A 113,119-nucleotide genomic window follows, 5' to 3' on the forward strand; every position below is an offset into this window, starting at 1 on the left:
GAAGGCCCGCCCGCCGATCGGGTCCCACAGCACCGCGGCGGGCGGCGTGAGGCCCGCGGCTCCCGCGAGGGCGGCGCCCACCCGCAGGGCCACCACCGCCGGTGCTCCCAGCCCGAGTCCGCGCAGGTAGTCGTCGGCGTGCCGGACCGAGGCGATCCAGTCCCGGGCCGCGTCGGCGTCGCCCGAGGGCCCCGACGAATCGCCCGTGCCCCGGTAGTCGAAGCGGAGCACGGCGAGCCCCTCCGCGGCGAGCGACGCGGCGAGGCGGCGCAGCCCGCGCAGCACGTCGTACTGCTCCTTCGCGAGCGGCGGGACGAGCAGTACGGTGCCGCGGACACGCCGCGACCCGGGCACGTGCAGCGCGCCGTACAGGGGCGCGCCGACGGGGCCGAAGTAGGTCCGCAGTTCCTGGGGAGCGTCAGTCGAGGGCATCGATGATCTCCCGGGCGCGGTCCTCGTAGGTGTGGTGGCCACGGGTGATCCTCGCGTGTCCGGCGGCGGCGATCCTCCGCGCGCCGGCGGGATCGGCCCGCACCCGCTCGACGATGTCGTCGATCTCTGCGGGGTCGTCGAAGAGGAGGGCCTCCCGGCCGTCGGCCAGCAGCTCCGCGTGTTCGACGGTGCGCGGCCCCACGAACAGCCCGCCCGCCGCCGGGACCTCGAAGGTCCGGCAGGTGTGCGTGTCGCGGTTGTCGGAGTTGAGCAGCACCAGGTTCGCATCGACAGCGCCGATCGCCGCGGAGAGCGCCACGCCGTACTGCGGGCCGCGGACCGTCGCGCGGCTGCGCAGGAGCGCCGGCCGGCGCCGCCAGCCGGGGCCGGCGAGGTAGAAGTCGCGGCCCCAGCTGTGCGCCAGGCCGGTGATCAGGGCGGTGCGGTCCGGCCGGGCGTTCCCGACGAATCCGACGGCGTACCGCCGGCTCGACCGGGGCGCGATCGGACGGTGCCAGTCGGGGTCGTAGGCGCTGCGCACGAAGATCACCCGCCGCGCGCCGCGGGCGGACAGCTCGGGCACGTTGTGCGCCTTGGTCGTCACGATCGCGTCCCAGCCGGGTTCGGCCGCGAGGTACTCGGGGGTGACGTTGACCGGGTTCGCGACGTCGTCGGCGCTGTAGTGCACACGTCGGCCCGCCGGCAGCGTGAGCAGGCGTTCCTGGTCGAGGTGCACGGCGGTGTAGCAGAACAGCAGGTCGGCGCCGGGGTGCGCTTCCAACTGCCGGTGCACCGCGTCGACGGTGCCGGGAGCGCGCCGGCCCGTCCGTTTGGCGTACCACCATGCGGCGCCGCCGCGCCGGGGCAGCGTGACCGCGGTCGTGTCGACCACCGCCACCTCGTGCCCGGCGCGCCGGAAGCCCTCGGCGAGCGAGCGCGCGTTGCTGCCGTACCAGTCGTCGCCGGCGAACAGGATCCTCATGCCGCGCCCCCCGCAGCCGGGTCCGCCGTGACCTCCAGACGGCGGGCGCGCAGCACGGAGAAGGCCGCGGCGGCGGTCTGCGCGGCGACGATCCCGATCACCACGGTGTGCGGGTCCCGGGTGCGCAGCGCCGCCGCGAGCGCGACGCCGATCGTCGCGGCACCGACGACCCCGGCCAGGAGCACGCCCCGCGCATCGCCCAGCACCGGGAGGACCGCCGTCGCGACGAAGGAGGCGATCGCGAGGCCGGGCAGCGCCCAGGCCTGGATCTGCAGCAGGGGGACGGCACCGTCGTACTCGGCGCCGAAGAGCAGCGGCACGACCCACGGCGCGAGGGCCGTCGCGGCCGCGGCGAGGCCCGCCGCACCGAGGCCGACCAGGACGATGCCGCGCCGCGCCGTCGACCAGAAGGCGTCCCGGTCGCGCCGCGCGAGCCGGGGAAGCAGGCTGACACCGACCGCGTCGAGCAGCGAACCCGCGGCCTGCACGGGCCGATCGCTGGCACTGAAGAGGCCCAGGGAGTGCGGTGTCAGCGCAGGGGAGAAGACCGACGCCGCCGACGGGCCGTAGGTCGACGACAGCAGGCGCGCCGTCAGGACCGGTCCGCCCGTCCGCAGGAGGGCGCCCGGCGCCCCCGGGCGCGCGGGAAGCCCGTGCTCGCGCACCGTCCGCGCCCACGACCAGCCGATCGCGACCAGGCTCCCGGCGAGGAGGCAGGCCATCGCCGCCTCGGGCGTGCGCACGTACGGCAGCGCGACGAGGAGCAGCACGAGGTAGACCACGCGGCCCGCGGTCTGCTGCACGACGACGGCGCCGAACCGGCCCGAGCCCAGCAGCACCCAGTCGTCGCCGCAGGCGCTCACCGAGCCCACCACCAGTCCCACCGCGCCGAGTTCGACCACGCGCGGCACCGGCACCACCAGGGTGAGCAGGAAGAGCGCCGTGAAGGCCGCGAGGGCCGCGGCACGCAGCCCGGCGTAGTCGCCGCGCAGGCGAGCCAGGCCCGGCTGCTCGGCACGGGCGGCGACGAAGGCCGTGATGCCGAGGTCGGTGCAGAGCGCCCCGAGGAAGTACGTCGACATCGCGACCGCGAGCAGGCCCATCCCGGCGGGGCCGAGGACCCGCGCACAGAGGGGGATCGTGACGAGAGTGATCGCGTACTGCCCGTATCTGCCCGCGGAGACGAGCGCGACGTCCCGAGCCACCGCCGCGCCTCCCCGCAGCCGCGCCGGGCTCATCGTCCGTCCCGCGCCACCCGGGCCAGCAGGGAGTCCGCGATCGCCGCGGAGGTCTTCAGGTCCAGGTCTCGGCCGCGCTGGAGGGCCGCCGCGCTGAGCTGTTCGCGCAGCTCCCAGTCGGCGATCACCGCGTCGAGGGCCACGGCCAGGAGGTCGGGCCGGCGCGGGGGCACCAGGAGGCCGTTCTCGCCGTCGACGATGAGTTCGGTGGGCCCGCCCGCCCGTGCCGCCACGACGACCCGGCCGGCGGCCATGGCCTCGGCGACGACCTGCCCGAAGGGCTCGGTGAGCCGCGAGTAGTGCACCACCACGTCGGCGTCCGCGGTCGCGGCCAGGGGATCGGCGACGTGCCCGGTGAAGGTGACGCGGTGCGCGATGTCCAACCGCTCCGCGAGCTCCTCGAGGTCCGCGAGGTACTGGTCGTCGCCGTCGAAATGGGTGCCGCCCACGAACTGCACCTCGGGCGTCGCCTCCATCTGCGCCAACGCGCGCAGCAGAAGATCCTGGCCCTTCCACGGAGTGATCCGCCCGACCATCGCGATCTTCACGTTCTTCGGGGCGCGCTGCGGCGCGGGGGCCGGGACCGCTCCCAGGTCGACGCCCGGGTGGCACACCGCCGTCGGGCTGCCACCCGTGGAGATGGTGCGCAACGTGCCCCGCGAATTGGCGAGGTAGCCGGAGGCGGCCACCCGGCCGAGCAGGCGCAGGGGGAACCGGGCGCGGCCGAAGTACTCGGCGCTCACGCGGTCGTGCACCTGCCAGACCAGGGGAATGCCGGTACGGCGCGCGGCGACGGCGCCCACGAGAAGCGTCTTCGTCGACTCCGCGACCACGACGTCGGCGTCGTGCGCGAGCAGGAGCGGCGCCAGCCGGCGCCCGTCGCGGTAGAGGCCGACGGCCCCGCGCAGCAGTGCCCACGGGCCGGAGTCCCGTCGCACCTTCGGGGGACGGCCGGGGACGACGGTGACCGGGACCTCGGCGGCCTCGAGCACGTCGGTCAGGGGGCCGGGTGCGAGGAGCACGACGGAGGCGGAGACGCCCCGGCGGCGCAGTTCGGCGGCGAGCCGGGCGAAAGCCAGTTCGGCACCCGACGGCGCCGCGGTGTGCCCGAGGAAGACCGGACGGCGCGCGCTCACGCGGCGACCGCCCGGTACAGGGCGGCGTGCCGCCCCGCCGCGACGTCCCAGGAGAAGCGTCCGGCGTGCGCGCGACAGGCCTCGGGAGCGGGACGGGCCCCGTCCAGAGCCGTGGCCAGACGGTGCGCGAGCGCCTCCGCATCGCCCGCGGGAACCACCAGGTCGGGCGCCAGATCGCGGACCGCGTCGGGCAGCCCTCCGATGTCCGTGACCACCGGCGCGCGTCCCGAGGCGAGCGACTCCAGCGCGACGAGCCCGAAGCCCTCCCATGCCTGCGAAGGGACGACGGTGACGCTCGAAGCGGCGTACCTGCGCGCCAACTCGGCGTCGTCGACGGATCCCACGAAGGTCACAGTATCGGTGATGCCCAGATCCGTCGCGCGTCGCCGCAGTGCGTCCCGCTCGGCGCCGTCGCCCACCACGTCCAGCCGGGCGTCGGGACGGCGCGCCAGCACCGCGGGCCAGGCGGACAGCAGCACGTCGATGCCCATGCGTCGTTCGAGCCGCCGGACGCACAGGACGCGCGGCGGACCGTCGGGGACGGGGCTCGCCGTGAAGCGCTCCAGGTCGACCCCGGGCGGGATGATCGCGACCCTGCTCCGGTCCGCGCCGTACCGCTCGACGAGGACGTCCGCGAACGCGGGGGAGAGCACGACGAGGCGGTCGGATCCGCAATAGCGGGCACGTTCGACGAGCGCTTTGAGCGCGACGGCCGCGCGGCCCTCGCCGGCGGCGGCGCTCTCCTGCGCCCAGGGCCCGTGGAAGTGGGTGACCAGGGACGCGCGCCGCGGAGCGGGACCGAAGAGGGCGAAATGCCGGTCGAGGACGTCGGTGCCCTCGGGCGGTGTTCGACGGGACGCGCGCACCCTGGTGAGCGTGGAGCCCGCGTCGGGGCCCCAGGACGTGCCACCGGCCTCCGGTTCGCCGAAGGCCGCCGCGCTGGTCGCCACGTCAGTACGCCGCCGCAGCGCCGCGAACAGGTCGGCGAAGTAGCGGGGGAGCCCGCCGGGGGAGCTACCCGGCCAGGTGGTCCCGGTCAGGTGGACGCGGACGTCCGTCACAGCTGGGCGGAGACGGATCCGGGCCAGGTCGCGCGGTCGAGGCCGTGCGTGGCGAGCAGCGCCAGGGCGATCCGTTCGATGCCGAAGCCGAGGCACGCGCTGTGCGCCGGTGCGCCGTCCACGGTGGTGATGTCGAAGTGCACACCGAAATGATCCCGGTGGTAGTTGCTGGAGGCGACGGCGACCCCCGGGGCGTCCTCGCCGTAGAGCGGGACGAGGAGCTCGGTCTTGAGGTTCTCCGCCGACTGGTTCGCGGCCAGCATCCGGCCGGCGCGACCGAAGAACGGGTCGGTCGCGGGCGTCTGCCGGACGGTGAGCCCCAGGTCGGTCAGCAGGTCCGCGGCGCGGGCCACCCACGTGTCCCGGTGCGCGACCGCGGCGCGGTCCGAGCCGACGCGCACGATCTCGCGCATGCGGAAGGACTGCATCCGGGCCGGATCCGCGGACGGCTCGCGGCGGAAGCAGTGGCCGGAGACGTCGATCCATGCACCGTCGCGCTGCAGCTGGCCCGTGAGCGTGGGGTACACGCTGTGGCAGGCCGACGGGACCAGCGCCACCTCACTGGCGTGGAAGTGTCCGCCCCAGTCGTGGCCGGCGTTGCGGCCCGCCAGGAGCAGGCGGTGCTCCGCATCGCCGCCCGTGTACGTGGAGACCGCCGCGGCGAGCTGGGGGAAGGAGACGATGTAGTCGGTGCGATCGAGGTACTCGCGCGGCATGACCGGCGGGAAGGACAGCACCGTGGCGGCGCCGCCGTGCACGTCGCGCACCGTGGCGCCGATGAGTGCGTCGACCGCGGCGGTCAGCTCGGCGAAGGCGGCACCCTGGCCGTACACGCCGTCGACTCCCGACGGGATGAGAAGACCGGCGTCGAAGAGCGACGCGCGGAACTCCTCCTGGCGCTCGTGCAGGTCAGTAAAGTCGATCGCACGTGCTGCTGCGGCCTGCGTCATCGGTCTCTTCTCCGTGGCTTGAACCGTTGTCACCGCAACACGATACCAGGATAGGGTGTACGGCGGCGCGCCGGACATCGTGAATGCAAAACCGAGTCCGGGCCGCGCAGAGACAGTGCGCGGTGCAGGTGGGGAGGCGTGATGGACGAGGAGATCCGCTCGATCGTGGCGACGCACGGCCGTGTGACCAGGCCGATCGCCGAAATTGCAGGTGGTGACGATCTGTATGCGTTGGGGTTGACTTCTCACGCGGCGGTGAATGTGATGCTCGCCATCGAAGACAGATTCATGATCGAGTTCCCAGACTCGGCAATGACCAAGAACACATTCAACACGTTGGATTCCATCGCGGCGACGGTCCGCGCCCTCGTCGGCTGACCCGATGGCGCGCATCGCGGTGGTCCACGAGCGGTGGACCGAACAGGGCGGTTCCGAGAACGTCGCGCGGGCACTCGTCGACAGCTGGGCGGGCAGTCGCCTGCACGTGGCCTTCGCCGATCCGCGCGCGGTACCCGACGACCTCCGGGACCGGATCGCGGTGACCGGGCTCGATGCCCTGCACCGCGCGCTCGGCCGGCGTTCGCACGCGCCGCTGATCCCGCTCGCCCCCGCGGCGTGGCGACGGCACCGCCCCGACCCCGGCGCGGACGCCGTCGTGATCAGCCACCATGCGATGGCGGTCTCCGCGGCGCGGGCGTGGGCCGGCGCAGCGCCGGTGATCGCCTACGTGCACTCGCCCGCGCGCTGGGCCTGGATGCCGGAACTGCGGTCGGGCGAGGCCTTCGGCGTGGCGGGGCGCCTCGCACTCGGCGCGCTCGCCGCGCAGGCGCGGGCCGTCGAGACCGCGGCGGTCCCGCACCTCGACGTCGTGATCGCCAACTCGACGGCCGTCGCGGACCGGATCGAGCGCTGGTGGGGCGTACCGGCGCGGGTGATCGCGCCGCCCGTCGACGTCGCGCGGTTCACGCCCGACGGTGCCGCACCCGGCGACTACTTCCTCGTCGCGGGCCGCCTCGTGCCCTACCGGCGTCTCGATCTCGCCGTCCGCGCCGCGCACCGCGCGGGCGTGCGGCTCGTCGTGGCGGGCGACGGACGGCACGGCGAGGCGCTGCGCCGGATCGCCGGCGCCGGGACGACCTTCCTGGGGCGCGTCTCCGACGCCGCGATGGTGCGGTTGCAGCGCGAGGCGATCGCCACCGTCATGCCGGGCGAGGAGGATTTCGGCATCGTCCCCGTCGAGGCCATGGCCGCGGGCACGCCCGTCCTGGCCCGCGCCGCGGGTGGGGCGCTCGACACCGTCGTTCCCGGGCTGTCCGGTGTGCTCGTGCCCGACCTCGACGACGAGCCCTTCGTCGAGGCGCTCGCCGCCGCGATGCGCGCGCTGCGGCCAGGGGACTTCGATCCGGTCGCGCTCCGGACGCACGCGGAGAGCTTCTCCGTGCCGGCCTTCGAGCGGCGGATGCGCGCCGTGGTCGAGGAGGCGGTGCGGTGAACCGGGTGGGCATCGACGCCACGGAGATCGCCGACATCGAGGACTCGATCGCGCGGTTCGGCGCGCGCTTCACCGAGCGGGTGTTCACGGCGCGCGAGCGCGCGGACTGTGCGGGCGATCCCCGTCGCCTCGCCGCGCGGTGGGCCGCGAAGGAGGCTGCGCTCAAGGCGCTGCGCCTCGGGCCCGATGTTCCGACCCCGCCCCGCGAGATCGAGGTGCTCAGCACGCCCCACGGCCCGCGCCTGGCGCTGCACGGGGGCCTCGCCGCCCGCGCCCGCGAACAGGGCTGGGCCGGGGCCGAGGTCTCACTGACCCACACGGACCGGTGCGCCGCCGCGGTCGTGTTGGCGGAGGTGGCGGGCGGTAACTAGCGCCCACCGCGTCCGAAGAGCACCGTGCCGACGGAGATCAGCAGGATCTTCGTGTCCAGCCAGAGGCTCCAGTTCTCGATGTAGTAGTTGTCGTACGAGGCCCGGTCGCGGATGTCGGTGTCGCCGCGCAGCCCGTGGATCGCCGCCCACCCGGTGAGCCCGACCATGACGCGGTGCCGAGACTGGTACGCCGGGATCTCGGCCCCGAAGCGGCTCGCGAAGTGCGGTCGTTCGGGCCGTGGGCCCACGACGGACATGTCGCCGCGTACAACGTTCCACAGCTGCGGCAGCTCGTCGATGGAGTGGCGTCGCAGGAACCGCCCGAGCCGCGTTGTCCGCAGGGACTCGTCGGTCCAGTCGCGGTCGGACTCCTCATCGGGCACGGGGCGCATGGTCCGGAACTTGTAGAGGGAGAACAGGCGGCCCTCCTGGCCGACGCGGGTTTGCCGGAACAGGACGGGGGCGTGCGGTTCCTGGACCTTGATGGCGATCGCCACGAGGAGCAGCAGCGGGGAGAGCAGGACGAGCCCGGCGAGCGACGTGGCGAGGGAGGTGACGCGCTTGACCCGCCAATGGCTGGTGCGCAGGGCCAGCCGCCGCACGAGGACCAGCGGCGTCGTGTGGATCCGGTCCATGTCGCGGTCCTGGTGCACGAACTCGTACAGCCGGGGCACCACGTAGATCTCGCAGTCGAGGGTGTCGCAGTCGCGCAGCGGCTCGACCAGGGTCGAGTCGCGATCCCTGGAGAAGGCCACGATCACGGTGTCGATCGATCGCGCGCGGATCAGGCCCGCGAGGTCCCGGTGGCGAGGGATGACCTCCACCGGGAAGGCGGTCGCGTCGAGCGGATCGTCGTCCATCACCAGTACCGGCCGGAGCCCGTACTCGGGGAACTCGAACATCGAGCTCACGAGTTCGCCCGCGACCTTGCCGCCGCCGATGACCAGCGTCCGTGCGCCGCGTTCGGGGTGGCGGGCCCGGTGGCGGCGGACCGCGGCGTAGTAGGCCACGCGCAGCGCGAACAGCAGGCCCCAGCAGGCCGCGGCCTGGACGAGGCGGGAGTGGTCGTCGGACCACACGGTGATCACGCCGATCGGGGCGATGAGCCAGCCGGCGATCGCCAGCTGGGGCGCGGAGTCGAGCGCGCTCAGCGTGATCCGGGTGCGGTATAGCCCGAACAGGTAGAAGACGCTGACCGTCAGTGCGCCGCCCGCCACGGCCTGCAGCGCGAGGATCCAGACGGAGTCCGTCGTGGCGCTGGTCGCCGCGACGAAGGCCGCGACGATGAGGAAATCGAAGAGTGCGAGGGTCCACGAGTGGGTGCGCATACGGCGGCCGCTGCCGGCCGGTGCACCGCTCGTGGTCATGTGCTCCTCGGATTTCCGATGTCGTTCCGTCGCTCGAATATAGGACACCGCCCGGATGGGCTGACAACCGCCGCAGTCCCCGGCGGCGGCGCGCGTAGGGTGAGCGACGTGCAGCCACTTCCGTCGCAGGTCGCGATGCTGCAGCTCGCCGCGCAGCACGCCGGCGCCCGCGCGCTCGTGATCGACGCGTCCTGGCGCACTGCACAGCCCATCGACACCGCGGCGATCGTGCGTGCGGCGACGCAGGCGCTGGCCGAGGTCGAGGCCGCGGGGGTGGGGGCGATCATCGGCGACGGGGTCCGGTTCGTTCCGGCGGACCGTGCTCCCGTCACCGTCGAGGACTTCGCCAGCGGGGACGCGTACCGGGCGTGGCGCGGGGAGGGCACCCTCCTACTCGACGGGGGCCCGCTCGTGCGGGTGGCCGTCGTGACCCTCGGCACCGACCACTGCGTGCGTGTGCTCGCCCATCACGCCGTCCTCGACGGCTTCGCCGTGACCCGTCTGTTCCGGCGGATCGTCGAGCGCCTCGACGCCGAAGCCGCCGGCGCGCCGCTGCCGTACGCGCGCTGCGGAGATCTCGCCGCCCTCGCCGCCGCCGCGCCGTCGCTGCGGCCGCCGGACCCGCTGTTCTGGTCCGCCGCGACCGAGGATCTCGGGGCGCCGGGGCACGAGATCGCGTTCACCGTCCGCCCGGCGCCTCCCGCGGATCATCCGCTCCAGCACCGGGTGACGTTCTCCGCGCCGACGGCGGTTCATCGCCGCTCGTGGCCGGGCGAGGCCGCCGCGGTGGTGGCCGCCTACACCGCCCGGCACCTCGGGACGGAGACCGCGAGCGTCGGCGTGATCGCGAACCTGCGCCGCACCGACCTGGAGCGGGCCACGCCGGTCCAATGGATGGCCGCCGTCCCCACCCGGCTCGACGTGCCCGCCGACGCGACGCCCGCCGCACTCGCGGCCGATCTGTACCGGTGGCTCGGCGCCGCGGCCGAACGTATCGCGACGGGCGAGCGGCCGGAGCAGCTCGCGACCGCCGTCCCGGCGGCATGGCGTGCGGGGAGGTTGTTCGGTCCGATCGTCAACATCCTCCCGGACGTCGGGGTGCCCGGGTGGACGCTCGACGTCGCCGCCTGGGGGCCGGTCAGCGACTGCTTGTTCTCGGTGCATCCCGTGGGGGAGGGGGAGTTCGTCGTCGACGGGGTCTTCCACCCCGACCTGTACGACGCGGCGGGGGCCGCGGCGCACGTGCAGGCGGTGGCCGGCGCGCTGGCCGCGGCCCTGGCCGCTCCCGACGAGCCGCTCCCACCGATCCCCGCGCGCGCGGTGGACCCGGATCGCGTCGCGGTGCCGGGCGGGTGGATCGTGCCCGGCCGTGTGCGGGCCGCTCTCGCGGCCGCCGGCTTCCCGGACGAGCGGGTGGAGCTGCTCACCGAGGCGCCGGTCACCGTCGTCCTCCGCGGCGTCGAACCGGAGGAACTGCCGCGAGCGCGCGCGGTGCTGCCTCCCGGGGTGCGCGTCCGCCGGGCCTGAGAATTGCCGGAACGGCACGAGGAATTGCCACGGCGCCCGTGGCCGGTACACCGTGGACGCATGACCGATCACACGCACGGGCACGCACATCAGCACTCCCACCCGGATTGGGCGGCCCTCGCGGCCGAGCTCGAGGCGGAGGGAACGACGCTGCTGCCCTACGTCGCGCAGGCGCTCGAGGACATCGCGGCGCGCATCCCGGCGCCCGGGACGATCGTCGACGTCGGGGCCGGCCCCGGCGTTCATACCGCGGCGATCGCGGACCGGTTCCCGGCGGCCAGGGTGATCGCCGTCGACGGTTCGCCGTACCTGCTGGACCGGGCACGGGAGCGCGCGGCGGCGTCGGGGCGCACCGTCGAAGCGCTGCGGGCGGACCTGCCGTCGGGCTTGGGCGAGCTGCCCACGGCCGATGTCATCTGGACGGCGCAGACGGTGCACCATCTCGGCGACCAGTCCGCCGCGATCGCGGCACTGGCCGACCGCCTGCATCCCGGCGGCGTGCTCGCGGTGGCCGAGGGCGGACTGCCCTCACGGTTCCTCCCGCGCGACATCGGGATCGGCCGCCCCGGGTTCGCCGAGCGTCTCGACGCTCTGTTGTCACAGGGATTCGGTGAGATGCGCGCCGCGCTGGACGGCACCGTCGACATCCCGGAGGATTGGTCGTCGATGCTGCGTGCGGCGGGCCTGCGGGACGTTCGGGCCCGGACCTACCTGGTCGATCGGCCGGCGCCGCTCGACGATGCCGCGCGGGCCGCGGTCGCGTCCACGCTGGGCCGCTACCTGCGTATGGCCGACCGGCTCGACCCGGACGATGCCGAGGTCCTGCGCCGCCTCACGGACCCCGCGAGCCCGCACGACGTGCGACGCCGCCCCGATGTCTTCGTGCTGGCCGCACGAACGGTGTTCATCGGGACGGCGTCGTGACCGTCGGTGCGGACTAGGAGACCGTGGCCTTGCCGTCGGCGAAGGTGATCGTGCCGTGCTGGAAGGTCTGCTTGATCGCGCCCCCGCCCTCGGCGGTCTCGTCGCTCGTCGGGTAGCCGAGCTTGCCGGTCTCGTGGCCGATTTCGCCCCACTTGTCGCCGATCACGCCGTGCACGACGTGCGCTCCGGTGGCCTCCGACCAGTAGATCGTGCCGCCCTTGAGGGTGAGGAACTTGCCCTTGTGGTCGGGGAGCGGCGCGACAGGGCCGAGCGGGGCGCCGAGGTGGCCCTTGTCGTAGCCGTACTTGGCGTACTCCGCGAGGATCGGTGCGTCGGTGATGGTGACCTCGGTCCCGCCCGCGCTTCGCAGCGTGGTCGACGGCACCGCGGGCTTGGCCTCGGAGCCGTGGCCCGCGCCGGCCGCGTTGCTCGCCGCGGAACCCGCGGCCGAGGTGGCCTGCCCGGCGGCGTTGCCCGCTGCCGAGGTCGCGGCCGCACCGGCGCTGCCCGCTGCGGAGGTGGCGGAGTCCGCCGCATCCTTCGCCTTGTCACAGGCGGAGAGACCGGTGGTGAGGATTGCGGCGGCGGCTACTGCACCGAGCGTCCGTGTGATCCGAGTATTCATCTGAGCTCCCTTCGACAGGGTGAATTGAACGCTCGGAATGTAACCACACTATCGAGTTGTTTTCAGCGTGGACGCACGGTTTGGATCTGATCCACTGTGCCGCACGGGCCGTCGATGTCGTGAATGACCGAATGCGTCAGACCTGCGCCATCGGGCCCCGTCGAGACGCGCGTGTCGAAGCCGACCGCGCCGCCGACGGGATCGCGGAACAGGTGCGCCGTCAGATCGAGGTTGGGGTAGGCGACGTCCTCGGGGGAGAAGCGCGGCGTCATCCCGTTCGCGATGTCGAAGAATCGGGCGGCCCGGGCGACGGAGCCGCTGGGCTCATCGAGCAGGTCGACGTCCGTCTCCACCCAGTACGCGGCACGACCGGGACGATTCTCCTCGCGGCGCGCGCGGACCGAGGCGATGTAGCCGCCGGGCCAGACGGCGCTCGGATCGTACGCCGGCATCCGCTCCGCGGACGGGATCGGATCGAGCTCGCTCCCGGCGATCGCGGAGGTGTCGCGGCGATCGAGCAGCCAGGCGCGCAGGATCAGGCCCGCCCGGCCGCCGTGGCTCAGGACGGCCTCGACGAGCTCGATGGTCCGGCCCGGGCGCACCACGCGCACGTCGACCTCGACGGTGTCCATGGGCAGGGTGCCGAGGATGTCGTACGACAGCCGTGCGACCCGCAGACCGTCGTCGCGGCGGGCGTCCCGGTCCTGTTCGACGGCGTGTGCGAGGAGCGCCATCGGCGGGGCGATGTGCTGTTCCGCGGTGTTCCAGCCGCCGGAGACGTGCTCGGTGGGGCGGAAGGTCGTGGCGGAGACCCGGTCGAAGTACGGCATGCGAGTGAGCGTACGCCTGCGACCGGCGCGTATCGCACTCAGGGTTAATCACTGATAACTCAAATACGGCGCGGATACGAGCGCGCCCCGCACACCGGAAAGAGTGTGCGGGGCGCGGTGCCGGCCGGAGGAAGAGGATCAGGCCTTCACATCGAACCGGTCTGCGTTCGCGAGCTTCGTCCACGCGGCGACGAAATCCTGCACGAACTTCTCGCCGGCGTCGGAGGCGCCGTACACCTCGGCGATGCCGCGGAGGATGGAGTTCGAGCCGAAGACGAGGTCGGCGCGGGTGGCCGTCCACTTCTTCTCGCCGGTGGCGCGATCGGTGCCCACGTAGGTGGAGTCGTCGTCGGACGACGGCGCCCACTTGGTCGACATGTCGAGCAGGTTCACGAACCAGTCGTTGCTCAGCGTGCCGACGCGGTCGGTGAAGACACCGGCCTCCGAGCCGCCGTAGTTGTTGCCCAGCACGCGGAGGCCACCGATGAGCACGGTCATCTCCGGCGCGGTGAGGCCCAGCAGGTTCGCCTTCTCCACCAGGAGGTACTCGGCCGGCATAGGCGCGCCCTTGGCGACGTAGTTGCGGAAGGCGTCGAACCGCGGCTCGAGCACCGCGAAGGACTCGACGTCGGTGTCCGCCTGGGTCGCGTCGGTGCGGCCCGGGGTGAACGGGATCGTCACGTCGACGCCCGCGGCCTTCGCGGCCTGTGCCACGCCCGCGTTGCCGGCGAGCACCACGACGTCGGCGAAGGAGACCTTCTTGCCCGACTCGGCGTTGAACGCCTCGACCACGCCCTCGAGCGTCCGGATCACCTGCGCGAGCTCGTCGGGCTCGTTGACCTCCCAGCCCACCTGCGGCTGCAGGCGCAGGCGGCCGCCGTTGGCGCCGCCGCGCTTGTCGGTGCGGCGGAACGAGGAGAACGCCGCCCACGCGGTCTTCACGAGCTGCGCCGTGGTGAGGCCGGTGGCCAGGATCCGCGCCGTGATGGCGTCGGCGTCGGCCGCGTCGATCGGCGTGCCCTCGGCCGCGGGGATCGGGTCCTGCCAGAGGTGCTCGGTCTTGGGGACGAGCGGGCCCACGTAGCGCGAGGTGGGGCCCATGTCGCGGTGGAGCAGCTTGAACCAGGCCTTGGCGAAGGCGTCGGCGAGCTCCTGCGGGTTGTCGAGCCACCGCTTGGTGATCGCGCCGTAGATCGGGTCGAAGCGCATCGAGAGGTCGGTGGTCAGCATCGACGGGTGGGTCTTGCCCGTACCGAAGGCCTCGGGAACAGAGTTCGCCCAGCCGCCGTCCTTCGGGCGCCACTGGCTCGCGCCCGCGGGGCTCTGGAAGAGCTCCCACTCGTTGCCGTAGAGGATCTCGAGGAAGCTGTTGTCCCACTTGGTCGGCGTGTGCGTCCAGATGACCTCGAGGCCGCTGGTGACCGCGTCCGCGCCGACGCCGGTGCCGTTGCCACCCTTCCAGCCCAGGCCCTGCTGCTCGATGGGGGAGGCCTCCGGCTCGGGGCCGTTCTCGACGGGACCCGCACCGTGCGTCTTGCCGAAGGTGTGGCCGCCGACGATGAGCGCTGCGGTCTCCTCGTCGTTCATCGCCATGCGGCCGAAGGTCTCGCGGATGTCGTCCGCGGCGGCCAGGAAGTCCGGCACGCCCTCGGGGCCCTCGGGGTTGACGTAGATCAGGCCCATGTGGGTGGCGCCGAGCGGCTGGTCGAGCTCGCGCTTGCCGGAGAACCGCCCGTCGGAGCCGAGCCAGGTGTGCTCGGGGCCCCAGTAGACGTCCTCGGGCTCGGCGACGTCCGCGCGGCCGAAGGCGAAGCCCTCGGTGGTGAAGCCCATGTCCTCCAGGGCGACGTTGCCCGCGAAGACGATCAGGTCGGCCCACGACAGCTTGCGGCCGTACTTCTGCTTCACCGGCCACAGCAGGCGGCGGGCCTTGTCCAGCGAGACGTTGTCGGGCCAGCTGTTGAGCGGAGCGAAGCGCTGCAGGCCCGCGCCGCCACCGCCGCGGCCGTCGGTGGTGCGGTAGGTGCCGGCCGAGTGCCAGGCCATGCGGATGAACAGCGGGCCGTAGTGGCCGAAGTCCGCGGGCCACCAGTCCTGCGAGTCCCGCATGACGGCCACGACGTCGGCGCGCACCGCGTCCACGTCCAGGGTCGCGACCTCGGCGGCGTAGTCGAAGTCGGCACCCAGCGGGTCACCCTCGGCGGGGTTGTTCGCGAGCACCTTCAGGTTGACCTCGTCGGGCCACCAGTCGCGGTTGCCGCCACCGGCGACCGGCGGGCGCAGCGACCCGTGGGCGACGGGGCAGCCCCCGCTGCCGCTCGTCTGTTCCTGGGGGGAGGTGGTCTGATCCTCGGACACGGTGTTCCTCTCGATGCGGAGAATTGTGTACGGCTGTGACAGCTGTGCGGTCCGGGCTGTCGGGCCGCGCACGACCCACCATACGTGCGCGCAGCGCCGGATTCCAGCTTTTCTGGAATTATTCAAGATATTCGCGAAAGTGCTGGTGGATAGCCCTATCGAACCGTTAGGCGGGGCCTATCGAAGGGTCTTTCCGTGCGCGCCGAACTCCCGGGCGATCGCGTCCAGAAGGGCGGGGTAGCGCTTCGCCTCGGGGTGCGAGCCGGGCTTGCCGCTGGACACCACCGCCGCCGCGAGGTCCCGTTCGGGGTCGGCCCACATCGCGATCTCCGTCAGCCCCGTGTGCCCGAAGGCCTGAGCCGCCTGCAGTCCGAACGGGCCGAACCGCCGCGACCCGAGCATGTAGCCCGTGCCCCAGCGCAGCGGCGCGCCGCCGGTGGCGAAGTCCGGTCGTAGGCGTCGGGCCTGCCGGGTGGCGGCCGCGAGCGTCTCCGGTCGCAGTACCCGCACCCCGTCGAGCTCTCCGCCGCGGCGGAGGATCTCGGCGAACCGCGACAGTTCGTCCGCGTTCGAGACCAGGTTCGACGAGGGCACGATCCCGGTCAGGAACTGCGGAGAGTTCGACATCGGGACGATCTGCTGCATGGTGCCGCCCACCACCTTCCGGAAGGCGGCCTCGATCGCGGGAGGTGCGGGTCTACCGGTCGCGTAGCTCAGCCCGACGCTGTCCACCTCCTCCGGCGCGACGCCGAAGTTGGTCCAGCGGAAGCCCAGGGGATCGAGGATCTCGGTCGCGGCGATCTCCCGGATTGTCCGCCCGGTGGCGGCCAGGACGAGCTCGCGGACGAGGGGTCCCCAGGTGAGCGCGTGGTAGAAGTGGAGCCGGCCCGGGGAGTAGACCGGCTTGATGTTCGCCAGCATCTCGCGCGTGTAGGCGCTCTCCTCGGAGCGCTTCAGGTCGGGCCGGGGCCCGGTGTTGATCGGGATGCCGGCGCTGTGGGTCAGCACGTGCCGCACCGTGATCCGATCCTTGCCGTCCGAGACGAACTCCGGCATGTAGTCGCACACGTGCGCGTCCAGTGACAGGTCCCCGCGCTCGATCAGGCGGTGCAGCACCGTGACCGCCACGCCCTTCGCCGTGGAGTACGTGCAGAACGGGGTGGCGACGGTGACCGGGACCGGCGCGGGCGCGTCGTCTCGGTTCGACGGCAGGTCGGGACCGTTGCCGCGCGCGTGACCGATCGCCCGGTTCAGCACGACCCGGCCGCCCTGGCGCACGCACACCTGGATCGCGGGCTGCATCCCGGCGGCGTACCACGAGCGCGCGGCGAGCCAGACCCGTTCCACAGCACGCCGATCCACGTCGGAGTGGTCCTCGGTACCGATGTCGGTCACGGCGTCGAGGTCGAGGGGGACCCGGATGCGGCCCTCGTCCGGCTTCGGTCCGGCGTGCACGGTGTCGCTGCTCACGGGACGAGCCTACGGATAGATTGGCGCGGTGACTCGTGCCAGCGCCGTCCTCAAGCTCGCGTACGCGGCCGTCGCCGCCGTCGACACCACGTTGTCGGCGTCCGCGAAGCCCTCGCACCATCGCACCCGGCGGTTCACCAAGCCGCTCCTGCTGCCGATCCTGGCCGCATCGTTCGTGACCGACCCCCGGGCCCGGCGCTCGCCGCTACGACGCTCCACCCTCGCGGGCCAGGCCGCGGGCTGGGTCGGCGACGTCGCGCTGCTCGGCGATGAGCCGACGCACTTCGCGTGCGGCGCGAGCGCCTTCGCCACCGGGCACGCCGCCTACATCAGCGGGCTGCTGGCCCAGCGCGATCCGGACGCCACCCTGGTGAAGCCGGCTGCGGTGGCCGCGGCGTGGGCCGTGGGTGCGCCGCGGACGCTGATCGCCGCGTACCGGACCGCACCGGCGCTCGCCCCCGTGCTCGCCGGCTACTCCGCCGTGCTCAGCGGTACCGCCGCCGCGGCGACGGTGCTCGGCCCCCAGGTCCCCGCCGACGCCCGCCGCGCGATCCTCGCCGGGGCCGGCCTGTTCCTGCTCAGCGACTCCATCCTGGGCATGCGCAAGTTCGTGCTCACCGATCCGCCCGCCTGGATGGAGGGCGCCGTCATGGCGACCTACACGGGCGCCCAGTTCCTCCTCGCGGAGGGTGCCGCACGCGCAGGCGCGCAGCCGTCCGACGCCGGGGCTTGATCCTCACACCGTGTCAGGAGGCAGGGTGGGGCCCGTGACCGACACCCCGGATCTCATGCCGATCGGCAGGTTCTCCTCACTGAGCCGGATCAGCGTGCGCATGCTGCGCCACTACGACGCCCACGGCGTCCTCGTGCCCGCGGCGGTCGACGCGCTGACCGGGCACCGCCGGTACGACGGAACGCAGCTGACCGATGCCGCCGCGATCCGCCGGCTGCGCGACGTGGGATTCGGCGTGTCCGCCATCGGAGCCCTGCTGGCGGTCCGCGGCACCCCGGCGTTCGACGATGCCCTGCGCGCGCAGCGGCTCGAGCTCGCCGCGGCCGCCGACGACGCCGCGGCGCGGCTCCGCCTCATCGACACCCTCATCCAGGAGCCCACCATGACCGAGATCGCCTCCGAGATCGACCTTCCCGCCCGCACGATCGTCGCGCTGCGCGGCGTCGTCCCCGATTACGCGGGGGAAGGGCGGCTGTGGGAACGCTTCCTCCCCGCCCTCGAGCAACAGGGCATCGCGATGACGGGGCCGGGCGGCTGCATCGAGCACGACGACGAGTTCCGCGAATCCGATGTGGACGAATCCGTCTTCGTCGAGGCGCCGCCCGGGACCGTCGTCGCGGCTCCGCTGGCCGTCATCGACGCTCCGGCCACCCGGGCCGTCGAAGCGGTGGTCATCGGGCCCTACGCAGAGGCGATCCCGCGTGCGCACGAACTCATCGGTCAGTACGCCGCGGCGCACGGCCTGACCCTCGCGCGGACCATCGACGATCCTGCGACGCACCACTTCAACGTCTATCTCGACGACCCGCGGACCGTGCCCGAGCCCGAGCTGCGGACCCGTGTCGTCGTGCCCGTGCGGTAGCGCTCAGTGCGCCGCGGGGGCGCCTCGGAGCCTGCCGATCAGACCCACGACGAGCAGGACGACCGCGCCCACCGCGAGCCCGAAGACGGCCGAACCGGCGGTGTTGACGAGCCAGCCGACGACGCCGCCGAAGGAGCCGGTGGCGTCGTGCGCCGCCTCCTCGAGGTGGTGCACCACGCCGTACGGACCAGGGACGCCGAGCTCGTCGAGCCCGACGAGCAGGATGTGCCCGCCGACCCAGCACATGGCGACGATGCCGATGTTCGCCAGCGTGCTCAGGACGATCGGCATCGCCTTGACCATCGCGGTGCCGACCTTGCGGCTGAACTCGGACGGACGCTGCGCGAGGGCGAGACCCACATCGTCCATCTTCACGATGAGGCCCACGACGCCGTAGACCAGCGCGGTGATGACGATCGCGACCACGACGAGGATGAGCGCGCGGGCCCACAGCGCCTCGCTCGCCACTTCGTTGAGCGCGATCACCATGATCTCGGCCGAGAGGATGAAGTCCGTGCGGATCGCGCCGCTGACCACGACGTCCTCGTCGACGGCCTGGCCGGTGCCCGACTCCGCGGCCTCCTCGTGACCGGCGATCTTCTCCCAGATCTTCTCGGCGCCCTCGTAGCAGAGGTAGGTGCCTCCCAGCATGAGGATCGGCGTGAGCGCCCACGGTGCGAGCCAGCTCAGCAGCAGGATCGCGGGGAGGATGAAGACCAGCTTGTTGCGGAGCGAGCCCTTCGCGATCCGCGCCACGATGCGGAGCTCGCGCTCGGGCTTGATGCCCTGCACGTAGCGGGGCGTCACGGCCGTGTCGTCGACGACGACGCCCGCCGCCTTCACGCTCGCGCGCCCGGCCGCGGCGGCCACGTCGTCGACCGACGCCGCCGCGAGGCGCGCGAGTGCGGCGATGTCGTCGAGTAGAGCAGCGAGTCCTCCGGCCATGGCGACAGCGTAAACGGGACGGGCGCGCCCCGTTTGCCGGACTGCCGTCGCGGGCCGTCGCCGTGGGGGAGGATAATGGAGGAACCGTTACATGGAGACAGACAGAGCAGTTCGTACAGAGTCGACCGACCAAGACATTCGGGAGAAGCAAACACACATGAGTGCGCAGCAGCAGACCATCATCTACACGCTGACCGACGAGGCCCCACTTCTGGCCACCGCGTCGTTCCTGCCGATCATCCGCGCCTTCGCCGGGCCCGCCGGCATCGACGTGCAGACGAGCGACATCTCCGTCGCCGCGCGCATTCTGGCCACCTTCCCCGAGCGCCTGACCGACGAGCAGAAGGTGCCCGACAACCTGGCCGCCCTCGGCGAGCTGACCCAGGACCCGGCTGCGAACATCATCAAGCTCCCGAACATCAGCGCCTCGGTCCCGCAGCTGCTCGCCGCGATCGCGGAGCTCCAGAGCAAGGGCTACGACATCCCCGATCTGCCCTCGGAGCCCAAGACCGACGAGGAGCGCGACATCGCGACCCGCTACTCGACGATCCTCGGCAGCGCCGTGAACCCCGTGCTGCGCCAAGGCAACTCCGATCGCCGCGCTCCGCGCGCCGTGAAGGAGTACGCACGCAAGAACCCGCACAGCATGGGCGAGTGGTCGATGGCCTCGCGCAGCCACGTCGCGCACATGAAGCACGGCGACTTCTACCACGGCGAGAAGTCCACGACGCTCGATCGCGAGCGCGACCTGCGCATGGAGCTCGTCACCGCGGACGGCCAGACCCATGTGCTCAAGCAGAGCGTCAAGCTCGGCGCGGGTGACGTCATGGACTCGATGTTCATGAGCAAGAAGGCCCTGCTCGACTTCTACGAGGAGCAGATGCAGGACGCCTACGAGACCGGCGTCATGTTCTCGCTGCACGTCAAGGCCACGATGATGAAGGTCTCGCACCCCATCGTCTTCGGTCACGCGGTCAAGGTCTTCTACAAGGACGCCTTCGCCAAGCATCAGGAGCTCTTCGACGAGCTCGGGGTGAACGTCAACAACGGCCTCGGCGACCTGTACGACAAGATCGCGACTCTCCCGGCGTCCAAGCACGAGGAGATCGTCAAGGACCTGCACGCGTGCCACGAGCACCGGCCGGAGCTGGCGATGGTCGACTCGGCCCGTGGCATCTCCAACTTCCACTCGCCGTCGGACGTCATCGTCGACGCCTCGATGCCCGCGATGATCCGCGCCGGCGGCAAGATGTACGGTGCCGACGGCCGCCCCAAGGACACCAAGGCCGTGATGCCGGAGTCCACCTTCGCCCGCATCTATCAGGAGATCATCAACTTCTGTAAGACCAACGGCGCCTTCGATCCGCGCACCATGGGCACCGTCCCGAACGTCGGCCTCATGGCGCAGAAGGCCGAGGAGTACGGCAGCCACGACAAGACCTTCGAGGTCCCCGCCGCGGGCACCGCAAACATCGTGGACAACGCCACGGGCGAGGTCATCCTCTCGCAGGAGGTCGAGGCCGGCGACATCTGGCGCATGTGCACCGTCAAGGACGCGCCGATCCGCGACTGGGTCAAGCTGGCGGTCAACCGCGCCCGCAACTCCGGTATGCCCGTGCTGTTCTGGCTGGATCCGTACCGTCCGCACGAGAACGAGCTCATCAAGGCGGTCAAGGCCGAGCTGAAGAACTACGACACCGAGGGCCTCGACATCCAGATCATGTCGCAGGTGCGCGCCATGCGCTACACCCTCGAGCGGGCCATGCGCGGTCTCGACACCATCGCCGCGACGGGCAACATCCTGCGCGACTACCTCACCGACCTGTTCCCGATCCTCGAGCTCGGCACCTCGGCCAAGATGCTCTCGATCGTCCCCCTCATGGCGGGCGGCGGCATGTACGAGACCGGCGCCGGCGGCTCGGCGCCCAAGCACGTCAAGCAGCTCACGGAGGAGAACCACCTCCGCTGGGATTCGCTCGGCGAGTTCCTCGCGCTCGCGGTCAGCCTCGAGGACGTGGGCATCAAGAACGAGAACGCGGCCGCGAAGGTCCTGGCCACCACCCTCGATGCCGCGACGGGCAAGCTGCTCGAGAACAACAAGGCCCCGTCGCGCAGCACCGGCGAGCTCGACAACCGCGGTAGCCAGTTCTACCTCGCCCTGTACTGGGCGCAGGAGCTGGCGGCGCAGACCGAGAACCCGGAGCTGGCGGCGAAGTTCGCGCCGCTGGCGAAGGCTCTCACCGAGCACGAGGCCACCATCGTGGAGGAGCTGCGCGCGGTGCAGGGCGAGCCCGCCGACATCGGCGGCTACTACTACCCGGATCCCGAGAAGATGGCGAAGGTGATGCGCCCGAGCGCCACCTTCAACGCGGACCTGGAGTCGCTCGACTCCTGATCGACCGGAGGGAACGGGCATCGTCGACCCACGTCGACGGTGCCCGTTCCGTGTCTGCGCCCGGAGGACGTTCCGGGCGTTCCCGACCCCGTAGTGTCGACCGCATGCGTAGTCACGACGTCTCCTGGCAGGTCGACGGCATCGCGGTGCACGGGACCGTCGGGCTGCCCGACGGCCCGGGCCCGTTCCCCGGAGTCGTCCTCGTCGCCGGCAGTGGCCCCACGGACCGCGACTGGAACTCGCCCCTTCTCCCGGGATCGAACGGCAGCGGGCGGTTGCTCGCCGAGGCGCTCGCAGCGGCCGGGTTCGCGACGGTCCGCTACGACAAGAGGGCGTCCGGCCCCCACGTCCGCGAGGTCATGCCGGTGCTGATCGGCCGGATGAGCATGCGCAGTCACCTCGACGAGCTCGACGGCGCGGTGGCCGCGCTCGCGGGGCGGCCGGAGGTCGATGCCACGCGGATGGTCGGCCTCGGCAACAGCGAGGGCACCCTGCACCTGATGAACCGTGCGCTCGCGCGGACGGTTCCGCGGTTCGCGGGACTGGTGCTGACGGGTGCGCCGGGACGTTCCGTCGGGGCGGTGGCGCGCACCCAGATCGGGGCGCAGGTCGCGGGGCTCGCGGACGGCGAGGCGATTCTGCGCGCCTACGACGAGGCCGTCGCCCGGTTCCGCGACGGCGAGCCCGCGCGGCCGGACCCGGCACTGCCCGAGGGCATCCGGACGCTCGTCGAATCCCTCGAAACCCCCGCGAACCTGCTCTTCGCGCGGGAGCTGTGGTCCGCCGACGGCGCCGCCCTGCTCGCCGGGCTCGACCTGCCGGTGCTCGTGGTCATCGGCGGCAAGGACGTCCAGGTCGACCCCGTGCTCGACGGTGGGCCGCTCGAGCGTGCCGCCGTGGGGCGCGACGTGCGCTTCGCCTACCCCGCGGACGCCGACCATGTGCTCAAGCACGAGAACGCGTCCCGCGCCGACCTCGTACCGGGTGTGGTCGCGGGGGCGTACAACGCCGAGGGGCGGGAGTTGGACGCCGAGGCCGTGGCGTCGATCGTGGGCTGGCTCCGCGAGCGCCTCGCGAAGTGATCGCGCCGGGCGCCGCCCGGCTACAGGAACCGCGACTGCTGGGAGTCGACGAAGGACATGATCCGCTGGTAGCCGGAGCCGGTGACGCGGGCGAGCAGGTCCAGCGCCACCGCGTCGGGGCCGATCAGGATCCGGCCGTGGTTCTTCTTCACGCCGCGCAGGATCGTCCGCGCCGCGGCGTCCGCCTCCGTGCGGGCGAGGTGCTTGTTGAAGAAGTCCGCGAACGACGCCTGATCCTGGCCTTCGCCGACGGTCGCGTTGTTGCAGATGTCGGTCTTGATGCCGCCCGGGTGCACGCAGCTCACGCCCACGTTGTGCCCGCTCGCGAGCATTTCGATCCGCAGGGCCTCGGTGAAGCCACGGACGGCGAACTTCGCGGCGTTGTAGGCGCTCTGGCCGCCCACGCCGATCAGCCCGAAGAGCGAACTGGTGTTGGTGATGTGGCCGTCACCGGAGGCGATGAGGTGGGGTAGGAAGGCCTTCGAGCTGTTCACGACGCCCCAGAAGTCCACGTCCATCAGGCGGTCGTAGTCCTTGAAGGAGGTCTTCTCGACGCTCGCGTGGTGCGCGATGCCGGCGTTGTTGAAGACCAGGTTGACCACGCCGTAGTGCTCGGCGACCTCGTCGGCGTAGGCGAGGATCTGTTCGCGCTCACCCACGTTGACGACCTTGGTGTGCACCTCCGCGCCCAGAGCCCTGACCTCTGCCGCGGTCTTCTCCAGACCCGCGGGGTCGTAGTCGCACAACGAGAGCTTCGCTCCCTGGCGCGCAAGCTCGAGGGCGAGCTCGCGGCCCATGCCGGACGCGACCCCGGTGACGACGGCGACCTTGCCGTGGAAGTCCTTCATGGTCTCTTCTCCTTATTCCATGACCCGCGCGAGGAACTCGGCGGCAGCGTACACGGTGCCCCTGTGCTCGCGGGAGAGCGTGGCCGGCGTGATCGGCACCACGTCAACCTAACAGCCCGGTGACCTCAGGCGGTCGCCCGGCGGCGGGGGATGGCGAGGGAGCAGAGGACCGCCAGTGCGCACACGGCCAGGCTGATCAGGACCGTGACCTCGTAGGCGCCGGCCGACGGTGTCCGCACGGACCCCATCGGGGTGGCCGTCACCACCGTCGCGCCGGTCAGCACCATGCCGACGACGGCCGTCGCCATGGACGTGCCGACCGAGCGCATGAGGGCGTTGACCCCGTTGGCCTCGCCGGTCTGCGAGACCGGCACCACGGACATGATGAGCGCCGGCATCGCGGAGTAGGCGATCCCGAGGCCGGCCCCGACCAGGGCGCTGGCGGCGAGGATCCACAACCAGTCGATCCGCCACGGACCGGCGAGCGCGGCCAGCAGCACGAGGTAGCCGCCGCCGATCACGACGCCGCCGATGGCGAGGGACAGGCGCGCCCCGTGCCGATCGGTGATCCACGAGCTGACGTAGGAGAAGGCGAACATCACCAGGCCCGTCGGCATGAGCACGAGGCTCGCCGGCACCATGTCGAGCCCGAGGCCGGCGGGCGCCTGTTCGGGCGCCATGAGCATCTGGATCGGCATCATCTGCATGGCGTAGAAGGCGAAACCGGTGGCGACGGAGGCGATGTTGGTGAGCAGGATGGGCCGACTCACCAGGGTGTCGACGTCGATCAGCGCGTTCGGGGTGCGGCGCTCGTAGCGCCACCACGCGACCGCCGAGACCGCGAACGCCGCGAACATGCCGAGCGTCAGCGGGCCGGTCCAGCCCCACTCCGAGGCCTTGGACAGCGGGAGCAGGACGAACGTGAGGACGGCCGTGAGGCCGAACGTGCCGACCACGTCGAACCGGCCGCCGGCGTCGGACGGACCCTCCGGGACGAACCGCAGGATGGCCGCCGCGCAGACGACCGCGGCGAGCGCGCAGATCCAGAACAGGGCGTGCCAGCTGATATGGCGGGCGATCGACGCCGCGAACGGAAGTCCCAGCGCGCCGCCCACACCCAGCGACGCGCTCATCGCTCCGACGGCGGAGCCCAGCTGTCGCGCGGGCACGATGTCGCGCAGAATGCTGATGCCGACCGCGATCGCGCCGATGCCGAGTCCCTGCAGGCCCCGGCCCAGGAGGAACGGGGCGAGCGCCGTCGAGAGGGCGCACACGGCGGAGCCCAGGGCGACCGCGCCCATGTTCCCGAGGAGCACACGACGCTTGCCGAACATGTCGCCCAGGCGGCCCGCGATGGGCGTGCCGACGGCACCCACGAGCAGAGTGATCGTCAGTGTCCACGAGGCGTTCGACGGTGTCGTGTTGAGCAGGTCGGGCAGCTGGGGGATCAGCGGCACGATGATGGTCTGCATCAGTGCGACCACGATCCCCGCGGCGCACAGGACGGCGACGGCGGCGCGGGAGTATGAGTGGGACAGGGCGATGCCTTCGTGATCGGCGGTGGGCTGCTAGCAATCCTAACAACGGGTCGATGGGGACGAATTCCGGTGTGCAGGCGGGCCGCAGTGACTTTCTGGTAGCTCGAACCGTCTGCTTAGATCATCGAATGCTCGTCGCGTTGTTCTCCTTCGCCGCTGCTGCCGCGCTCATGGTGATCCTGCCCGGCCCGGACACCCTCGTGGTGGTCCGCGGCGTCGTGCAGGGCGGTCGCGGTACGGGAATCCGGACCAGCCTCGGGGTGCTCAGCGGCCTCGTGATCTGGGTTGCGGCGGCGGTGCTCGGGCTCTCGGCGATGCTCAAGGCCAGCGAGTACGGCTACACCGCCCTCAAGTTCCTGGGGGCCGCGTACCTGATCTACATGGGTGTCCAGTCGTTGCGCGCGGTCGTGCGCGGATCCGCCCTGGGGGAGCAGCCGCCGACTTCGACGGCGCAGTCCTGGCGCACAGCCGGATTCACCGCGGGTTTCCTCACCGACATCCTGAACCCGAAGATCGGCGTGCTCTTCGTGAGCCTGCTCCCGGCCTTCGTGCCCACCGGCTACTCGGTGACCTGGACGACCCTCGCGCTCGGCGGCGTGTACATCACGCTGACGGCGCTCTACTGCGGCATCCTGATCGCCGCAGCCGGCACCGTTACCCGGTGGATGCAGACCCCGCGGACGCGCCGCTTGCTCGACGGACTCGCCGGCATCGCCCTCATCGGCTTCGGTGCGAAGCTGGTCACGGAGCGGTAACCGGGTCAGGACGCGGGGGAGTCGAACAGCGTCCGCTCGGATCGCAGCAGGTACTCCTCGAGGAGTGCGGCCGCCTCGTCGCCTCGGCCGCGCTCGAAGGTCTCGAGGATGATCACGTTGTCGTCGAGGAACGGGGCGTGCAGGAACTCGGGGTCCGCGATGGCGCCGAAGGCGAGGCGCAGTTCGGCCAGGATCGAGTCGAGGACCGCGTCGAGCCGGGGGCTGTCGCTGAGCCCGACGATGGCACGGTGGAACTCGAGGTCGGCGGTGCCGACCGCTTGCCAATCGCCGCGGCTCGCCGCGACCTGGGCTGAGGCGACGGCGTCCCGCATCCGGACGGCGGCGGGGTGATCCGGTCCCGCGGTGCGCAGCGCGGGCGGTTCGACGGTGCGCCGCACGAGGTAGATGTCCCGTACGGACGTGCGCGTGGGTGTGGTGACCCGGGCGCCGCGGTTCGCCTCGTGCACGATCAGCCCCTCGCGGGCGAGCGTCCGCATCGCCTCGCGGAGGGTGTTCCGTGAGACGCCCAGCTCTGCGGCCAGGCGCTCCTCCCGGAGGGGATCGCCGGGGCGGAGAGCGCCCTCGACGATCGCCCGCCGCAGGTCGTTCGTCGCGTCCGTGGCCGCGTGGCCGCGCTGTCGTCCGGTGCTCACGGACCCGATCGTACGGAGATCGACACATTTTGTTGAACAAATCGGCGCGAAAGGTGTGGCAGATTGTTCAACAATCGTCTATGGTGTGGATCACATTCAGCGGAAGGGTTCCCATGCAGATCGACGTGAACGCCGATGTCGGCGAGTCCTTCGGTCAGTGGACGCTCGGCGACGACGCGGCGATGCTCCAGCTCGTCACCAGTGCCAACGTCGCCTGCGGTTTCCACGCAGGCGACCCGTCGACGGCACGGCGCACCTGCCGCGCGGCCGCCGCCGCGGGCGTCGCGATCGGAGCGCACGTCGGCTACCGCGACCTGCAGGGCTTCGGTCGCCGCGCGCTCGACGTCGATACCGATGACCTCGCGGACGACGTGCTCTACCAGATAGGCGCTCTCACGGCGATCGCGCGGGGCGAGGGGGTGGAAGTGTCTTACGTGAAACCCCATGGAGCCCTGTACAACCGGATCGCGCACGACCCGGTCCAGGCGGAGGCGGTGCTCGCCGGCGTCGTTGCGGCGGGCGACCTCGCCGTCGTCGGCCCGCCGGGTTCCGTGGTGCTGCGCCTGGCCGATCTCCGAGGAATCCGGAAGGTGCGTGAGGGTTTCGCCGACCGCGCCTACATGTCCGACGGCACGCTCGTGCCGCGCTCGGAGCCGGGCAGCGTCCTGCACGACCCCGCGGCGGTCGCCGACCGTGTGCTCCGCATGGCCCGGGAGAACACCGTGATCGCGGCCGACGGCACCGTCGTCCCGCTCGAGGTGGACACCGTGTGCGTCCACGGCGACAGCCCCGGCGCGGTGGCGCTCGCCCGCGCGATCCGCGACCGCCTGGCGGACAACGCTATCGACATCCGACCCCACGCCGCCTGACCGTCCGAACGAGAAGAGACCCGTCATGTCCACCACCGAATCCGGTACCGGGGCGCCGCAGAGGGGCGCCGTCAAGGCCTACATCGCCAGCCTCACCGGCACCTCGCTCGAGTACTACGATTTCGCGCTGTACTCGGTCGCCTCGGCACTCGTCTTTCCCCATGTCTTCTTCCCCGCCGAGGACCCGTTCATCGGGCTCCTCCTGTCCTTCTCGACCTTCGCCGTCGGGTACTTCGCACGCCCGATCGGCGGCGTGGTCTTCGGTCGGCTCGGTGACCGGATCGGACGCAAGAACGTCCTGGTCGCGACGTTGCTCCTGATCGGCGTCGCGACCGTGCTCATCGGCGTCCTGCCGAGCTACGGGACCATCGGCGTGGTCGCTCCGACGATCCTCGTGCTGCTGCGGTTCGCGCAGGGCGTCGGCGTCGGCGGTGAGTGGGGAGGCGCGGTACTGCTCTCCAGTGAGTTCGGCGACCCGCGTAAACGCGGTTTCTGGGCGTCGGCCGCTCAGATCGGAGTGCCCGTCGGCAATCTCATGGCGAACGGTGTGCTGGCCCTGGTCGCCGCCGTGCTCAGCGAGGACGCCTTCCGTGACTGGGGCTGGCGCATCGGCTTCCTGCTCTCCGCTGTCCTGGTCGTCTTCGGGCTCGTCATCCGGCTGCGGTTGGAGGAGACTCCCGTCTTCCAGGCCATCGCCGAGCGCGCCGAACAGCCGAAGGCCCCGATCTCCGAGGTGCTCCGCGGCCATCCGCGGGCGCTGCTCGCGGCGGCGCTCTCGCGGATCTGCCCGGACGTCCTGTACTCGCTGCTGACCGTCTTCCTCGCCAGCTACGCCACCAAGGAGCTCCACTTCCCAACGAGCGCCGTCCTGACCGCCGTACTGACCGGATCGGCCGTGCAGGTCTTCGTGATGCCGCTCGCCGGATCGCTCACCGACCGCTTCAACCGGCGCCTGGTCTACGGCATCGGCGCCGTGCTCACCGCGGCGTGGGTTCCGGTGCTGTTCCTGATGATCCAGTCGGGCAGCCGCGTGCTGCTCACCGTCGGCGTGGTGGTCGGCATGTGCCTGCACGCCCTGATGTACGGCCCACAGGCGGCGTTCATCACCGAGCAGTTCCCCGCCCGGCTGCGGTACGCGGGCAGCTCGCTGGCCTACACGTTCGCCGGCGTCGTCGGCGGCGGGATGGCGCCACTCATCTTCACCGTGCTGTTCCGCTGGACCGACTCGTGGGTGATCATCGCCGGCTACGTCGCCGTCACGGCGGTCGCCACTGTCGCCGGCATGTGCATCGGACGCGATCCCGCGCCCGAGGAGGAGCTGGAACTGCTGGCAGACGCACCGGACGGCGCCGATGTCCCGCGTTGATGTCCGCCGCCTGGGCTCCCGGGCCGTCCGCATCCGAGTGACGCCCGGCACCGTCGAAGCGCTGCGCGCCCACCTGGCCGCCGAACCGCTGCCCGGGCAGCGCGAGCTGATCCCGGGAGGCGAGACGGTCACCGTCCTGTTCGACGGTGCCCGGTTCGCTCGGGAGGCCGAGCGCGTCCTCTCGGCGATGGCGCCACCGGAGCCGCTCGTCGCCGACGGTCCGCTTGTCGAGATCGGCGTCGTCTACGACGGCGAGGATCTGCAGGATGTGGCGGAGCTGCTCGGCACCGATACCGCCGGAGTGGTGCGGATGCACACCGAACGCTTGTGGCAGGTGGGCTTCCTCGGCTTCGCGCCCGGATTCGCCTACCTCCGGTCGACCGAGCCCGGGCCGGAGATCGCGCGCCGCGCTTCGCCCCGCGTCCGGGTGCCCGCAGGGGCCGTCGGGCTGGCGGGGGAGTACAGCGCCGTCTACCCGCGTACCTCGCCCGGCGGCTGGCAGCTGATCGGCCGCACCGACGCCGAGCTCTGGTGCCTCGATCGCGACCCGCCGGCCCTCCTCGTTCCCGGGACCCGCGTGCGGTTCACCGCGGTCCGGGAGCGCGTCGCCGTGCCGCAAGCCCCCGCGCCGTCCGCTCCCGGCCCGGCCCCGGCGAGGGGCCTGCGCGTCCGCGCGACCGGACTGCAGAGCCTCGTGGAAGACCTCGGCCGGCCGGGGCACGCGGCGATCGGGGTCACCGGCTCGGGCGCTGCTGATCGGGGGGCGCTGCGGCAGGCCAACCGCCTCGTCGGCAATCCGGAGCACGCCGCGGGTATCGAGAACGCCGGCGGTGGTGTCGAACTGGTGGCCGTGGGGGAGCAGGTCGTCGCCGTGTCCGGCGCCGAGGCCGAACTCGTCGTGGAGACTCCCGACGGGCACTGGCGCACCGTCGAGCGCGGGCGGCCCTTCGCCCTCGACGACGGTGACCTCCTCGAGGTCGGACCCGTGACCGCGGGCCTGCGCGTCGTGATCGCCGTCCGCGGCGGCATCGACGTCCCGCCCGTCCTGGGCAGCCGCAGCACCGACACGCTCGCCCACCTCGGTCCCGATCTGATCACGGCCGGCGTGGTCCTGCCCGTCGGGCGGGCGCCGCGGACCGTCGTCGGGGCGCCCGAGACCGCACTCCCTGTTCCCGACGGGAGCCGCCCGACGGTGCTCTGCGTGACTCCGGGGCCCGATGCGGAGCTCTTCCCCGACGGTGCCTGGGAGCACCTGCTCGACGAGGAGTGGGAGGTCACGCCGCAGAGCGACCGCGTCGGAGTCCGGCTCACCGGGCGACCCCTGGCGCGGGCCGACGGCGAGGTCCGGAGCCAGGCGCTCGTGCCGGGCGCGATCCAGGTACCACCATCCGGAGAGCCGGTGGTCTTCATGGTCGACCACCCGACGACCGGCGGTTACCCGGTGCTGGCTGTCGTCGCCGAGGCTGATCTCGATCGTCTGGCTCAGCTGCCGCTGGGATCGGCGGTGTCCTTCGCCGACGGAGGGTGACTTCGTCGCACTCGTCGCAAGTGAGCTCTCGATCGGCCCGGGGCGGTTAGGGTCGGTCCACGAGCGGTTCTCGCACGGTCGCTCGAACGACTCGAAGGCAGACCGGAAGGACCCCATGAGGAAGTTCGCAGATCGGCGGATGGTCGGCGTCGTCGCAGGTCTGGCAGCGTTGTCACTGGCCGTCGTGGGGTGCGGTGACAGCGGCTCCAGCGATGTGGCCGTCACGTCAGCGGCGGCCACATCGGCCACCACGACCGCGGCGGGTTCCTCCGTTCCGTTCTCGGCGGCGCACTCGTCGGGGGCAGCGGCGCCGGCCTCGGGCTCGGCCGCGGCGGGCTCGTCCGGGAAGGCGGCGCCGGGCTCGGTGAAGGTGAAGGGAGCGGACGGCAGCGAGGTGACGCTGACGGGTCCGATCGCCGCGAAGTACTCGGCGGCCACGGCCGCCCAGCGCGCCTCGCTGGGGGTCGTCCTCACGGGCGATCACAACGCCGGCACGCGCGATAGCGGCGTGATCTTCCAGCAGTTCAAGGGTGGCGTGATCACCGCGAAGAGCGCTGCCGCCGGTACGCCCGCCTACATCACGTGGGGTCGCATCCGGGACGCCTGGAACATCGAGCGCGGCCCGGACGGTAAGCCCGCGCAGGACGGCAAGAACGGCTCCGCCGGACCGCTGGGCGCCGTGACCAGCGACGAGACCACGTCCGGAGCGGTCAAGCAGACCACCTTCGAACACGGGAAGATCAGCTTCAACACGCAGACCGGCAAGGTCGAGGTGGCCGTCAACGGCAAGGTCGTCCCGGCCGGGATCTAGAAGGGCGGAACCATGGCGGACACCGCGGGACCGATCGACATCACGTTCACCGCAGTCCTCGGGAAGGTGCGCGAGGGCGATACCTGGACGTGCGTGCAGTTGCCTGATTCCGCCGAGATCTTCGGCACCCGCGGCCTGGTGAAGGTCGCCGGCACCGTCGACGGCGAGCCCTTCACCTCGTCGTTCATGGCCCTCGGCGACGGGACGCACAAGCTCCCTGTCTCCGCAGCCATTCGCCGTACGATCGGCAAGACGGACGGCGACGAAGTCGTCGTGCACCTCACCGAGCGGCTGAACTGAATCGGCAGCTCAGCACACCGGAGGTCAGGCGCTGGGCGGTCGCCGCGCCCGTACATCTCCACTCGGCCGGGTCGACGGTGTGGGCATCGCGTTCGCCCGCGAAGCGTGCTCCTAGGTGCGTGGCCGGGCATGGGGATGATCTCGACGCCGTTCGCGACGACGATGCGGTCCGCGAGCAGAACGCCGGGTCGCGTGTCCGGTGATGCCCGCGAAGACGCCTTCGGACGCGTCAGGTCAAGGGCGAGCCGTTCCGATTGTTCGCGACCGTCGGGCGAGGACGAGCAGCGCGACACCGAGGATGCACCGCCACCACAGGAACGGGTCGATCGCCGCGCGTTCGGTCCCGCCCGCCCCCAGCGGGTTCGCCCAGGGGATGACCAATGCGGCGATGCCGGAGACGGCGATCAACAGAGCTGTGAAGGCTGCGAGCCCCGTCCGCGTGCGCAACAGGAGGAGCACCGCGACGGCCATCAGTGCGAGCCCTGTGACGTGCTCGACGTAGGCCGCGATCGGGTGCACGACGATCCGCGCTCGTGGACCGTGGGGGAACTCGCCGGCGCTCCCCGGGAACAGGCCCACGCAGGCGAGGGCGACGCCGTTCACCGCCGCCAGTCCCAGTGTGACGGCGCCCCACGGGCGGGGGAGCACGGGCCGCAGAGCCACGGCCGCGGCGAAACCAACCGCCCCGACCACGACGAACGCGGTGTTCATCACGGAATGCCACGGCGAGCAGACGAAGCGGTCGGCGACGGCGAGCCCGCCGTCACGACTGAGCTCGCCGAGGCACTCGGGGACCCCAAGATCACTGATCATGTTGTGCGACCAGTCGTAAGGGCGCGGCCACCGCAGCGAGACGACGAGCTCGGCGAGGAAGTAGAGCGCGGTCGACCCGAGCAGGACCCCGGCGAGGACGGTGCGTTGCCGGCCCATCTCGGTGACGGGGCGGGCTCGAGGAAGCGCACTGATCGTTAGCGGCATTCAGTATTTCTAGCGCACCCGGAGGTGCGAGCGCTGTGGTGCACATCTCGCTGTGCGCGTACGGTCGGAAGTATGGCGAGAAAGGATCCGGGTCCGTCGGTCAAGGACGATGAGCTGTACGAGAAGCTGCGCGACGAAGGCGATTCGAAGGAGAAGGCCGCCCGCATCGCGAACGCGGCCGCGGACCGTGGACGCTCCGCGGTGGGCGCGGCCGGCGGTCGTGCGGGCCGGTACGAGGACTGGACCGTCGACGAATTGAAGGCGCGTGCGAAGGAACTCGGACTCTCCGGATACTCGTCGAAGCGCAAAGCCGACCTGATCGACGCACTGCGCAACCACTGACGACCGTCGGTGCCGCATCGCGCTGATGTGGACAATGTCACTCTAGTGTTTCGCATAAGTAACGATACTGTGGTGGGGCAGCCGCCGGCCTTTGTGTTCGGCGGAATCCGATCCAGTGAGGTGTCGTTGCCATGCGCCTTCGTAGCCATGTGGAATCGTCGTCCACGATGCTCGTCAGTGCGGTGAGCACGCAGACCTCGTCGGCGTTGTCGCTGCAGACCTTCGGCAGAGCGGGGCCCGTGCCCGCGTCCGGCCTACGAATGGCCGGTGCGGCGGTGATGATGTGTGCTCTCACGCGTCCCGACCCTCGGCGGGTGACCGTGCGCGAGTGGCGGGCGATCATCGCCTTCGGAGTCGTCATGGCGGTGATGAACCTGTGCCTCTACCAGGCCATCGACAGGCTCGCCCTTGGTGTCGCGGTGACCCTGGACTTCCTCGGCCCGTGCAGTCTGGCTTTCGTTCTCGCGAAACGGTGGCGGGAGCGGTGCTGCGCGCCGATCGCACTCGCCGGGGTCGTCTTGATGGCGGGCCAGGGGAGCGGTGTCGACCTGGTGGGCGTCGGCTTCGGCCTGGCCGCGGGGCTGTGCTTCGCGGGCTATGCGGTCCTGGCGGAACGGGTCGGGCGCCAGCATCAGCCGTTGTCCCGCGTGGCGCTCGCGGTCGCCATCGCGGCCGCCGCCACGGCGCCCCTGTGGTTCCGCGCGCTCGGCGAGCTGAATGTTCGCACCGCCGCGCTCTTGCTAGCGGCGGCGTTCTTCGGCGTCGTGGTGTCGTACACGTGTGACGCGGTCGCGGCGGCACGCGCCTCGGCGGCGATGATCGCTCTGCTCTTCGGCCTCGATCCCGTCGTCGGCGCGGTGGTGGGGGCCACCTTCCTGCACCAGAGTCTCGACGTGCTCGCGATCGTCGGTATGGCCATGGTCGTCGGTGCCGGTGTCGCGGTCAGTTGGATGATGGCGGCCCGCACCGCGGTTGGTACCGGAGGGCGATGACGCCGCTGGTGAAGAGGTGGTGGTCGGTCAGTTCGAGGTCGACGCGCGCTCCGGTCGGGAGCCCGGGCTTGCCGCCACCGACGATGAGTGGCAGGACGAACAATCGAACCTCGTCGATGAGGCCCGCCGAGAAGGCCTGGGAGGCGAGATCGGCGCCGCCGATCAGGAGATCTCCGTCGATGTTCCGTACGAGGCTCCGAACCTGGGCGGGATCGAATCGTGACTCGATGCGCGTCCGGACCGTCGAGGCTTCGGTGATCGACGTCGAGTAGACCACCTTCTCCGGCGCGTGCCAGGCGGCGGCGAAGTCGGCGGACGCAGGGGAGCGGGCCGCGAGCGACGCGTCGGTCTCCCAGGCGGACATCATGTCGTAGAGACGCCGCCCGTACAGGAGTACGGCCGCGGAGCGCATGAGATCGGTGTGGGCCCCGAAGACGTCGTCGTCGCCGGGGAGCCAGGCGAAATCGCCGTTCTCATCCTCGATGTACCCGTCGAGAGAGACGTTCGTCGCGTAGATCAACCTGCCCATGCCGTGCCTCCTGTCCGCAGTTCTTGGGGGGTCTCGTGCGTCGTCGCGCACTCCACTGATGTTCACAGCGTATACTTCGGGCAACTTCAGGGCTAGGCTCTCCATGGATCACCCATGGGGGTCGCGCAGACATCGCAGATCCACCGGTACGCACGAATGTCGGGGTCGTAGTAGTAGGGCCGCTTGGCGCCCAACGCGAATTCGCGCGGCTCAGCGATGAGGAGCTCGTAGGGCCGGTGGGCATGATCGGCATCGAGGTCGTAGCGGGGATGTCCCAGGGGGCAGGCGGTGTCGTCGGGTGCACCCTCGAAACCGAACTCGATGTCGTAGCTGTAACGACTGTTGTCGAAGCGAACCGTGGGGAGGTGTGTGGCGGCGATCGACTGCAGTAGTTGTTCCGGTATCGGCCACGATCCGCCCAGCATGCTGAGCGGTCCGTGGCCGGGATGCAAGGCGGGGCGGAGGATGCTTTCGTCGAGATCCGGCAGCGGGTGCTCGGCGTGCAGGAACTGTGCGCCGGGCTGCTTGTGGAACTCCAACAGACACCACGTGCCGGATCGACGGATCATGGTGGCCAGGGTGCGCGCAGTCGGTTAACGGGTGCTTGGTGTCCGCTACGTGCGATGCACCTGGCGCCGAGGAGGGCTGACGGTCACGCCGGCGGGAGCGAGGTGTTCTTCACGCGTAATGTCATAATGTAGATTATCGGCGAAACGGAGACCTGGCGGAACAGGCGAGCGGCCGCGGCGGTGTTCACTGGCGTCTCGGTGCGTCGTCCCTCTGACATATCCTCGTCGCCGCGACTGGTGCCCCGCAGATATGCGGGTCCCAACGATGTCGCCCTCGTTCGATCTCGTGCGTTCGCTGCGCTGATTCCGCCGGGCGGCGTCGGCTGTGGTCCGATCAGACTTCAGGCTCAGGCATGCGGTGGCACCTCTCCTGTCAGTCGCGTGCAAGCCGCGCTCCGGCCCCGTTCGCCGTTATTACGTCACAGTGACGTAATAACGCACGATCGGCCCGCCTACCGATCAGCGTCGGATTCGGTTGCTGACGGCGCGGGCGTGATGCGCGGCCACCTTGTGGCGGTTGCCGCAGAGTTCCATGCTGCACCAGCGGCGGCTCCGGCTGCGCGAGGTGTCCATGAACAGCAACGTGCACGTGTCGTGGTTGTCGCAGCGTCGGAGGCGGTCCGCTCGATCGCCGCTGACCACCTCTGCCGCGTGCTGTGCCAGGATCCCGAGGAGCGTCTCGGGGTCGCGGTCCAGGTCGACCCGGGGCTCCAGGGTGAGAGTGCCGTCGTCCTGTCGTAGTTCGGGCACGGGCACCGACCGCAGCGCCTCGTTGAGTACGTCGAGCGCCTCTCCAGGGATCGCCGCGCCGTCGATAAGCGCCGTGCAGGCGGACCGAATGGCTTCACGTAGCTCGATGACCCGGCCGTGAAGGTCAGTCCCGAGCCTCGCCGAGGCGCTCGGTGCGAGGCCGGCTGCCGCGATCCACTCGGACAGTCGCTGCGGAGTGGTCAGGAGGTCGGTGAAGCGCCCGTTGAGCACGATCGTCGTGTTCACGAGATCCAGCGACACGTCGCCGCCGAGGAACACGAAATCCGCCGAACTCGCCGATCCACCCATCACTAACCTGCTATACATACTCAAGGCGGTTAGCCGCCGTCCCTTGATCTTAGGAGCAATCATGCCACTGCATACCGGTCACATCGGCGTCAATGTCACCGATCTCCCGCGATCCATTGCCTTCTACCAGGAGGTTCTCGGGTTCGAGGTGCTCGCCCGGTCCGACGAGGACGGTCGGCGGTTCGCTTTCCTCGGCGATCCGGCCGTCACGTCGGAGATCTTCCTCGACAAGCTCGCGATCACCCTCTGGGAGCAGAGTGAGGGCCGATTCTCCACCGCGACCCCCGGCCTGCACCACTTGGCGCTGCACGTCGACACCGTCGACGAGGTGGAAGCGCTGCGTACTCGTGTCCAGGCCGCCGGGGTCGAGCTTCTCTACAGCGGCGAGATCATTCCGCACAGCGACGCCTTCTCGTCGGGTGGGTTCTTCTTCCTCGACCCCGACGGTGTCCGGCTGGAAATCTGTGCACCCGACGGCGTATCGACCGAGGATGCCGTCGCCGGCGCCGCCCCGTCCTGTGGCTTCTTCGACTGACCCGCACGGCGGCGTCTTCCACGAGGGTGAGCGCGCCGTCCATCACCGCGCGGGACTCGAGGCGCAGGCGGCCCGCCATGCCCGAATGCTGGAGCAGCGCGTCTTCAGCCCCGGAATGGTGCGGTTCACCGCCGCGCGGTCCGCGGTCTTCCTCACCGCCAGAGACGGATCCGGCATGCTGTGGACCTCTCCGGTCCGTGGGCTCCCGGGCTTCTGTCACGGTGAGGCGTCGACGCTCACCGTCGGGGCGGCCCCGGGTGCGGACGATCCGTTGTACGACCTCGCCGCCGGCCAGCGGGTCGGGGCTCTGTTCATCGACTTCGCGGCACGCCGGAGGCTCAGGGTGAACGGGGTCCTCACGGACTCCGGGCCTGACGGTCTGCGCGTCACCGTCGAGCAGGTGTACGGGAACTGTCCCCAGTACATCGACCGGGAGGCCGATGGTGAACTCCCCCGCCCCGCCGCGACGTCGACGCAGCGAACCCCGTCGTTGACGCCGGTCCACCGCGCCGTCCTCGCGCGGGCGGGCACGTTCATTCTCGGAACGACGCATCCGCTCCGCGGCCCGGACGCGTCGCATCGGGGCGGCTCGCCCGGGTTCGTGCGGCTCGACGGTGCCGAGCTGTGGTGGCCGGACTATCCGGGCAACAACGTCTTCAACAGTCTCGGCAACCTCGAATCCGACTCGGATGCGGCGATGTACTTCCCCGGTGGCGCGGGCTTGCACGTCTCGGGTACCGCGCGGGTGCTCTACGAGCAGCCGCACCTCGCACCCGGCGAACCCGCCGCGTCGCGCCTGGTCCGCTTCCTCCCCCGGGCGGTGGTGTCGAGCTGACGCGCGCCTGCGCCGACGGCTCGGTCATCCGCCCCCTGTCGTGTGGTGCGCGTCGAGCCCGTCGAAGTTGTCGGCCAGGAGCCGGCGGGTCGGCGGTGTGCACGACGTCGGATCGGCGAGCGTCTTCGGGTATTGCAGTCGCAAGCATTCTTCTTCTACTCTTGTGACGCGTGTGACAACGCGGCCTGAGAAGTGACGGGATTCGGCCCCGTCCGGACGGCGCGGCGCGACGAGGAGGAATTCATGGCAAGGCATCGTCGAGAAGAGGCGTCGCCGCTATCGCGGGCCGACGTCTCGTTACTGGACACCGATCAGTTCGCGCTGATCGGCACGAATGTCGGACGTCCGATGTCGACCCTCGCGAGTTCCGATACGCGACAAATGGCCATAGATTCCATTTCGCGAATGATCGATTTGATTGACATGATCGACAGCTCGCCCGATCCGCGTGCGGCGCGACGGGCGGCGCACCGGGAGTCGTTCGTGCACTTCCGCCAGATCGCCTCTGCCGGATCTCGATTCGCACACGCAGCGGCCGCTCGGGTGCGGCATCCCGTTAGCGGGCGTCATCGACTCTCAGGAGAATCTGACCGCGACACGCGCGCGGGCGATCAGAACATTAACCATCGGTGGTCGGATAACGCTATTGTTAACACCATGACCAATGAAGACCTCTCCGTCCTCAAGCGCGCGCAAGAACTCGTTCGCAAGCACGACGAGGAGCTCCGTGCTCAGCGTGTCGAGCGTGAAGGCCGCGTGCGCCAGACCGGCTCGTTGATCGCCACCTACAGCGCCGACTGCGCCCTCCGTCTTGCGGAGCTGCTGGACTTCTCCACGAAGGACGGCCCGGCCGACAAGATCGAGTGGAAGCTGTCGGCGGCAGGCGAGAAGCTCATCTCGTTCAACCCCGAGGACAACGACCTCATGGTCGACATGCACCGCATGCCGATGCTGGTCGCCAACGTCGAGGGCTACACCGTCGGCGTGCAGCACCTGCTCGGCACCGACGTGTACGCCTTCGGTTTGACGGACGGCGGCGACAACTGGAGCGGTTTCGAGGATCTCGAGGGTTTCGGCCGCGCCACCCTCACCCCGGGCAACCGATACAAGTGGAGCGAGGTCTCGCTCTCCGAGTACAACGGCTGATCCACCACCCGTCCACGAAGTCGGGCGCGCCACGGGCGTGCCCGACTTTTCTGTTCTCGGCGTCCAGCAGTGCCCGGCGCAAGAGTCGCGCGTCGGTACGCTGAGCGGGTCGCAGCACGAGGTCATCAGGAGCGTTCATGCCGCAGTCCGTCCCGCACGTCGCCGACCGTCACGAGAAGATCCGTGTCCACGGGGCGCGCGAGAACAACCTCAAGGACGTCAGCATCGAGCTCCCCAAGCGCCGCCTGACCGTGTTCACCGGGGTTTCCGGTTCCGGTAAGAGCTCGCTCGTCTTCGGCACGATCGCCGCGGAGTCCCAGCGCCTCATCAACGAGACCTACAGCGCGTTCGTGCAGGGCTTCATGCCCACACTCGCCCGGCCCGACGTCGACGTCCTCGACGGCCTCACCACCGCGATCATCGTCGGCCAGGAACGGATGGGCTCCGACCCCCGGTCCACGGTCGGCACCGCCACCGACGCCAATGCGATGCTCCGGATCCTGTTCAGCCGGCTGGGCGATCCGCACATCGGATCGCCCCAGGCGTACTCCTTCAACGTCGCGTCCGTGAGCGGCGCCGGCGCCGTCAAGCACGAGAAGGGCGGCCGCGAGGTCAAGGAGAAGGTCAGCTTCAGCATCACCGGCGGTATGTGCCCGCGGTGCGAGGGCCGCGGCTCCGTCACCGACATCGACCTCACCGCTCTGTACGACGACTCGAAGTCGCTCGACGACGGCCCGTTCACCATTCCCGGCTACAGCATGGACGGTTGGCAGGGCCGGATCTACCGCGGCAGCGGCTTCTTCGACACCGCCAAACCGATCGCGAAGTACACCAAGCGCGAGCTGAACGATCTGCTCTACAAGGAACCCACCAAGATCAAGGTGGAAGGGATCAACCTCACCTACGAGGGCATCGTTCCGAAGATCCAGAAGTCCTTCCTGTCCAAGGACGTCGACGCCATGCAGCCGCACATCCGGGCGTTCGTGGAGCGCGCCGTGGCGTTCAGCGTGTGCCCGGAGTGCGACGGCACGCGCCTCTCCGAACTCGCCCGGTCCTCGAAGATCAACGGCACGTCCATCGCCGATTGCTGCGCCATGCAGATCAGCGACCTCGCCGCATGGATCCGCGGGGTGCGGGACCCGTCGGTCGCGCCACTCATCGAGAACCTGCAGTTCACCCTCGACTCCTTCGTCGAGATCGGTCTCGGCTACCTCTCGCTCGACCGTCCCGCCGGCACCCTGTCGGGCGGCGAAGCGCAGCGCACCAAGATGATCCGCCACCTCGGCAGCTCGCTCACCGACATCACCTACGTCTTCGACGAGCCGACCATCGGCCTGCACCCGCACGACATCGCCCGCATGAACGATCTCCTGCTCCGGTTGCGCGACAAGGGCAACACCGTCCTCGTCGTCGAGCACAAACCCGAGGCGATCGCCATCGCCGACCACGTCGTCGATCTCGGGCCGAAGGCGGGCACCGCGGGAGGCGAGATCGTCTTCGAGGGCACCGTCGACGGTCTCCGGAAGGCGGACACCCTGACGGGCCGGCACCTCGACGATCGGGCCCGGCTCAAGGACGCCGTGCGGTCACCGTCGGGCGTGCTCGAGGTGCGCGGCGCGAACGAACACAACCTCCAGGACGTCGACGTGGACGTGCCGCTCGGCGTGCTCACGGTGGTCACCGGGGTCGCGGGCTCCGGCAAGAGCTCGCTCATCCACGGCTCGATCAGCCCTCGCGGGGGCGTGGTCACCGTCGACCAGACCCCGATCAAGGGCAGTCGGCGCAGTAACCCCGCCACGTACACGGGCCTGCTCGACCACATCCGCAAGGCCTTCGCGAAGGCCAACGGTGTCAAGCCCGCCCTGTTCAGTGCGAACTCCGAGGGCGCGTGCCCGGCCTGCAACGGAGCCGGCGTGATCTACACCGACCTCGGCATCATGGCCGGCGTCTCCACCACCTGCGAGGAATGCGAGGGCAGACGGTTCCAGGCCGCGGTCCTCGAGTACCGCTTCGGCGGTAAGGACATCAGCGAGGTGCTCGCCATGCCGGTCGCCGATGCGCTCGGCTTCTTCGCCGACGGCGAGGCGAAGATCCCGGCCGCGCACAAGATCCTCGGGCACCTGCACGACGTGGGACTGGGGTACGTGGGCCTCGGGCAGCCGTTGACCACCCTTTCCGGTGGCGAGCGCCAGCGCCTCAAGCTGGCCACCCACATGGGCGACAAGGGTGGGGTCCTCGTGCTGGACGAGCCGACCACCGGCCTGCACCTCGCCGATGTCGAACAGCTCCTCGGCCTGCTCGATCGCCTCGTCGATTCGGGCAAGTCCGTGATCGTGATCGAGCACCACCAGGCGGTGATGGCCCACGGCGACTGGATCATCGACATCGGTCCGGGCGCGGGCCACGACGGCGGCCGGATCGTCTTCGAGGGGACACCGTCGGACCTGGTGGCGGGACGATCGACCCTGACCGGCGAGCATCTCGCCGCGTACGTCGGGGCCTGATGTCCCGGGCGGCGGTCCGCTGACAGCGAGCCCACAGCAGGTTCGCATACCATCGCAGCGTGGCTACCACCGAGAACCGTCGCATCACCGGAATCCTGCTGCTCGTGACCGGCGTGCTGGGCCTGCTGGCCTCGGCGATGCTGACGATCGACAAGATCAAGCTGCTGGAGGACCCCAACTTCGTCCCCGGCTGCAGCCTGGACCCGACGATCTCCTGCGGCTCGGTCATGCAGTCCTGGCAGGGTTCGGTATTCGGCTTTCCCAACCCACTGATCGGGATCGCCTCGTTCTCGGTGGTCATCGTGGCGGGTGTGCTGGCCCTCGGCGGCGTCGCGCTCCCCCGGTGGTTCTGGACCGGGCTCGCGATCGGCGCCGCGGCCGGCATCGCACTCGTGATCTTCCTGATCTACTCGAGCCTGTTCGTGATCCACGCGCTCTGCCTGTGGTGCATGCTCGTCTGGACGATCATGCCGATCGTGCTCGCGACCGCCGTCGCCGCCGCGCTCGGGCCGAAGGCGACGCAGCCCGTCAAGCAGGGGCTGGCCGCCCTCGTGCTGCTCTGGTACATCGTCGTGCTGACCCTGATCGGCGTCCAGTTCTGGGACTACTGGAGCACCAAGTTCTGATCAGTTCCAGGTGTCCTCGAGCATCCGCGGCTTGCACGCCTGGTAGGCGCCGATGCCGAGCACCACGAGGCAGCCGAAGAGCATCATGAACGGCGCGGTCCAACCGTGCGTCGCCTCGTGCAGGAGACCGAACCCGAGCGGACCTGCGCACGCCGCGAGGTAGCCGACGCCCTGCATGAAGCCCGACAGCGCCGCGGATCCGGCACCGGTGCGCGTGCGAAGGTTCACTAGGGTCAGCGCCATCGGGAAGGTCGTCGGGCCCAGGCCCAGCGCGATCACCCACACCCAGGTCAGCGTCATCGGCGCGAACAACAGGCCCAGGAAGCCCACCACGAAGCAGCCGAGGAAGACGATCACCAGCGGGAACGGGTTCACCATCCGGGTGCACAGACCGGGGATCACCAGCGTGGCCACGAAGCCGACGCCGGAGAACAGCGCGACCATGTTGCCGCCGAGAGCGGCGCTGCCGCCCGCATCCGAGAGGATCGTGGGAATCCAGGTGAACATCGCGTAGGTGTTCAGCGAGGTCATACCGAACATCGCGGCCGCGCCCCAGGCCAGCGGCGAACGCCAGATCCGGCCGCGGGGCTCGTCGGTCGGTTCCGCGGTGACGTCCTGGACGTCGTGGCCCCGTCGAGCCAGGACGATGCCGAGCCAGGGCAGGAAGGCCGCGATCGGGATGATCGCCCAGAGCGCGAGCGAGACGCGCCAGCCGTAGGCGTCCGCGACCGGGACCGCGGTCAGCGCGGGCACCATCGTGCCGAGCTGGACGCAGGTCAGGTAGGCGGTGCTCAGAACCGCGACGTTGTCGGAGAAGTAGCGCTTCACCAGCGGGGGCAGGACCACGTTGCCGACGCCCATGCCGACGAGCGCCAGGCACGAGAACAGCAGCAGCCCGAGGGTGCCGCCCATCATCGAGCGCACTCCGATGCCGATCGCGGTCGCGGTGACGGCCACCAGGGTCGTCCGCTCGAGGCCGATCCGGCTGGTCAGGAACGGCGTCACGATCCCCGCCGCCGCGAACATGGCGGTGGGAAGCATGCCGAAGACGCCGATGATCGTGGCGCCGAAGTGCAGGTCCTCGCTGATCCGCGTGAGCAACGGCGTCAGTGAGGTGACCGCGGTGCGCAGCGTGAGGGCGAACAGCACGATCGCCAGCAGTACGAGCAGGCGCCCCTGCTTCACGGATCGCACCATGCTGGTCTCGGCCTCCTGCGGCTCTGTCGCGATGCTGGTCATTCGCCCTCCTTACAGTCGACGCAAATCATAGGATGAATGGATCTATGTCAGCAAGGTGGTTTCCGGCCGGATAGGATGACTGTGATGCAACCGGTACGTAGGCAGACCTTGATAGCCCAGGTCACAGAACAGCTCCGTGGTGAGATCGCCAGCGGACGGTGGCCCGTGGGCGGCCGCATACCCACCGAGACCGAGTTGCGCGAGCTCACCGGCACGGCCCGCAACACCGTTCGCGAGGCGGTGCAGGCCCTCGTGCACGCCGGAATGCTCGAGCGGCGGCAGGGATCGGGCACCTACGTGCTGTCGGCCTGCGCGACGTCGACGCTGGGCGATTACTTCTCCGCCGCCCGCGACACGGACCTCCTCGAGCTCCGCGAGGCGCTCGAGGTGACCGCCGCCGGGCTCGCAGCCGAACGGCGCGACGACGAGGACGTCGCCGAGCTCCGTCGGCTCCTGGAGGCCCGGAACCGGCTCTGGTCGCCGGAACAGGTCGAACCCGGCGCGGAGCGAGAGGCGATCGCCGCAGACCTGGCGATGCACCGCGGCGTCGTGGCCGCGAGCCACAACGCGATCTATCTCGAGTTCTACGACTCGCTGGTGCCGGTCCTTCAGGAACATCTGCAGGAGTTCCCGGTCGGATTCGCCACCTCCTACGAGTGCGCCCACATCGCGGTGATCGATGCAGTGGCCGACGGGGACGCGTCCGCAGCCCGCGCCGCCGCACGCGAACTCCTCGCGGAGGTTCGTCTCCGCGAGCGTTGAGCTATACCCCTCTGGGGTATGATCGGATTCGTGCGGGCGATGCGGAGCGGTTGGACGGCGGTCACCACCGTCGTGCTGCTCGGCCTGGCCGTGGTGATCATGCACATGGGGATTCACCCCATGTCGATGCCCGCATCCGCCGGAGCGATACCCCATCACGCCGCACGGACCGCAGCGACGGGCGCGCCGGTCTCGATGGACCGCGCCGATCACGGCCCATCGGTGCAGAAGCAGACCGTCGACGCCGTCCACGACCATGAGGCGCACGACTGCGCCGGCACGGTCGTCGCCCACAAATCCATGGGCGCGCCCGCGCTCGTCACTGTCCTGCCCTACGTCGACGGTGCGCCGGACCCGACCCCGGTCGCGGTCGCGGCGCTCGCACGAGGTCCGCCGCCGTGGACCGTCCTCGATCTCGCCAGCCTCTGCGTTCTCCGAGTCTGATGGACGCCCGCGCCCGGCCCATGGCCGCGGCGCGACGAGCCGTGCCCCTCAGATTCAGGTCGAACACACGCAGAGGAACAACCATGACCGTTTCACGTTTCCGTATCGCCGCCACCCTGTCCGCCGTCGCCGTCGGCGCGACCCTTCTCGGGGCCTGCGGCTCGGGGGCAGCGCCCGACTCCTCCCCCTCGAGCGTCACCGCCGGTGCGCATGCCGGCCACGGCACGGGCGCATCGGCGTCCCCGAGTTCCGCCGCGAGCGCGCAGTTCAACGACGCCGACGTCCAGTTCGCGACCATGATGTACCCGCACCACGCGCAGGCCATCGAGATGGCCGAGATGGTCGACGGCAAGGGTGCGCGTTCCGAGGTCATCGCTCTCGCGGCGGAGATCCGCGGGGCGCAGCAGCCGGAGATGGACGCCTTCACCCGGCTCCTGGCGCAGTGGGGCAAGCCCGCGCCGGCCGCCACCATGGACCACGCCATGGACGGGATGATGACGCCGGCGCAGATGCAGAAGCTCGGCGCGCTCCGTGGCGCCGAGTTCGACCGCGCGTGGCTGACGATGATGATCGCCCACCATCGGGGCGCCATCACCATGGCCGACGCCGAACTCAGAAGCGGCGTCAATCCCGAGAACCGAGCCATCGCCGAGCAGATCAAGAGTGGACAGCAGGCCGAGATCGCTCGGATGGAGAAGCTCCTGTAGTCCGTTCGGAGGAATGCGGGGCCACGCCGGGCTCGAATCGGACGAAATGCACCGTACGGCGTCAGGAAACGTGCACAATCATCATTCATCGATACATACGAGTATTGATTACTTGATGAAAGTGAATGTTCCTATGACGTCTAGACACAGGCGTCCCACGTCGCGACCTCTCGTCGTTACGGCAGCGGGCGCGGGACTCGTCGGTGCATTGGCCCTCACGGGCCCGGCGCCCGGCCTCGTACTCAAGACGGTCGCTAACACGATCATCGTGGTGGGCGGCAACGGCGATCCGACCAGTGCTCAGGAAGTGGAGCGGCTGCAGAAGTACATGCCGCTGGGTGACAGAGTGGTGCCGATCGCGTACGCGGCCGATGTCGGAATCGGCTTCCCCGGATTGCCTCCGCTCAGTATCGCAGGACGCGACACCTATGCGGGTTCCGTCGAGGACGGTTCCACGAAGACCGCGGCAGAGATCAACAACGCGCGCGCCAACGGCGGCGACGTCACCGTGTACGCGCTGTCGTTGGGCACTGACGTCGTCGGCGTCGCGCTGGTGAAGGCCGGCCCCAAGAAAGAGACCGACGGAAAACTCACTGTGGTCGAACATGGTGGGCCGAGCTTCGTGAACTCGGGGATCTGGAACATGGTGCCGCCGTTGATCCCCGGCCTGCGCACCGGACCGGTCGCGCAGGGGGATCAGGGCTCCGGCGCTGACAAGGTCGTCAGTGTCTGCATCAAGGGTGACTCCATCTGCGGCCTCGGTGCCGACCCGATCCCCGCGCTGTTCTACTTCCTGCCCGGATTCGACCTGCACGGCAAGGACTACACCGCCGAGAAGATCGCCAAGTACTCCCCCGACGGCGGCGTCGAGTTCACTCCCGGCGCCAACGCGGCGCCGAAGGCCGAGAAAGACGGCGCGTCGACAACGGAGACGCGCGACGGGCATGTGGTCACCGTGCAGAAGTACAAGGACGGCACTGTGACCAAGACCTGGGAGCAGGACGGCACCACATGGGTCGTCATCGACACCGGCCAGAATCCGTGGGGCCGCCTTGCGCGGGCCAACGGGATCCCTCTGCCGGCCGGTTTCGATACCGTTCTCAACTCGATCATGCCTGTTCCCGAGCCGGGCGAGCGCGGGACACTGAGCCTGCCGATGCAACTGTGGCAGCAGAGCGCCACGGCGGCGCAGGCCGCGCTCGACGAGATCGTGGAGCGCACCGTCGACGCAGGGACGGGCCGTCACGCCGTCGGGAATCCGGGAACCGTCGCGGCGGCGACCCTACTCGACGAGGCCCGTCGCGGCGGTGATCGAAAGGATGAGGAGTCCTACCAGGCGCCGAAGAAGAACGATCCTCCGCAGCAGGAGGATTCGACGAAGCAGTCGTCGTCGTCCGAGCGGATGGACCCGCCGAAGCCGCAGGGACCGAGCCAGGAACCGCCCGCTCGAGGTGCCGCGACCGCTGCCGAGACTCCGGTCGGGCCGGAAACGTCATCGTCCACGAGCGCGGCTCAAGCGCCGGGAGCGCAGGCAGCGGCGGATGGCCCTGCTATCGACGCCGTCGGGGCCGCTGAGGCGCCGGCTGCCGCGGCGGCCTAGCCGTAGACCTCGTCGTACAGCGCGACGATCTCGCCGGCGTCGGGGACGCGGGGGTTGTTCCCCGGCGAACCCGACGCCAGCGCCTGCTCCGCCATGAGCGGCGAGAGCTCGTCCCAGCGGGCCCGGTCAATGCCGTAGGCGCGAGGGGTGGGCACCGCGAGGTCGGCGCACAGCTCCTCGATCGCGCCGACGAGCGCCTGCGCGAGAGCCTCGTCGGAGCTGCCCGTCAGGCCGTAGGCGCGGGCACAGTCCGCGTAGCGCGACGGTGCCGCCCCCACCGAGAAGCGCATCACCGCGGGGAGCAGCATCGCGTTCGAAAGCCCGTGGGCGACATGGAAGTGCGCCCCGATGGGGCGGCTCATACCGTGCACGAGCGCGACGGAGCTGTTGGAGAAGGCGACACCCGCCTGCGTCGCAGCCAGCATCATCGCCTCCCTGGCGGGGCGATCCGCCCCGTCGGCGTAGACCGCCCGGATGTGCGCTGAGATCGTGGAGATCGCGGTCAGCGCGAAGCCGTCGGCGAACGGATTCGCCTTGCGACTGACGTAGGCCTCGATGGCGTGCGTCAGCGCGTCGATGCCGGTGTCCGCCGTGAGCCGCGCGGGCATGGACAGGGTGAGCTCGTAGTCGACGATCGCCGCGACCGGGAGGAAGGCCGGTCCCGGGCACAGCATCTTCTCATCGCTCGCGCTGTCGGTGATGATGCTGAACTGCGTGGCCTCGCTGCCGCTTCCCGCGGTCGTCGGGATCGCGATCACCGGCAGCGCCGGCCCCACGGTGACCGTGGGCGCCTTGTAGTCGCGCATCGTGCCGCCGCCGACGGCGAGAACAGCGAGGGCCTTCGCGGTGTCGAGCGGGCTACCTCCGCCCAGCCCGATCACCGTGTCGGCGCCGTGATCACGCACCGCGGCGAGGCCCGGCTCGAGGGAATCGGTGGTCGGATCGGGGACGGTGCCGTCGAAGACCGCGACCTCGCACCCCGCCTCCTCGAGTGCTGTCACGAGCCTCGCGACAGTGCCCTGTTGCGAGAGGAAGGAGTCCGTGACCACCACGGGCCGGGAGTAGCCGAGGTCGCGAACGAGGCGGCCGGCGTCGGCGAGGGCACCGCCCCCGATCGCGAGCCGACGGGGAAGTCCGATCTGCGCTGCCGTCATGGTCCGAACCTACCTACACTTGTGCTCATGACTGACAGGATCGGCGAAGGCGCTGGGACGAACGAGGATTCGACGCCGAGTGACGGCGGTCATGAATTCGAGCCCCACCACGACGCGGTCGGCGACAAGCTGAACTGGCTGCGGGCGGGCGTCCTCGGCGCGAACGACGGCCTGATCTCGACGGCGGGCATCGTCATCGGCGTCGCGGCGGCCACCGGGGAATCGTCCGCGATCCTCACCGCGGGCATCGCCGGGCTCACCGCCGGCGCCGTGTCGATGGCGCTGGGCGAGTACGTCTCCGTGAGCACGCAGCGCGACACCGAGGTCGCGCTCATCGCCAAGGAACGCACCGAGCTGACCGAGATGCCGGAGGACGAACTCGCGGAGCTCGAGGGCATCTACCGCGCCAAGGGGCTCTCGCCGGAGACCGCGCGCCGCGTCGCCGAGGAACTCACGGCGCACGATCCGCTGCAGGCGCATCTGGACGCCGAGCTCGGGATCGACCAGGACAGCCTCACCAGCCCGGTCGCCGCGGCGGTCTCGTCGGCGATCTCGTTCAGCGTGGGGGCGGCCATCCCGATCCTCGCGTCGCTCGTGCAGACGCAGCGCATCCTCGCCATCGTGGTCTCGGTACTCGTCGGTCTCGCGCTCACCGGGTACGTCTCGGCGAGGCTCGGAGATGCCGACGTACGGCGCGCCACCGCCCGTGTAGTCCTCGGTGGGCTGATCGCCATGGCCGTCACGTACGTGGTCGGTAAGCTCCTCGGCACCACTGGAATCGCCTAGGAGGCACCGCATGATCGCTCGCTTCGGACAGCTCTCACCCCGCATCGCGGAGTCCGCATGGGTCGCGGACTCGGCCACCGTGATCGGCGACGTGGAGTTGGCGGCGGGCGTGGGCGTCTTCTACAGCGCGGTGATCCGCGGTGACATGGCGACGATCTCGGTCGGTGCGAACAGCAACGTCCAGGACGGCGTCGTCATGCACGCCGACCCGGGGATGCCGCTCACGGTCGGCGAGCGCGTCTCGATCGGCCACAACGCGGTGCTGCACGGCTGCACCGTCGGCGACGACGTCCTCGTCGGCATGGGCGCGACGGTCCTCAACGGCGCGGTGATCGGCGCGGGCAGCCTCATCGCCGCGAACGCGCTCGTCCCGCAGGGGATGGAGATCCCGCCGGGGTCCATGGTCGCGGGCGTTCCGGCGAAGGTGCGGCGCGAGCTGAGCGATGCGGAGCGTGCCGGGATCTCCGCGAACGGCGGGGCCTACGTGGAGCTGACGAAGGCGCACGCCACGGAGGCGGGCCGGGCCTGACCCCCGGGCGCGCCGTCGAGCGAGGATCTACAGCCCCGACCACACCATCGTCGCTCCAGAATGACCGGCGGCGATGACGCCCCAGATGCAGGCGATGACGGCCAGCGTCGCCAGGACGCCGAGAACGACCGACCCGGCGCGGCCGGAGAGCACCGTCGCCCCGGAGAACCGGGCGGCGACGGCCGGACTGGAGCCAGCCCACACCAGCACCGCCAGTAGCAGCAGCCCGAGCGACCACAGGAAGGTCGCCGTGCCCTGCGTCGAGTGGGCCTCGATCTGGGTGCGCATCCCTTCCATGGACGGGCGCTTCTCGAACTGCTCCCCCGACTCTTTCGCGAGGTAGCACGCGCCGGCCGCGACCAGCGCGAAGACGGGTAGGCCGACGCCCAGCCGGGCGCGGGCGGCGGGCCACCACGCGGCGAGCAGCAGGGCGAGCGCGGCGAGAGGGAGGAGCACCACGGCGCCGTGGACGAACAACGGATGACTCGGAATTCCCGCGATGTCGGTGAGCACGGGTCAATGCTGGCAGAGTGGACCCCGTGACGCGGACAACTCAGCCAAGCTTCTGCCCCACGCGGCGCGCGATTCTCGCGGCCGTTCCCGGAATCGCGATCCTGCCCGTCGCGGTGGCCTGCGGAACGGCGTCGAAGAGCGACGCCCCGTCGGGCTCCACGACGAACGGCGGCTCGGGTGGTACGGCCGGCGGCGGCGCGCGGATCCCGGTCGCGCAGGTGCCCCTCGGCAGCGCCGTGGTGATTGCGGGCGCAAAGCCCTACGTGGTCGCGCAACCCGCCGACGGGACGTTCGTCGCGTTCGACGCTGCGTGCACCCATCAGGGTGCGACGGTGTCGGCCGACGACGGCCTCACGCTCGAGTGCCCGGCGCACGGGAGCAGGTTCAACGGCGGCACGGGCGCCGTCGAGAAGGGGCCGGCGAAGGCGGCGCTGGCCTCGGTGCCGGTACGTCGCGACGGGGAGAACCTCGTCGTCGGGTGATAGATATGGACCGAGAAGCTACCGGGTTGTAGCATAATCGGGACGTTATTGAATCGGTCTCAGTAGGCAGCCCCTGCGGGGACCGTCACCACTTCAACGAGGAGGCTCCCGTGGCCAATCCCGACGCGATCTACAAGGACGTGCTCATCGTGGGCGCCGGACTGGCCGGTATCGACACCGCCTACCGCGTGTCGAACGAGGTACCGCAGTTCAGCTACGCGATCCTCGAGCAGCGCGCCGAGATGGGCGGCACCTGGGACCTGTTCAAGTACCCCGGCATCCGCTCGGACTCCGACATCTTCAGCCTGAGCTACCCGTTCCTGCCCTGGAAGGGCACCAACCGCCTCGCGAGCGGCCCGGAGATCAAGGCCTACATCGAAGAGGCCGCCGCCAAGTTCGGCATCGACAAGCACATCAGCTTCAACACCAAGGTCGGCACCGTCGACTTCGATTCCCGGACCGATCTGTGGAGCGTGACCGCCGAACGCGACGGCGAGCAGGTCGTCTACCAGTCGCGGTTCCTCGTGGCCTGCACCGGCTACTACAACTACGAGGCCGGCTACGAGCCGCCCTTCCCCGGTGTGGATCAGTTCGAGGGCCAGGTGGTGCACCCGCAGCACTGGCCCGAGGACCTCGACTACAAGGGCAAGAAGGTCGTCGTCATCGGTTCCGGTGCCACGGCCATCACGCTCATCCCGTCCATGGCCGACGACGTCGAGCACATCACCATGCTGCAGCGCTCCCCCACGTACGTGCTGCCCGTCCCGAACGCCGATCCGCTGACGATGTTCGGCGCCAAGGTGCTCCCCGCGACGATCTCGCACAACATCACGCGCAATGTGAACGCGGTGATCAACGTGGGCCAGTACGTGCTCGCGCGCTCCTTCCCCAAGACCTCGCGCAAGTTCCTGCGCAAGCTCAACCAGACCCTGCTGCCCGAGGGCTACGACGTGGATGTCCACTTCAAGCCCAAGTACGAGCCGTGGGACCAGCGCCTGTGCGTGGTGCCGAACGGTGATCTGTTCAAGACGATCCGCGATGGCAAGGCCGAGGTCGTCACCGACACCATCGAGAGCTTCACCGCCAAGGGCATCCGCCTGACCTCGGGCCGCGAGCTCGAGGCCGACATCGTCATCACCGCGACCGGCCTGCAGCTGCTCGCCTTCGGCGGCGTCGAGGTCAACGTCGACGGGGCGCCCATCAAGCCCAACGACAAGTTCGCGTTCGGCGGCTACATGCTGGAGGGCGTGCCGAACTTCGCCTTCATCATCGGCTACACGAACAACTCGTGGACCCTGCGCGCCGACATCTCGGCCCGCGCCATCGCGCGCCTGCTCAACCACATGATCGTGAAGGGCTACACGCACGTCGAACCCGAGGTCGGCGGCCAGGTGCTCACCGAGCATCCCGCACTCGACCTCAGCTCGGGCTACGTGCAGCGCTCCCCCGATGCGATGCCCAAGGCCGCGACCGAGCAGCCGTGGATGATCCGGCACAACTTCGTGCTGGACTCGCTGGACTACCGCCGCTCGCGGGTCGACGCGCCCGAGCTGAAGTTCGGCACCGTCGCAGCGCCGTCGAAGGCCGGCGTCTGATCGCCTGAGCCACCGAACGCGAAGAACCCGCCCCCTCGAAAGGGGGCGGGTTCTTCGCTTCAGTGCGGGTGGCCGCGGGTTACGAGCCCGGCACGTACGTGCCGCCGACGGTGTTGCGCACCACGATCGGCGAACCGATCGGGAAGTTGTCGTAGAAGTACTTGCCGTTGGCGGTGCTCACGTTGAGGCAGCCGTGGCTCGCGTTGGACACGCCCTGCTGGTTGACGGACCACGGGGCGGCGTGGACGAAGATGCCGCTCCACGACATACGCGTGGCGTACTCGACGTACGTGCGGTAGCCCTCCGGGGAGTCGACCGGGACGCCGTACGTGGACGAATCCATGTACATGTCGCGCTTCTTCTCCATGGTGTAGTACGTGCCGTTCGGCGTGGGGTGCTTGTCCGTGCCCATCGACGTGGGCATGGTCTTGACGACCTCCCCGTTGTGCCAGACGGTGATCTGCTTGGTGTTGTCGTCAGCGAGGGCCACCCAGCCGGTCTTGGTGGCGACGGGCGGCTCGGGCGACGTCGTGGTGGGCGTCGCGGCGGCCTCCGTGGTGCCCGACGGGGTGGCGGGCCCGGAGGGCCGCGGGGTGGTCGGGCGCGCCGGGGTGGTGGGCGCTGCGCCCGCGACGGCCGCGGAGGCAGTGGCGGCGACGATCGCCGCTGCGGCACCCGCGCCGAGGCGTGCGAAGCCGCGGCGGCTGACGCCGGTGGGACCGAGGTTCCGGTCAGTCATCGTTGTTCCTCCTGCGGTATCAAGCTTTGCGCACGATTCTACGGGTCGAGGGGCTCAGGTGAAGAAATCACTGAACCGGAGCTGAGGATCACACCACTGCCGTTAAGGATCCAGTGGGCCAGGAAACAGGGCCACCACCTGCCGGTTCTTCGCCTGAGAGCATCCATCAGGGCCCCGAAGGTCGCGGTGACGCCGATTGTCGGAAGTACGGGGTCGTGAGCCGCGCGTGCAGCACCGACGTGCCACAGGCCGAAGGTCAGGGCGCCCGCCGCGCTGCCGGCCCGCCGCCCGTACGCGGCTTCCATCGCGGGTGTCAGCGCGCCGCGGAAGAGCAGCTCCTCCGGTAGCGCGGTGCCGAGCGGGATGTCCACGAGGACCCACTTCGCCCGGTTCGACGGTGCCTCCCGTCGCACCGGTCGCACCAGGGTCAGGCCCGCGACGGCGAGGGCACCCCCGCCGGACAGGCCCGCCACCGTCGGAACGCGGGAGCGGGCGAGTGCGGCGTCCGCCGCGCAGAACACGAGCGTCGCCGCCGACCGGGCGTCGCGGTTCCAGCCGAACCGGTCCGCGAGGCGGGGCAGCACGGCGTTCGACCAGGCGAGCGCCGCACCCGCCGCCAGCGCGGGGGCGCCACGGCGAGCAGCGGTCACTGCATCGCCGCCCAGGACCCGAGCGAGCGGTACAGGCTCGCAGAGAAGGGCTGATCGCCGCCGTACCGGGCGGGATCGCGCGAGGTGTCCTCCTGCAGAGCGTGGCTCACGCCCCGCAGTCGCACGTAGTTCACATGGGTGCCGGTCATCACGTCGGCGAGGTCCTGCGTGGCCGAGCAGTCGACCGCGACATCGGCGTCCGAACAGGTGATGATGTTGTGCTTCTGCGGGGGCAGCGTCATCGCCGTGCGCAGCACGTCGGGCGTGCCGGGGGCGAGCGCCGTCAGGACGGGTTCGATGAGACCGATCGGGACGGGCGCCCGTCCCGTGGCGCCGGTACCGAGGGCGAGTGCCAGCGGCGCCGCGGTGCCGTGTCCGACGGCGAGGAGCCGGTCGTCGCCGATCCCCGCGCGCTCGGCCAGGGCGGTGAGGCCCTTGCCCGCGCGGTCCAGCTGCGCCCGGTAGTCCGGCGTCTCCGACGGGCCGCCGTCGAAGCGCAGCGAGGCCACGCCCTGATGAGCCAGCATCACCGAGAGCTCGCGAGCGGCGACGGTGCCCGCCTTGTCCGATCCGGCCAGGATCAGGGCGGCGCGCAGGCGCTGCGGGTTCCGGGGCGCGACATAGGTGGCGGCTCCGGCCGCGGTCGGAACCTCCACGGTGACCTCGCTCCAGTCCACGGGCAGTGCCGCGGGGGCGGGCGGAGCCGGTTCCTGTGAGATCACGGGCGTCGGCTTGTCCGACGCGCACGCGGCGACGGCGAGCAGTGTCGCGAGGATCACCGCGGCGAACCGGGTCCTGGCGTGGGTCATCGACATTCCTCTCGTGGTGCCGCGCGCTCAGCGCAGGCGTTCCGCGGCCCGCGCGGTCTCGACGAGCCGGTCCGCGAGTTCTGCGAGTTCATCCGGTCCGGCGCCCTCGGCGATGGCGGTCCGCACGTCCTCCGCGGCGCATCTCACCTCGAACATACGCTCCCCCACGGAGTCCGCCTCGTCCGCGGTGAGCACCACCGAATCCGGGGGCAGCGAGGTCCCGGCGAGCGCCGCGCGGGCCTCGTAGGCGCGCTGCCGACAGGATCGGCGGCAGTACTTGCGGGTGCGTCCGGGGCCCTCGGAGACCACCTCGCGTCCGCACCACGCACATGCGGCGGACCTGCGACGGCGAGCGGTGGTCATGGGCCGCAGTCTAGTGAACCGGGTAGACTGGGAATGTTCGGCGTAGGCGAGAGGTTGGGAGAAGCATGGCAGATCGAGTTCTACGGGGCAGCCGCCTGGGTGCGGTGAGCTATGAGACGGATCGGGACCACGACCTCGCACCGCGCCGGGTGGCGCGGTACCGCACCGACAACGGTGAGGAGTTCGACGTCCCGTTCGCGGACGACGCCGAGCTTCCCGGCACCTGGCTGTGCAAGAACGGGCTCGAGGGCACCCTGATTGACGGGGTCGCTCCCGAGGAGAAGAAGGCCAAGCCGCCGCGCACGCATTGGGACATGCTCCTGGAGCGTCGGTCCGAGGGTGAGCTCGAGGAGCTCCTCAAGGAGCGGCTGGACCTGCTCAAGGCGCGTCGCGGCAAGTAACGCGAGGTTCGTCCGACGAACGCGAAGGGCCCCGGAGTGATCCGGGGCCCTTTCTTCGTTCGCAGGCGGCTACTTGCCCAGGAGGCGCTGCAGCTTGCGCTTGCGTGCGCGGTAGCCCCAGCGCGGGACCAGGGTCGCGGCCTCCTTGACGATGGAGCCGCTCATCTTCGACTCGCCGATCACGCGCTCGGTGAAGGTGATGGGCACCTCGACCACGGTGAAGCCGGCCTGCACCGCCCGCCAGGTGAGGTCGATCTGGAAGCTGTAGCCCAGCGACTCGATCTCGTCGAGGCCGAGGCCTTCGAGCGTCTCGCGGCGGAAGGCCTTGTACCCGCCCGTGATGTCGCGGATCCGGGTGCCCAGGATCACCTGGCTGTAGATGTTCCCGCCGCGCGAGATCAGCTGCCTCGACAGCGGCCAGTTCACCGTCCGACCGCCGAAGACGTACCGGGAACCGATCACCAGGTCGGCGCCGGCGTCGATCGCGGCGAGGTGCCGTTCCAGCTGCTCCGGGGCGTGCGAGCCGTCGGCGTCCATCTCGACGACGACCCGGTAGTCGCGCTCGAGCGCCCACCTGAAGCCCGCGATGTAGGCCCCGCCCAGTCCGTTCTTCTCGGCGCGGTGCAGCACGTGGATCCGCGGGTCCTCGGCGGCCAGCGAATCGGCCAGATCGCCGGTGCCGTCGGGGCTGTTGTCGTCGACCACGAGCACGTCGACACCGGGCTGCGCGCGATGCAGCCGGCCCACGATGAGCGGGAGGTTCTCCAGCTCGTTGTACGTGGGGATGATCACCAGCGTCTTCGACGACGGCGCTGACGTCTCACTCATGCAGGTTCCTCGGTCCGTGTGCGGGGCTGAAACAGACCTCCATCGTGCCTTATCGCGATCGCGATTCCGCACAGGGTGGCCAGGAGGAGGGCCACCTCGCCCCAATCCCCCAGTCGCGCGGCCGGGGTCAGGCCGGCGCGGAGCCGGACGGTCTCCGCGAGGTGGTCGTTCGTCCAGATGCTCGTCTGCCGGGTGACCGCACCGTCGGGGCGCACCAGGGCGCTCACGCCGGTGGTCGCCGCGACGACGACGTCGCGGTCCAGTTCGACGGCCCGGACCCGGGACATGCCGAGTTGCTGATAGGTCATGCCGGTGCGGCCGAAGGTCGCGTTGTTGGTGGGCACCGTGAGTACTTGGGCGCCGTTCTCGACAGAACCCCGCAGTGCACGGTCGAAGGCCACCTCGTAGCACGTGGCCACGCCGAGCGGGACGCCGTTCGCGCGCACCACGCCGGTCCCGGAGCCGGGCGTGAAATCGTTGGCCAGGTCGACGTAGTCGCTGAAGAGGCGGAAGAAGTCCCGCATGGGCATGGTCTCGCCGAAGGGCTGCAGGATCGCCTTGTCGTGCCGCTCGATCGCTCCGCCGTCGTCGATGAGGATCATGCTGTTGTAGTAGCGGCCGGTGCCGTCGTAGTGCACGGTGCCCACCAGGATCGGGGCGCGCACGTCGGCGGCGGCCGCGCGGATCCGGGCGGCCACGTCGGGGTCCCGCTCCGGCGAGACGTCCGAGGAGTTCTCGGGCCAGATCACCACGTCGGGCTGCTTCTGCCGGCCCTCCCGGACCTCCGTCGCGAGGCGGTGCGTCTCGTTCAGGTGGTTGGTGAGCACCGCCTCCCGTTGCGTCGCGACGTCCCACCGCTGTTCGGGAACGTTGCCCTGGATGGCGGCGATGGTCACCTCGCGCCCGTCCGACGGTGCGCCCACGAACGGCCAGGCCGCCGCCGAGCCGATGGCGACCAGCGCCGCCGCGGCGGCGGGCAGCAGGTACGCCCGACGGTCCGCACGGCGCGCCGCCGCTACGCCGGCGGCGGCCAGGGACGCGCCGATCAGGGCGACCGCGAAGGAGAGCCCCGGCGCCCCGACGAACCGCGCGAGGGAGAGCAGCGGACCGTCGGCCTGGCTGAAGGCGAGGCGGCCCCACGGAAAGCCCCCGAACGGGAAGGACGCCCGCGCCCACTCCGTGACGGAGAACGCCGCGGCCACCCAGACGGGACCGCCCGGGGCCCGGGCGACGCGCGTCGCGATCAGGCCGAAGACGCCGTAGTACAGCGCGCAGGTGATGCCGAGCCCGATCCACGGCAGCGCCCCGACCATCGAGTCGATCCACTTCAGCAGCGGAACGAAGAGGCCGACGCCGGCGAGGAAGCCGTAGAGGAAGCCGCCGCGCAGCGTGATCCGCTCGGGCACGGTGAGCACGGCGACCAGGACCGCGACGCCGATCGGCGCGAGCCACCACCACCCCGCGGGCGGGAAGGCGAAGAACAGGGCGACGCCGGCGAGCAGGCTCACTCCCCCGCGGAGCAGGACGTTCACGCCGCGAACACCGTCCGTCCGTCGACGACCGTCCGCAGGCACCGCGGCAGGCGCGCTCCCGGAGCCAGGTCGGGTAGCGGTGCGACGCCGGCGCGGGGGTCGGTGGACCAGCGCTGCACCGCGTCCGACGGTGCCCGCACCACCAACTCGTCGGCGTCCCAGACCGCGAAGGTCGCGGGCGCGCCGGGCACCAGGGTGCCGGCGACGCCGTCGCGGACTCCCCCGGCCCGCCAGGCCCCGCGGGTCGCCGCCGCGAAGGCCGCGCGCGGCGAGACCGCGCTGCCGGGCGTGTGGTGCTGCGTCGCGGCGCGCAGAGTCGCCCACGGGTCGAGCGGCGTGACGGGCGAATCCGAGGAGAAGGCGAGCGGCACCGCGTTCTTGGCGAGGAGCGCGAAGTCGTTGAGCGTCGCGGCGCGCTCCGCCCCGAGACGGCGCGCGTACATCCCGTCCGGACCGCCCCAGAGGGCGTCGAACTGCGGCTGCATCGAGGCGTTCACGCCCCAATCGCCGAGCTTCGCCGCCTGGTCCGCGGTGACCATCTCGGCGTGCTCGACGCGGTGCCCGCAGGAGGCGACCCGGGGCCCGCCGAAGTCCTCCACGGCCGCTGCGAAGGCGTCGACCACCCTGGCGACCGCGGCATCGCCGATGGCGTGGAAGCCGGCCTGGATCCGGGCCCGGGTGCAGGCCAGGACGTGCGCGGTGACGGCCTCCTGGTCGAGGTAGGCCACGCCGTGCGACGGCGCGTCGGCGTACGGCGCGTGCAGCAGGGCGGTACGGCTGCCCAGCGAGCCGTCGACGAAGAGGTCGCCGGCCAGGCCGTCGGCGCCGGTGCGGTAGATGATCGCGCGGGCGTGATCGGCGTCGCGGGCGGCCTCGCCCCAGTAGCGGCGCACGCGGACGCGGTGGGTCAGCGCGCCGAGGAGGGCGAAGTCGCGCTCCCCCGCGATGTCGGGTCCGCCGCACTCGTGGACGGCGGCGATGCCCGCGGCGGCCGCGGCGTCGAGGGCGGCGGTCTGCGCCGCGGTGATCTGGGCGTCGGTCAGCGCGGTGTGGGCGGCGGCCCGGACGGCGTGGTGCGCTGCGGCGGTGAGCGGACCGTCGGGCGAGAACCCGGCGAGGTTCGGCAGCTCGGGGACGAGGGCGCGCAGCGCGGTGCTGGCCTGGGCGGAGTGCTCGTCGACGCGGGCGGCGTAGACGACGCGGGACTCGTCGAGGTCCGTGCGCTGCAGGGGTGCGTCCCAGGTGGTGTCGTCCCAGCCGCGGGCGATCACCGTCTCCCCCGGTGCGGCGGCCAGTGCGGCGCGCACCGCGTCCCGCCCGCCGGAGAGATCCGGCCCGGTGAGGGCGAGACCGGTCGCGGTGAGGTGGACGTGCGTGTCCACGAAGGCGGGGGCGACGAAGGCCCCGTCGAGGTCGGTGACCTGCGCGTCCGGGTGCAGAGCGCGGGCCGCCCGGTCCTCGCCGATCCAGGTGATCACGCCGTTCTCCACGGCGATCGCGGTGGCGGTAGTGGAGGTGGGCGTGTAGATCCGCCCGCCGACGAGCAGTTCGGTGGTCACGGTGGACCAGTCTGCTACGCGGGCGGCAGCTCGCGGAATCCGGGCCGGGGACCGTACTGACCCGGCCCGGTCACGTCCACGACGGGACCGTCCGCCCGAGGTGCACCCGTGACCACATCACCGTCGACGACGGTGCCGAACCCGCGCCGCTGTCCGGCGAGCACCGTCACCAGGCCCGATTCCTCGACGAAGGAGGCGACCCGCTTGGCGCCCACGTACGCGACCGCGGGCCGCACCAGCGCGCGGACCGGCGTGAGCAGCAGGAGCAGTCCGAGGACGGTGCTCACCACGCCGGGCACGGCGAGCAGGAAGACGGCCGCTGCGAGGATCGCGGTGTCCATGAGTGCGGGGCCCGCCGACCGCTGGCCGTCGAGGGCCTCTCCGAGGTCGCGGAGCACGCCGGCCGCCGTGCGGCGCAGCATGAGCACGCCCAGTGCGGTCGCGCCGATCACGGCGAGGACCGCCCACCCGAAGCCGAGCCAGGACACCAGTCCGGCGAACGCCGCGATCTCCACGACGATGTAGGTCAGGAACGCGAAGAGCTTCATACCGGTCCAACGGACGAACCGGGCGAAAGGTTCCCGCTCAGCGGTCCTCGAGGTCGCCCTCGGTGTCCAGGTAGACCTGCTGGAGGTCGGCGAGCAGCTGCGGGTCCGGCTCCTTCCACAGCTCGCGCTGCGAGGCCTCGAGCAGGCGCTCGGCGATGCCGTGCAGGGCCCAGGGGTTGGACTCCTCCATGAACTTCCGGTTCTCGGGATCGAGGACGTAGTTCTCGGTGAGCTTCTCGTACATCCAGTCGGCCATCACCCCCGCGGTGGCGTCGAAACCGAACAGGTAGTCCACCGTCGCCGCCATCTCGAAGGCGCCCTTGTAGCCGTGCCGGCGCATGGCCGCCATCCAGCGCGGGTTCACGACGCGGGCGCGGAAGACGCGGTTGGTCTCCTCGCTCAGCGTGCGGGTGCGCACCGAGTCGGGGCGCGTGGAGTCGCCGACGTAGGCCTCGGGGTCGGATCCGGTGAGGTGACGCACCGTCGCGACCATGCCGCCGTGGTACTGGAAGTAGTCGTCCGAATCGGCGATGTCGTGCTCGCGGGTGTCGATGTTCTTCGCGGCGACGTTGATCCGCCGGTACGCGGCGCGCATGTCGTCGGCGGCCGGCGCACCGTCGAGGCCGCGCCCGTAGGCGTACCCGCCCCACGCGGTGTAGACCTCGGCCAGATCAGCGTCGCTGCGCCAGTTCTTCGAGTCGATGAGCTGCAGCAGGCCGGCGCCGTAGGTACCGGGCTTGGAACCGAAGACGCGGGTCGTCGCCCGGCGTTCGTCGCCGTGCTCGGCGAGGGCGGCGCGGGTGTGCGCCGCGACGAAGTTCTGTTCGTCGGGCTCGTCGAGCGAGGCGACCAGCTGCACCGCGTCGTCGAGCATCGCCACGACGTGCGGGAAGGCGTCGCGGAAGAAGCCGGAGATCCGGACCGTGACGTCGATGCGGGGCCGGCCCAGCTCTTCCAGCCCGATGACCTCGAGCGAGCTGACCCGTCGGGACTGCTCGTCCCACACCGGCGTGACGCCGAGCAGCGCCAGCACCTCGGCGATGTCGTCGCCCGCGGTCCGCATCGCGGAGGTGCCCCACACCGACAGTCCGACGGACCGCGGGTACTCGCCGTGCTCGGCGAGGTAGCGGTCCACGAGTGAGGCGGCGAGCTCCTGACCCGTCGCCCACGCGAGCCGCGAGGGCACCGCCTTCGGGTCCACCGAATAGAAGTTGCGGCCGGTGGGCAGCACGTTGATGAGGCCGCGCAGTGGCGAGCCCGACGGCCCGGCGGGAACGAAGCCGCCGGCCAGCGCCCGCAGCACGTGGTCGATCTCGTCGCCGGTGCGGCGCAGGCGCGGCACGACCTCGGTGGCCGCGAAGTCCAGGATCCTCACCACCGCGGGATCCTCGCTCAGGCCCGCCATCTTCGACGGTGCCCAATCGACCGCCGCGGCGGCGACGACCAGGTCGCGTGCGCGCGCCTCGAATTCGTCGGTGCGGGCCTTCGACGCCGTCCCGTCCTCTTCCAGGCCGAGGGCCTCGCGGAGCCCGGGTGTGTGCACGGAGCCCGCCCACATCTGCTTCGCCCGCAGCATGGCGAGCACGAGATCGGTCTCCGCGTCGCCCGACGGTGCCGCTCCCAGGACGTGCAGCCCGTCGCGGATCTGCACGTCCTTGATCTCGCAGAGCCAGCCGTCGACGTGCAGCAGCATGTCGTCGAAGGCGTCCTCGTCGGGCTGGTTCTCCAGGCCGAGGTCGTGATCGAGCTTCGCGGCCTGGAGCAGCGTCCAGATCTGCTGGCGGATCATCGGCAGCTTCGCCGGATCGAGGCTCTGCACGTTCGCGTACTCGTCGAGATGCTGCTCGAGCCGCGCGATGTCGCCATAGCTCTCGGCGCGGGCCATCGGCGGAATGAGGTGGTCCACCAGGACCGCGTGCGCGCGGCGCTTGGCCTGTGTGCCCTCGCCCGGGTCGTTCACCAGGAAGGGGTAGATCAGCGGCAGGTCGCCGAGCGCGGCGTCGGTGCCGCACTCCGCGGACATGCCGAGCGTCTTGCCGGGCAGCCACTCGAGGTTGCCGTGCTTGCCGAGGTGGATCACCGCGTCGGCGCCGAAGCCGTTCTCCCGGTCGGCGATCCAGCGGTAGCTGGCCAGGTAGTGGTGGCTGGGAGGCAGGTCCGGGTCGTGGTAGATCGCGACGGGGTTCTCGCCGAAGCCGCGCGGCGGCTGCACCATCACCGTGAGGTTGCCGAACCGCAGCGCGGCGATCGCGATGTCGCCCGAGCCGGTGGTGAACAGCGATCCGGGTGCCTCGCCCCAGTGCTCGGTCACGGCCTCGCGCAGGGCATCCGGGAGCGTCGCGAACCAGGCGCGGTAGGTCTCGGGGGCGACGGTGACCTCGCTCCCGTCGAGTCGCTCGTCCGAGAGCCAATCGGGGTCCTGGCCACCGCGGGCGATGACGGCGTGGATGAAGGCGTCCGAGTCGTCGGCCTCCAGCCCAGGGATCGCGGCCGGATCGCCGATGTCGTAGCCCGCGGCGGCGAAGCGCCGGATCAGTTCCAGTGCGGACTGCGGGGTGTCCAGGCCGACCGCGTTGCCGATGCGGGCGTGCTTGGTGGGGTACGCGGACAGCATGAGCGCGATGCGCTTGTCCTTGTTCGGCGTCGACCGCAGCCGGGCGTGCCGCAGCGCGAGTCCGGCGACGCGTGCCGCGCGCTCGGCGTCGGGCACGTAGGCGGGCAGGCCGTCGTCCCCGATCTCCTTGAAGGAGAAGGGCACCGTGATGATGCGGCCGTCGAACTCCGGGATCGCGACCTGGGTCGCCACGTCGAGCGGACTGAGGCCGTCGTCGCTGCCGGCCCACTGCTCGCGGGAGGTGGTGAGCGCGAGGGCCTGGAGGATCGGGATGTCGAGGGCGGCGAGCCGGCCCACATCCCAGGACTCGTCGTCGCCGCCTGCGGCGGCTCCCGCGGCGTTGACCCCGCCCGCCGCGAGCACCGTCACGACCAGGGCGTCGAGCGTGCCGAGCTCGGCGAAGAGCGCGTCGTCGGCGGTGCGCAGTGAGGCGCAGAAGATCGGTACTGCGACGCCGCCCCGCTCCTCGATCGCCGAGGCCAGCGCGTCGATGTACGCCGTGTTACCAGCCAGGTGCTGGGCCCGGTAGTACAGCACACCGATCCGTGGACCGTCGGCGGCGTGCTCGCGCGGAACGAGCCCCCACTGCGGTGCCGCGACGGGCGGCGCGAAGCCGTTACCGGTGAGCAGCACGGTGTCCGAGAGGAAGTTGTACAGCTGCGCCAGATTCTCGGGTCCGCCCTCGGCGAGATAGGCATGCGCCTGCGTGGCGACGCCCGCGGCCACCGTCGAGGCCTCCATCAGGTCGGCGTCCGGTGCCTGCTCCCCGGAGACCACCACGATCGGCTTACCGCTGGCCGCCAGCGCGTCGAGCCCGCTCTCCCAGTAGCGCCGTCCGCCCAGGATGCGCACGACGACGATATCGGCACCGTCGAGCAGACCGGGAAGGTCGAGGTCGACGCTGATCCGGGCCGGGTTGGCCCAGCGGTACTCGACGCCGCTGGCCTTGGCGCTCAACAGATCGGTATCGGACGTCGACAGCAGGAGGATCATGAAGGCGACCCTATCCTGCGGCCCCGGAGGAGGGTCAGAGCACGGCGCCGAACATGATCACCTCGGACGATGCACTGCTGATGTCCGGGGCATCGGAGCCGGCGGCGTAGGCGACGGTGCTGGCGGTCTCGATCCGGACCCCGTCGCCGGTGGTCACCACGCACTCGACCTCGAACAGATCGATGCCCGCCCGCGTGACGCGGTCGCTGATCCGGGCGCCGAGCGACAGGACGTCGCCGATGCGGATCGGGACGCGCTGCCGGATGGTTTGCGCGACGTGCAGCAGGCGACTGGGATCGAAGTCGTCGATCACGCCGGCCATGAGGCGCGCCGCGGCTTTGAACACCGGGTCCGCGACGATGAGCGGCGGCACCGGCGTGTCCTGGGGAACGACGCGGCTCTCGGCGTACGGCACGTGCGGCGACCGCGTAGCGCGCGCATAAGCGCGGACACTTTCCGAATCGACCGCGTAGCAGTCCTCGAGCCACAGGGTGAAGTCGGCGCGCGTCATTCGGGGACTGTAGCGCCCCGCACCACGTCGGGGGCTTCCATGGTCAGGTCGAGCAACGCCATCATCGAGTGGTAGACGTCCGTGAGCGGGTAGATGTCGCGAGCGGCGCGGGCGCGGGCGACCGCGCCCTCGATCGAGCTCATGAAGACCGAGGCGAAGACCAGGGCGCCCCGCTCATCCACGCCGTACTCGACGAGCGCGGACGCGAAGCGCCGCTCGCACTCGGTGTACGCGGCGGTGGCGGCCTCCTGAACGCGCGGCTCACCATCGGCGAGCGCGGCGGCCAGCAGCGGGCAACCGACTTGGAACTCCGAGCGGACGAGGACCCGCTTCCACAGCTCGATGAACCGGCCGATCCATTCGCGGGGCTCGCCCTTGCTGGTGGCCGCGTCGATGTAGCGGAGCAGGCGCCGGCCCGCGAGCGAGGTGGACGCCTCGACCAGCTCGGCCTTCCCGCCGGGGAAGTACTGGTAGAGCGAGTTCTTCGAGGCCTGCGACTGGGCGGTGAGCTCCGCGAGGCCGGCGTCGGCGAAACCGTGGCGGCCGACCAGGTTGAGTGCGGTGTTGACCAGTCGGACCCGCGGGCGGGGACGCGGCTTGGGGGCGGCGGGCATCGGGGCCGGACCCTCCTCGTCTCTTCGGAAAAGGCGAAACCGCCGGCGAGTGGAATTCGCCACGCGGCGTGGCGGCGCTTGTTTGAACCGCTCGGTTCATGTTACCAATGACGGACCGATGAACCGAATGGTTCATTCGCGCCACCCCTTCGAACGGAGTACCCCACGCATGACCGCCCCCGCCCGGATCGCTCCGCCCGCACCTGCTGAGCAGTCGAATGTCAGCTACCTCGGGATCGGCGCCTACCGACCGCGGCGGGTCGTGCCGAACTCCGAGATCGTCGACAAGATCGACTCGAGCGACGAGTGGATCAAGACCCGGTCCGGCATCGAGTCGCGCCACTTCGCCGAGGACGACGAGACGATCCTCGAGATGTCGGTGAAGGCCGCTGAGCGCGCGGTCAAGGCCGCGGGCATCGACCCGGAGCTGGTCGACTGCGTCATCTCCGCCACCAACACCCGCCTCGAGCTCGGTCCTTCTCTCGCGCCTCAGATCGCCAAGTCGCTCGGCAAGGTCGGCATCCCCGCCTTCGACATCACCGCCGGCTGCTCGGGGTTCACCACGGCGGCTGCGGTCGGGGTGGACCTGATCCGCGCCGGTACCGCGAAGTACGTCGTCGTCGTGGGCGTCGAGCGACTGTCGGACCTGATCTCGCCGGAGGATCGCACCTGCGCGTTCATCTTCGCCGACGGTGCCGGCGCCGCGGTGCTGGGTCCGTCCGAGGAGGTGGGTGTCTCGCAGGTCTCGTGGGGCGCCGACGGCGACTTCACCACCGCGATCTTCCAGGACAAGGACTTCGGCACATATTTCGACGAGGTGCACGCCTTCCGCGACGACACCTCGACCGAGGCGCCGGTCCGGCCGTTCCTGCGGATGGAGGGCCGCAAGGTCTTCCGCTGGGCCGCGACCGCGCTGCTCCCCGCCTGTCAGGAGGCCCTCAAGCTGGCCGGACTCACCTCGAAGGACATCGACGTCTTCGTGCCGCACCAGGCGAACCTCCGCATCACCCAGGTGCTGATCAAGGCCCTCGAGCTGCGCGACGACTGCGTCGTGGCCGAGGACATCGTGACCACCGGCAACACCTCCGCCGCGTCGATCCCGCTCGCGATCGAGGAGCTGCTGCGCACCGGCAAGGCCAAGCCGGGGCAGACCGCGCTCGTCATGGCCTTCGGTTCCGGCCTCGCGTACGCCGGTCACGTGATCACCCTCCCGCCGGTCCACGTCGAGGACTGATCTCCCTGCCGAAGCAGCCTGACGCCTGTCCGGGGGTCCTCCGACCGCACGCCGCGGCCGACGGTGCCCTGGTCCGCGTCCGGCTGCCCGGCGGCGCGGTCGAGCCGGCGCAGCTGGAGCTCCTGGCCGATCTGGCCGACGACGCGCCCCTCGAGCTGACCTCTCGCGGCAACGTCCAACTCCGTGGCGTCGCGGACCTCGAGGCCGCTCGCGGGCGGCTGGCCGACGCAGGACTCCTGCCGTCGGCTACGCACGAGCGTGTCCGCAACATCGTCGCCTCGCCCCGGTCCGCCGAACTCCGCGCGACCGCCGCGGAGCTCGACAGGGCACTCGTGGCCCATCCGGGTCTCGCCGTGCTCCCCGGGCGGTTCCTCTTCGCGCTCGACGACGGTTCGCGCGACGTGGCCGCTCTCGCCGCCGACGTCGAGCACCGTGACGGCATCCTCCATCTCGACGGGTGGCCGACGGATCTGCCCGGCACCGTCGACGTCCTGCTCGGCGCGGCGCAGGCCTTTCTGGACCTGCGCACCGACGAATGGCGCCTGCAGGACCTGGCCGACGGCGCCGCCCGTGTGGCCGCCGCTCTCGGCGGCGCCCTCACCGGTCCCCGGGCGGTGCCCGAGCCGCCGAACCCGCCCCCCGTCGGGTGGTTCGACCGGCCCGACGGCTCGGTGACCCTCGGCATGGGCGTCCCGCTCGGACGCCTCGACAACCGCACCGCGCGGTTCGTGGCCGCGGTGGAGCACCCCGTCACCGTCACACCGTGGCGGACCCTGCACCTGCACGGGCTCGAGGAGGGAGCCGCGGAGACGGTGGTGCGCGTCCTCGCTCCGATGGGGCTGATCTTCGACGCCGGCGACCCGTTGCTCCGGGTCAGCGCGTGCGTCGGCGATCGCGGCTGCGCGCGCGCCGAGGGTGATTCCCTCACGCACGCTCAGGATCTGGCGGGGTCGCTCGGGGACGACGAGCGGGTCCACGTCGTGGCCTGCGAGCGCGGGTGCGGCGCACCGCCGGGCGAACACCGACGGGTGGTCCTTCCCCTGAGCCGCCCCGCCGGACCCGCCGCATAGACTTCCCGGGTGCACGACTACCTCACCGACGGCGCCGAGATCTACCGGCGATCGTTCGCCACGATCCGCGCCGAGGCGGAGCTCGGCCTCCTCGCCGGTGACGCGGAGACGGTGGCGGTCCGCATGATCCACGCCGCCGGCCAGACCGACCTCGATCGCGATATCCGCATCTCCGCGGGTGCGGTCGCCGCGGGTCGCGCAGCGCTCCGTGCCGGCGCGCCGATCCTCGCCGACGCGAACATGGTGGTGCACGGCGTGACCCGTGCCCGCCTCCCCGCGGACAACGAGGTGCTGTGCCTGCTGCGTGATCCGCGCGTACCGGCGCTGGCCTCCGAGATCGGCAACACACGCAGTGCCGCGGCGCTGGAGCTGTGGGGCGAGCGGATGGCGGGCGCTGTCGTCGCCATCGGCAACGCGCCCACCGCGCTGTTCCACCTCCTGGACCTCCTGGCTGCGGGAGCGCCGAAACCCGCAGTGATCGTGGGTGTTCCGGTCGGATTCATCGGCGCGGCCGAGTCCAAGGACGCGCTCGTCGCGGAGGCGACGGGGCTCGGCGTCGAGTACATCACCGTGCTGGGCCGCCGCGGCGGCAGCGCGATCACGGCGGCGGCGCTCAACGCGCTGGCGCGGGAGGAGGAGCTGTGACGGGAATCCTGTACGGCGTCGGCGTCGGACCGGGCGACCCCGAGCTCGTCACCGTCAAGGCCGCACGGCTCATCGGCGAGGCCGACGTGGTGGCGTATCACAGTGCACGCCATGGCAGGTCGAACGCGCGGGCGTGCGCCGCACCCTATCTCCGCGCCGGCCAGACCGAGATCCGCCTGATGTACCCGGTGACCACCGAGACCACCGATCATCCCGGCGGCTACCGCGGTGCGCTCGACGACTTCTACACCGAGGCCGCCGAGCAACTGGCCGAGTACCTCACCACCGGGCGGAACGTGGTGCTCCTCGCCGAGGGCGACCCGATGTTCTACAGCTCGTACATGCACATGCACAAACGGCTGCGCGAGCGATTCGAGTGCGTCGTGGTTCCCGGGGTCACCTCCGTGAGCGCCGCGGCCGCCGCGACGGGCGTGCCGCTCGTGGAGGCGGACGAGGTCCTCACGGTGCTGCCGGGCACGCTCTCCGAGCCGGAACTGCGCCGCCGCCTCGCCGATACCGATGCCGCCGCGATCATGAAGCTGGGGCGGACCTTCCCGACGGTGCGCGAGGCCCTGCACGCCGCGGATCGCGAGGGCACCGCCTGGTACGTCGAGCGCGCCAGCCGCGCTGACGAGCGGGTCCTCGCCGTGGGCGACGTGAGCGCCGAGGACGTCCCCTACTTCGCCACCGTCCTGGTGCCGGGCCGGATCAACGCCCCGTCGAAGGCTCCGGCGGGCGAGGTCGTGGTGGTGGGGCTCGGGCCCGGCGACGAGGCGTGGACCACCCCCGAGGTGCGGCACGAGCTGTCCGAGGCCACCGACATCGTCGGCTATCAGACCTACACCGACCGCGTGCGGCCGAGGCCCGGCCAGCGGGTGCACGCGTCCGACAACCGGGTGGAGGCCGAGCGGGCCCGCCACGCACTGGAACTCGCGGCCAGTGGGGCGCGGGTCGCCGTGGTCAGTTCGGGTGATCCCGGCGTCTTCGCGATGGCCTCCGCCGTCGCGGAGGTCGCCGCCGATCCCGCCTTCGACGCCGTGCGGGTCCGCGTGCTGCCGGGAATGACGGCGGCGAACGCCGTGGCCAGTCGCGTCGGTGCGCCGCTGGGCCACGACTACGCCGTGATCTCGCTGTCGGACTACCTCAAGCCGTGGGACGTCATCGAGGCGCGGCTGCGCGCCGTCGCCGCTGCGGATCTCGCCCTCGCCGTCTACAACCCGGCGTCGAAGACCCGCCGCGAACAGTTGGAGAGGATGCGGGACGTCCTGCTCGAGGTGCGCTCGCCCGAGACCGTCGTCGTGGTGGGGCGGGCCGTCGGCTCCCCCGACGAATCGCTGACGGTGACCACGCTCGGCGAACTGGACACCGACACCGTGGACATGCGCTGTCTGCTCATCGTCGGCTCGTCGCGCACCGAGGTCACCGAGCGCAGCGGAGGCCGGATCGTGCACACTCCGCGCCGGTACTAGTGTCGAAGGCCCCACCCGCCGTCGACGAGGAGTGACCATGGCCAAGGCGTACTGGATCGCGTTCTACCAGGAGATCAAGGACCCGGAGAAGATGGCGGAGTACGCCCGGCTCGGCGGCCCCGCGATCACCGACGGCGGCGGGCGATTCGTGGTGCGCGGTCAGGCCGCTGTCGCCTACGAGGCCGGAAAGATCGAGCGCACCACGGTGATCGAGTTCGACAGCCTCGAGCAGGCCGTCGCCACGCACGACTCCCCCGCGTACCAGGCCGCCCTGGCCGCGCTCGGCGACGGCGCGGTCCGCGAGATCCGTATCTGCGAGGGCTCCTGACCCGTCGTGATGTCCCGTCGCGGAGCCTGCCCCTCACAGGGGCAGGCAACCGCGCGGGAAGTCGACCAGACTCGGGGACATGATCGATGAGACCGCCCCGACACTGGGCTCCTTCCTCCGGTCGCGCCGGGCATCGGTGGATGCCGACGACCTCGGCCTCGCCACCTACGGCCGCCGCCGCGTCCCGGGCCTGCGCCGCGAGGAGCTGGCCGAGCTCGCCGGAGTGTCGGTCAACTACCTGACCCGACTCGAACAGGGCGCCGCCGGCAACCCCTCCGACGAGGTGCTCAGCGCCCTCGCCCGTGCGCTCCGGCTCAGTGAGGTCGAGCGCCTGCACCTGCTCGAACTCGCGCACCCGTCCGGCGAACGCGCGGCGCCCATCGACCGCGACGGACACGGGTTCACCGGCGTACGGCAGCTCGTCGACGCGATGGACACCCCCGCAGTGGTGCTCTCCCGCAACCAGGACGTCCTCGCCTGGAACCGCCTCGGCAACGCCGTGATCGCCCCGCACGTGCCCCACGGCGACCTGCACGCCGATCCGCCGCCGAACAAGGTGCGCCAGATCTTCCTCGACCCCGAGGTCCGCTCCCTGTACGTCGACTGGGAGCACGAGGCCGAACTGGCCGTCGCCTCCCTCCGCTGGGTCGCCGCGCAGTTCCCGGACGACGAGGCACTCCGCCGGCTTCTCGGGGAGCTGGTACTCGACCGCGACTTCGCTCGCCTGTGGGCGCTGCAGGCCGTCGAGCTGTGTACCAGTGGGCTCAAGCAGTTCCGGCATCCGTGGGTCGGCCGCATCGACCTCTGCTATCAGATGTTGCACCTCCCCGAGTCCGACGGCGCCCGCATGATCGCCTTCAGCGCCGCGCCCGGCACTCCCCACGACGATGCGCTCACCCTGCTCCGCCACCGCGTCGCCGACTGACCTCCTCCTCTCCTCGAAACACCCATCGCAGCGCCACCGGGACGCGACTCCCGGCGATCGGCGCTGCCCGTAGAACGGAACCTCCATGCCTCTGCACGCCCAGGCCGCCGCGCACCTCGCCGCGACGGCGGACGCCGCTCCCCTGCACGCGCTCGCTGTCGCCGACGCGCGCCGCGCCCTGCGCGGCTACCTCGACCTGCAGCGTCCGGCCGTCGACATCGCCGAGGTGCGCCACACCTTCCTCGTCGGGCCGGGCTCATCCCTGCCCGTTCGGATCTACCGCGACGGTCCACCGGGCGGCCCTGTGATCCTCATGCTCCACGGCAGCGGCTTCGTCGCCGCCGACATCGAACTCAGCGACGAGCCCGCCCGACTCCTCGCGCGGGACACGGGCGCGACGGTGGTCACCGTCGACTACCGCAAGGCTCCCGAGCACCCCTATCCCGCAGCGCTGGACGACGCGGCGGCGGCACTGGACTGGATCGCCTCGGGAGCGCTGCACGTCGACGTCGAACGCATCGCGGTGGTGGGCGACAGCGCCGGCGGCGCCCTCACCGCGGCCCTCGTCCAGCGCGTCCGCGACGCGGGCGGTCCGCGCGTCGCGGCCCACGCCGTGCTCTACCCGCCGCTGCGTCCCGGCGACTACGACGCCCTCCCGCCCGCGGAGGTGGGCCTGTCCCCCGAGGACATGGACTGGTTCTGGAGCCACTACCTTCCGGACGGGACCGTACCGCCCGGCGCCGCGCCCCTCGACGCGACCGACTTCGGCGATCTCCCGCCGGCGTTCGTCGCGACCGCCGAGTACGACGTGCTCCGCGGCCACGGGATCAGCTACGCCGCGGCCCTGCGGAGCGACGGCGTTCCCGTCACGGCCGTCGACTACGCCGGCACACTGCACGGCTTCTACTGGATGGACGCCGTGCTGGACTCCTCCACCGACCTCCAGCGCGACCTGGCCACCTGGCTGCGCGACACCCTGAACGGAACACGATGACCACCACGACGGATCGCCGCCTGCATCCCGGCCTGTTCGCCCTCGCGATGGGCGGCTTCGGGATCGGACTCACGGAGTTCTCCATCACCGGACTCCTCACCGACGTCGCGACCGACCTGGGCGTCAGCATCCCCGTCGCCGGCGGGCTGGTCACCGGCTACGCACTCGGCGTCGTGGCCGGCGCCTTCACCGTCACGCTCGCGCTCGTTGGACGGCCGCCGAAGACGGCGCTGCTGATCCTGCTCGCGCTGTTCGTCGCCGGGGACGGCCTCTCGGCGGCGGGACCGACGTACGAGCTGGTCATGGCGGGACGTATCCTCGCTGCGCTGTGCCACGGCGGCTTCTTCGGCATCGGTGCCGTCCTCGCGTCGCGACTCGTCACCCCGGACCGGCAGGCCTCCGCGATCGCCCTCATGTTCGCCGGGCTCACCGTCGCCAACGTGCTCGGTGTGCCCGCAGGGACCGCCCTCGGTCACCGGTTCGGTTGGCGTGCCACCTTCGTGGCCGTCGCCCTCATCGGGATCGTGGCGATGGCGGCGATCGCCGTGCTCGTGCCGAACGTGCCCGCCGAGACGACCTCCGTCCGCTCCCAGCTCCGCGTCCTGCTCCGCCCGTCGATCTGGATCGCCTGCGCCGTCACGGCCCTCGTCTTCGGCGGCCTGTTCGGCGCCTTCACCTACATCGAGCCGCTGCTCCGCTCGGTGGCCGGATTCGGCGCCTCCGCGATCCCGTGGCTCCTCGTGCTGTTCGGCGTCGGCCTGTTCGCGGGAAATCTCGTCGGCGGTCGCGCCGCCGATCGCGACGCGGACCGGGCGCTGCTGACCTTCGCCGCGCTCCTACCGCTCGCGATCGCGGCGGTGGCGCTGTTCTCCGGTTCGAAGCCGCTCGTCGCCGTGTTCCTCGCCGTCATGGGGCTCGTCGGCTTCGCGACGGTGCCCGCACTGCAGCTGCGGGTGCTGCGCAACGCGGGCACCGCCACGCTGATCGCGTCGTCCGCCAACATCGCAGCCTTCAACCTCGGCAACGCCGTGGGCGCGCAGCTGGGAGGCACCGGTATCAGCGCAGGCGGTGGACCGACCGCCCCGGTGTGGATCGGCGTCGCGCTCAGCGCGGCCGGCGCACTGCTCGCCGCCGCGAGCATCGGCTGGGAGCGGCGGCACCGCACCCGGATCCCCGCCGCACGCCGGGACGACGTCACGGTCTGAGCGCACGCCGCGTCGGACCCGGAACAGCCGGGCCCGACGGGGTGTTGGACCGGTCATGGCACCGACACCGTTCGATCCTCGTACCCTGATCGCCGACAGCCGGATCGGCGTCCTCGCGACGCTCCGGGCCAACGGCATGCCTCAGCTCTCACCGGTCACGGCGGTGTACGACGCCGAGAGCGACCGGATCCTGGTGTCCATGACCGCCGGCCGGGCGAAGGAGGCGAACCTGCGCCGCGACCCGCGCGCCGCGATCGAGTTCACCAGCGCCGACGGCTACACGTGGGCGACTGCGGAGGGCACGGCGACGCTCGTCGGCCCGTCCTCGGATCCGGACGGACCCGAGGTGGACGCGCTGGTCGACTACTACCGCCGCGGCGCCGGCGAGCACCCCGACTGGCGCGAGTACCGCGAGGTCATGGTCGCCGACCGGCGAGTGCTGCTGGTCCTGACGATCACGCACGTCTACGGCGCCAAGCTGCGCTGATTCCGGGCGTCAGCTCCCGAACCGCCCCGCCGCCTCCGCGGACGTCAGCACTCCCGCGGTGGCGAGGTCGAGATTCGCCAGGGACGCCGCGTGCACGGCCGGATCGGCCGCTGCCGTGCAATCGCCCACGACGTGCACGAGCAGTCCGAGGTCGGTGCCGTGCCGCGCCGTCTGCTCGACCGTGAGGTTGGTCGCGACGCCGGTGATGTAGATCGTGTCGATGCCGTGCTCCGCCAGCCAGCCGGTGGCCGGGCCCGCGAGACCCGAGAGGCGCTGGTTGTCGTACACCGCGGTCGGCTGATCACGCATGGACGCGATGATCCGCGCGCCGTCGGCGTCGGGCCGGAAGGCCTCCTGCGCCTCGCCGACCGCCACCATGAACGCCGTGTTGCGGACCAGATCGCCCTCGTCCTCCGGCACGGTGAATCGCGTGAAAATCACCGGAACCCCCGCCGCGATCGCGGCGTCGTGGAAGGCCGCGGCCCGATCCGCGACGCCGGACTCCTCGACGGACGCGGCCAGCATCGGGCCGAAGAAGCCCTCCGGCTCGATCACGTTCACCTGCCAGTGCAGGGCCAGGACAGCAGCGGTCATCCCTCGATCATGCCCTGCCCCGCGGTCCGGTGGGCCGGTCACACGCCCGCGAGGAAGTCCTCGATATCGGCGGTCCATCGGACCGCCTCGTCGGGGGTGAAGATGTGGCCGGCGCCGGCGTACTCGATGACACGCGCGCCGGGAATCGCTCCGAGCTCGCGCTGGACGTCGGGCGGCACCAGCCGATCACCGCCACTGACGACGACCAGTGCGGGAACCTCGATCCCGGGGAGGAGTCCGGTCACGTCGACCTCGCCGACGAGCGCCATCTGTTCCGGTGCCCCCGCCGGCATCGTCTCGCGGACACCGCCGAGCGCCTCCTCCAGTTCGACGGCCGTGAGCGCACGGAGTGTCGCCTCGGACGCGGCGACACTGAGCACGTAGGCCGCGAGGGCCTCCTTGGCACCCACGAGCGCGAGAGTCCGGAAGACCCCGGCGGCCGCGCGCACCCGGAAGTCGGCTCGAGTGAGCCCCACGGTCAGGACCAGGCCGGAGACGTGCTCGGGATGCCGTTGCGCCGCCGCCACCGCGACCGCCGAGCCGAGTGAGAGCCCGACGACGGGAAACCGTTCGGCGCCGGTGGCGACGGCCGACGCCACCGCCGAGTCCGCGAGATCCTCGAGGCGGAGTGGAGTCCCGGCACGCGGAGTCCCGCCCGATCCGGGCCAGTACGGACCGACGAACCGGCGCCCGGCGATGCCCTCGATCAAGGGCGCGAAGTTCTCCCGCACGCCGCCGCCCGCCCCGTGGGCGAGCGCGACGACGGGGCCGGTGCCGCGGTCGACGACCTCGGCACCGGAATCGGACAGGATCTGGAGCGCCTCATCGGAATACATGCGTGCAGTGTGCGGGTTGACGCTGGTGTGAAGGTCAAGCGGGAGATGTTGATCGGCGAGTTGTCCCAGGTCACGGGCGCGAGTGCGCGGTCTCTGCGGTACTACGAGGAGAAGGGTCTCCTCGCCTCGGAACGCACCGCAGCGGGCTACCGCGTCTACGACGAGGAGGCGCCCCGACAGGTGCGCCGGATCCGCGGCCTGCTGGACGCCGGATTCGACACCGAAGCGATCCGGGTGATCCTGCCGTGCGCGCGGGACGGGCGGACCGTCGAACTGTGCCCTGCGATCGAGGCGACCATGCGCGCGACCCTGTCCCGGATCGACGCCGACCTCGATGAGCTCGCGCGGCGCCGGTCCGCGGTCTCCGCACTCTTGGGCTGAGGCCTCAGCCCTCGCGGATCGTCATGGAGCGCAGGCGATCGCCCGCGACCGCGAAGGTGAACTCGCTCAGCCCGTTGGCGTGCGTGCTGCGCCAGTCGCCCACCACGGTCACGGTGTCGCCGTCGACGGTCACCGTCTGCGGCGTCAGCACTCCCTTCGCCCCGATGAACTCCTTCGCGCTCCAGCCCTGCATCGCGGCGCGGTCACCGAAGACCCGGCCCCAGTCGTCGATGAAACCGTCGGCGGTGAAGGCGTCGAGGAAGGCGGTCTCATCGCCGGCGTTCACCGCGTCGATGAACTCCGCGACCGGGCTGGGGATGTCGATGTTCGTCATGCGCGTCTCCTCGTCGTGGCGTCCGTGGGCTTGCAGCCCCACAACCGCCATCGTAGGGGCGTGACGACGGCTATGCCGCTCGAATTCCGGCCGATTCCACAACCGGAGCTTGTGAATCAGAGCTCGGACACGAGGCGCGCGTACGCCTGCGCGGCGGTCGGCACCGCCGGAACGCCCGACGGCCGCGGGGGGCGATCGATCATGAGCACCTCGACGCCGAGTTCGCGTGCCGCCGCCAGCTTCGCCGAGACCAGGTCGCCGCCGCTGTTCTTCGTCACCAGCACGTCGACGGCGTTCTGGCTCAGCAGCGCTCGCTCGGAGTCGAGCGTGTACGGCCCGCGGTCGCGGAGCAGCGCATGCCGCTGCGGCAGCGGGCCGGACGGTGCGTCGACCACCCGGATCAGGAACCACCAGTCGTCGAGACGGGCGAACTCGTGCGCGTCCTGGCGGCCCGTGGTGAGCATCGCCCGGCCGCCGGGCCGGCGGCCCAGTACCCGCGCGGCGGCAGCGACGTCGGGTACGCCCGTCCAGGCATCGTCGCCCTCGCGGGTCCATTCCGGGCGGACCAGCGCCAGGAGCGGCACTCCGGTTGCCTCGGCCGCGAGCGCGGCGTTCCGGGAGATCGTCGCGGCGAACGGGTGCGTCGCATCCACCAGCGCGTTCACGCCCTCGTCCGCGAGGAAGGCCGCCAACCCCGACGGTCCGCCGAAGCCTCCGATCCGCGTCTCCCCCACCGGGAGGCGCGGATTCGCCACTCGCCCCGCGAGCGAGCTGAGAACCGAGAACCGCGGATCGTCGTGCAGCAGCCGCGCGAGTTCGCGGGCCTCCGCGGTGCCGCCGAGAACCACTACTCGACGCATCAGTGGCTCGCTCCGGGGGCGCGCAGCCGCCGCGCCGAATACAGGTAGCTCTCCTCGACCGCGTCGTCGTCGAGAGCGCTGTCCAGCACCTTTCCGACGAAGATTACCGCCGTCTTCGTGATGCCGGCCTCCGCCAGACGGGCAGGCAGGTCGGCGAGCCGGCACCGCACGATCACCTCGTCGTCACGGCTCGCGAACGCCACGACGGCGACCGGACAGTCGGCGCCGTAGTGCGGCAGGAGGTCGTCGGTGAGCGCCGCGGCGCGGTGGGCGGCCAGGTGCAGGGCCAGGGTCACACCGGTACGGGCCAGCGAGGCGAGGTCCTCGCCGGCCGGCATGTCGGTCGACAGCGTCGAGACGCGCGTGATGAGCAGCGACTGGCCCACACCCGGCACCGTCAGCTCCCGTCCGAGGGAGGCCGAGGCCGCCGCGAACGCCGGTACGCCCGGCACGATCTCGTACGGCACACCCGCGGCGTCCAGCCGACGCGCCTGCTCGGTGAACGCCGAGTACAGCGAGATGTCGCCGGAGTGCAGGCGGGCCACGTCGAGGCCGGACTCGTGTGCGCGGACCATCTCCCCCACGATGTCCGGCAACGGCATCCGGGCCGTGTCGACGAGCCGCGCGCCGGGCGGGCACCGGTCCAGCATCGGCTGCGGCACCAGCGATCCCGCGTACAGGCACACCGTGCACCGGGCGAGGATCTGCGCGCCGCGCAGGGTCAGCAGGTCGGGCGCCCCGGGGCCCGCGCCGATGAAGTAGACGGTCACGCGGTCTCCTTGGTCAGTACCCACTGCACGATCGGTCGCCGCGGGCGCCATGCCGTGCCGCCGCCCAGTGGCTCCAGGTCCGAGACGGTGTAGCTGCGCAGATCGCCGCCGAACCGGCTGCGCAGCGCCGTCACCAGGGTCTGTCCCTCGACGGTGACGGTATTGGCGACCAGCCGCCCACCGTCGGGCAGGACGCCGACGCATGCGGCCGCCAGCTGCTCGGTGAGGCCCCCGCCGATGAAGATCGCGTCGGGCACGGGCATGTCGGCGGTGAGGTCCGCGGTGTCCCCCACGACGATCTCCAGCGCGACGCCGGCCCGGGCCGCATTGCGTGCCGCACGCTCCGCGCGATCGGCGCGCCGCTCGACGGCGACCACGGAGCCGCCGCCCTGCAGGGCCCAGCTGATCCCGACGGAACCCGAACCGGCACCGAAGTCCCAGATCCATCCCGGCGTGGGCCGCAGGGCGGACACCGTCAGGGCCCGGACGTCGGCCTTCGTGATCTGGCCGTCGTGCTCGAAGACGAACTCCCCGGCGTGCTCCGCGGGCTCGATCGCGACCACGTTCAGATCGTCGATCCGCAGGTTCCGCCGGAACGGCCGTATCTTCTCCCGAGCCCCACCAAGCTGTTCGAGCACGGTCAGCGTCGCCGTCAGGCCGGCCCCGCGGAGCATGTCGGCCAGCGCAGCCGGCGTCGCACCGGACTCGCTGAGCACGATCGTCCGCCGGCCCGCTCGGACCGCCTGGACCGCTGGCGCGGGATCGCGGGCGACCGCGGAGACCACCGTGACCTCCTCGGCGGGCCACCGCATCCGCGCGCACGCCAGCGCGAAGGACGACAGGTGCGGGATCACCCGCAGGTCCAGGTCCGGTCGGCGGCGCGCGATCGTGGCACCGATCCCGTAGAACATCGGGTCCCCGCTCGCGAGCACGTGGACGCCGTCGGCTAGACCGTCGAGTGCGGGCAGCAGCGGCGACGGCCACGGGCGCAGGTCCGCGGAGAGGTCACCGGGAAGAAGGTCGAGCTGCCGTGGGGCGCCGTGGATCACCGTCGCGCTGCGCAGCTCACCGTGGGCGGTGCCGGTCAGGCCCGCCCAGCCGTCGGCGCCGATGCCGACCACCGTGACCGTCATCGCGGCATCCGGCGCCACACGGCCTGCGGGACGAACCGCAGTCCGGCGTAGAGCGGGCGCAGGAGCGGCGGGATCCACACGGTCCTTCGGCCCCGGCGGAGCGCGTGCACGGTCGCCTCCGCGACCTGCGCCGCCGTCCGGCTGAAGGGCGCGGGCGTGACGCCGGACGCCATCAGGTCGCGCGTCATCGCCCCGACGATGAACCCGGGACGCGCGAGCAGGACCTGGACGCCGCTGCCGTGCAGGGAGTCGGTGAACCCCTGCACGAAGCCGTCGAGGCCCGCCTTGGTGCTGCCGTAGACGAAGTTCGCCTTGCGCACGCGGACGCCGGCCACGGACGAGAAGGCGACGATCGCACCGCGCGTCCCGGCGCGGGTGTCCTGGGCACGCAGCAGCTTCGCCAGCCCCAGCAGGATCGACACCTGCGCCACGTAGTCGGTCTGCGCGATCTGGACGGCGTGCGCGGGATCGGCCTCCGCCCGGGCCTGATCGCCGAGAATGCCGAAGGCGACGACCGCGACCCCGATCCGGCCGAATCGATCGGCCACTTCGTCGAGGAAGGCAGTGTGCTGCTCGGTACGGTCCGCATCGAACTCGATCGGGAAGACGCCGGTGGCGCCCACCTCGCGGAGCATCGCGATCTGCTCGTCCAGATGCTCGGAACGGCGCGCCGCGAGGATCACGTCGCGGCCCGGGGCGATCCGCCGCGCGACTTCCAGACCGACCTCGCTCCGACCGCCCAGGAGGAGTACCGCGCCGTCGGGAATCCTGTCCGCACTCACCGGACCAGACTAGACGCGCGGACTCCCGCTACCGTGGCGGTGTGCCGAACGCCGACCGCCCCGCCCTCAATCCCGACGCCCTCGCCTTCGTGACCGACCGTCACCTCGCGACACTGAGCACCCTGCGCGCCGACGGGACCCCGCACACCGTGGCGATCGCCTTCACCTACGACCCGGCCACCGGACTCGCGCGCGTCATCACCTCGGGCGACAGCCAGAAGGCCCGCAACGCAGCGCGGGGCGGGTACGCGGCCCTCACCCAGGTCGACGGTGCGCGGTGGCTGACCCTCGAGGGCCCGGCGCGGGTGCTCACCGACGCGGACTCGGTACGCGACGCGGAGGCCCGCTACGCGGTGCGCTACAAGCCGCCGCGGGAGAACCCGAAGCGCGTGGTCATCGAGATCGAGATCGCACGGGTTCTCGGTTCGAGCACCCTGCGGTCCTGACGGATCGCTAGCGGGACGGGAGGTTCCCGTCCATGTCCTCCAGCGTCCTCCCCTTGGTCTCCGGCACGAACCGGTAGACGAAGAAGAGCGACAGCAGGGCGAAGGTCGCGTAGAGGCCGTAGGCCAGCGTGAGGTTGCCCTCCATCTTGGGGAAGGTCACCGTGATCGCCCAGTTCGCCGCCCACTGCGCCGCCGCGGCGAGGGAGAGCGCCGCGCCGCGGATGCGGTTGGGGAACATCTCGCCGAGCAGCACCCACACCACGGGGCCCCAGCTCACGCCGAAGAAGATCACGAACAGGTTGGCCGCGATCAGCGCGATCACCCCCGCGGCGCCGTTGAGCTCCGGCGTGCCGTCCACGATCGTCGCGGTGTTGAAGCAGATCGCCATCGTCGCGAGCGAGACCGTCATGCCGATCGAGCCGATCAGGAGGAGTGGACGGCGCCCGATCCGGTCGACGAGCATGATCGCGACGATGGTGACGACGACGTTGACGATCGAGGTGAAGACGCTGATCTGGTTGGACTGCGATTCCTTGAAACCGACGGCCTGCCAGAGCATGTTCGAGTAGTAGAAGATGACGTTGATCCCCACGGCCTGCTGGAAGATCGACAGCAGCAGGCCCACCCAGACGATCGGGTAGACGCCGCCGCCCGGCCGGATGAGATCGCGCCAGGAGTGCTTCTCCTCCCCGGCGAGGCTCTCCTCGATGCGGGTGACCGTGAGGTCCAGATTCTTCTCCCCCAGGAGCATCGTGAGCACTCGGCGGGCCTCGGGGATGCGGTGGCGAGCGACGAGGTACCGGGGCGATTCGGGGATCATCGTCGAGGCCACGCCGTACACGATGGCGGGAACGGCCATGACCAGGAACATCCAGCGCCAGGCCTCCATGCCCAGCCACAGCTTCTCCGAGGCGCCGCCGGCGAGCGAGGCGAGCAGCCAGTCGACCAGGAGCGAGAGGAAGATGCCGACCACGATCGCCATCTGCTGCAACGATCCGAGCCGGCCGCGGATCCGCGCCGGTGAGACCTCAGCGATGTACGCCGGTGCGATCACCGACGCCACCCCGACGCCGATACCGCCGATCACGCGGAACACGATGAGCATCCAGGTGTGGGTGGCGAAGGCGCAGCCCAGGGCACTGAGGAGGAACAGGACCGCCGCGATCTGCATGACGCGCAGACGGCCGATCCGGTCCGCGATCCGCCCGGCGGTCATCGCGCCGGCCGCGGCGCCGAGCAGTGCCGACGCGACGGCGAAGCCGAGCGCGTAGCCGTGGATGCCGAAGCGGCCCTCGATCGCCTTGGTGGCGCCGTTGATCACGGCGCTGTCGTAGCCGAACAGCAGGCCGCCCATCGCGGCGACGACCGCGATCTGCACCACGCGGCTGCTGTTCCCCTCGCCCTCCTCGAAGATCGAGGGGCCTTCGGCCGTGGTGCCGCCGTGCGTCATGGTGCCTCCGGGTGTTCGACTCCTAGAGGATCGTCAAGCTGTGGGGCCTGGTGTTCACGGACTCGCAGCCGTCCTCGGTGACGATGACGATATCTTCGATCCGCGCGCCCCACCGGCCACTGAAGTAGATTCCCGGCTCGATCGAGAAGGCCATGCCCGGTTCGACCGGAATGTCGTTACCCGCAACGATGTAGGGCTCCTCGTGCACCGACAGCCCGATGCCGTGGCCGGTGCGGTGCAGGAAGAACTCCCCCAGGCCGGCACCGGCGAGCACATCGCGCCCCGCGGCGTCGATCGATTCCGCGCTCACGCCGGGACGCACCGCCTCGACCGAGGCGCGCTGCGCCTGCTCGAGCAGCGCATACTGCTCGGCGATCTCCGGGGACGGCGCGCCCATGGCGTAGGTGCGGGTGCAGTCGGAGTTGTAGCCCGACGCGAGCGGACCGCCGATGTCGACGACCACGATGTCGCCCGCCTCGATCACGCGGTCGGAGACCTCGTGGTGCGGGTCCGCGCCGTGGGGCCCGGAGCCGACGATGATGAACGCGGCCTCGGCGTGCCCCTCCTCGACGATGGCGGCGGCGATGTCGTCGGCCACCTCGCGCTCCGTCCGGCCCACCCTGAGGAAGTCGCCGACGCGAGCGTGCACGCGATCGATCGCGGCACCGGCGGCGCGCAGCTCGTCGAGTTCGGCCGCGTCCTTGATCATTCGCAGCCGGCGCAGCACGTCGGTCGCGAGCCGCACGGAGAGCCCGCGATCGAGCAGCGGAACCAGGTGCAGGGCGGGCACCGCGTCGGCGACCGCCACCGTCGACGCTCCCGCGAGGAGGCCGAGCACCAGGGCGTACGGGTCGTCACCGTCGACCCAATCCAGAACGGACAGCTCCACTCCCGCTTCCGCCAGCCCCGGCACCGCCGAGTCCTTGAGGATGGCGAGCTCCAATCGCGGCACGACGAGGCCGAACCCGGACTCGGAGACGACGAGGGCGGTCAGACGCTCGAAGGACTCGCTGACGATGCCGGTGAGGTAGGCGAGGTCCGGCCCGGTGGTGATCACGAGCGGGGTTCCCGCCGTGGTCGCGAGCTGCCGGGCCTTGGTGAGACGGGTCGCGTACACCTGGGAAGGGAAGTGGGTCATCCTCCGATTGTGACACCATGCTTCTCGTGACGAACGATGCGCGCCCACTGATGCTGCTCGACTCCGCGGGGCTGTGGTTCCGGGCCTTCTACGCGATCCCGGACAAGGTGAAGGCGTCCGACGGGCGTTCGGTGAACGCGCTGCGCGGATTCCTCGACATGACCTCGCAGCTGATCACGACGCATCGTCCGGGACGCCTCGTCGCATGCCTCGACCTGGACTGGCGGCCGCAGTTCCGCGTGGACCTGCTGCCCACGTACAAGACGCACCGCGTTGCCGAGGACGGCGACGGCAGCGCGGAGGAGGTGCCCGACACCCTCTCGCCGCAGGTCGACATGATCCTGGAGGTTCTCGAGGCCGTCGGCATCGCGACGGGCGGCGCGGTCGGGCTGGAGGCGGACGACGTGCTCGGCACCCTCGCCGCGCGGGAGGAGAAGGACCCCGTGATCGTCGTCTCCGGCGACCGGGATCTGCTGCAGGTGGCCGACGACATCGCTCCCGGCGTGCGGTGCCTGTACATCGGGCGCGGCATCGCGAAGGCCGAGATGTTCGGGCCGGCCGAGGTGGCCGAGAAGTACGGGCTGCCGCTCGAGCGCGCCGGCGAGGCCTACGCGGAACTCGCGCTGCTGCGCGGCGATCCGTCGGACGGGCTCCCGGGTGTGCCGGGCATCGGGGAGAAGACCGCCTCGAAGCTGCTGCTCGAGTACGGCTCCCTGGCGGCGATCCGCGCGGCGGCCGCACAGGTCCCGTCTCCGCTGCCCGCCCGCGCCGCGGCGTCGGTGGCGGCGTCCGCCGAGTACCTCGATGCCGCCTGGGACGTCGTCTGGGTGCAGCGCGACGCCGATGTCGCGCTCTCGGGCGGCGATGAGATGCCCCGGAAAGCACGCGATCCGCAGCGCCTGGCCGAACTGGCCGAGGAACTGCGGATCGGAGCGCAGGTGGAACGCCTGCTCGCGGCGCTCGCGGGCTGAGGCTAGCTGGGAGCGCCCACCTGGTACTTGCCGTCGCTGTCGAGGACCTTGACGGTGACCGTCTTCTGCTTGCCGCCGATGGTGGCGTTGCACGTGAAGGTCTCGCCCTCCTTCACCTTGACACCGTCGGTCTTGCAGGAGACGTCCTTGGTGTCGGACTCGTTGTAGCTGTCCTTGAGGACCTTCGTCACGCCCTCGTTGACCTTGGCGTTGTCGAACTTCTTACCGAAGAAGGCGCCGGTGAAGTAACCGATGATCAGCACCAGCGCCACGATCGCGATGATCGCGGCGGCGGCGATGCCGATGATCAGGCCGGTCCTGGACTTCTTCGGGCCGCCCAGCTGCGGCTGGGCGAACTGCTGCCCGAACTGCTGGCCCGCGAACTGCGGAGGCTGGCCGGGCTGCTGACCGAACTGGTCCTGGCCGAACTGCGGCTGCTGCGGGAAGCCACCGAACTGCTGGCCGCCCTGCGGCTGCTGGCCCCACTGGCCCTGGTACTGCGGCGAGATCTGGGTCTGATCACCCGACGGAGCGCCGAAGCCCTGCTGGCCGTACTGCGGCGCGATCTGGGTCTGCTCCTGCGGCGGCTGCGGCTGGCCGGGCTGCTGCCAGCCCTGTTGCTGCTGCGCCCACTGGTTCGGATCCTGCGGGTTGCTCATGTGTCCACTCCTCCCCGGTCGCCGGCCGACGGCCCGCGACGTTCGCCTCTTCGGTCAAGATACCCGATGATCAACCCGATTCCGCGACGACGCCGCGCCGGACGGCCGCGATCGCGGCGGTCGCGACGCCGGCCAGCCCGGGCCGGGTGTCGTACGAGGTCTGCTTGATCTGATCGAGCAGATCGAGCACCTGCCGGCACCAGCGCACGAAGTCGCCCGCGGGGAGCGGACGGCCCCGCTCGCCCGCCGCGAGCAGGACCGCAGCCAGGGTGCCGCCGCCGGCCCACTGGTGCATCGGGGCGACGAAACCGATGTCGGGCTCGCGGCTCGGCTCCAGGCGGTGCGCAGCCTCGGCGGCCACGATGTCGGTCCACCGGTCGGCGATGTCGCGGATCGCCGAGCGCACCGCGCCCGGCACCTTCTCCCCGGTCAGCAGCATGCCGCCGCGTTCTCCGCGGGATTCGAAGACCAGCGCGCTGACGACCGCCGCCAGGCCCGCCGCGTCCAGCCCGTCGAAGACGCCGTCCTCGATGCACTCGCACACCAGCAGGTCCGACTCGCTGTAGACGCGCGCCAGTCGGTGTCCGGACTCCGTCAACTCGGGCTCGCCGTCGACGGTCTCGATGTACCCGCGGTCGCTCAGCAGCGCGACGATCCGCTCGAAGGTGACGGCGAGCGAGTTCGTGGTGGCACGCACGGTCGCCGCCGAGGACGTGATCTCCCGTTCGAGTCGCGCGTAGCGCTCGGCGAGACGGTCCAGCTCGGGGGCACGCTGTCCCGTATGGGCGGGGTGCGCGCGCATACGGGCGCGCAGGTCCGCGAGCTGGGTGTCGGATGCGGCGGGGCGAGCTGCCTTGGCCTGCTGCCGCGGCGCGGAGATGGCGCTGTTGCGGAGCGTGGAGGCGAGGTCGCGCTTTCCCCGGCCCGACCGGTAGTCCGCGTTCTTCGGTACGCGGAGTGTGCCGAGCACCTGCACCTCGCCCACGAAGTCACCGGCGCCGACCCGTCCGGACCAGCTGCTCTCGGTGACCACCACGGGTTTCGGGTCGCGGCGGTCGCCGGAGGGCTCGACGACGAGAGCCAGGCCCCGGCGCCGGCCACCGGTGACCGCGATGACGTCACCGCGGCGCAGTTCGGCGAGCGCGGTGGCGGCACCGTCGCGCCGGTCCGCGAGGTGCTCGCGGCGCAGCGACCGTTCGCGCGCCCGGACGGCCTCGCGGAGCCGCACGTATTCGACGTAGTCGGCGCCTCCCGCCGCCTCCGTGATCTGCGCGCCGAGCGTCGCCAGCTCCTTCTCGCCGCGCTCGACCCGCTTCGCCAGCCCGACGACGGACCGATCGGCCTGGAACTGCGCGAAGCTCGCCTCCAGCAGCCGCTCGGCGCCCCGGCGGCCGAGGCGGTCGAGCAGATTGATCGACATGTTGTAGCCGGGCGAGAACGAGCTGATCAGCGGGAAGGTGCGCGCACCCGCGAGCCCGGCGACCTCCTGCGGGCGGACTCCCGTCTGCCACAGCACCACGGCGTGCCCCTCGACATCGATGCCGCGACGGCCGGCGCGGCCCGTGAGCTGCGTGTACTCGCCCGGTGTCAGCTCGACGTGGGATTCGCCGTTGTACTTGACCAGGCGTTCCAGGACGACGGTGCGGGCAGGCATGTTGATGCCGAGAGCGAGGGTCTCGGTGGCGAAAACGGCCCGGACCAGGCCCTTGACGAAGAGCTCCTCCACCGCGTGCCGGAAGGCGGGGAGCATGCCGGCGTGGTGCGCCGCGAAGCCGCGGAGCAGCGCTGCGCGCCACTCCTCGTAGCCGAGCAGATCGAGATCCGCGGGCGAGAACTCGGCGACGTGCTTGTCGACGATGCGGCCGATCTCGTCGGCCTGCGCCTGATCCGTGAGCACGACCGGGGAGCGCAGGCACTGGGTGAGCGCCTGCTCGCAGCCGGACCGGGAGAAGACGAAGGTGATCGCGGGCAGGAGTCCCTCGGCGTCGAGGAGCGCGATGACGTCCGGCCGCGGGATGGGGCGGCGCGTCGCCTGCGGGCGGCCCCGGCCGGTGCGGCGGCCGGTGCGGCTGTTGATGCCGGGCTCGAAGCTACGGTCCAGCGACTCGCGCTGCTTGACGTAGCGCACCAGGTCGGCGTCGAGGACGAGGTTCTTCTGCCCGGCGTCCTGCGCGGTGCGCAGCGCCTTGGTGTCGAAGAGGTCGAAGAGCTTGCGCCCGACCAGCATGTGCTGCCACAGCGGCACCGGGCGGTGCTCGTCGACGATGACCTCCGTGCTGCCGCGGACCTCGCTGATCCAGGCCCCGAACTCCTCCGCGTTCGAGACCGTCGCGGACAGGCTCACCAGGCGGACGTCCTGCGGCAGGTGCAGGATCACCTCCTCCCAGACCGCGCCGCGGAAGCGGTCCGCGAGATAGTGCACCTCGTCCATCACGACGTGGCTGAGGCCGTCCAGGGTGGTCGAGTTCGCGTACAGCATGTTGCGCAGCACCTCGGTGGTCATCACGACCACCGGCGCCGACGAGTTGATCGCGGTGTCACCGGTGAGCAGGCCCACGTTGTGCGCGCCGTACCGCGCGGTGAGCTCGGCGTGCTTCTGGTTGGACAGCGCCTTGATCGGCGTGGTGTAGAAGCACTTCGTGCCGGCCGCGAGCGCCAGGTGCACGGCGAACTCGCCGACCACGGTCTTACCGGCACCCGTCGGGGCGCAGACGAGGACTCCGCGCCCCTGCTCGAGCGCGGTGCAGCCCTGTACCTGGAAGGGATCGAGGGTGAAGTCGAGCGCGGCGGTGAAGCTCTCGAACTCAGAGGACGTCATCGAACCCCGAACGCGGGATCGACGTGCGCGTCACCTTCTCCGCCTGCCCGACGGGCTGTGGAGCGGCCAGGGCGCTGCCCGACGGTCCCGCGGACGCGCCGATCGGTGCCGGGGCCGATGGCGCCGGCGACGCGGTCTCGTCGTCGAGCTCGCCCTCCCAGGCGTCGCCGGTACCGCGCTTGTTCTTCATGCGGTCGTGGAACCGGGCGAACTGGATCGACAGTTCGAGCAGAACGGCCAGCGCAGCACCCAGTGCGAGCATCGTGAACGGGTCCCCCGACGGGGTGATCACGGCCGAGAAGATGAACATCGACAGCAGCATGCCGCGACGCCACTTCACCAGCTTGGTGTACGGCAGCACGCCGACGAGGTTCAGCGCGACGATGAACAGGGGCAGCTCGAAGCTCACACCGAAGATCGCCATCACGGTGAGCACGAAGCTGAAGTACTCGGGGCCCTGCAGGGCCGTCACCTGAGTCTCGTTACCCACGGTGAGGAAGAAGCTGAAGGCGCTGGTGATCATGAAGTAGCCGAGCACCGCACCGCTGACGAAGAGCGCGCCGCCGAGCGTCACGAAGATCGCGGTGTACCGCTTCTCCTGACGGCGCAGCGCGGGCACGATGAACGCCCAGATCTGGTACAGCCACACCGGGCACGCCAGTAGCACGCCGGTCGCGACCGCGACCTTCAGGCGCAGATTGAACTGGTCGAAGACGCCGGTCGCCAGCAGCCGACACTCGCCGTCGCGCGTGATCTCGGCGCGTGAGGTGGCCGGCAGGTCACAGTACGGTCCGGTCAGCAGATGGCCGGTGGACGGCAGCCCGAAGGGCCCGTGGCTGTACCACCAGAAGCCGATGATCGAGGTGAGGGCGATCGCGGCCAGTGACCACAGCAGGCGGGTCCGGAGCTCGTAGAGGTGCTCCACGATCGACATGGTGCCGTCGGGATTGACGACGGCACGACGACGACGTGGATCTAACGGGATCTTCAAAAGGACAGGCGGCGGCTACGCCGACTTGTGATCGGCCTCGGACGGCTGGACCGTCTGCACGTCGATCGGCTGGTCCGTGACCTGCGCCTGCGGCTTCGGTGCCGCCGGCTTCTCGCCCTCGGTCTTCATCTCGTCCATCTCGCTCTTGAAGATGCGCATCGACCGGCCGAGACCCCGTGCCGCGTCGGGCAGCTTCTTGCCGCCGAACAGGATCAGCAGGACGACGGCGATGACGATCCATGCCCAAGGAGAATGGGTGAGCCCCATGATGCTGCCTCACTAACTTCGCGAATATCTGTTGTCGAGACTACCGGACGGTTTCCGCGGCGATCGCTGTGAATCCGCTGGACGCACGTGTCCACTTCATGAATAGTTGGCGAGCCCGGCGGCGGCTCGCTCGGCGACGGCGTCGGCCAGCGACTGCGGGCCGAGCACCGTGACTTCGCCGCCGAAGCTGAGCACGAACCGGACCATCCACGCCTCGGTGGCGTACTGCATGGTCGCGGTGACCGGACCGCCAGGTGCGTCGGAGAGCACCGTGAAGGGGTGGTACTCGAGCGCCCACGCCGCACCCGGCCCCACCTCGAGGGTGGCGGTGGTCAGCTCGTCGGCGGCGGCACCGTCGAACAGGCCCGTCGCGGGCTCGACGTGCTGTGGGACGGACGCGGCCTCGTCGAGGACGGTCACCTCGTCGATCCGGTCGAGCCGGAACATCCGCAGGCCCGAGCTCGAACGGCACCAGGCCTGCAGGTAACTGTGGCCGGCGAAGGTGTCGAGAGCGATGGGGTCGACATCGCGCTCGGTGGCGGCGTCCCGCGTGGCGGAGTAGTAGCGCAGATGCAGGGCGCGACGATCGCGGAGCGCACCCCGGACGGTGGCCGCGATCGCGGCGATGGGGCCGGTGTCCAGCGCTCCGTCGATCGAGGCCACGGTGTCGCGGCCGGCGTCGGCCACTGCCGCCTCCAGCTTCGCGATCGCCCGCAGGACCGCCGCCGGGTCCGCGACTCCGGGCGAATCCGCGAGCGCCCGCAGTGCGAGCAGCAGCGACGCCGCCTCGGGGCCGGTGAGCTTGAGCGGCCGGTCCAGCTTGGCGCTGAACTCGATGTCGACGCCGGCCTCGTCGTAGTCGATCTCGATCAGATCGCCCGGGAACATCCCCGGTAACCCGCACATCGTCAGGCCCGTGATGTCCTTGCGGAGCTGCGCGACCGTGACCCCCAGATCGGCGGCCGCGCGTTCCAGACCGGCATCGGGGTGTGATTTGAAGTACGGGATCAGGTTGAGCCAGCGCGCGAGGCGCTGCATCTGCCGGCTGGGCTGTTTGGACTGCGTGCTCATCGCTTCCCCTCCAGCGCCTTCAGGCGGTCCACCACGGCATCGCGCAGTTGCGGCGGCTCGAAGACCACCGCGTCGGGCCCGAGCCCGCACACCTCGCGCGCGACGGCGTCCACCGAGCGCATCTCGATCGTGAGCTCGGTGCCGGGCCGGCCGCGGAAGTCACCGTCGGCCTGCGCGGAGGCGAGCCTGCGGAGCCCATCGCCCCGACCCTGCGCGACCCACAGCCGGGCGGTTCCGACCGGGTCGCGCTCGGCGACGGTGGCTACGACGTGCGCGTGGAGGTCGAAGCCCTCGGGCGGTCGGACGGTGGCGGGACTGTTGGTGACCGCTCCCCCGCGGACGCGACTGAGCTTGAACGTGCGCACGGCGTCGCGGGCCACGTCGTGACCGACGGCGTAGGCGCTGCCCCGGAAGGTGACGACGCCCCACGGGTGCAGCGTGCGGTCGACGTAGGGCTGCGCGGGGTTCGCGCGGTGCTCGAAGGTGACCAGACGGCGGCGGTCGACGCCCTCCAGCATGGCCAGGAGCGCCGCCTCGGCACCACGATCAGGCGCGATACCGGGCCTCACACCCGGACCCGGGCCGTCGACGTCCATGCCGCCCGCCCGCAGTTTCTGCACCGCGGACTGGGCCGCGGTGGACAGCTCGGGCGACTGCCACAGTGCCGCGGCGACGGCCACTGCCGTCGCCTCCTCGGGGTCGAGGTCGATGTCGCCGAGGGCGTAATCGTCCATCGCGATGCGGTAGCCGACGGCCGAGTTGATCCGGGAGACCGGCGCCACCTCGATCGGGACGCCCAGTTCACGCAGATCCGCCTTGTCGCGCTCGAACATGCGCTCGAAGGCCTCGTCGTCCGACTCGGGATCGTACCCGAAGACGTTCGCCCGGATGTAGTCCCGCTCCAGCGGACGTTGCGTGTACAGAAGGCATATCACCAGGTTGGTGAGCCGCTCGATCCGCGAAGTTGCCACGTGTCGATCTTACGTTCTATGCGCGCGCTCGTCTCACATCGACGCGATGAGTCGTTCGACCCGTTCGTCCACATTGCGGAAGGGGTCCTTGCACAGCACGGTGCGCTGCGCCTGGTCGTTGAGCTTGAGGTGCACCCAGTCGACGGTGAAGTCCCTGCCGGCCGCCTGCGCGGCGGTGATGAAGTCGCCTCGGAGCTTCGCGCGGGTGGTCTCCGGTGGGTTCTTCACCGCAGCGTCGACCGCCTCGTCGGTGGTGATCCGCGCGGCCAGCCCGCGCCGTTGCAGGACGTCGAAGACGCCGCGGCCGCGCTTGATGTCGTGGTATGCGAGATCGAGCTGTGCGATCTTCGGATCCGCCAGGTCCATCGAGTACTTGTCCAGGTAGCGCTGGAAGAGCTTGCGCTTGATCACCCAGTCGATCTCGGTGTCGACGCCGGAGAAGTCCTGCGTCTCGACGGCGTCGAGCGTGCGGCCCCACAGGTCGACGACCTTCGCGAGCTGCTCGTCGGGCTCGCGGGTGGCGAGGTACTCGACGGCCTTGCCGTAGTACTCGCGCTGGATGTCGAGCGCGCCCGCCTGCCGGCCACCGGCGAGACGCACCTCGTGCCGCCCGGTGGTGTCGTGGCTGACCTCTCGGATCGCGCGGATCGGATTGTCCAGCGAGAAGTCGCGGAACTGGACGCCCGCCTCGATCATCTCCAGCACCAGGTGCGCAGTGCCCACCTTGAGCATCGTGGTGGTCTCGGACATGTTCGAGTCACCGACGATCACGTGCAGGCGGCGGTACTTCTCGGCGTCGGCGTGCGGCTCGTCGCGGGTGTTGATGATGGGCCGGCTGCGGGTGGTGGCGCTGGAGACGCCCTCCCAGATGTGCTCGGCGCGCTGGCTGAGGCAGTAGGTCGCGTTCTTGGGCGTCAGTAGGACCTTGCCGGCACCGCAGATCAACTGTCGGGTCACCAGGAACGGCAACAGGACGTCCGCGATGCGGGAGAACTCCCCGACGCGGCCCACGAGGTAGTTCTCGTGGCAGCCGTAGGAGTTTCCGGCCGAGTCGGTGTTGTTCTTGAACAGGTAGATGTCGCCGCCGATGCCCTCGTCCTGCAGGCGCTGTTCGGCGTCGAGCAGCAGGTCCTCGAGGACGCGCTCCCCCGCTTTGTCGTGTGTGACGAGCTGGAGCACCGAATCGCACTCGGCCGTGGCGTACTCCGGGTGGCTGCCCACGTCCAGGTACAGGCGCGAGCCGTTCTGCAGGAAGACGTTCGAGCTGCGGCCCCAGGAGACCACGCGCCGGAACAGGTACCGGGCGATCTCGTCGGGGCTCAGTCGACGGTGCCCGTGAAAAGTACACGTGACACCGAACTCGGTCTCGATTCCCATGATTCGCCGCTGCACGTCTCGAACATACCCCGCGGTCAGCGCCATCCGGCGGAGCCCCGCGTTTCACCGGGGCGACAGCGCCCCACGTCGGCGAACTCGCGCGATGCCGGGATCCTCGCCCGGATCGTGGGCAGCTCGGCGCCGGTGATCGACGCGGTACGCCACGACGGCGAGCGGCACGAGCGCGACGCTGGGGACGACGAAGGCGGCGACGATGGCCTCGGGCGGCAGGAACTCCCCCATCGTCGCGGAGAAGACCAGGTTGAAGCCCGCGTGCGCGATCGAGGTCGGCCAGATGCTCCCGGAGCCGTACCAGAGCGTGCTCCACACGATCTCGAGCAGCATCGACATCACGATCCACAGCGGGATGAGCAACAACACGTCGTGCAGCGGCGGCTGGAAGCTGAAGTACCCGACCGACGCCAGCGGCCAGTGCCACGCACCCCAGACCGCGCCCGTCACCGCCGAGGCCGCGGTGGGCCGTCCGCGCAGCGCAGGCAGTTCGGCGACGGCCCCGCGCAGGTAGGCGGTCCACCCGAACTCCTCACCGAAGAAGATCGGCGCGAGCACCACCATGATCAACGGCCCGAAGGCCACGGCCTGCAGGTGCGCGGGGATACCGTCCGGCGGCATCGTCATGACGCCGGCCGCGAAGCCCAGCGGCAGCGCGATCAGCAGCAGGGCGGGCGGGATCGCCAGGGCGGCGAGGTACCAGCGCCACTGCGCACGGATCCGCGGCCGCAGGCCCGCGCCCGCCAGGCCCTGCCGCGTGATCCACATGCGCACGACGAACGCGGCGAGCGCAGGCAGGAACGCCGCGGTCAGGAGCTGGATGCCCGGATCGTCGAGCGGATGCCCGAGGCCGTACGCGAGGAACCAGAGACCCCACGACGGCAGGAAGGTGAGCGCGAAGAACCAGGCGATTCCCCGACGGTGCACGGACGTTGCGTTCATGCCTCCAGCTCACCGGTTCGGAGGCGCGCAGTCACGGGCGCGCGCTCCCGATCCGGAGGTGGTGCCAGCGCTACCTCGTCGATCGGCCGGTGTGCACCGTCAGCCGAGCAGGGCGCCGACCCGGTCGTCCGCCAGCCTCTTGAAGGCGCGCCGCGGACGGTTGTGGTCGAGGATCGCGACCTCGAGCTCGGCCGCCTCGAAGGTCTTGGCCTCCGCTGTCGCGCTCGAGCCGTTCGACGGTGCCGGGGCACCGAGCGCCTTCACCGCCAGCGCGACAGCAGCCGCCAGGTCGAGGCCCTCCTCGTAGCCCTCGGTGAGCACCGGCGTGATCGACTCGGTCTGGCCACCCATGACCACGAACTGCTTCTCGTCGCCGACGGAGCCGTCGTAGCCGACCCGGTACAGCCGGGACGCGGCGCTGTCGGGTGTACCGACCTCCGCCACGCACAGCTCCACCTCGTAGGGCTTGGCCTGCTCGGTGAAGACGGTGCCCAAGGTCGATGCGTAGGCGTTGGTCAGGGACCAACCGGTGACGTCGCGGCGCGAGTACTGATAGCCACGGGTGTCCGCGAACTGGATTCCCGCCCGGCGCAGCGACTCGAACTCGTTGTACTTGCCGACCGCCGCGAAACCGATGCGGTCGTAGATCTCACTGATCTTGTTGAGCGAGCTGGGATTGTCGGCCACGAAGAGCACCCCGTCGGCGTACTTGAGCACCACGACGCTGCGACCGCGGGCGATGCCCTTGCGCGCCAGCTCCGAGCGATCGCGCATGATCTGCTCGGCGGAGGCGTAGTACGGGAACGTCACTGCTCTCCTCCCCTCGCCGCGATCACGCGGTCGGTCGCGGCGGCCACCTCGGCCTCGGCGACCTCGACGGCACCGTCGGCGGTGATGACGATCGCCGTCGGGTACAACTTGCGCAGCACGTCCGGACCGCCGGTCGCCGTGTCGTCGTCCGCGGCGTCGAACAGGGCCTCCGCGGCGACGTCCAACGCACCGCTCGCGTCGAGGCCGGGCCGGAAGCGCTTCTTGATCGACGACTTCGCCCAGGCCGAGCCGGAGCCGATGGAGTGGTAGCCCACCTCGTCGTGCCAGTCGCCGGTCACGTCGTAGGAGACGATCCGGCCGCGGGCCTCGGCCTCGTCGAACCCGACCAGCAGCGGGACGGCGGCCAGCCCCTGCAGCGCGGCGCCGAAGTTGCTCCGCACCATGCCGGCGAGGCGGTTCGCCTTGCCCTCGAAGGTGAGCGGGACGCCCTCGATCTTCTCGTAGTGCTCCAGCTCCACCGTGAACAGCTTGACGATCTGCTTGGCGATGCCAGCGGTACCCGCGATGCCGACGGCGGTCAGCTCGTCGGTCACGAAGGTCTTGATGATGTCGCGCTGCGCGATGAGGTTGCCCATCGTGGCCCGCCGGTCACCCGCGAGCAGCACGCCGCCCTCGAAGGCGACGGCCACGATCGTGGTGCCGTGGGGCACGTCCGGCGCACCGTCGGACCCGGAGCCCCGGCCGGGCAGCGCCTCCGGCGCCACCGCAGCGAGGTGCTCGACGAACGACGACCCGCCGTGCAGGGGCGTCACTGGCCGCCCTTCTGCACGTACGCGCGCACGAAGTCCTCGGCGTTCTCCTCGAGCACGTCGTCGATCTCGTCCAGGAGATCGTCGGTCTCGTCGGTCAGCTTCTCGATGCGCTCCTGGCCGGCACCCGACGGTGCGCCCGCGAGATCCTCGTCGTCTCCGCCGCCGCCACGCTTGACCTGCTCCTGCGCCATCTCGCTGCCTCCTTCGCGACCATCCCGGGCCGCACGACCCGATGAATCAACACTACCGGCCGCGCCGTCTCCCGTGGTTCCGTACACGCCGCCCGGCCGTTGCACGATCCGCGGGAGTCGTGTCAGGCGGGGCGGAGCCGCACGACGGGGATCGGGCGCGTGGTCTTGCGCTGATAGGCGGCGTAGCGGCCACCGTTGTTGGCGTCAGCGAGGTCCCAGAGCCGCTGGTAATCGGCATCGCCGGGCTTCAAGGCCTCGACGGTGGCCGGGAACCTCTCAGTGCCGACCTGGACGTCGACGGTGCCGGCGGCGACCATGTTGTGGAACCACGCGGGGTTCCGCGGAGCGCCGCCCTTCGAAGCGACGACCACGTAGTCGGCACCGTCGGCCACGTAGGTCAGCACGGTCGTGCGGGGCTCCCCCGACTTCGCGCCGACGGTCCGCACGATCAGGCTGGGAACGCCGAAGAGCAGTTTGTGCCCGATGCGGCCGCCGGAGCGCACGTACAACTCACCGTGCGCCTTGAGCACCTCGGGGAAGACCTTGGCGTACAGCTTGCCGACCTCGCGACCGATGTCCATGTCCCTAGCCTCGCAGAGAATCCACGAGCTCGCGCGCGGAGGCCGCGTCGTCGAGCAGGGCGCCGACGTGCTCCTTCGTGCCCCGCAGCGGCTCCATCGTGGGGATGCGCACGAGCGATTCGGCGCCGATGTCGAAGATCACCGAATCCCAGCTGGCCGCGGCGATCTCGGTGCCGAACCGGCGCATGCACTCGCCGCGGAAGTACGCCCGGGTCGACTCCGGCGGCGTGGTGACCGCATCCATCACCTGCTGCTCGGTCACGAGCCGCTTCATCGAGCCGCGGGCGACGAGCCGGTTGTACAGGCCCTTGTCCAGCCGGACGTCCGAGTACTGCAGGTCCACGAGCTGCAGCTTCGACGCCGCCCACCCGAGGCCCTCGCGCTGCCGGATGCCCTCGAGCAGGCGCAGCTTGGCCGGCCAGTCGAGCTCGTCCGCGAGCCGCAGCGGATCGTCGGCGAGGGTGTCGAGGACGCGCACCCAGGTGGCGTGCACGTCGAGCGCCCGGGCGTCGTCGGAGCCCTCGAGGAAGGTGCCGACACGGTCCGCGTACGCGCGCTGGATGTCCAGCGCGGTCATGGTGCGGCCGTCGGCCAGTTCGAGCGGCACCGACAGGGACAGGTCGCGCGAGACCTGGTGCACGGCCGTCACCGGCGTCGCGAGCTGCAGGTCCGACAGGTCGACGCCGGCCTCGATCAGGTCGAGCACCAGCGACGAGGTGCCCACCTTGAGGTACGTGGAGGTCTCCGCGAGGTTCGCGTCGCCGATGATCACGTGCAACCGCCGGTACTTGTCCGGGTCGGCGTGCGGCTCGTCGCGGGTGTTGATGATGCCGCGCTTGAGCGTGGTCTCGAGCCCGACCTCGACCTCGATGTAGTCGGCGCGCTGCGAGAGCTGGAAACCGGGCTCGTCACCGTTCGCGCCGATACCCACCCGTCCGCTGCCGCAGAACACCTGGCGAGTCACGAAGAACGGGGTCAGGCCGGCGACGATCGCCGCGAACGGGGTGTCGCGGCGGCACAGGTAGTTCTCGTGCGTGCCGTACGACGCGCCCTTGCCGTCGATGTTGTTCTTGTACAGCTGCAGGGTCGGTGCGCCGGGCACCGTCGAGGCGTAGCGGGCCGCGGCGTCCATGACCCGCTCCCCCGCCTTGTCCCAGATGACCGCGTCGAGCGGATCGGTGACCTCGGGAGCCGAGTACTCGGGATGCGCGTGATCGACGTAGAGCCGTGCCCCGTTGGTGAGGATCATGTTCGCCGCGCCGATCTCGTCGGCGTCGATGATCGGCGCCGGTCCGCCCCGCCCGAGGTCGAATCCGCGCGCGTCGCGCAGCGGCGATTCCAGGTCGTAGTCCCACCGGGTCCGCTTGGCGCGCGGGACGGCCGCCGCGGCCGCGTACGCCAGCACCGCCTGCGTCGAGGTGAGGATCGGATTGGCCGTCGGGTCCTTCGGCGCGGAGATCCCGTATTCCACCTCGGTACCGATGATGCGCTGCATGCCGCCCAGCCTATCGCTGGGCCGCGTGCGCTCCTCGGCAGGCCGGGGCCCGCGCGACGAGCGTCAGCGGGACGTCCGCGAGATCCGGAACCAGGTGGCGAGCCACAGCACCACGCCGATGCCCGCAAGCACACCGATCGCGATGCCCCACTGGGTCGGCGTCGAATTCCACAGGGGGTCGATCGCCTGCATCGTCGGGCGTCCGGAGACCGCGTCGATCTGCTTCTGCAGCTCGACGGTGGACGCGCCGGCCGCGAAGCCCCACCGCGACGGGAACAGCCACGAGATCTGTTCCAGCCCGACGCGCTCGTGCAGCGCGAACAGGCCACCGCTCATCACCAGCTGCACCATCACGACGACCACGAGCATCGGCATCACCTGCTCGCTGGACTTGGCCAGCGCGGAGATCAGCAGGCCGACCAACGTGGACACGCAGGCGAGGATCGCGATGTCGATGACCAGCTCGACGGGCGCGCTGGCCAGCACGGAGCCCTGCGCGGTCGACTGCTTCACGCCGAGGATCACGATCGCCATCATCATGCTCGCCTGCAGGGCGGCCGCGATGAAGTAGACCAGCGTCTTGGCGGACAGGTACGCACCCGGCCCCAGACCGACAGCGCGCTCGCGCTGGTAGATCGCACGCTCGCCGACCAGGTCGCGCGAGGTCAGCGCTGCGCCCATGAAGCAGGCCCCCACCACCAGCAGGACGAGGATCATCTTCGCGCCGCTGTACCCGTCCGGGAGCGAGTACGGCGAGGCGAGGCCGTCATCCGCGGGGACGAGGAGCGTGATCCCCCCGAGCACCAGCGGCAGCAGGAGCAGGAAGATCAGATATCCGCGGTCCGCCAGGATCAGTCGCAGCTGGCGTCGCGCGACGACCGAGAGCTGTTTGCGCACCGAGGTCTTCGGCGCCTTCGTCGGTGTCGGCGGCGCGCCCGTGGGCGCGGGCGGCGGCGGTGCGGGATGCGCGGAGCGATAGCGCTGCCACGCCACGTCGGGCTGCTTGGCGGCGAAGTCGAAGATCTCCGCCCAGTCGCTGGTGCCCATCGCGGCCTGCACGCCCTTCGGCGAGCCGCAGTACGCGGTCTTGCCGCCGGGCGCAAGCAGGAGCACCTGGTCGCACATGTCGATGTGCGTGAGCGAGTGGGTCACCACGATCACCACGCGGCCCGCGTCGGCGAGGCGTCGCAGCGTCTGCATCACCTGGCGGTCGAGTGCCGGGTCCAGGCCGGACGTGGGCTCGTCGAGGATGAGCAGCGACGGGCCCGTGAGCAGCTCCATCGCGACCGAGGCGCGCTTGCGCTGCCCGCCGGACAGCTTGTCCACGCGCGTCTGCTTGTGCTCGGTGAGCTGCAGCTCCGCGAGAACACCGTCGATCACCTGATCCCGGTCGGCCTTGCTCATATCGGGCGGCAGCCGCAGCTCGGCCGCGAACCGCAGCGCCTGCTGCAGCGTGAGCTGCCGGTGCAGCACGTCGTCCTGCGGGACCATGCCGATGCGGGAGCGGAGCGCGTCGAAATCGCGATGCACGTCGCGGCCCTCGAACTCGACCCGGCCTGCGGTCGGCGTGACTGCGCCGGAGACCACCCGGGACACCGTCGACTTCCCGGCGCCCGACGGGCCGATCACGGCGGTGAGTGTGCCCGGGGCGGCGCGGAAGTCGACGCCGTGCAGCAGGGTCTTGTTGCCGTCGACAGTGAGCGTGATGCCCTGGACAGCGAGGCCCGCGCCGGCGAACTCCTGGGCCTTGGGCCGCTCGAGGCGTCCCTGCTCGACGATCAGGTCGGAGTTGCCGATCGTGACCAGATCACCGTCGCGCAGCGGCGTGGGACCGGCGATGCGCCGGCCGTTGACCTGGGTGCCGTTCGCCGAGCCGAGGTCCTCGATGACGAGTCCCTGCGGGCCGGTGAGCAGCCGTGCGTGCCGGCGCGAGACCAGCATGTCGCCGAGTGCGATGTCGTTGTCGGGCGTGCGGCCGATGGTCAGCTGGCCGGACCCGACGGGGGCCGAGGGCATCTTCTGGACCTGGTAGAGCCCGGTGTTGCCCGCCATGGCCCGCAGGTGGGGCGCCACATCGCCCGTCGGGCGCGGGGGCACCGGGGGCCGCTGGGCCGGGATCTGCGCCGACGGTGCGGGCTGCCGCGGCGGCAGTTGCATCGGCCGCGACGGCGGCGCCGGATTCGACGACGGTGCCGCGGCGGGCGGCGGTGCCGGGTTCGACGGTGCGCGCCGTGCGGCAGGAAGGTGCTGGACCGGCTGCTGGGGAGCGGCGGGCGGAGGGGTCCGCGCGGGCGGCGGGGGCGGTGTGGTCGAGCGAGGCGCCGCCGACAGGACGACCGCCGCACCGGTCCGCGGATCGCCGAACATCAGTTGCTGCACACCGTGCAGCGCGATCGTCGGCCGGCGGACCCCGCCCACGAAGACGCCATTGGTGCTGCGGTCCGTCAGGATCCACCCCGTGGGACTCGCGGACGCGACGGCGTGCGTCCGCGAGACCAACGGGTGGTTGATCGTCACGTCCGATTCGAGCGTGCGCCCGAAAGTCACCGTCTTACCCGGGGCGAAGGTCAGCGTCTGGCCGTCCACGGTGACGGTGAGAACTGCGGTATCCGTACTCATCACGGATCACTATATTCAGACGGCCCTTGCCCTGGGCTTATGCGGCGCTTGTCGTGCAGTACCGCGCTCGACTACAGGTACTGACCCGTGTTGTTCTCGGTGTCGATCGCGCGGGACGCGCTGGAGTTCTTGCCGGTCACCAGCGTGCGGATGTAGACGATCCGCTCGCCCTTCTTGCCCGAGATCCGCGCCCAGTCGTCGGGGTTGGTGGTGTTGGGCAGGTCCTCGTTCTCGGCGAACTCGTCGACGATGGACTCCAGCAGGTGCGTGATCCGCAGGCCCGGCTGCCCGGTGTCGAGGAAGCTCTTGATCGCGTGCTTCTTCGCACGGTCCACCACGTTCTGGATCATCGCGCCGGAGTTGAAGTCCTTGAAGTACATGACCTCCTTGTCGCCGTTGGCGTAGGTCACCTCCAGGAACCGGTTGTCGTCGGTCTCCGCGTACATCCGCTCGACGACCCGCTCGATCATCGCCTTGACGCAGGCCTCACGATCGCCGGCGAACTCCGCGAGATCCTCCTCGTGGATCGGCAGTGCCGGGGTCAGGTACTTCGAGAAGATGTCGATGGCGCCCTCGGCGTCGGGACGCTCGATCTTGATCTTCACGTCCAGGCGGCCGGGCCGCAGGATCGCGGGGTCGATCATGTCCTCGCGGTTCGACGCGCCGATCACGATGACGTTCTCCAGGCCTTCGACACCGTCGATCTCCGAGAGCAGCTGCGGCACGACGGTGGTCTCCACGTCCGAGCTCACGCCCGAACCGCGGGTGCGGAAGATCGAGTCCATCTCGTCGAAGAAGACGATGACGGGCGTGCCCTCCGATGCCTTCTCGCGAGCGCGCTGGAAGATCAGCCGGATGTGCCGCTCCGTCTCGCCCACGAACTTGTTGAGCAGCTCGGGGCCCTTGATGTTGAGGAAGTACGACTTGACCTCGCGCGCATCGTCGCCGCGGACCTCCGCGATCTTCTTCGCGAGCGAGTTGGCGACCGCCTTCGCGATGAGCGTCTTGCCGTTGCCGGGCGGGCCGTACAGCAGGACGCCCTTGGGCGGGCGCAGCGAGTAGTCCTTGAACAGGTCCTTGTGCAGGAAGGGCAGCTCGACGGCATCGCGGATCAGCTCGATCTGCCGGCCCAGGCCGCCGATGTCGGAGTAGTCCACGTCCGGGACCTCTTCGAGGACCAGGTCCTCGACCTCGGCCTTGGGAATCCGCTCGAAGGCGTATCCGGCCTTGGTGTCCACCAGCAGCGAGTCGCCGATCCGCAGCTTGCGCTGCGGCAGCCCGAACTCGTCGACACCGGGGTCCTCGGAGGCCTGCAGTGCCAGCGGGGCGGCGAGGCGCACCACCCGCTCCTCGTCGGCGTGGCCGACGACCAGGGCGCGGGCACCGTCGTCCAGGATCTCGCGGAGCGTGGAGATCTCGCCGACGGACTCGTACTCCCCCGCCTCCACGACGGTGAGCGCCTCGTTCAGGCGCACCGTCTGGCCCGTGCGGAAGGCGGCCACGTCCAGATTCGGGGAGCAGGTGAGCCGCATCTTGCGCCCGGAGGTGAAGACGTCCACGGTGTCGTCCTCGTAGGTACCGAGCAGGACCCCGTAGCCCGACGGCGGCTGCCCCAGCCGCTCGACCTCCTCGCGAAGGGTGAGCAGCTGGTTGCGCGCATCGCGCAGCGTCTCGAGCAGCTTCGCGTTCCGGGTGGTGAGTGCGTCGACCCGCTCGCGCAACACCGCCGCGGACGTGGCCTGCGAGGCGGGCGCGTCCGCCGATGCGCCCGAGGGACGGGTCGGATCCGGTTCCGTCACGAGTGAACTCCCTTTCCGTGGGGACTTCTCACGCTACCCCTTGTTGGATCGGCGCTGCGGACGCGGCGCGACCGTGCCGTCGGCCAGACGCCGGCAGGTGATGAGGAAGGCGGTGTGGCCCTGCATCCGGTGCGAGGGGCGCACGGCGAGCCCGACCACGTGCCATTCGCGCACGAGGGCCTCCCACGAGCGCGGTTCGGTCCAGATGGCCTGCTCGCGCATCGCCTCGACGACCTTCGAGAGCTGGGTGGTGGTCGCGACGTAGACGGTGAGCACGCCGCCGGGCACGAGGGCCTTGCCCACGGCGTCGAGTACGTCCCACGGGGCGAGCATGTCGAGCACCACCCGGTCCACCTGCGGGCCGTCGTACTCCGCGAGGTCACCGAGCTGCAGGTGCCAGTTCTCGGGGCGGCCGCCGAAGAACTCCTCGACGTTCTTCGCGGCGTACTCGGCGTGGTCCTCGCGGACCTCCCAGCTGGTCACCGAGCCCTCGGGGCCCACGGCTCGCAGCAGTGAGCAGGTCAGTGCTCCCGAGCCCGCGCCGGCCTCGAGGACGCGGGCGCCGGGGAAGATGTCGCCCTCCGCCACGATCTGCGCGGCGTCCTTGGGGTAGATCACCTGGGCGCCGCGCGGCATCGACAGCACGTAGTCGGTGAGCAGCGGTCGCAGCGCGAGGTACGGGGTGCCGTTGACGGCCTTGACGACGCTTCCCTCGGGGGCGCCGATCAGCTCGTCGTGCCGGATTCCGCCCTTGTGGGTGTGGAACTCCTTGCCGGCCTCGAGGTGGACGGTGAACTTCCGGCCCTTCGCGTCCGTCAGTTGCACTCGGTCGCCCACTACGAAGGGCCCACTGTTCGCCATGGTTGGACATTGTCCCAGCGACCCCGGTGTTCCGACGAATCCGACGTGTCGGTAGGACTGAACCATGGCTGATGACGCGTTCTTCCACCCCGCCGGGACCCTCGACGCCGGCGGCTTCGAGTTCGAGGTCTTCGACCCCACACCGTCGACCGCCAGCGTGTGGGCCGACACGATGCAGCACGGCGCCCCGCCCGCGGCGATCATGGTGCGCGCCATGGAGAAGTTGGTCGGGGCGGGCTCGCGGGTCTCCCGCGTGACGATCGACCTACTCGGCGTCGTGCCGATCACGCGCACCCGGGTCCGGGCCTGGGTCTCCCGCCCCGGCCGGACGATCTCGCTGCTCGCCGCGGAGATGGAATGCGTCGACGGCTCCGGCGAGTACCGCACCGTCGCGCGGGCGCAGGCCTGGGCGCTCGCGGCGTCGGACACCACCGCCATCGCCCGTGACCTGTCCCCCGCGCTGCCTCCGCGCCGCGATGCGCCGGGGGCCATGCCGGACTTCTTCAAGCACCTCAAGGATCAGGGCTTCCTCGCGGCGTGCGAGTGGGTCTTCGTCGACCGCCCGGACGCCGACGAGGAGGGCCCGCGCTGGTGCTGGATGCGCGCGAAGATCCCACTCGTCGCCGGCGAGGAACCCTCGCCGCTCGTGCAGGTCTTCTCCGTCATCGACGCCGCGAACGGCATCTCCGCCTACCTCGACCCCACGGCCGTGACGTGGATGAACATGGACATGACGGTGCACCTGCACCGCTCGCCGCAGCTCGTCGACGGCTGGGTGGGCGTGATCGGCGACCAACTGGTCGGGGGCGAGGGCATCGGCACCACCGTCTCCCGGATGTACGACGGTGCCGGCGCCTTCGCCGTCGGGGCGCAGACGCTGCTGGTCGCCGCGCGCTGACCTAGAAGCGGCAGCTGCGGATGTCGGTCATGAGGATCGCCTTGGCGCCGAGATCGGCCAGGTCGTCCATCACGCCGTTGGCGTCCTTGCGCAGCACCATGGCGCGGACGGCGACCCAGGCGTCGTCGGCCATGGGGGCCACCGTCGGCGACTCGAGGCCGGGCGTCACGGCGATCGCACCGTCGAGCAGCGTGCGCGGGCAGTCGTAGTCGAGCATCACGTACTGCCGGCCGAAGACGACGCCCTTGAGCCGCGCGGTGATCTGGTCCCGGGCCCGGCTGGACTCGGCGCCGACGCGCTCGATGAGCACGCCCTCCGAGTCGCACAGCGACTCGCCGAAGGCGACCAGGTTGTTCTGACGCAGCGAGCGGCCGGACTCGACGACGTCGGCGATGAGGTCCGCGACGCCGAGCTGGATGGAGATCTCCACGGCACCGTCGAGGCGGATGACCTCTGCGGACATGCCCCGTGCGGCCAGGTCCCGGCGTACCAGGTTCGGGTACGACGTGGCGACGCGCTTGCCGTCGAGGTCGGCGACGGACCAGTCCCGCCCGGCCGGGCCGGCGTAGCGGAAGGTGGAGCGGCCGAAGCCCAGCGCGAGCCGCTCGGTGAACTCGGCGCCCGAATCCAGCGCGAGGTCGCGGCCGGTGATGCCCATGTCGAGCTCGCCGGAGCCGACGTAGAGCGCGATGTCCTTGGGCCGGAGGAAGAAGAACTCCACCTCATTGGCGTTGTCGATGACCGTGAGGTCCTTGGCGTCCGAGCGGCGGCGGTAGCCGGCCTCGCTCAGGATGGCGGCGGCGGCCTCGGAGAGCGCGCCCTTGTTCGGTACGGCGACCCGCAACATGTGAGTGGTTCCTTCGGGAGGTCTTCGGGCTACAGGTAGGAGTAGACGTCGTCGAGCGTCACGCCGCGCTTGATCAGGAGCACCTGCAGCCAGTACAGGAGCTGCGAGGCCTCCTCGGCCAGCTGCTCGTCGCTCTGGTACTCGGCCGCGATCCAGACCTCGCCGGCCTCCTCGTTGACCTTCTTGCCCAGGAAATGGATCCCGCGGTCCAGCGCCTCGACGGTCCCGCTCCCGGCGGGCCGCTCCTCGGCCTTGGCGGCCAACTCCGCGAACAGCGTCTCCATGGTCTTCACGGAGGTCATTGTCCCACGCGAACTAGAGTGGTCCGTGTGGAGGGCAGCGCGACGGACGAGGCGGCACCGTCGACCCCGCTCACGGACGGTCCGGCAAGCACCCCCGCCAAGGGCGCCGCCCAGTACCGCTACACGCGGGCGCTGATCCGCGCGCGCCTGCGCGTCGTGCGGGCCGCTCGGGATCCGGATCGCTTCCTGCGCGAGAACTACGAGGACTTCGCCTCCCGCCATCCGCTGCTCGCGTGGGCCTGGAGCCTGCTGCACCTGGATTTCGCCGGCCTCTTCGTCGGCGGCCTGTTCCTCATGAGCAGCCTGACGGTCTCGCTGCTCCCCCGGTCCTGGTTCTTCCAGGGCATCGTCTCCGGGATCAACGCGGTGATCGGCTACGCGATCGGAGTGTTCCTCAAGTGGGTGATCGTCGACCTACTGGTGCGCGCACACCCCATTCGCGACGACCCGCAGCGCTCCCGCTTCATTCCCGTGTGGCGCGCGCTGATCGTGCTCGGCGTCCTGCTCGGTGGACTCACGATGATGGTCGCCGCCAAGCGCTGGCAGGACGAGGTGCGGGCGCTGATGGGCATGCCGCCCGGGTCGAACCTCTGGTACGTGCTGACGCCGATCATCGCCTTCGTCGTCGCGGCCGCGTTGATCTCGACCTTCCGCGTGCTGCGCGACCTCGGCCTGTTCCTCGCGCGCCGCGCGAACAAGTACCTGCGCGTGCCGCAGCCCGCGGCGAAGGTGCTCGGCTTCGGATTGGTCGTCCTCCTCGTCGTCTTCGCGGTCAACGACGTGGGCTTCCGGGCGTTCACCGCCACCGCGAACACGCTCGCCTCCTCGACCAACGACCAGGAACTGCCCGAGTATCCGCAGCCGCCGGAGGCCTGGCGGTCGGGCTCGGCGGGCTCCGCCGCGAAGTGGTCCGGACTCGGCAACGAGGGCCGCAAGTTCGTCTCGGGCGGCCTGCGCGCGGCGCAGATCGCACGGTTCACGACGCGCCCCGTGGCCGAGCCCGTGCGCGTCTACGTGGGCCTGGAGAACGCCGCCACCCCGGAGCAACGGGTCGCGCTGCTGCACCGCGAACTCGCCCGGACGGGCGCCCTCGACCGCAAGTACGTGGTGGTCGTGCCGACGACGGGCTCCGGCTGGGTGAATCCGACCGCGGCGCGGGCGATCGAGCTGATGTACGACGGCGACGTGGCCCTGGTCGCGATGCAGTACTCGTACCTGCCGAGTTGGATCTCCTTCGTCACCGACGGCGAGGCCTCCCTCGAATCCGGTAAACGCCTGATCGGCGCGGTCGTCGCCGACGTGCGCGCCCGCCCCGTCGCAGCGCGCCCGAAGCTGCTCGTGATGGGCGAGAGCCTCGGCACGCGCGCCGGCGAGGGTGCCTTCTCCGGGCTGCCCGACATCCGGGACAAGGTCGACGGGGTGGTCTGGCTCGGACCGCCGCGGGCCAACCCGATCCACTCCGCCATCACCGCCCGGCGCGATCTCGGCACGCCCGAGGTCCTCCCGACGTACACCGACGGGCTGATCGTCCGCTTCACCGACGGCCGGCGACCATTGGCCGGCGACGGCGGCAGCGGCGGCGCGGAATGGCTGGCGCCGCACGTCGTCTACGTCCAGCATCCGTCCGATCCGGTGGTGTGGTGGTCGACGGATCTGATCCTGCGGCAGCCGGATTGGCTCAAGGAGCCGCCCGGGCGGGACCGCAGCCCGGCGATGGCCTGGTACCCGTTCGTCACGTTCTGGCAGGTCTCGGCCGATCTCGCCAACGCCGCCGGCGTGCCCGACGGGCACGGCCACAATTACGGCACCGCGATGGTCGACGCCTTCGCCGCAGTGCTCCCACCCGCGGACTGGACGCCCGCCGACACCGAGCGGGTACGGATGGCGGTGATGGCCAGCGCCGCGATCGACGGGGCCGAGAAGTAGCGTCAGCGCCTCGCCGCATCGGTCAGCAGAGCGCGTACCTCCGGCGTCAGTGCGCTCACGTCGCAGCCGAGGATCAGCGGCGAACCGAGCCGCGACCATTCGAGGATCTGCGTGCGCGCCTGCGCGTCGCTGACGCCGGGGAGACCGACGACCAGCATGTCGAGGTCGCGGACGGTCCCGGGCGCCGGTGGAACGTCGGCGAGTACGTCGCCGATGCCCTGGTCCCCCTCCGGCCCGGCCCCCGTCCGCCAGGTGGGCACCACGTCGTTGGTCACGCGCACGGCGTCGGCGATGCCCGCCCAGTTCCCCGTGGCTCCGGGCACCGTCCCGGCCACGCCGCTGTTCGGATTGATCGCGTAGGTGATCGTCCTGCCCGTGCGGGCGAGCGCGTCGCGCATGACGCGGAACGCTCCGACCTGGGCCGATCGCGAGGTCCCTGATCCGCACCAGTCGTACTTGAGGTAGTCCACGCCCCACGCCGCGAAGGTCCGGGCATCCAGGTCCTCCGTACCGGCACTGCCGGTACGGCCCGGGTACGCACCGCTCCGCTGCGCGCACGTCCGGTCGCCCGGTGAGGCGTACAGGCCGAACCGCAGGCCCCGCGCATGCAGGTAGGCACCGAGCGCCGCCATCCCCGACGGGAAGGTCGACGGGTTCGCCCGCAGCCGCCCGTCCGCGCCGCGATCGGGAGCCGACCAGCAGTCGTCCACCACGACGGTGCGATAGCCCGCGGCGGCCAGGCCGCTGGTGACGAGGCCGTTCGCCTGCCGCTCGACGTCGTCCTCGGTGACGCCGCAGCCGTAGACGTTCCACGAGTCCCAGCCCAGAGTGGGTGCGACGGGAGCGCGGGGTGGATCGACGGGCGACCCGCAGGCGGACGCCGACACGAGCAACATCGCGACGACGGGGAGCAGGGCGTTACGCACGAGTCCGTGGTACCGCGACGGGCTGGGAGCGCGCTGTCAGCACGCTGCTCGTGACGCCCAACACAATGGGCCGTCTGGGGCGCGCGCATCCACCGATCCGGCGCTAGCGTCGGCGACATGAACCCACGTTGGTTTGCGCTCGGCGCCCTGGCTCTCGCCCCATTGGCCGGCTGTTCGACGTCCGACGACTCCCAGACGGCGAGTCCGGTCAGCTTCGCCGCCGCGTCCGCCCCCGCTGAATCGGCCGCCGCCGCCGCGACCGGCGAGGTGCCACGTGCTGCAGCGGGAACGGTGTGCGGCTCGCTCGACGTCGCGAAGGGGTCCGCCGCGGTGGTCGTCCGCGAGGGACGTGCCAACTGCGTCGATGCCCTCCGCGTGGGCCGGGTCTACCTGGCCGCGGCGGCGCAGTCCGAGGGACGCGCGGTCACGATCGAGACGTCCGGGTGGCAGTGCTCGGCCCGGGTCACCGATTCCGTCGGTACCTGCCGCGCCGGCGGTGACGTCTTCAGCGTCGGCTGAGGTCCGCGAACCGGGCGCCCTCCAGCGTCCCGATGTGCAGCGCACCGTCGAGCACGGGCTCGGGACCGACGGTGAGGACGGTGCACCCCGCCTCGAGGGCGGAGCGGGCCCCGGTCGGCGAGTCCTCGACCGCGACGCAGTCCGTGGCCGCGACCCCGGCCAGCTCCGCGCCGCGGAGGTACGGATCCGGTGCGGGCTTGGGGCTGGGCACCTCGTCGCCGCAGACGGTGGCGACGAACCGGTCCCGGCCCAGGGTGCCGAGTGCGTGCTCGGTGACCTCGCGGATCGTGTTGGTGACGAGGACCAGCGGGACGTCCGCGGCGGCCAGCAGATCCAGCGTCTCGCGGGCACCGGGCTGCCACGGAATGCCGTCGTCGAACAGCTCGACCACCCGGTCCGACACCCACCGCTCCGCGCCGGCGTAGTCGCGCTCCCCCTCGGGGACCTGCGCGAAGTCGAACAGCTTGCGCAGCGCGTCGCCGGTGGCGTTGCCGAGGGTCGACTCGCGGGCCTCGGGGGTGATCTCGAAGCCGAGGCCGCGGGTGAACTCGGCGACCGCGATGTCCCACAGCTTCTCGGAATCGAGGAGGGTGCCGTCCATGTCGAACAGGACCGCGGCGGGCAGCGACGGAGAGGTCATGCCGCCCACCCTAGGTGGGGCGGCGCACGGGGTGTTAATTCATTCGTCACTCGAACGACGGGTCACTGTGTTTGAGTTCCGATCATGCGTACTCGCAGGCTGCACCTCGCCATGGCACTGACCGCGACCGCCGCGCTCCTCGCGAGCTGTGGTTCCTCCGGTAAGGATGCGGCGCCGTCGTCGTCCGCGGCCTCCTCGTCGACGGCGAAAGCCGCCTTCTCCGTACCCGGTGTCGACGACCTCCCCGCTGCGAACCCGGACCAGGTGCACCTGCTGGGCTTCAACGACTTCCACGGCAACCTGCAGCCGCCCACCGGCTCGACCGGGAAGATCGGCGGCAAGGAGGCGGGCGGTGCCGCCTACTTCTCCACCGCACTGCAGCGCCTGAAGAAGCAGTACCCCAACACCCTCACCGTCGCCGCGGGTGACCTGGTCAGCGCCAGCCCCCTGGTATCGGCGCTGTTCCGCGACGAGCCGACGATCAAGTTCCTCAACTCCGTGGGACTGCAGGCCTCCTCGGTGGGCAATCACGAGTTCGACCACGGCACCATCGAGCTCGAGCGGCTGCAGAAGGGTGGCTGCGCGCCGCAGGGCTGCGAGCCCGGCGAGCCCTTCACCGGCGCCGCCTACCAGTACCTGGCCGCGAACGTGACGAACGCGCAGGGCCAGCTCCCACCCGGCACGGTGCCGTGGAAGATGTTCGAGGTCGGCGGCCGCAAGATCGCCGTGATCGGCACCGTCACCCCCGAGACCGCGACGATCGTGGCTCCGGAGGGCGTGCGCGGCTACTCCTTCGGAGACGAGGCCGACGCGATCAACAAGTACGTCCCCGAGATCAAGGCCGCCGGTGCGCAGGCGATCGTCGCGACCATGCACGACGGTGGCGCGCAGTCCGGCTCCGGCGAAACGGATCCGAACGCCTGCAACGGCGTCTCCGCGCCGGTGCCCGACCTCGCCCAGCGGATCGATCCCGCGGTCAACGCCATCCTCACGGCACACTCGCACCAGGCCTACAACTGCACGATCGGCGGTCGCACCGTGACGCAGGCCGCGTCGTACGGCAGGCTGATCACCGACGTCACCCTCGACTTCAGCGGCTCGGCGGTGAAGTCGACGGCGGTGAACCGCGTCGTCCGCCGCGACCTGCCGGCGGACGCCGCGACACAGCGTCTCGTCGACTTCTACGAGAAGGAGGCCAAGCCGCGCGCCGACCGGGTGATCGGGACGATCCCCACGGACCTCAAGCGCGAGGCCTTCCCCGGCGGCGACTCCCCGCTCGGCGACGTGATCGCCGACGCGATGCTGTTCACCACCCGGCCTCCGAACGAGGCCGCGGGTCAGATCGCGCTGATGAACCCCGGTGGCGTACGCGCCGACCTCAAGGGCGGCGACGTGACCTACGGGTCCGCGTACACCGTGCAGCCCTTCGGGAACCAGGTGGTCACCGTCTCGCTGACCGGGCAGCAGATCATCGACCTCCTCGAGCAGCAGTGGAAGAACCCGGATAAGACGACGGTGCTGGCACCGTCGGGCATCACGTACAGCTACGACCCGAACGGCGCCCCGAACCGGAAGGTCGTACGCGACAGCGTGAAGATCGGCGACCAGCCGATCAACCCGGTCGCGAAGTACCGCGTGACCACGAACAACTTCCTCGCGGCCGGCGGTGACGGGTTCAGCGTGTTCACACAGTCGACGGACCTCACCGTCGGGGGCATCGACCTGGACGCGCTGGAGAAGTACCTGCAGGCCACCCCGCAGCTGCAGGTCCCGACGAGCCGGGTGACGAAGCTCTAGCGGTCACCCGCGGTCCGCGGCGAGGCCCACGGAGATGACCTCCCGCGCGTCGGCGTGGACCGCCTCTGCGGCCGTGATGCCGCGCTCCGCCAGATAGGTGTCGACGAGACGGTTGCCCACCGCGTAACCCGCGCCGGTCGGCAGGCCCAGCGGCGGCGCCCCGAAGCGGCCTGCGATCGCGTCGCCGAGCACCCACGAGGCGAAGTTCTGCATGCCCGTCACGTCCAGACCGCCCGCCACAGCGGCGAACAGGGCGTCGTCGTGGCGGTGCGGGACGCCGATCCGTGCGGGGCCGAGCTCGTCGCCGTACATCTCACGCGCCAGCGCGTCCGCCAGTCCCTCGGAGACGATCTGCTCGCCGACGGTGACGGTCGCCGGATCCCAGAGCACGCCGCCGGGCGCGTACCGCACGTTGTGGTCGAACTCGTGGACCGCCATCGCCTCCAGGCGGTCCAGGTTCTCCGGCGACGGCCAGACGTTGAGGTACAGGTAGCCGGTGACACTGCCGTTCGCAGTGAGGCCGAGGGCCTCGTCGAGGAAGATCCGGTCCCCGGGGTCGCCCACGACGAGCAGCACGCGGACCTCCGGCAGGTCCACGCGCTGCAGGCCGACGGCCAGACGGTCCGCGGCATGCCGCAGCGCTTCTTCGATGCGGCCCCACGCATCGGCGGCGTGGAGCCGTTCGAGCGCGTCGAGGCAGGTGTCGGTGTCGCGATCGAGCGGGAATCCGGACGACGCCGCGTGCATCGCGACCAGGTCGACGGGACCCGGGAAGTGCCGGTACATCCCCGCCGCCGGGCGCCACATCTCCTCCAGCAGCCCGGCGCGCTCCGCGACGGGCCGCTGGAGGATCGCCCGCATGGCGGAGTACGTGTCGAGGACTGTGATCTTCATGCCCCGGACGGTAGGGCCTCACGGAGCGGGAGGGTCAAGCCCGATCTACCGGTCCAACTCCAACGCTGCGACGACGCCCTTCACCGCGTCGAGCGCACCGTCGAGAGACTCGGCCCAGGACGCTGCGATCTGCAGGCCGGCGGCGTCGTCGAGGCGCCAGAACCACGCGCCCTCGTCGCCCGCCTCTCCGGCCTGCAGATGCAGCCTGTAGTCGTCCATACCGCGGACCTAGGTGTTGAAGTACTTCGCCTCGGGGTGGGTGAGGACGAAGGCGTCGGTGGACTGCTCGGGGTGCAGCTGCAGTTCCTCGGACAGCTCGACGCCGATCCGCTCGGGCCGCAGCAGATCGACCATCTTCGCGCGGTCCTCGAGGTCCGGGCAGGCGCCGTAGCCGAAGCTGTAGCGCGCACCGAGGTACTTGAGGTCGAAGAAGTCGGTGACCGCCGACGGATCCGTGTCCGCCACCTTCCGGCCGCCCGGGAGGATCAGCTCCTGCCGGACCCGCTGGTGCCAGCGCTCGGCGAGCGCCTCGGTGAGCTGCACGCCGATGCCGTGCAGCTCGAGGTACTCGCGGTAGCTGTTGGCCGCGAACAGCTCGTTTGCGGCGTCGGCGATGGGCTGTCCCATGGTGACCAGCTGGAAGGGCAGCACGTCGACCTCGCCCCGGGCGCGTGCGGTCTCGCGGTCGCGGATGAAGTCCGAGATGGCGAGGAACCGGCCGCGTTGCTGCCGCGGGAACTCGAAGGAGTACCGCACCGGCGCATCGGGTTCCGGGGACTCGAGGACGTCGATCGTGTTGCCGTGGCTGACCGCCGGGAAGTAGCCGTAGACCACCGCGGCGTGATCGAGGATCTTCTCCGACTTGAGCTTGTCGAGCCAGTACCGCAGCCGGGGCCGGCCCTCGGTCTCCACCAGTTCCTCGTACGACGGGCCCTCGCCCTTGCGGGCGCCGCGCAGGCCCCACTGGCCGAAGAACAGCGCGCGCTCGTCGAGCAGGGAGGCGTACTCGCTGATCGCGATGCCCTTGACCACGCGGGTGCCCCAGAACGGCGGGGTGGCGACCTCGAAGTCGAGCGCCACGTCGGAACGCTCGGGCACGACGACGGGCGCGGCCTCGGCCTTGCGCTTCTCGGCGATCCGCTTGCTGCGGGCGTGCCGTTCCTTGCGCTCGCGGGCCTTCTCCGCGGCGGCGATCGCCTCGGGGCTGTCCGGGGCCGGACCCTCACCGCGCTTGAGGGCCATGATGTCGTCCATGAGCCGCAGGCCCTCGAAGGCGTCGCGGGCGTAGCTGACCTCGCCGTCGTAGACCTCGGCCAGGTCGGTCTCGACGTAGGCGCGGGTCAGGGCCGCACCGCCGAGCAGCACCGGGTACTTCTCCCCCAGGCCGCGGGTGTTCAGCTCCTGGAGGTTCTCCTTCATCACCACGGTGGACTTCACCAGCAGCCCGGACATGCCGATCACGTCGGCGTGCTTGTCCTCGGCGGCCTCGACGATGGCGGCGATCGGCTGCTTGATGCCGATGTTGACCACCTCGTAGCCGTTGTTGCTCAGGATGATGTCGACGAGGTTCTTGCCGATGTCGTGGACGTCGCCCTTGACGGTGGCGAGGACGATCCGGCCCTTGCCGGCATCGTCCTCGGACTTCTCCATGTGCGGCTCGAGGTACGCGACGGCCGCCTTCATCACCTCGGCGGACTGCAGCACGAAGGGCAGCTGCATCTGGCCGGAGCCGAACAGCTCACCGACCGTCTTCATGCCGGACAGCAGGGTGTCGTTGATGATCGCCAGCGCCGGCTTCTCCTGCAGCGCCGCGTCGAGGTCGGCGTCGAGGCCCTCGCGCTCCCCGTCGACGATGCGCCGCTCCAGCCGCTCGAACAGCGGCAGCTTCGCCAGCTCCTGCGCCCGCGATTCGCGCGCTCCCGCGGCGGAGACGCCCTCGAACAGCTCCATGAGCTTCGACAGCGGGTTGTAATCCGGATCGCCCTGCGACTGCAGCCCCTCGACACCGCGACGGTCGTAGACCAGATCCAGGGCGGTCTCGCGCTGGACGTCCTCGATCTTGCTCATCGGCAGGATCTTCGAGGCGTGCAGGATCGCCGAGTCCAGGCCCGCCTCGGTCAGCTCGTGCAGGAACACCGAGTTCAGCACCTGCCGGGCGGCCGGGTTCAGGCCGAAGCTCACGTTCGAGAGGCCGACGGTGAAGTGCAGCTCGGGGTACTTCTCGTGCAGGATGCGCACGGCCTCGATGGTCTCGAGGGCGTCCCGTCGGACCTCCTCCTGGCCCGTCGAGATCGGGAAGACCAGCGGATCGATGATGATGTCGTCGAGCGCCAGGCCCCAGTTCCCGGTGAGGTCGGCGATCAGGCGCTCGGCGATCCGCACCTTCCACTCGGCGGTGCGGGCCTGGCCCTCCTCGTCGATCGTCAGCGCGACCACGGCGGCGCCGTGCGCCTTGACCTGCTCCATGATCTTGGTGAACCGCGACTCCGGGCCGTCGCCGTCCTCGTAGTTCACCGAGTTCACGGCGCACCGGCCGCCCAGGTGCTCGAGTCCGGCCTGGATGACCGCGGGCTCCGTCGAGTCGATCATGATCGGCAGCGTCGACGCCGTCGCCAGGCGGGCGGCGAGCGCGGCCATGTCCACCGCGCCGTCGCGCCCCACGTAGTCGACGTTGAGGTCGAGCATGTGGGCGCCGTCGCGGATCTGATCCTTGGCGATGTCCACGCACTTGTCGTGGTCCCCCGCCAGCATCGCCTCTCGGAAGGCCTTGGAGCCGTTCGAGTTCGTGCGTTCGGCGATCATCAGGATCGAGCTGTCCTGCGCGAACGGCACCGAGGTGTAGAGCGAGCTGATCGCGCTTTCGGTCTCGGGCGCGCGTCGCGCCTGCTCGGTGGCCCGGACCGCCTCGGCCACCTGGCGGATGTGCTCCGGGGTGGTACCGCAGCAGCCGCCGACGAAGCTCAGGCCGAATTCGGTGACGAACCCGGACAGGGCCTCCGCGAGCTCCTCCGGCGTCAGCGGGTACTCCGCACCGTTCTTCCCGAGGACGGGCAGGCCGGCGTTCGGCATGACCGAGACGGGGATGCTCGCGTGCCGGGACAGGTGCCGCAGGTGCTCGCTCATCTCGGCGGGACCGGTCGCGCAGTTCAAGCCGATCATGTCGATGCCCAGCGGCTCCAACGCCGTCAGAGCCGCACCGATCTCCGAACCCAGCAGCATCGTCCCGGTGGTCTCGACGGTCACGTGCACGATGATCGGAATCCGGCGGTCCAGTTCCTCCATCGCGAGGTGGCAGCCCAGCACTGCGGCCTTCGACTGCAGGATGTCCTGGCAGGTCTCGATGAGGAAGGCGTCCGCGCCACCGTCGAGCATGCCCCGCGCCGCCTCGGCGTAGGCGTCCCGGATCACGGCGAACGAGGTGTGGCCCAGCGTCGGCAGCTTGGTGCCCGGTCCGATCGAGCCCAGGACGAACCGCGGCGTCCCGTCGGCCGCGAACTCGTCCGCGACCTTCCGGGCGATCGCCACGCCCTTCTCCGACAGCTCCCGGATCCGGTCCGCGATGTCGTAGTCACCCAGGTTGCTCAGATTGCAACCGAAGGTGTTGGTCTCGACGGCGTCCGCACCGGCCGCGAAGTACGCGCGATGGATCTCCTCCAGCACGTCCGGACGGGTGTCGTTGAGGATCTCGTTGCAGCCCTCCAGCCCCAGGAAATCGTCCAGGGTCAGGTCGGCTGCCTGCAACATCGTGCCCATCGCACCGTCGCCTATGAGTACACGGCGTGACGCCGCCTCCAGGAAACTCGACTGCAGCGGCTGCTGATGCGTACGGGTCATGGGTCAAGGGTAGTCGGTGACGGCAAATCGCCTCGTCACGCCCGGCGCGTACCCTGATCGAAGTGACGCCCTTGCCGAAGCTCGACCGCCCCGTTCTCATCGCGGCGTTCGAGGGCTGGAACGACGCGGGTGACGCGGCGTCCGGCGCCGTCGAGCACCTCGAACTGACCTGGGACGCGAAGCTCATCACCGAGGTCGATTCCGACGACTTCTACGACTTCCAGGTCAACCGCCCGATCATCAAGCAGATCGACGGGGTGACGCGTGCCGTGGAATGGCCCTCGACCACCCTCTCGGTGTGCCGGCCGCCCAAGGCCGACCGGGACGTGGTGCTGCTCCGCGGCACGGAACCGAACTTCCGGTGGCGCGCCTTCTGCGACCAGCTCCTGGCGATCTTCGGAGAGCTGCACATCGACAGCGTGGTGATACTGGGCTCCCTGCTCGCGGACACGCCGCACACCCGCCCCGTGCAGGTCTCGGGCGCGGGGTACGACGCCGAGTCCGCGAAGCGCTTCGGGCTGGAGCAGAACCGCTACGAGGGACCGACCGGCATCACGGGCGTGCTGCAGGACGCATGCGTGCGCGCCGGCTTCCCCGCCGTCTCGTTCTGGGCCGCGGTCCCGCACTACGTCTCCCAGCCGCCGAACCCGAAGGCCACCGTGGCCCTGCTGCAGCGCGTCGAGCAGGCATTGGATCTCGCTGTCCCGCTGGG

Annotated in this window: 113 protein-coding genes (1 of these 113 cut by a window edge); 48 read left to right on the plus strand and 65 right to left on the minus strand. The window is 70.8% G+C overall.

Annotated features, from left to right (window positions below; translation table 11 throughout):
• The 6 genes from FK268_RS05225 to FK268_RS24930 form a co-directional block, all read right to left on the minus strand.
• On the minus strand, positions 1–432 hold a 432-nt coding region (locus FK268_RS05225; RefSeq protein ID WP_368732149.1), incomplete at its 3' end, for an alpha/beta hydrolase.
• Positions 419–1,414 (minus strand): CgeB family protein, encoded by a 996-nt coding sequence (locus FK268_RS05230; protein ID WP_146431932.1) that lies wholly within the window; start codon positions 1,412–1,414, stop codon positions 419–421. The genes FK268_RS05230 and FK268_RS05225, both read right to left, overlap by 14 nt.
• A complete protein-coding gene (locus tag FK268_RS05235) occupies positions 1,411–2,619 on the minus strand; it encodes a lipopolysaccharide biosynthesis protein (RefSeq protein WP_231706943.1) in 1,209 nt (402 codons plus the stop codon). The genes FK268_RS05230 and FK268_RS05235 overlap by 4 nt, the downstream gene beginning before the upstream one ends.
• A 29-nt stretch (positions 2,620–2,648) precedes the next feature.
• The gene (locus tag FK268_RS05240) at positions 2,649–3,788 is read right to left on the minus strand and encodes a glycosyltransferase (RefSeq protein ID WP_158636047.1); all 1,140 of its coding nucleotides are present in this window, start codon (positions 3,786–3,788) and stop codon (positions 2,649–2,651) included.
• Entirely contained in the window at positions 3,785–4,849 is a 1,065-nt protein-coding gene (locus FK268_RS05245) for a glycosyltransferase family 4 protein (RefSeq protein WP_231706944.1), read from the minus strand. The genes FK268_RS05240 and FK268_RS05245 overlap by 4 nt, the downstream gene beginning before the upstream one ends.
• The gene (locus FK268_RS24930; protein WP_146431938.1) at positions 4,846–5,799 is read right to left on the minus strand and encodes an amino acid--[acyl-carrier-protein] ligase; all 954 of its coding nucleotides are present in this window, start codon (positions 5,797–5,799) and stop codon (positions 4,846–4,848) included. Before FK268_RS24930 ends, FK268_RS05245 begins: the two co-directional genes overlap by 4 nt.
• A 141-nt stretch (positions 5,800–5,940) precedes the next feature.
• Between FK268_RS24930 and FK268_RS05255 the strand changes: the two genes are divergently transcribed.
• Genes FK268_RS05255 through FK268_RS05265 form a run of 3 tightly spaced genes read left to right on the plus strand, consistent with a single transcriptional unit; the run spans position 5,941 to position 7,662 of the window.
• The gene (locus FK268_RS05255) at positions 5,941–6,177 is read left to right on the plus strand and encodes an acyl carrier protein (RefSeq protein ID WP_193560258.1); all 237 of its coding nucleotides are present in this window, start codon (positions 5,941–5,943) and stop codon (positions 6,175–6,177) included.
• Positions 6,178–6,181: 4 nt separating this feature from the next.
• Positions 6,182–7,291, plus strand: a complete 1,110-nt coding sequence (locus tag FK268_RS05260; protein WP_146431942.1) for a glycosyltransferase — start codon at positions 6,182–6,184, stop codon at positions 7,289–7,291.
• Positions 7,288–7,662, plus strand: a complete 375-nt coding sequence (locus FK268_RS05265) for a holo-ACP synthase (RefSeq protein WP_146431944.1) — start codon at positions 7,288–7,290, stop codon at positions 7,660–7,662. Before FK268_RS05260 ends, FK268_RS05265 begins: the two co-directional genes overlap by 4 nt.
• Here FK268_RS05265 and FK268_RS05270 read toward each other — a convergent pair.
• The gene (locus FK268_RS05270; RefSeq protein ID WP_231706945.1) at positions 7,659–9,029 is read right to left on the minus strand and encodes a sugar transferase; all 1,371 of its coding nucleotides are present in this window, start codon (positions 9,027–9,029) and stop codon (positions 7,659–7,661) included. The genes FK268_RS05265 and FK268_RS05270 overlap by 4 nt on opposite strands.
• Positions 9,030–9,137: 108 nt before the next feature.
• Here FK268_RS05270 and FK268_RS05275 point away from each other — a divergent pair, with 108 nt between their 5' ends.
• On the plus strand, positions 9,138–10,556 hold the full coding sequence (locus tag FK268_RS05275) for a non-ribosomal peptide synthetase domain-containing protein (RefSeq protein ID WP_146431946.1): 1,419 nt from the start codon (positions 9,138–9,140) through the stop codon (positions 10,554–10,556).
• Positions 10,557–10,616: 60 nt separating this feature from the next.
• Complete coding sequence (locus tag FK268_RS05280; protein ID WP_146431947.1) at positions 10,617–11,480, plus strand: class I SAM-dependent methyltransferase; 864 nt, start codon at positions 10,617–10,619, stop codon at positions 11,478–11,480.
• A gap of 13 nt (positions 11,481–11,493) precedes the next feature.
• Here the strand turns inward: FK268_RS05280 and FK268_RS05285 are convergent, their stop codons facing one another.
• The 4 genes from FK268_RS05285 to FK268_RS05300 all read right to left on the minus strand — a co-directional run bounded on the left by FK268_RS05285 (position 11,494) and on the right by FK268_RS05300 (position 16,763).
• Positions 11,494–12,105, minus strand: coding sequence for an LGFP repeat-containing protein (locus tag FK268_RS05285; RefSeq protein ID WP_146431949.1), 612 nt, complete (start codon positions 12,103–12,105; stop codon positions 11,494–11,496).
• 62 nt (positions 12,106–12,167) lie between these two features.
• Complete coding sequence (locus FK268_RS05290) at positions 12,168–12,935, minus strand: thioesterase family protein (protein WP_146431951.1); 768 nt, start codon at positions 12,933–12,935, stop codon at positions 12,168–12,170.
• A gap of 138 nt (positions 12,936–13,073) precedes the next feature.
• Entirely contained in the window at positions 13,074–15,293 is a 2,220-nt protein-coding gene (gene katG, locus FK268_RS05295; protein ID WP_146431953.1) for a catalase/peroxidase HPI, read from the minus strand.
• A 177-nt stretch (positions 15,294–15,470) separates the two neighbouring features.
• Entirely contained in the window at positions 15,471–16,763 is a 1,293-nt protein-coding gene (locus FK268_RS05300; protein WP_231706946.1) for a serine hydrolase, read from the minus strand.
• Positions 16,764–16,791: 28 nt separating this feature from the next.
• Between FK268_RS05300 and FK268_RS05305 the strand changes: the two genes are divergently transcribed.
• Positions 16,792–17,496, plus strand: coding sequence for a lysoplasmalogenase (locus FK268_RS05305; RefSeq protein WP_146431955.1), 705 nt, complete (start codon positions 16,792–16,794; stop codon positions 17,494–17,496).
• A 34-nt stretch (positions 17,497–17,530) separates the two neighbouring features.
• A complete protein-coding gene (locus tag FK268_RS05310) occupies positions 17,531–18,358 on the plus strand; it encodes a MerR family transcriptional regulator (RefSeq protein WP_146431957.1) in 828 nt (275 codons plus the stop codon).
• Positions 18,359–18,361: 3 nt separating this feature from the next.
• Here FK268_RS05310 and FK268_RS05315 read toward each other — a convergent pair whose 3' ends face one another.
• Complete coding sequence (locus tag FK268_RS05315) at positions 18,362–19,303, minus strand: DUF808 domain-containing protein (protein ID WP_146431959.1); 942 nt, start codon at positions 19,301–19,303, stop codon at positions 18,362–18,364.
• 157 nt (positions 19,304–19,460) lie between these two features.
• Here FK268_RS05315 and FK268_RS05320 point away from each other — a divergent pair, with 157 nt between their 5' ends.
• Together FK268_RS05320 and FK268_RS05325 are read left to right on the plus strand one after the other, a co-directional pair.
• Positions 19,461–21,698 carry an NADP-dependent isocitrate dehydrogenase gene (locus FK268_RS05320; protein ID WP_146431961.1) on the plus strand — a complete coding sequence of 746 codons (2,238 nt, stop codon included), beginning with the start codon at positions 19,461–19,463 and terminating at the stop codon, positions 21,696–21,698.
• Positions 21,699–21,802: 104 nt separating this feature from the next.
• Entirely contained in the window at positions 21,803–22,780 is a 978-nt protein-coding gene (locus FK268_RS05325) for an alpha/beta hydrolase family protein (RefSeq protein WP_146431963.1), read from the plus strand.
• 20 nt (positions 22,781–22,800) lie between these two features.
• On the opposite strand, the gene FK268_RS05330 is transcribed toward FK268_RS05325, so the two are convergent.
• Together FK268_RS05330 and FK268_RS05335 are read right to left on the minus strand one after the other, a co-directional pair.
• Positions 22,801–23,628: an SDR family NAD(P)-dependent oxidoreductase gene (locus tag FK268_RS05330; protein ID WP_146431965.1), complete on the minus strand. Its 828-nt coding sequence runs from the start codon at positions 23,626–23,628 to the stop codon at positions 22,801–22,803.
• A 125-nt stretch (positions 23,629–23,753) separates the two neighbouring features.
• Positions 23,754–25,166 (minus strand): MFS transporter, encoded by a 1,413-nt coding sequence (locus FK268_RS05335; RefSeq protein ID WP_146431966.1) that lies wholly within the window; start codon positions 25,164–25,166, stop codon positions 23,754–23,756.
• Between the two features lie 128 nt (positions 25,167–25,294).
• Between FK268_RS05335 and FK268_RS05340 the strand changes: the two genes are divergently transcribed.
• The gene (locus tag FK268_RS05340) at positions 25,295–25,921 is read left to right on the plus strand and encodes a LysE family translocator (protein WP_146431968.1); all 627 of its coding nucleotides are present in this window, start codon (positions 25,295–25,297) and stop codon (positions 25,919–25,921) included.
• A 5-nt stretch (positions 25,922–25,926) separates the two neighbouring features.
• On the opposite strand, the gene FK268_RS05345 is transcribed toward FK268_RS05340, so the two are convergent.
• Positions 25,927–26,574: a GntR family transcriptional regulator gene (locus tag FK268_RS05345; protein WP_146431970.1), complete on the minus strand. Its 648-nt coding sequence runs from the start codon at positions 26,572–26,574 to the stop codon at positions 25,927–25,929.
• Between the two features lie 113 nt (positions 26,575–26,687).
• Between FK268_RS05345 and FK268_RS05350 the strand changes: the two genes are divergently transcribed.
• From FK268_RS05350 to FK268_RS05370, 5 genes are all read left to right on the plus strand, one after another.
• Entirely contained in the window at positions 26,688–27,443 is a 756-nt protein-coding gene (locus FK268_RS05350; protein ID WP_146431971.1) for a LamB/YcsF family protein, read from the plus strand.
• 25 nt (positions 27,444–27,468) lie between these two features.
• Positions 27,469–28,809 carry an MFS transporter gene (locus FK268_RS05355; protein ID WP_146431973.1) on the plus strand — a complete coding sequence of 447 codons (1,341 nt, stop codon included), beginning with the start codon at positions 27,469–27,471 and terminating at the stop codon, positions 28,807–28,809.
• Positions 28,796–30,337: a 5-oxoprolinase subunit B/C family protein gene (locus tag FK268_RS05360; RefSeq protein WP_146431975.1), complete on the plus strand. Its 1,542-nt coding sequence runs from the start codon at positions 28,796–28,798 to the stop codon at positions 30,335–30,337. Before FK268_RS05355 ends, FK268_RS05360 begins: the two co-directional genes overlap by 14 nt.
• A 115-nt stretch (positions 30,338–30,452) precedes the next feature.
• Positions 30,453–31,148: an LGFP repeat-containing protein gene (locus FK268_RS05365; protein ID WP_146431977.1), complete on the plus strand. Its 696-nt coding sequence runs from the start codon at positions 30,453–30,455 to the stop codon at positions 31,146–31,148.
• 12 nt (positions 31,149–31,160) lie between these two features.
• Positions 31,161–31,448: a DUF1905 domain-containing protein gene (locus FK268_RS05370; protein ID WP_146431978.1), complete on the plus strand. Its 288-nt coding sequence runs from the start codon at positions 31,161–31,163 to the stop codon at positions 31,446–31,448.
• 234 nt (positions 31,449–31,682) lie between these two features.
• Here FK268_RS05370 and FK268_RS05375 read toward each other — a convergent pair whose 3' ends face one another.
• Entirely contained in the window at positions 31,683–32,426 is a 744-nt protein-coding gene (locus FK268_RS05375; protein WP_146431980.1) for a DUF998 domain-containing protein, read from the minus strand.
• 72 nt (positions 32,427–32,498) lie between these two features.
• On the opposite strand from FK268_RS05375, the gene FK268_RS05380 reads away from it, so the two are divergent.
• A complete protein-coding gene (locus FK268_RS05380; RefSeq protein WP_146431982.1) occupies positions 32,499–32,768 on the plus strand; it encodes a DUF7218 family protein in 270 nt (89 codons plus the stop codon).
• 131 nt (positions 32,769–32,899) lie between these two features.
• Entirely contained in the window at positions 32,900–33,760 is an 861-nt protein-coding gene (locus FK268_RS05385; protein WP_146431983.1) for an EamA family transporter, read from the plus strand.
• Here FK268_RS05385 and FK268_RS05390 read toward each other — a convergent pair.
• The 3 genes from FK268_RS05390 to FK268_RS05400 all read right to left on the minus strand — a co-directional run bounded on the left by FK268_RS05390 (position 33,711) and on the right by FK268_RS05400 (position 35,917).
• The gene (locus FK268_RS05390) at positions 33,711–34,289 is read right to left on the minus strand and encodes a dihydrofolate reductase family protein (RefSeq protein WP_146431985.1); all 579 of its coding nucleotides are present in this window, start codon (positions 34,287–34,289) and stop codon (positions 33,711–33,713) included. The genes FK268_RS05385 and FK268_RS05390 overlap by 50 nt on opposite strands.
• 92 nt (positions 34,290–34,381) lie before the next feature.
• Positions 34,382–34,858, minus strand: a complete 477-nt coding sequence (locus FK268_RS05395) for a hypothetical protein (RefSeq protein ID WP_146431986.1) — start codon at positions 34,856–34,858, stop codon at positions 34,382–34,384.
• Positions 34,859–35,317: 459 nt separating this feature from the next.
• On the minus strand, positions 35,318–35,917 hold the full coding sequence (locus tag FK268_RS05400; RefSeq protein WP_158636048.1) for a CGNR zinc finger domain-containing protein: 600 nt from the start codon (positions 35,915–35,917) through the stop codon (positions 35,318–35,320).
• 61 nt (positions 35,918–35,978) lie between these two features.
• Between FK268_RS05400 and FK268_RS05405 the strand changes: the two genes are divergently transcribed.
• The 5 genes from FK268_RS05405 (at position 35,979) to FK268_RS05425 (ending at position 41,563) form a co-directional block, all read left to right on the plus strand.
• Complete coding sequence (locus tag FK268_RS05405; protein ID WP_146431990.1) at positions 35,979–36,452, plus strand: VOC family protein; 474 nt, start codon at positions 35,979–35,981, stop codon at positions 36,450–36,452.
• Entirely contained in the window at positions 36,436–37,287 is an 852-nt protein-coding gene (locus FK268_RS05410) for a pyridoxamine 5'-phosphate oxidase family protein (RefSeq protein WP_205124452.1), read from the plus strand. The genes FK268_RS05405 and FK268_RS05410 overlap by 17 nt, the downstream gene beginning before the upstream one ends.
• Before the next feature lie 243 nt (positions 37,288–37,530).
• Positions 37,531–38,433 carry a hypothetical protein gene (locus tag FK268_RS05415; RefSeq protein WP_146431993.1) on the plus strand — a complete coding sequence of 301 codons (903 nt, stop codon included), beginning with the start codon at positions 37,531–37,533 and terminating at the stop codon, positions 38,431–38,433.
• Positions 38,434–38,570: 137 nt separating this feature from the next.
• Positions 38,571–40,937, plus strand: coding sequence for an ATP-binding cassette domain-containing protein (locus FK268_RS05420; RefSeq protein ID WP_146431995.1), 2,367 nt, complete (start codon positions 38,571–38,573; stop codon positions 40,935–40,937).
• Between the two features lie 59 nt (positions 40,938–40,996).
• On the plus strand, positions 40,997–41,563 hold the full coding sequence (locus tag FK268_RS05425) for a vitamin K epoxide reductase family protein (protein ID WP_146431998.1): 567 nt from the start codon (positions 40,997–40,999) through the stop codon (positions 41,561–41,563).
• Here FK268_RS05425 and FK268_RS05430 read toward each other — a convergent pair whose 3' ends face one another.
• Positions 41,564–42,802, minus strand: a complete 1,239-nt coding sequence (locus FK268_RS05430; protein ID WP_146432000.1) for a CynX/NimT family MFS transporter — start codon at positions 42,800–42,802, stop codon at positions 41,564–41,566.
• A gap of 84 nt (positions 42,803–42,886) precedes the next feature.
• On the opposite strand from FK268_RS05430, the gene FK268_RS05435 reads away from it, so the two are divergent.
• From FK268_RS05435 to FK268_RS05450, 4 genes are all read left to right on the plus strand, one after another.
• The gene (locus FK268_RS05435) at positions 42,887–43,564 is read left to right on the plus strand and encodes a FadR/GntR family transcriptional regulator (RefSeq protein WP_146432002.1); all 678 of its coding nucleotides are present in this window, start codon (positions 42,887–42,889) and stop codon (positions 43,562–43,564) included.
• A gap of 18 nt (positions 43,565–43,582) precedes the next feature.
• Positions 43,583–44,008, plus strand: coding sequence for a hypothetical protein (locus FK268_RS05440; RefSeq protein ID WP_146432004.1), 426 nt, complete (start codon positions 43,583–43,585; stop codon positions 44,006–44,008).
• Between the two features lie 83 nt (positions 44,009–44,091).
• The gene (locus tag FK268_RS05445) at positions 44,092–44,715 is read left to right on the plus strand and encodes a DUF305 domain-containing protein (RefSeq protein ID WP_146432006.1); all 624 of its coding nucleotides are present in this window, start codon (positions 44,092–44,094) and stop codon (positions 44,713–44,715) included.
• 46 nt (positions 44,716–44,761) lie between these two features.
• On the plus strand, positions 44,762–46,315 hold the full coding sequence (locus tag FK268_RS05450) for an alpha/beta hydrolase family protein (RefSeq protein ID WP_158636049.1): 1,554 nt from the start codon (positions 44,762–44,764) through the stop codon (positions 46,313–46,315).
• Here FK268_RS05450 and FK268_RS05455 read toward each other — a convergent pair.
• A complete protein-coding gene (locus FK268_RS05455; protein ID WP_146432010.1) occupies positions 46,312–47,469 on the minus strand; it encodes an iron-containing alcohol dehydrogenase in 1,158 nt (385 codons plus the stop codon). The two genes, FK268_RS05450 and FK268_RS05455, sit on opposite strands and share 4 nt — an antisense overlap.
• 27 nt (positions 47,470–47,496) lie before the next feature.
• Here FK268_RS05455 and FK268_RS05460 point away from each other — a divergent pair, with 27 nt between their 5' ends.
• A complete protein-coding gene (locus FK268_RS05460) occupies positions 47,497–48,255 on the plus strand; it encodes a VIT1/CCC1 transporter family protein (RefSeq protein WP_146432012.1) in 759 nt (252 codons plus the stop codon).
• 10 nt (positions 48,256–48,265) lie between these two features.
• Entirely contained in the window at positions 48,266–48,784 is a 519-nt protein-coding gene (locus FK268_RS05465; protein ID WP_146432014.1) for a gamma carbonic anhydrase family protein, read from the plus strand.
• Between the two features lie 27 nt (positions 48,785–48,811).
• On the opposite strand, the gene FK268_RS05470 is transcribed toward FK268_RS05465, so the two are convergent.
• Entirely contained in the window at positions 48,812–49,297 is a 486-nt protein-coding gene (locus FK268_RS05470) for a DUF2231 domain-containing protein (RefSeq protein WP_146432016.1), read from the minus strand.
• A 26-nt stretch (positions 49,298–49,323) separates the two neighbouring features.
• Here FK268_RS05470 and FK268_RS05475 point away from each other — a divergent pair, with 26 nt between their 5' ends.
• Positions 49,324–49,779 (plus strand): Rieske (2Fe-2S) protein, encoded by a 456-nt coding sequence (locus FK268_RS05475; RefSeq protein WP_158636050.1) that lies wholly within the window; start codon positions 49,324–49,326, stop codon positions 49,777–49,779.
• Positions 49,780–49,889: 110 nt separating this feature from the next.
• Positions 49,890–51,374, plus strand: a complete 1,485-nt coding sequence (locus FK268_RS05480) for a flavin-containing monooxygenase (protein WP_146432023.1) — start codon at positions 49,890–49,892, stop codon at positions 51,372–51,374.
• Positions 51,375–51,453: 79 nt separating this feature from the next.
• Here the strand turns inward: FK268_RS05480 and FK268_RS05485 are convergent, their stop codons facing one another.
• Genes FK268_RS05485 through FK268_RS24935 form a run of 4 tightly spaced genes read right to left on the minus strand, consistent with a single transcriptional unit; the run spans position 51,454 to position 53,935 of the window.
• On the minus strand, positions 51,454–52,113 hold the full coding sequence (locus FK268_RS05485; protein ID WP_146432026.1) for a L,D-transpeptidase: 660 nt from the start codon (positions 52,111–52,113) through the stop codon (positions 51,454–51,456).
• A 38-nt stretch (positions 52,114–52,151) separates the two neighbouring features.
• Positions 52,152–52,763, minus strand: a complete 612-nt coding sequence (locus tag FK268_RS05490; RefSeq protein WP_231706947.1) for a CPBP family intramembrane glutamic endopeptidase — start codon at positions 52,761–52,763, stop codon at positions 52,152–52,154.
• On the minus strand, positions 52,760–53,572 hold the full coding sequence (locus tag FK268_RS05495; protein WP_166443457.1) for an alpha/beta hydrolase: 813 nt from the start codon (positions 53,570–53,572) through the stop codon (positions 52,760–52,762). The genes FK268_RS05490 and FK268_RS05495 overlap by 4 nt, the downstream gene beginning before the upstream one ends.
• 27 nt (positions 53,573–53,599) lie before the next feature.
• On the minus strand, positions 53,600–53,935 hold the full coding sequence (locus FK268_RS24935; protein WP_231706948.1) for a hypothetical protein: 336 nt from the start codon (positions 53,933–53,935) through the stop codon (positions 53,600–53,602).
• 65 nt (positions 53,936–54,000) lie between these two features.
• Between FK268_RS24935 and FK268_RS05505 the strand changes: the two genes are divergently transcribed.
• Positions 54,001–54,336, plus strand: a complete 336-nt coding sequence (locus tag FK268_RS05505; RefSeq protein ID WP_068534369.1) for an RNA polymerase-binding protein RbpA — start codon at positions 54,001–54,003, stop codon at positions 54,334–54,336.
• 69 nt (positions 54,337–54,405) lie between these two features.
• On the opposite strand, the gene FK268_RS05510 is transcribed toward FK268_RS05505, so the two are convergent.
• Genes FK268_RS05510 through FK268_RS05540 form a run of 7 tightly spaced genes read right to left on the minus strand, consistent with a single transcriptional unit; the run spans position 54,406 to position 63,535 of the window.
• On the minus strand, positions 54,406–55,164 hold the full coding sequence (locus FK268_RS05510) for a polyprenol monophosphomannose synthase (protein ID WP_146432036.1): 759 nt from the start codon (positions 55,162–55,164) through the stop codon (positions 54,406–54,408).
• The gene (gene lnt, locus FK268_RS05515) at positions 55,161–56,696 is read right to left on the minus strand and encodes an apolipoprotein N-acyltransferase (RefSeq protein ID WP_146432039.1); all 1,536 of its coding nucleotides are present in this window, start codon (positions 56,694–56,696) and stop codon (positions 55,161–55,163) included. The genes FK268_RS05510 and lnt overlap by 4 nt, the downstream gene beginning before the upstream one ends.
• Complete coding sequence (locus FK268_RS05520; protein WP_146432042.1) at positions 56,693–58,255, minus strand: amidohydrolase; 1,563 nt, start codon at positions 58,253–58,255, stop codon at positions 56,693–56,695. The genes lnt and FK268_RS05520 overlap by 4 nt, the downstream gene beginning before the upstream one ends.
• Before the next feature lie 14 nt (positions 58,256–58,269).
• On the minus strand, positions 58,270–58,803 hold the full coding sequence (locus FK268_RS05525; protein WP_146432044.1) for an FxsA family protein: 534 nt from the start codon (positions 58,801–58,803) through the stop codon (positions 58,270–58,272).
• 37 nt (positions 58,804–58,840) lie between these two features.
• Entirely contained in the window at positions 58,841–62,410 is a 3,570-nt protein-coding gene (gene cobN, locus FK268_RS05530; protein ID WP_146432046.1) for a cobaltochelatase subunit CobN, read from the minus strand.
• A gap of 34 nt (positions 62,411–62,444) precedes the next feature.
• Positions 62,445–62,921, minus strand: coding sequence for an FAS1-like dehydratase domain-containing protein (locus tag FK268_RS05535; RefSeq protein ID WP_146432048.1), 477 nt, complete (start codon positions 62,919–62,921; stop codon positions 62,445–62,447).
• Positions 62,918–63,535 carry a TetR/AcrR family transcriptional regulator gene (locus FK268_RS05540; RefSeq protein ID WP_146432050.1) on the minus strand — a complete coding sequence of 206 codons (618 nt, stop codon included), beginning with the start codon at positions 63,533–63,535 and terminating at the stop codon, positions 62,918–62,920. The genes FK268_RS05535 and FK268_RS05540 overlap by 4 nt, the downstream gene beginning before the upstream one ends.
• A gap of 169 nt (positions 63,536–63,704) precedes the next feature.
• Here FK268_RS05540 and FK268_RS05545 point away from each other — a divergent pair, with 169 nt between their 5' ends.
• The 9 genes from FK268_RS05545 to FK268_RS05585 all read left to right on the plus strand — a co-directional run bounded on the left by FK268_RS05545 (position 63,705) and on the right by FK268_RS05585 (position 71,892).
• Positions 63,705–64,769, plus strand: a complete 1,065-nt coding sequence (locus FK268_RS05545; protein WP_146432052.1) for a beta-ketoacyl-ACP synthase 3 — start codon at positions 63,705–63,707, stop codon at positions 64,767–64,769.
• A 332-nt stretch (positions 64,770–65,101) separates the two neighbouring features.
• Complete coding sequence (locus FK268_RS05550) at positions 65,102–65,839, plus strand: 4Fe-4S domain-containing protein (protein WP_231707008.1); 738 nt, start codon at positions 65,102–65,104, stop codon at positions 65,837–65,839.
• 9 nt (positions 65,840–65,848) lie between these two features.
• Positions 65,849–66,484, plus strand: coding sequence for a precorrin-8X methylmutase (locus FK268_RS05555; RefSeq protein ID WP_146432054.1), 636 nt, complete (start codon positions 65,849–65,851; stop codon positions 66,482–66,484).
• On the plus strand, positions 66,481–67,953 hold the full coding sequence (gene cobJ / locus FK268_RS05560) for a precorrin-3B C(17)-methyltransferase (RefSeq protein WP_146432056.1): 1,473 nt from the start codon (positions 66,481–66,483) through the stop codon (positions 67,951–67,953). Before FK268_RS05555 ends, cobJ begins: the two co-directional genes overlap by 4 nt.
• Positions 67,954–67,990: 37 nt before the next feature.
• A complete protein-coding gene (locus FK268_RS05565; RefSeq protein ID WP_146432058.1) occupies positions 67,991–68,281 on the plus strand; it encodes a DUF1330 domain-containing protein in 291 nt (96 codons plus the stop codon).
• Positions 68,282–68,360: 79 nt separating this feature from the next.
• Entirely contained in the window at positions 68,361–69,206 is an 846-nt protein-coding gene (locus FK268_RS05570) for a helix-turn-helix domain-containing protein (RefSeq protein WP_146432060.1), read from the plus strand.
• Positions 69,207–69,291: 85 nt separating this feature from the next.
• A complete protein-coding gene (locus tag FK268_RS05575) occupies positions 69,292–70,200 on the plus strand; it encodes an alpha/beta hydrolase (RefSeq protein WP_146432061.1) in 909 nt (302 codons plus the stop codon).
• Positions 70,197–71,405, plus strand: coding sequence for an MFS transporter (locus tag FK268_RS05580; protein ID WP_146432063.1), 1,209 nt, complete (start codon positions 70,197–70,199; stop codon positions 71,403–71,405). The genes FK268_RS05575 and FK268_RS05580 overlap by 4 nt, the downstream gene beginning before the upstream one ends.
• Before the next feature lie 55 nt (positions 71,406–71,460).
• Complete coding sequence (locus FK268_RS05585; protein WP_146432065.1) at positions 71,461–71,892, plus strand: PPOX class F420-dependent oxidoreductase; 432 nt, start codon at positions 71,461–71,463, stop codon at positions 71,890–71,892.
• A gap of 9 nt (positions 71,893–71,901) precedes the next feature.
• On the opposite strand, the gene FK268_RS05590 is transcribed toward FK268_RS05585, so the two are convergent.
• Both FK268_RS05590 and FK268_RS05595 read right to left on the minus strand, forming a co-directional pair.
• Positions 71,902–72,486, minus strand: a complete 585-nt coding sequence (locus tag FK268_RS05590) for a cysteine hydrolase family protein (RefSeq protein WP_146432067.1) — start codon at positions 72,484–72,486, stop codon at positions 71,902–71,904.
• Positions 72,487–72,524: 38 nt separating this feature from the next.
• Positions 72,525–73,322: an alpha/beta fold hydrolase gene (locus FK268_RS05595; protein ID WP_146432068.1), complete on the minus strand. Its 798-nt coding sequence runs from the start codon at positions 73,320–73,322 to the stop codon at positions 72,525–72,527.
• Between the two features lie 9 nt (positions 73,323–73,331).
• Between FK268_RS05595 and FK268_RS05600 the strand changes: the two genes are divergently transcribed.
• A complete protein-coding gene (locus FK268_RS05600; RefSeq protein WP_205124453.1) occupies positions 73,332–73,703 on the plus strand; it encodes a MerR family transcriptional regulator in 372 nt (123 codons plus the stop codon).
• A gap of 4 nt (positions 73,704–73,707) precedes the next feature.
• On the opposite strand, the gene FK268_RS05605 is transcribed toward FK268_RS05600, so the two are convergent.
• The 5 genes from FK268_RS05605 to FK268_RS05625 form a co-directional block, all read right to left on the minus strand.
• Positions 73,708–74,037, minus strand: a complete 330-nt coding sequence (locus tag FK268_RS05605) for a nuclear transport factor 2 family protein (RefSeq protein ID WP_146432070.1) — start codon at positions 74,035–74,037, stop codon at positions 73,708–73,710.
• Positions 74,038–74,153: 116 nt separating this feature from the next.
• A complete protein-coding gene (locus FK268_RS05610) occupies positions 74,154–74,897 on the minus strand; it encodes a cobalt-precorrin-6A reductase (RefSeq protein WP_146432072.1) in 744 nt (247 codons plus the stop codon).
• Entirely contained in the window at positions 74,897–75,667 is a 771-nt protein-coding gene (gene cobM / locus FK268_RS05615; RefSeq protein WP_146432074.1) for a precorrin-4 C(11)-methyltransferase, read from the minus strand. The genes FK268_RS05610 and cobM overlap by 1 nt, the downstream gene beginning before the upstream one ends.
• A complete protein-coding gene (gene cbiE / locus FK268_RS05620) occupies positions 75,664–76,800 on the minus strand; it encodes a precorrin-6y C5,15-methyltransferase (decarboxylating) subunit CbiE (protein ID WP_146432076.1) in 1,137 nt (378 codons plus the stop codon). The genes cobM and cbiE overlap by 4 nt, the downstream gene beginning before the upstream one ends.
• Positions 76,797–77,582 (minus strand): SDR family NAD(P)-dependent oxidoreductase, encoded by a 786-nt coding sequence (locus FK268_RS05625; protein WP_146432078.1) that lies wholly within the window; start codon positions 77,580–77,582, stop codon positions 76,797–76,799. The genes cbiE and FK268_RS05625 overlap by 4 nt, the downstream gene beginning before the upstream one ends.
• Positions 77,583–77,623: 41 nt before the next feature.
• Here FK268_RS05625 and FK268_RS05630 point away from each other — a divergent pair, with 41 nt between their 5' ends.
• Entirely contained in the window at positions 77,624–78,028 is a 405-nt protein-coding gene (locus FK268_RS05630) for a PPOX class F420-dependent oxidoreductase (RefSeq protein ID WP_146432079.1), read from the plus strand.
• A 7-nt stretch (positions 78,029–78,035) separates the two neighbouring features.
• Here FK268_RS05630 and FK268_RS05635 read toward each other — a convergent pair whose 3' ends face one another.
• Positions 78,036–79,478, minus strand: a complete 1,443-nt coding sequence (locus tag FK268_RS05635; protein ID WP_146432081.1) for a sugar porter family MFS transporter — start codon at positions 79,476–79,478, stop codon at positions 78,036–78,038.
• Positions 79,479–79,500: 22 nt separating this feature from the next.
• Complete coding sequence (locus tag FK268_RS05640) at positions 79,501–80,616, minus strand: M24 family metallopeptidase (RefSeq protein WP_146432083.1); 1,116 nt, start codon at positions 80,614–80,616, stop codon at positions 79,501–79,503.
• A 17-nt stretch (positions 80,617–80,633) separates the two neighbouring features.
• Here FK268_RS05640 and FK268_RS05645 point away from each other — a divergent pair, with 17 nt between their 5' ends.
• On the plus strand, positions 80,634–81,587 hold the full coding sequence (locus FK268_RS05645; RefSeq protein WP_146432085.1) for a 5'-3' exonuclease: 954 nt from the start codon (positions 80,634–80,636) through the stop codon (positions 81,585–81,587).
• A gap of 2 nt (positions 81,588–81,589) precedes the next feature.
• Here FK268_RS05645 and FK268_RS05650 read toward each other — a convergent pair whose 3' ends face one another.
• From FK268_RS05650 to FK268_RS05725, 16 genes are all read right to left on the minus strand, one after another.
• Positions 81,590–82,246, minus strand: a complete 657-nt coding sequence (locus tag FK268_RS05650) for a DUF4333 domain-containing protein (protein WP_146432087.1) — start codon at positions 82,244–82,246, stop codon at positions 81,590–81,592.
• Between the two features lie 70 nt (positions 82,247–82,316).
• On the minus strand, positions 82,317–85,064 hold the full coding sequence (locus tag FK268_RS05655; RefSeq protein ID WP_146432089.1) for a DEAD/DEAH box helicase: 2,748 nt from the start codon (positions 85,062–85,064) through the stop codon (positions 82,317–82,319).
• Complete coding sequence (gene tatC / locus FK268_RS05660) at positions 85,051–86,055, minus strand: twin-arginine translocase subunit TatC (RefSeq protein WP_146432091.1); 1,005 nt, start codon at positions 86,053–86,055, stop codon at positions 85,051–85,053. The genes FK268_RS05655 and tatC overlap by 14 nt, the downstream gene beginning before the upstream one ends.
• Positions 86,056–86,070: 15 nt before the next feature.
• Positions 86,071–86,322: a Sec-independent protein translocase subunit TatA gene (gene tatA / locus FK268_RS05665; RefSeq protein WP_146432093.1), complete on the minus strand. Its 252-nt coding sequence runs from the start codon at positions 86,320–86,322 to the stop codon at positions 86,071–86,073.
• Between the two features lie 96 nt (positions 86,323–86,418).
• Complete coding sequence (locus FK268_RS05670; RefSeq protein WP_231706949.1) at positions 86,419–87,393, minus strand: helix-turn-helix transcriptional regulator; 975 nt, start codon at positions 87,391–87,393, stop codon at positions 86,419–86,421.
• Complete coding sequence (locus FK268_RS05675; protein ID WP_146432096.1) at positions 87,390–88,364, minus strand: helix-turn-helix transcriptional regulator; 975 nt, start codon at positions 88,362–88,364, stop codon at positions 87,390–87,392. The genes FK268_RS05670 and FK268_RS05675 overlap by 4 nt, the downstream gene beginning before the upstream one ends.
• A 33-nt stretch (positions 88,365–88,397) precedes the next feature.
• Positions 88,398–89,756, minus strand: coding sequence for a Pup--protein ligase (gene pafA, locus FK268_RS05680; protein WP_146432098.1), 1,359 nt, complete (start codon positions 89,754–89,756; stop codon positions 88,398–88,400).
• 48 nt (positions 89,757–89,804) lie between these two features.
• Complete coding sequence (locus tag FK268_RS05685; RefSeq protein ID WP_146432099.1) at positions 89,805–90,695, minus strand: CPBP family intramembrane glutamic endopeptidase; 891 nt, start codon at positions 90,693–90,695, stop codon at positions 89,805–89,807.
• A 99-nt stretch (positions 90,696–90,794) separates the two neighbouring features.
• Complete coding sequence (gene prcA / locus FK268_RS05690) at positions 90,795–91,505, minus strand: proteasome subunit alpha (RefSeq protein WP_146432101.1); 711 nt, start codon at positions 91,503–91,505, stop codon at positions 90,795–90,797.
• Complete coding sequence (prcB, locus tag FK268_RS05695; protein ID WP_146432103.1) at positions 91,502–92,278, minus strand: proteasome subunit beta; 777 nt, start codon at positions 92,276–92,278, stop codon at positions 91,502–91,504. Before prcB ends, prcA begins: the two co-directional genes overlap by 4 nt.
• A complete protein-coding gene (locus FK268_RS05700; protein ID WP_068569600.1) occupies positions 92,275–92,469 on the minus strand; it encodes a ubiquitin-like protein Pup in 195 nt (64 codons plus the stop codon). The genes prcB and FK268_RS05700 overlap by 4 nt, the downstream gene beginning before the upstream one ends.
• 122 nt (positions 92,470–92,591) lie before the next feature.
• A complete protein-coding gene (locus FK268_RS05705) occupies positions 92,592–93,050 on the minus strand; it encodes a nitroreductase family deazaflavin-dependent oxidoreductase (protein ID WP_146432105.1) in 459 nt (152 codons plus the stop codon).
• A 4-nt stretch (positions 93,051–93,054) separates the two neighbouring features.
• Entirely contained in the window at positions 93,055–94,545 is a 1,491-nt protein-coding gene (gene dop / locus FK268_RS05710) for a depupylase/deamidase Dop (protein ID WP_146432110.1), read from the minus strand.
• Positions 94,546–94,608: 63 nt separating this feature from the next.
• Positions 94,609–97,164, minus strand: a complete 2,556-nt coding sequence (locus FK268_RS05715) for an ATP-binding cassette domain-containing protein (RefSeq protein ID WP_146432112.1) — start codon at positions 97,162–97,164, stop codon at positions 94,609–94,611.
• A gap of 71 nt (positions 97,165–97,235) precedes the next feature.
• Entirely contained in the window at positions 97,236–98,963 is a 1,728-nt protein-coding gene (gene arc, locus FK268_RS05720; protein ID WP_146432114.1) for a proteasome ATPase, read from the minus strand.
• A 33-nt stretch (positions 98,964–98,996) separates the two neighbouring features.
• Positions 98,997–99,824, minus strand: coding sequence for a tRNA (adenine-N1)-methyltransferase (locus FK268_RS05725; protein WP_146432116.1), 828 nt, complete (start codon positions 99,822–99,824; stop codon positions 98,997–98,999).
• Between the two features lie 64 nt (positions 99,825–99,888).
• Here FK268_RS05725 and FK268_RS05730 point away from each other — a divergent pair, with 64 nt between their 5' ends.
• A complete protein-coding gene (locus FK268_RS05730) occupies positions 99,889–100,722 on the plus strand; it encodes a thioesterase family protein (RefSeq protein WP_146432118.1) in 834 nt (277 codons plus the stop codon).
• Position 100,723: 1 nt separating this feature from the next.
• Here the strand turns inward: FK268_RS05730 and hisG are convergent, their stop codons facing one another.
• Both hisG and FK268_RS05740 read right to left on the minus strand, forming a co-directional pair.
• Positions 100,724–101,569: an ATP phosphoribosyltransferase gene (gene hisG / locus FK268_RS05735; protein WP_146432120.1), complete on the minus strand. Its 846-nt coding sequence runs from the start codon at positions 101,567–101,569 to the stop codon at positions 100,724–100,726.
• A gap of 29 nt (positions 101,570–101,598) precedes the next feature.
• On the minus strand, positions 101,599–101,862 hold the full coding sequence (locus tag FK268_RS05740; RefSeq protein ID WP_146433376.1) for a phosphoribosyl-ATP diphosphatase: 264 nt from the start codon (positions 101,860–101,862) through the stop codon (positions 101,599–101,601).
• Positions 101,863–101,898: 36 nt separating this feature from the next.
• Between FK268_RS05740 and FK268_RS05745 the strand changes: the two genes are divergently transcribed.
• The gene (locus FK268_RS05745) at positions 101,899–103,797 is read left to right on the plus strand and encodes an alpha/beta hydrolase (RefSeq protein ID WP_146432122.1); all 1,899 of its coding nucleotides are present in this window, start codon (positions 101,899–101,901) and stop codon (positions 103,795–103,797) included.
• A gap of 2 nt (positions 103,798–103,799) precedes the next feature.
• Here FK268_RS05745 and FK268_RS05750 read toward each other — a convergent pair whose 3' ends face one another.
• Positions 103,800–104,723: a glycoside hydrolase family 27 protein gene (locus tag FK268_RS05750; RefSeq protein WP_146432124.1), complete on the minus strand. Its 924-nt coding sequence runs from the start codon at positions 104,721–104,723 to the stop codon at positions 103,800–103,802.
• A 117-nt stretch (positions 104,724–104,840) separates the two neighbouring features.
• Between FK268_RS05750 and FK268_RS05755 the strand changes: the two genes are divergently transcribed.
• Positions 104,841–105,242, plus strand: coding sequence for a hypothetical protein (locus FK268_RS05755; protein WP_146432126.1), 402 nt, complete (start codon positions 104,841–104,843; stop codon positions 105,240–105,242).
• Here the strand turns inward: FK268_RS05755 and FK268_RS05760 are convergent.
• Positions 105,229–105,882, minus strand: a complete 654-nt coding sequence (locus tag FK268_RS05760) for an HAD family hydrolase (protein WP_146432127.1) — start codon at positions 105,880–105,882, stop codon at positions 105,229–105,231. The genes FK268_RS05755 and FK268_RS05760 overlap by 14 nt on opposite strands.
• 84 nt (positions 105,883–105,966) lie before the next feature.
• Here FK268_RS05760 and FK268_RS05765 point away from each other — a divergent pair, with 84 nt between their 5' ends.
• Entirely contained in the window at positions 105,967–107,679 is a 1,713-nt protein-coding gene (locus tag FK268_RS05765; RefSeq protein WP_146432129.1) for a bifunctional metallophosphatase/5'-nucleotidase, read from the plus strand.
• 3 nt (positions 107,680–107,682) lie between these two features.
• Here the strand turns inward: FK268_RS05765 and FK268_RS05770 are convergent, their stop codons facing one another.
• Genes FK268_RS05770 through metH form a run of 3 tightly spaced genes read right to left on the minus strand, consistent with a single transcriptional unit; the run spans position 107,683 to position 112,407 of the window.
• On the minus strand, positions 107,683–108,573 hold the full coding sequence (locus FK268_RS05770; RefSeq protein WP_146432131.1) for a DUF2268 domain-containing putative Zn-dependent protease: 891 nt from the start codon (positions 108,571–108,573) through the stop codon (positions 107,683–107,685).
• A gap of 45 nt (positions 108,574–108,618) precedes the next feature.
• A complete protein-coding gene (locus FK268_RS24140; RefSeq protein WP_158636053.1) occupies positions 108,619–108,792 on the minus strand; it encodes a hypothetical protein in 174 nt (57 codons plus the stop codon).
• A gap of 9 nt (positions 108,793–108,801) precedes the next feature.
• A complete protein-coding gene (gene metH / locus FK268_RS05775; RefSeq protein ID WP_146432132.1) occupies positions 108,802–112,407 on the minus strand; it encodes a methionine synthase in 3,606 nt (1,201 codons plus the stop codon).
• A gap of 53 nt (positions 112,408–112,460) precedes the next feature.
• On the opposite strand from metH, the gene FK268_RS05780 reads away from it, so the two are divergent.
• Positions 112,461–113,119, plus strand: the 5' portion of a protein-coding gene (locus FK268_RS05780; RefSeq protein WP_438695976.1) for a PAC2 family protein. It continues 205 nt past the right edge of the window; the window shows 659 of its 864 coding nt (coding positions 1–659); it begins with the start codon at positions 112,461–112,463; its stop codon lies beyond the right edge, outside the window.

The sequence above is a fragment of the Tsukamurella sputi genome (assembly GCF_007858445.1).
Lineage (GTDB): Bacteria > Actinomycetota > Actinomycetes > Mycobacteriales > Mycobacteriaceae > Tsukamurella > Tsukamurella sputi.

Coding starts and splice junctions, on each gene's coding strand:
- FK268_RS05285 (WP_146431949.1), bottom strand. CDS start 12,105: ATGAATACTCGGATCACACGGACGCTCGGTGCAGTAGCCGCCGCCGCA.
- FK268_RS05700 (WP_068569600.1), bottom strand. CDS start 92,469: ATGGCGCAGGAGCAGGTCAAGCGTGGCGGCGGCGGAGACGACGAGGAT.
- FK268_RS05365 (WP_146431977.1), top strand. CDS start 30,453: ATGAGGAAGTTCGCAGATCGGCGGATGGTCGGCGTCGTCGCAGGTCTG.
- FK268_RS05405 (WP_146431990.1), top strand. CDS start 35,979: ATGCCACTGCATACCGGTCACATCGGCGTCAATGTCACCGATCTCCCG.
- FK268_RS05230 (WP_146431932.1), bottom strand. CDS start 1,414: ATGAGGATCCTGTTCGCCGGCGACGACTGGTACGGCAGCAACGCGCGC.
- FK268_RS05415 (WP_146431993.1), top strand. CDS start 37,531: ATGGCAAGGCATCGTCGAGAAGAGGCGTCGCCGCTATCGCGGGCCGAC.
- FK268_RS05730 (WP_146432118.1), top strand. CDS start 99,889: ATGGCTGATGACGCGTTCTTCCACCCCGCCGGGACCCTCGACGCCGGC.
- FK268_RS05370 (WP_146431978.1), top strand. CDS start 31,161: ATGGCGGACACCGCGGGACCGATCGACATCACGTTCACCGCAGTCCTC.
- FK268_RS05270 (WP_231706945.1), bottom strand. CDS start 9,029: ATGACCACGAGCGGTGCACCGGCCGGCAGCGGCCGCCGTATGCGCACC.
- FK268_RS05430 (WP_146432000.1), bottom strand. CDS start 42,802: ATGACCAGCATCGCGACAGAGCCGCAGGAGGCCGAGACCAGCATGGTG.
- FK268_RS05650 (WP_146432087.1), bottom strand. CDS start 82,246: ATGAGCAACCCGCAGGATCCGAACCAGTGGGCGCAGCAGCAACAGGGC.
- FK268_RS05640 (WP_146432083.1), bottom strand. CDS start 80,616: ATGACCCACTTCCCTTCCCAGGTGTACGCGACCCGTCTCACCAAGGCC.
- FK268_RS05260 (WP_146431942.1), top strand. CDS start 6,182: ATGGCGCGCATCGCGGTGGTCCACGAGCGGTGGACCGAACAGGGCGGT.
- FK268_RS05355 (WP_146431973.1), top strand. CDS start 27,469: ATGTCCACCACCGAATCCGGTACCGGGGCGCCGCAGAGGGGCGCCGTC.
- FK268_RS05590 (WP_146432067.1), bottom strand. CDS start 72,486: ATGACCGCTGCTGTCCTGGCCCTGCACTGGCAGGTGAACGTGATCGAG.
- FK268_RS24930 (WP_146431938.1), bottom strand. CDS start 5,799: ATGACGCAGGCCGCAGCAGCACGTGCGATCGACTTTACTGACCTGCAC.
- FK268_RS05360 (WP_146431975.1), top strand. CDS start 28,796: ATGTCCCGCGTTGATGTCCGCCGCCTGGGCTCCCGGGCCGTCCGCATC.
- FK268_RS05340 (WP_146431968.1), top strand. CDS start 25,295: ATGCTCGTCGCGTTGTTCTCCTTCGCCGCTGCTGCCGCGCTCATGGTG.
- FK268_RS05635 (WP_146432081.1), bottom strand. CDS start 79,478: ATGACGCACGGCGGCACCACGGCCGAAGGCCCCTCGATCTTCGAGGAG.
- FK268_RS05505 (WP_068534369.1), top strand. CDS start 54,001: ATGGCAGATCGAGTTCTACGGGGCAGCCGCCTGGGTGCGGTGAGCTAT.
- FK268_RS05440 (WP_146432004.1), top strand. CDS start 43,583: ATGATCGGATTCGTGCGGGCGATGCGGAGCGGTTGGACGGCGGTCACC.
- FK268_RS05655 (WP_146432089.1), bottom strand. CDS start 85,064: ATGACGTCCTCTGAGTTCGAGAGCTTCACCGCCGCGCTCGACTTCACC.
- metH (WP_146432132.1), bottom strand. CDS start 112,407: ATGACCCGTACGCATCAGCAGCCGCTGCAGTCGAGTTTCCTGGAGGCG.
- FK268_RS05320 (WP_146431961.1), top strand. CDS start 19,461: ATGAGTGCGCAGCAGCAGACCATCATCTACACGCTGACCGACGAGGCC.
- FK268_RS05770 (WP_146432131.1), bottom strand. CDS start 108,573: ATGAAGATCACAGTCCTCGACACGTACTCCGCCATGCGGGCGATCCTC.
- FK268_RS05400 (WP_158636048.1), bottom strand. CDS start 35,917: ATGGGTGGATCGGCGAGTTCGGCGGATTTCGTGTTCCTCGGCGGCGAC.
- cbiE (WP_146432076.1), bottom strand. CDS start 76,800: ATGACGGTCACGGTGGTCGGCATCGGCGCCGACGGCTGGGCGGGCCTG.
- FK268_RS05565 (WP_146432058.1), top strand. CDS start 67,991: ATGGCCAAGGCGTACTGGATCGCGTTCTACCAGGAGATCAAGGACCCG.
- FK268_RS05435 (WP_146432002.1), top strand. CDS start 42,887: ATGCAACCGGTACGTAGGCAGACCTTGATAGCCCAGGTCACAGAACAG.
- FK268_RS05760 (WP_146432127.1), bottom strand. CDS start 105,882: ATGACCTCTCCGTCGCTGCCCGCCGCGGTCCTGTTCGACATGGACGGC.
- FK268_RS05280 (WP_146431947.1), top strand. CDS start 10,617: ATGACCGATCACACGCACGGGCACGCACATCAGCACTCCCACCCGGAT.
- FK268_RS05485 (WP_146432026.1), bottom strand. CDS start 52,113: ATGACTGACCGGAACCTCGGTCCCACCGGCGTCAGCCGCCGCGGCTTC.
- cobN (WP_146432046.1), bottom strand. CDS start 62,410: ATGATCCTCCTGCTGTCGACGTCCGATACCGATCTGTTGAGCGCCAAG.
- FK268_RS05460 (WP_146432012.1), top strand. CDS start 47,497: ATGACTGACAGGATCGGCGAAGGCGCTGGGACGAACGAGGATTCGACG.
- FK268_RS05535 (WP_146432048.1), bottom strand. CDS start 62,921: ATGACGCGCGCCGACTTCACCCTGTGGCTCGAGGACTGCTACGCGGTC.
- FK268_RS05465 (WP_146432014.1), top strand. CDS start 48,266: ATGATCGCTCGCTTCGGACAGCTCTCACCCCGCATCGCGGAGTCCGCA.
- FK268_RS05510 (WP_146432036.1), bottom strand. CDS start 55,164: ATGAGTGAGACGTCAGCGCCGTCGTCGAAGACGCTGGTGATCATCCCC.
- FK268_RS05290 (WP_146431951.1), bottom strand. CDS start 12,935: ATGCCGTACTTCGACCGGGTCTCCGCCACGACCTTCCGCCCCACCGAG.
- FK268_RS05390 (WP_146431985.1), bottom strand. CDS start 34,289: ATGGGCAGGTTGATCTACGCGACGAACGTCTCTCTCGACGGGTACATC.
- FK268_RS05575 (WP_146432061.1), top strand. CDS start 69,292: ATGCCTCTGCACGCCCAGGCCGCCGCGCACCTCGCCGCGACGGCGGAC.
- FK268_RS05545 (WP_146432052.1), top strand. CDS start 63,705: ATGACCGCCCCCGCCCGGATCGCTCCGCCCGCACCTGCTGAGCAGTCG.
- FK268_RS05595 (WP_146432068.1), bottom strand. CDS start 73,322: ATGTATTCCGATGAGGCGCTCCAGATCCTGTCCGATTCCGGTGCCGAG.
- dop (WP_146432110.1), bottom strand. CDS start 94,545: ATGCAGCGCATCATCGGTACCGAGGTGGAATACGGGATCTCCGCGCCG.
- FK268_RS05450 (WP_158636049.1), top strand. CDS start 44,762: ATGCACCGTACGGCGTCAGGAAACGTGCACAATCATCATTCATCGATA.
- FK268_RS05375 (WP_146431980.1), bottom strand. CDS start 32,426: ATGCCGCTAACGATCAGTGCGCTTCCTCGAGCCCGCCCCGTCACCGAG.
- FK268_RS05255 (WP_193560258.1), top strand. CDS start 5,941: ATGGACGAGGAGATCCGCTCGATCGTGGCGACGCACGGCCGTGTGACC.
- FK268_RS05580 (WP_146432063.1), top strand. CDS start 70,197: ATGACCACCACGACGGATCGCCGCCTGCATCCCGGCCTGTTCGCCCTC.
- FK268_RS05670 (WP_231706949.1), bottom strand. CDS start 87,393: ATGAGCACGCAGTCCAAACAGCCCAGCCGGCAGATGCAGCGCCTCGCG.
- FK268_RS05350 (WP_146431971.1), top strand. CDS start 26,688: ATGCAGATCGACGTGAACGCCGATGTCGGCGAGTCCTTCGGTCAGTGG.
- FK268_RS05455 (WP_146432010.1), bottom strand. CDS start 47,469: ATGACGGCAGCGCAGATCGGACTTCCCCGTCGGCTCGCGATCGGGGGC.
- FK268_RS05585 (WP_146432065.1), top strand. CDS start 71,461: ATGGCACCGACACCGTTCGATCCTCGTACCCTGATCGCCGACAGCCGG.
- FK268_RS05570 (WP_146432060.1), top strand. CDS start 68,361: ATGATCGATGAGACCGCCCCGACACTGGGCTCCTTCCTCCGGTCGCGC.
- FK268_RS05725 (WP_146432116.1), bottom strand. CDS start 99,824: ATGGCGAACAGTGGGCCCTTCGTAGTGGGCGACCGAGTGCAACTGACG.
- FK268_RS05385 (WP_146431983.1), top strand. CDS start 32,900: ATGCGCCTTCGTAGCCATGTGGAATCGTCGTCCACGATGCTCGTCAGT.
- FK268_RS05605 (WP_146432070.1), bottom strand. CDS start 74,037: ATGACGAACATCGACATCCCCAGCCCGGTCGCGGAGTTCATCGACGCG.
- FK268_RS05330 (WP_146431965.1), bottom strand. CDS start 23,628: ATGAAGGACTTCCACGGCAAGGTCGCCGTCGTCACCGGGGTCGCGTCC.
- FK268_RS05610 (WP_146432072.1), bottom strand. CDS start 74,897: ATGCGTCGAGTAGTGGTTCTCGGCGGCACCGCGGAGGCCCGCGAACTC.
- FK268_RS05645 (WP_146432085.1), top strand. CDS start 80,634: ATGCTTCTCGTGACGAACGATGCGCGCCCACTGATGCTGCTCGACTCC.
- FK268_RS05705 (WP_146432105.1), bottom strand. CDS start 93,050: ATGGACATCGGTCGCGAGGTCGGCAAGCTGTACGCCAAGGTCTTCCCC.
- tatA (WP_146432093.1), bottom strand. CDS start 86,322: ATGGGGCTCACCCATTCTCCTTGGGCATGGATCGTCATCGCCGTCGTC.
- FK268_RS05525 (WP_146432044.1), bottom strand. CDS start 58,803: ATGAAGCTCTTCGCGTTCCTGACCTACATCGTCGTGGAGATCGCGGCG.
- FK268_RS24935 (WP_231706948.1), bottom strand. CDS start 53,935: ATGACCACCGCTCGCCGTCGCAGGTCCGCCGCATGTGCGTGGTGCGGA.
- hisG (WP_146432120.1), bottom strand. CDS start 101,569: ATGTTGCGGGTCGCCGTACCGAACAAGGGCGCGCTCTCCGAGGCCGCC.
- FK268_RS05325 (WP_146431963.1), top strand. CDS start 21,803: ATGCGTAGTCACGACGTCTCCTGGCAGGTCGACGGCATCGCGGTGCAC.
- FK268_RS24140 (WP_158636053.1), bottom strand. CDS start 108,792: ATGGACGACTACAGGCTGCATCTGCAGGCCGGAGAGGCGGGCGACGAG.
- FK268_RS05765 (WP_146432129.1), top strand. CDS start 105,967: ATGCGTACTCGCAGGCTGCACCTCGCCATGGCACTGACCGCGACCGCC.
- FK268_RS05685 (WP_146432099.1), bottom strand. CDS start 90,695: ATGAACGCAACGTCCGTGCACCGTCGGGGAATCGCCTGGTTCTTCGCG.
- FK268_RS05495 (WP_166443457.1), bottom strand. CDS start 53,572: ATGACCCACGCCAGGACCCGGTTCGCCGCGGTGATCCTCGCGACACTG.
- FK268_RS05380 (WP_146431982.1), top strand. CDS start 32,499: ATGGCGAGAAAGGATCCGGGTCCGTCGGTCAAGGACGATGAGCTGTAC.
- FK268_RS05715 (WP_146432112.1), bottom strand. CDS start 97,164: ATGAGTACGGATACCGCAGTTCTCACCGTCACCGTGGACGGCCAGACG.
- FK268_RS05445 (WP_146432006.1), top strand. CDS start 44,092: ATGACCGTTTCACGTTTCCGTATCGCCGCCACCCTGTCCGCCGTCGCC.
- FK268_RS05420 (WP_146431995.1), top strand. CDS start 38,571: ATGCCGCAGTCCGTCCCGCACGTCGCCGACCGTCACGAGAAGATCCGT.
- FK268_RS05315 (WP_146431959.1), bottom strand. CDS start 19,303: ATGGCCGGAGGACTCGCTGCTCTACTCGACGACATCGCCGCACTCGCG.
- FK268_RS05395 (WP_146431986.1), bottom strand. CDS start 34,858: ATGATCCGTCGATCCGGCACGTGGTGTCTGTTGGAGTTCCACAAGCAG.
- FK268_RS05540 (WP_146432050.1), bottom strand. CDS start 63,535: ATGCCCGCCGCCCCCAAGCCGCGTCCCCGCCCGCGGGTCCGACTGGTC.
- FK268_RS05755 (WP_146432126.1), top strand. CDS start 104,841: ATGAACCCACGTTGGTTTGCGCTCGGCGCCCTGGCTCTCGCCCCATTG.